Here is a 114274-nt window from a genome sequence, read left to right as displayed (position 1 = left end):
CGATCATGCGACCAGGACGTGGCCATCCCGGCCCCGGTGAGCATCCCGCAGACCGTACGTTGCCCGGTCTGCGCGACCAACCCGACGACCATCGCGGAGAAGACCCCGAACGTCGGCGCCGTGAAACACCCACCGAAGGCGTCCAACAACCGACGCAACGAGATCGGTAGGCTGACTCCTGGAAGCATCGACGGATCACTTTCGGCAACGACAGTGGTACAAGGACCGTCGATGCTTCCGTCATCTCACCCCAAGATCACGCACTCCCAGGCCACCCGGCGTGTCACACCCACCGCCGACCCCTCATCAAAAACTGCGAAAGTCCAGCGATGTCGACCACATCGACGACGCCGCTTGACTTCCCGATGCCGCGAGCCCAGGGATGCCCCTTCGACCCGGCACCGGTCCTCCGCGATCTCCAGCACGAGGCACCGCTGACCAGGGTCAAGATCTGGGACGGCACCACCCCCTGGCTCGTCACCCGCTACGACGACCAGAAGCGGCTGCTCAGCGACCCACGCCTGAGCTCCGATCCGACCCGCCCCGGCTACCCCAGCCCGGCTCAGGCCGGCGACGACAGCGATCGCGGCGGCTCGCTCGGCTTCATCCTCATGGACGACCCCGAGCACGCCCGGCTGCGGCGCATGGTTACCGGCGCCTTCACGCTCAAACGAATCGAGGCGATGCGCCCCGCCGTGCAAGCGATCGTCGACCAGCTGATCGACGACCTGATCGCCGGCCCGAACCCGGCCGACCTGGTCGATGCCTTTGCACTGCCGGTGCCGTCGCTGGTGATCTGCGATCTGCTCGGAGTTCCCTACGCCGACCACGAGTTCTTCCAGGAGAACAGCAAGGGCCTGATCGACCTCACCGCGACCGCCGCCCAGCGCGGCGCCGCGTTCCAGGCGCTGCACCAGTACCTGGACGCCCTCCTCGAGACCAGGATGTCCGGCGACGGTGACGATGTCCTGTCCAGTCTCGTCCCGCGGGTCACCTCCGGGGAACTGACCCGCGCCGACGCCGCCGGCATGGGCGTCCTGCTGCTCCTGGCCGGGCACGAGACGACCGCCAACATGATCGCCCTCGGTACCCTGACGCTCCTGGAACATCCCGAGCAGCTCACCGCACTACGCGAGACCGACGACCCAAAGATGATCGCCGCCGCGGTCGAGGAACTGCTGCGGTACCTGAACATCACCCACAACGGCCGCAGCCGGGTGGCGCTGGAGGACATCGACCTCGACGGACAGACCATCAAGGCCGGTGACGGCGTGGTCCTGCCCAACGAGATCGCCAATCGGGACCCGGGCATTTTCGCCGACCCCGACACGCTCGACCTCGAACGCCGGCCCAACCGCCACGTCGCCTTCGGCTTCGGCGTCCACCAGTGCCTCGGCCAGCCACTCGCCCGCCTGGAACTGCAGGTCGTCTACGGCACCCTGTACCGCCGTATCCCCACTCTGCGGCTGGCGACCACCCTCGACCAGATCCCGTTCAAACACGACGGCGCCATCTACGGCGTCCACCGCCTACCCGTCACCTGGTAAGGAGCCCGCCACCATGCAGACTGCGGTGCGGTCTCATCGTCCGGTGAGAAGGTGGCGGCGGACCTTACCGCTGGGGTCGGCGCGAAGTTGGTCGGCACGTGCGGTGAAGGTGTCCGGGTCGAGGGTGGCGAGGGCGCGCCATGCCTCGCCGCGGATTCGCACGTTCGGATGGTCGAGGAAGGCGACGAGCCGGGTGGCATCGTCGCGGGTGCCCATGTCGGCCAGGCCGGCGAGTGCACCGATGATTGCGTCCCGGGTGGCGTTGGCGTCGATGAGTGTCGTGCGGTAGAGCGCGGCGGAGCCGGTGCGGCCGAGGGCGCGCAGGCTGACGCGGGCCAGGTAGCGCACCCGTGCGTCGGGGTCGAGCAGGGCCCGGCGGAGGTGCGGTTCGCTGTCGGGGTGGTGGGTGCGGGCCCGCAGCACCTTCCACCGGATACGGGGGTTGGGGTCGGATTCGAGCAGCGGCAGCAGCCGGCGTTGGACGGCCGGGTCGAGGCTGCGCGCGGTGGCCACCCCGGTGGCCCAGTGTCGCAGGGCCGGGTCGCCGGTGGCGACGGCCTGCTCGACGGAGGCGGCCGGCTCGATGGTGGCGAGCATGCGCAGGCAGCTCGCGGCGACCGCGGTGTCATCGCCGCGGGCGCCGGCCCACAGGGCGGCTCGGCCGGCCGGGTCACCGTCGATGAGCAACTCGCCGATGGTGCGCACGATCGGGCCGGCGCGGCGGCGCGCGCCGAGGCCCTCGATCAGCGGGAGGAGTTGTACGAGCAGGGCGCCGTGGCCAACCGTGAGCCGGGCGTGCACCGCGGCGGTGGCCTGTTGGCGGACGGGGTCGACCGGGTCGTTGAGGCGCAGCAGCAGGAACGGCAGGGCGAACAGCTCGTCGCTGGTGGCCAGCCACCGGACACCGGCCTCACGCAGGTATCCGGACCGGTCGAAGGTCAGCAGCGCCGCGACCGCGGCGGCATGCCGGCCGTAGTCCTCGGTCAGCGTGCCGACGTCGGTTCCGAGCATCGGAGCGAGCGAGCGGCGACGGCCCCGGTACGCACCCTCCAGGACGACGACGGCGCGCGGGGTGGCCACGCGCAGCAGGCCGCTGAGCCTTCCGGCTGTCCGCGCTGGGTCCTGGTCCCACCCGCGCAGGACCTCCTCGACGCCGACGATCAGGCGCTCGGCGTTCCAGCGCTGCGCCCATTCGTCGTGTCTCCACCGCATCGTTCTACCCGTCCCGCAGCCGGATGGCGACGCGGCTGCCCTTGCGCACGATAGCCAGGGACACCAGGGCGCCGCCTCGTATTTTGCCGGCCCGTCAGGCGTAGCCGGCGAGCAGGTTGGCCCGGAGGGTGGCGGCCAGCCACTCGCGGTATTCGTCGATGGTCCAGCCGCAGAGTTGCGTGAGGCGGGCGTACACGTCGACGGACGTGAGCGCGAAGATCTGGTCCGCGGCGCGCTCGACGCTCAGGCCCGGGCGCAGAGCGTCCACATCGGACAGGTGGGCGGCCGGACCGCGGGCGCCGGCACGGTGCTCCTCGTCCGTGCGGCGCAGCACGTCGTGCAGGGCGGCGTCGGCGGGCGCGGCGGCCTCGGCGGCGCGCAGCACCTGGTACAGCGGGGCGATCCGGGCCGCGACGCCTGACGCCATCGCGGCGTACAGCTCGAGCTTGCGCGCTGGGTCAGGCTCCTCGACGATCGCCCGCACCTCGTCCCGCTCGGCCTGCGGAATCGGACGGGCGTCGCCGGCCAGGGTCACGTCGTAGACGAGCTTGGCCAGGCCCGCCTTGCCGCCCGGGCAGGCGGCGTAGAGCGTCTGCACCGCCACGCCCGCGGCCGCCGCCACCTCCGCCATGGTCGCGGCGGCGTACCCGCGCTCGAGCAGCAGAGGGCGCGCGGCGTCCACGATCCGCCGCCGGGTCGCCTCCGCCTGCTCGCGGCGCAGGTCGCTGCGGTACGCCCGGCGGCCAGTGGTGTCGGTCATCGGACGTCATCTTGCCAGGACTTTCGGTGGAACGCTATCTAATGAATACTCAAGCCTCCAACCAATGACGAATCGAACGAGGAACGAGGAGGTGGCGGCCATGCGGACCGCCCTGCTGGAGATCGCGCGCACCTCGGCCACGGGCCTGGTCGGGCTCTACGCCGGAGGCGTGTTCTTCCAGGTGATCGCGCCGTCGCTGGGCCGGATGCCGGCGAGCGCATACGTGCCGTACTGGCAGGCGATGAACGCCGACTACGGCCGGGTGATGCCGCCGCTGCTGCTGTCCACGCTGGGGCTCGTCGCCGCGGCGGGCGCGCTGAGCTGGGGCCGCGGCTGGCCGTTCGCGCTCACCGTCGCCGCGGCCGTGCTCATCGTGGCGACCATCGTGCTGACGGTGACTCGGATGGAGCCGCTGAACCATCTGGCCGACGCGTGGAGCGCGGACCGGGTGCCGGCGGACTGGGAGGCGGTCCGCCGGCAATGGCTGACCTTGCACTCGGTACGTACGGTCGTGGCCGTGGCGGCGTTCGGGTGCCTGCTCGCCGCCCGCGTAACGGACCGCTGACCCGCCCGGCGAGGAGCCTGCGGCGGGGTCGGCTCGCAGATGAGGCTGGCATGGACCCAGGCCCGCACCTGGCCGGCCGCTCCCGCCCGGTCGGCGTCCATGGTCGGGCCGGTGTGGGTGTGGAAGCTGCCCGCTAACTGGGGACAGCCCCCAAATGGCCGGGTAGACTGTCCTGGACCCAACGGGCCGCGTAACACGGAGACGTCATGACCACCAATACCGCGGCAACGCCTCCGCACCGTGCCGACGCGCGCCGCAACCGCGAACGCTTGGTCGCTGCGGCCGCCACGGTGTTCGCCGAGGAGGGTGCGAACGCGCCGTTGGACAAGATCGCCCGGACCGCGGGCATCGGGAATGCCACGATGTATCGGCACTTCCCCACCCGGGACGCGCTGCTGGAGGCAGTCCTGCACGACGTCTACGGCGAACTGTCCGTTCTGGCCGAACAGCTCTGCACCGTGACACCCCCGATTGATGCGGTCGCCCGATGGCTGCGGGCCTTCATCGGCTTCTCGCAGTCCTACTTCGACCTGCCCGAGCCGATACTCGCCGCCGCGTACGACGAGGCCTCCGCACTGTACGCATCGTGCCAGGCGATGCGTTCCGTGGCCACCCACCTGATCACGCGGGCTCAGCAGGACGGCACGCTACGTGCCGACATCGACATCCTCGACCTGTGCGCGCACGCCAGCGGGATCGCCTGGGCCACACAACGCTCCCCGGACAAGGAGCAGACCACCCGGATGCTCGCCGTTCTGATGGACGGGCTCCGCGCGTAGAGAGACCGCGCGCGGTGTCTTGGGAAGGTACCAACACCACCCCACCGCCGTCTGCTGCGGCTCCGGGGTGGCCGCGGCGCATCAGATGACGGCGCTGGCGTGCGTGCCGAAGGTGCTCCGCCAGTAGGTGAGCGGCCGGCCCGGATAGGCCTCCGCGACCCGGACCGCGCCGATGACGATCGTGTGGTCGCCGGCCTCGACCAGCCGCGACACCGATACGCAGGCCCAAGCGTGCTTGGCGGCCAGCGCCGGCGCGCCGTCCTCGATCCGCCAGCCGACGCCGGCGAACTTGTCGCCGCCTCGCCGCGCGAACCGCACCGCAACCTCGTCCTGGTCGGCGGCCAGCACGTTGACGCCGACCATCGAGCCGACGACCAGCCGGGCCAGCAGGTTCGAGTCGGCGCCGAGCGAGACCAGCACCATCGGCGGACGCATGGACAGCGACGCGAACGCGCTCACCGTCGTCCCGTACGGCTCGCCGTCGCTGAGCGTCGTGACGACGGCCACGGCGGAGGCCACGCTGCCCATCGCCGACCGGAACGCCTCCTGGAGCAGCGTGTCGCCGCTACCGAGCAGCTCGGTCATGAGCGCACCGGGACCGGTCGCGGCAGGCCGAGGTTCTCGCGCAGGGTGGAACCTTCATACGCGGTGCGGAAACGGCCACGGCGCTGCAGTTCGGGGACCACGAGGCGCGTGAACGCCTCCACCGGGCCCTGCAGGTAGGGGAACCCCACGGCGAACCCGTCGGCGGCGCCGCCGTCGAGCCAATCCTCGACAATGTCGGCGAAGTCGTTGGCCGTGCCGGCGAGGATGCCGTGCCGCTGGCGATCCGCTGGATCCAGCAGAGCCGTGAACTCGCGTAGCTGCGCCTCGGCCTCGGCGCGGGTGTCTGCCACGAGTACTGCGGGGAGCACAGCGAGTACGACAAGCATGTCGGGATCGCGCCCGTGCGCCGCAGCGCGCCGGCGGACGTCCTCGCGGGCCTCCCGCGCGTGCCAGCCGCCGCCACCGGATGTGAGCACCAGGTCGGCCTCGCGTGCCGTGAGCTCCCGGCCCGCCTCGCTCATCCCTGCCTGCAGGATGATGGGGTGCCCCTGCGGCGGGCGGGCGATGCCGAGCGGTCCGGACACCCGGAAGCGCGCGCCGCGGTGGTCGAGCAGCCGGATCCTCGCGGGGTCGAACACCTGCGCGCTCTGCGGGTCGTGGACGAACGCATCGTCGTCGAAGCTGTCCCACAGGCCCTTGACGACGCCGACGAACTCCGCGGCCACGTCGTAGCGCTCAGGGGTGCGCAGCAGCCGGGGGTCGAGCCCGAAGTTCCGCGCCTCCGTGTCGAAGCGCGAGGTGACGACGTTCCAGCCGGCCCGGCCGCCGGAGAGATGGTCGAGGGATGCCAGGAGCCGGGCGAGCGTGTAGGGCTGGGTCAAGCTCGTCGAAGCGGTGGTGATGAGACCGATGTTCCTGGTCGCCGGTGCGATCGCCGAGAGGAGCAGCGTCGGGTCGAGCGAATCGTTCACCATCGACTCGTGCTGGTGCGATTCGTCGGGGCCAGGCATGACCCCGGTGGTTTCGCTGAGGAACAACGCGTCGAAGAGGCCGCGTTCCAACTCCTGTACGACCTTGATGAACGCCTTCACGTCGGTGGCCGGCCGGGCCGGGGTGTTCGGATGCCGCCACCCACGCGGGTGCGAGCCGGTCGAGTGGGTGATCGCGACCAGGCGGGCGTGCTTCTTCACGCTCACGCGGCACTCCTCCGCGGTCGGGAAAGGCCGAGGAAGTCCCGCAGTGTGGCGCCCTCCGGCGGGGCGAAGAGGCCGCGCCGGGCGAGGATCGGCAGGACCTCGTCGAGGAAGGGGTCGGCGTCGGCGGGGATCAGCGGGAACCGCACGGTGAAACCGTCGGCGGCGCCCGCCTCGTACCACTCGGCGATCCGGTCGGCGACCTGCTCGGGCGTGCCGACGACGAGCAGCCCACCGGTGTCGTCCGGTACGGCCGGGAGTGGCGTGTCGTCGTGGAGCAGGTCTTGCAGTTCGTCGCGTCGTTTCGCCGCCTCGTCCTCGCTCGAGGCGACGATGGGGCTGAGCCCCGGCCACACCTGGACGCTTCGCGGGGCTCGGCCGGCGGCGACGAGCGCGCCGTCGAGCCGTGCCCGGTAGGCGCACGCGTCGCCGATCGACCGGGCGGCGGCGAGCACGACGTCGGCCTGCCGGCCGGCGAACGCGATCCCGGTGGGGGTCGAAGCGGCTTGGAAGATGACGGGATGCCCCTGCGGCGGCCGCGACACGTTCAGGGGGCCGGCGACCCGGAAGTGCGTGCCCGCGTGGCCGACCGGACGCCGCCCCCCGGGCCGGAAGTACAGCCCGGACCGCTTGTCGGCGACGATCGCGTCGTCGGCGTAGCTGTCCCACAGCTCCCGCACGATCCGCAGGAAGTCCTCGGCGCGCTCGTAGCGCTCCTCGTGCACGTCGGGCTCGTTGCGCACGAAGCCGCCGGCCTCCCGCGGCACGACGCTCGTGTCGACGTTCCATCCGGCCCGCCCGCCGGAGATGTGGTCAAGGCTTGCGAGGCGGCGGGCGACGTGGAACGGCTCGTTGAAGCTCGTCGTCGCCGTGGCCACGAGCCCGATCCGCTCGGTGAGCGTGGCGAGGGCTGACAGGAGCGTCAGCGGCTCGAACGAGCTCGCCTGTGTCGTACGGCTGAGCGAGTCGAGATGCTCGCCCCGCACCGCCGCGACGTCGGCGACGAACAGGGCGGAGAACCCGGCCTCCTCGATCCGTCGCGCGTAGGCCGCGACGGCGGCCAGGTCGAGCCCCGCGTCCGGCTGCACCGAGGGATGCCGCCACGCGGCGAGGTGCCCGCCGGGCGGGAGGGCGATCGAGGAGAACCGCAGCGCGCGCCGGGTGGTCATGCGAAATCCTCCGTATCGCGCTCATAGCCGGATGCGGAAGCGCTCCGCTTCGTCGGCGGTGCGGCCTGTGTGGCGGGTGCCATGGCTGGTTTCCTCCCGCATGGGTGAGCGCACGGTCGTGGCCTCACTGCTGCCATGACGAACAGCCGCGAGGGGGCGGTCCCGCAGAGTGCGGATCGTCGATGGACCAGCACTAACCGGGGCCTCTCCCCATTTTACTGGGGACAGTCCCCGATTATAGCCGTACCGCACGCGTCCTGTCAGGGGAGGCGTTCCGTGGCGGCGCAGCTGATCTCACGCGCCCGGGAGAACGGTGACGTGACCCTCTTGCTCTCGGTCGACGGACCGCAGCCGGCGGGAGCCGCTGAGCCGGTTCAGTAACCGGCCTCGCGGTCGACCACCGAGAGGAGCGGTTCGCCGGCCGCGAAGCGGCGCAGATTGCCGGCGACGGTGTCGAACGACCGGCGCCGCGACTGTCGCGAGGTCGAACCGTTGTGCGGCGTCACAATCACGTTGGGAAGGTCCCAGTACGGGCTGCGCGACGGGAGCGGCTCGACGTGATGGGCGTCGAGGCCGGCGCCGGCGATCCACCCTTCGAGCAGCGCCCGCTCGAGGGCCCGCTCGTCGGCGACCTCGCCACGCGAAACGTTCACGTAGTAGGCGGTCGGCTTCATCGCGCGGAACTCGGCCTCGCCCAGCATCCCCCGCGTCTGCGGCGTGAGCGGCGCGGTGACGACGACGGCGTCACATTCCGCGAGCATCTCCGCGATCCGGCCCGGCGGATACAACGCCTCGACTTCGGCAGCGTCGCCCGGCGTACGGCGGGTCGCGAGGAGCCGCATTCCCATTCCCCGAGCGATCCTCGCGAGGTGCCGGCCCGCGTTGCCCAACCCGACCAGACCAAGGGTCCGGCCGGCCAGCTCACCGTGCATGGCCGGATCCCAGCGGTGCTCCTGCTGGGCCCGCGCCCAGTGCCAGCCACCGCGGTCGAGCAGCAGGAGCAGGAGGATCGCGTGTTCCGCCAACCCGATCGCGCCGTTGCCCACCGACGCGGTCAAGGTGACGTCGGGGCGAGCGGTCAAGCCGGCGGTGAAGGCGTAGTCCGCACCGGCGGTCCACAGGTGGATCCAGCGTAGCGCCGGGGCCGACGCCAGCTCGGCATCGCAGATCCGGCCGATCACCGCGACGACATCGCCGAAGTCGGCGTTCTCGCCCTCGGCCGGGAAACGCAGCTCGAGTCCGGGACCGGCGGCGTCGCGCAGCTCCTGCCGTTCGGCCTCGTCGAGACCGAGGCCCCGCACAACAACGGCAACGCGCGTCATCGGGCCGTTCCAGCCGGGTGGGGTGCCGTCGACCGGTGCCGGCCGGGGCTGAGGCGTTGCGGCCGTGTTCCCTCCAGGTCGAGGATCGCCGTGGTACCGGTCGGTACCGTCGTCTCGACCTCGATGCCGTCAGCCGTCAGGCGCCAGGCGATGGCGGCCTCGCCGTACGGCGTGACATGTCGCGCGGAAGCCCACGACAGGCCACCGCCGGGGCGCGGCCGGAACAGGATCTCGCGGTAGCCCGGCGCGGCCGGGGCAAGTCCCGCGACGACCCTGTGCATCCAGTCCGCCACGGCGCCGAGGGCGTAGTGGTTGAACGACGTCATCTGGCCGGGGTTGACCGTTCCGTCGGGCCGCAGGGCATCCCAGCGCTCCCATATCGTGGTTGCCCCCTGTGTGACGGCATAGAGCCACGACGGGCACTCCCGCTCGAGCAACAGGTTGTACGCGGTGTCCAGGTGCCCGTTGGAGGACAGCGCGTCCGTCACGAGCGGAGTGCCGACGAAGCCGGTCGCGATGCGGTTGCCGGCCTGCGCGACGAGCTCGGCCAGCCGGTCGGCCGCCGCCTCGCGTCCCGCCGCGTCCGGGATGAGGTCGAACGCGAGCGCGAGCGAGTAGGCGGTTTGTGCGTCGCTCGTCATCCGTCCGTTCGGGAGGATGTACCGGGCGGCGAAGGCCTTCCTGACCGCGTCGGCGAGGTCCGCGTATCGCGCCTGGTCGTCGGTTCGGCCGAGCAGGTCGGCCATCCGGGCCACAGCGCGCGCCGAGGCGGCGAAGTACGCGGTGGCCACGAGGTAGCGGTCCGTTGTCGCATCGGCCGGATCCTCGGGCGGCGCGGCGGGATCGAGCCAGTCGCCGAGCTGGAACCCTTCGTTCCACAGATGGTCCGGGCCGGCGAGGCGGTCGATGAGGTCGACCCACCGCCGGGCGCTGTCAAACTGTCGCTCGACGATCGCCCGGTCCGCGTAGCGGTCGAACAACGTCAGCGGCGTCAGCGTCGCGGCGTCGCCCCAGGCCGCGCCGGGCCGGATCGGAGTCCACATGAACCTCGACGGAATCACCGGTACGTACCAGGGGATCGTGCCGTCGGGCAGCTGTTCGCGGGCCACGTCCTGCAGCCAGCCGCTCAGCATGCCGGACACGTCGTAGAGGAACGTCGCCGTCGGGGCGAACACCTGGATATCGCCGGTCCAGCCGACGCGCTCGTCGCGTTGCGGGCAGTCGGTGGGAATGTCGAGAAAGTTCCCCCGCATGCCCCATACGACGTTCTGGTGCAGCTGTTCCAGCATCGGATCGGAGCAGGAGAACCAGCCGGTGCGCTCGAGATCGGTGTGGTAGACCCGGGCGACGACATCCCCCGCGGTGACGGCGGCGTCCAGGTCTCCCGGCCAACCGGTCACCTCGGCGTACCGGAAGCCGTGGAACGTGAACCTCGGCTCCCACTCCTCGGTGCGTGGGGTCGCGCCGGGGCCAGGGCCGGCCAACGTGTAGTGGTCCGTGGACCGGGCCGAGCGCAGCGGGCGGGTGTACAACTCGCCCTCCTGGAGCACCTCGGCGGTCCGGATGCGCACTGTCGTGCCGGCCGGGCCCTGAACCCGGATCCGGGGACGGCCAACGAGATTCTGTCCGAAGTCGATGATGCGCGCGCCGGTCGGCGAGGTGAGCACCTCGACCGGCGCGACCTCCTGCGTACACCGCACCGGAGGGCCGCTCGGCGCACGGAGTACGGCGGGGTCCTGCACGTGAACCGCGACCGGTGTCCACCGCGCGTCGTCGAAGCCGGCCGACGACCACCCGGGTTGCTCCTCGCGGGCGTCGTAGTCCTCGCCGTCGTAGTTTCCGGTGCGGATGATCGGGCTCGGTGCGGCCCGCCAGGACGCGTCCGTGGACACCGTCTCGGTCCGTCCGTCGTCGTAGCGCAGTTCGAGCTGGGCCAGCAGGGACAGGTCCGAGCCGAAGAGGTTGCGGAACCCGCCGCGCCAGCCCAGGCGCCCGCGGTACCAGCCGTCGCCGAGCCACGACCCGATGGCGTTGCCGCCCTCCTGGAGCAAAGGCGTCACATCGTACGTGTAGTAGCGCAGGTGCTTGCCGTAGACGGTCCAACCGGGCGACATGGCGTCGTCGCCCACGCGCCGGCCGTTGAGCTCGACCTCGTACAAACCGTGCGCCGTCACGTAGAGGCGCGCCGAAAGCAGGCCGCCACCGACTTCGAACTCCCGGCGGACCAGGGACGGGCGCCGGTCATCGGACTCGGGGTCCTCGTCCCACGCCGCGCCGACGGGCGCGGCCACCCAGTCGCCCGGTTCGAGCAACCCGGCCTCGAGTTCGGTCGTCTCCGACCACGGACCGTACACACCGTCGGCACCGGCGACCCGGACCCGCACGGTGGCCTGTTCCCGGGACGCCAGCGGGGTGGACGGCCAGGAAACCAAGACCTGCTCGGCCGATTCGACGCGGACGACCTCGGCGGCACCGCGCCGGAAGATCTCGAGCTCGTACGCGTGCTGGCGCCAGTGCGGTTCAGCCGTGGTTGTCCACGAAATGCGCGGAGCGGGCTCGCCGATGCCTCGGGCCTCGCGGTGATGTTCGATCCGCGGCGCGGAGGGCGTGCCCGGCATGCGTTGCCCTTTCATCGAAACGGTTGGGGGAACGCACTGTAACAACAGTTCTTGACACGTTTCAACCGTCGGAACCAAGATGGACCCCGTGCCGATCTACAGGCCGGGAGACTGGCTCAACGACGAGACCCGGCCGGCTGGCGCGACGTTCGCCTCCGCCGGGCGATTTGCCGTGCCGCTGGAGGGCGGCCGGTTCGACCGCCATTTCCACGACACGGCGGAGCTGTGGTTCGTCGCCGAGGGGCAGGCGAAGATCTTCGTCGACGGGGCCGAGCAGTACGTCCAGTCCGGCGACATCGTGCTCACGGTGGCGGGCGACGTGCACGACTTCCTTGAGGTGTACGAGACCGTCCGCGGCTTCTTCGTGGAGGGTCCCGTCCCGCCGGGCGGCCGCGGCGGACACCGGCACACCGACCCCGGGATGGCCGCCGGCCACGACGTCCCCGCTCGGCCGGTACCCGACGACTTTCCGGCTCGTTACCGGGACAGGGCTTCGCAGGAGGTAGCGGAATGAGGATCGCGGTCACGGGGAGCTCCGGGAAGCTCGGGCGGGCCACCACCACCCGCCTGCGCGACGAGGGCCACGAGGTGCTCGGCCTCGACATCGACGGGGAGCCCGGGCTCGGCTTCACCCGCGTCGACCTGACCGACTATGGACAGGTGCTCGACTCGTTGCTCGGCGTGACGGCCCGGCACATCGGGCTGGACGCCTTGGTCCACCTCGCCGCCATCCCGGTCAACGGGTTGGTGCCCGACGCGACAACATTCCACAACAACATGGTCGCGTCGTTCAACGTTCACTTCGCCGCACTGCGCGCGGGCATCCGCCGGATCGTTTTCGCCTCGAGCATCACCGCGATGGGCTTTCCGTTCGACCAGTCACCACCCGAGTTGCCGGTGACCGAGGACTACCGGGCCGCCCGCAACACGTACGGGTTGGGCAAGGTCCTCGAGGAGACGATGGCCGAGCAGCTCATCACATGGCAGCCGGAGCTGTCCATGACGGCGCTGCGGTTCACCAACGTCGTCGGTGCGGGCGAGTATGGCGGGTTCGCGCGGGCGTCCGACCCGGGCTACCGCCGGGACCTGCTCGGGTCCTATGTGGACGCGCGCGACGGCGCGCTGGCCGTGTCGCTCGCCTTGGCCAGGGGCGAGCCGGGTTTCGCGGTCTACAACGTCGCGGCGACCGACACCGGCCTCGACATCCCGTCGGCCGAGCTGGCCGCCCGGTGGTTTCCGGGCGTTGCGGTGGCCGCGGACCTGGGCGAGTTCGAGTCGCTGATGTCGACCAGGAAAGCACGTGACGTGCTGGGCTTCACCGCACAGCACCGCTGGAGAGACGAGTACCGCCCGGCGTGAGCCGGCCGGTCGAAGGAGACGATGTGGCACAGCTAGAGAGTCGGCGGGCGATCGTCACGGGAGCCGCGGGCGCGTTGGGCGCGGTCATCTGCGAGGTCTTCGCGCGCGAGGGAGCGAACGTCGGCGGGCTCGACCTCAACGCGGACGGCCTCGCCGCCACCGGTGAGCGGGTCCGGGCGGCGGGCCGCGAGTGGACCGGCACCGCCGTGGACCTCACCGACTTCGACGCGGTCCAGGATGCGACCGCCGGTCTCATCGACCGCCTCGGCGGGGTTGACGTCCTGGTCAACTGCGCCGGCGGCGGGGCGGTGAGCTTCTTCCACGAGATGAGCCCGGAAACCTGGCGCACGCAGATGGCGCGCAACCTCGACCAGGTCTTCAACGCGACCCGGGCGGTGCTGCCGTCCATGCTGGCCGCGCGATCGGGCCGCATCATCAACATCGCGTCGATCGCCGCCGTGTCGGGCGGCCGGCTGGTGCGCGGAGCGACCGCCTACGCCGCCGCGAAGGCCGGCGTCATCGGGCTCACCAAGGCGCTCGCCATCGAGGTCGCCGAGCAGGGCGTCACGGTCAACGCGATCGCACCGGGCGCCCAGGCGACGCCGGGCCGGGACAAGGACACGCCGGAGCGGCGCGAAGCGCTGCTGGCCCAGATCCCGACGCGGCTGCTCGGCAACCCCGAGCACCTGGCCGAGGCGATCGTGTTCCTGGCCGGCCCGGCCGGGGTCAACGTCACCGGCGTCGTGTTACCGCTCGACGGCGGCCACTCCATCTGACGGGTTCGCGGACGACCGGGAGGTCACGTTGAAACGGTTCGAAAAGGGCGCCCACTGGTTCGAAGAGGTCTACGGCGAGGGCAAAGCCGACGGCCTGGTCGAGATGCAGACGGGACTCGCGCAGGATCTGGCGCGATTCGGCGTCGAGTTCAACTTCGGCGACATCTACTCGCGCCCGGGCCTGACGCTCGCCCAGCGGGAGCTGCTCTCGCTGGCTTCGTTGGTGACGATCGGCGGCCTCGAGCCACAACTGCGGGGTCACACGAGGGGCGCGATCCGGGTCGGCTGCACGCCGACCGAGATTCTCGAGACGGTGATCCACGTGGTGCAGTACTGCGGCTTCCCGAAGGCGCTCAACGCCATCCGGGTGGTCACCGACCAACTCATCGAGTTGGGCGTGGAGATTCCCCCCGCGCTGGGCCCGGACGCCGACCGGCCGCGCGATTGAGCACGTGAATGCGTTTCAACAGAATCCGCCCGAAGGCGTCGTCGCATCGGGCGGAGTGGAGGAGGCAGAGTGTCGCCACTCATAGGAATTCAGATCGGCGCCATCTCGTTCGTTGACGAGGGCGTCGAGAAGGTGCTCGACACGGTCGTGGAGAAGGCGGCGGTCAACGCCGTGTTCGTCGCGACCCAGGCGTTCGACCGCGGCCTTGCCGGCCGCCAGACCTGGTACCGGCCGTGGCCGGGCCACGGCCCGCAGGAGAAGGACGACGTTCACCTCGGTGGATCGTTCGTCAAGCAGCACGCCGAGTTCTACGGCGGGACCGTGCTCGGCCCGCACCGAGCCCGGGATGCCGAGGTGGACGGCTTCGACGCACTCGCCGACGTGATTCCGGCCGCGCGCGAACGCGGCATCGCCGTGTATGCCTTCCTCCTCGAGAACACGCACTCCGGCCTGACCAAGCATGTTCCCAACTGGCCGAAGGTGCTGCAGGTCGATGCCTGGGGCCGCGCCGACGCGTACGCGTGCCTGCGCAACCCGGACTACCAGAACTGGTGGCTTTCTCTGGTCGAGGACCAGGTCAAGAGCTACCAGCTCGATGGCATCATGTGGGGATCGGAACGCAACGGCCCCTTGGACAACGCGTTGGGCGACGGCGGGTTCGCCCGCAACGGCAACCCGTACTGCTTCTGTCGCTGGTGCGTCGAGGCCGGCGAGCGCGAGGGCATTGACGTCCGGCGGGCGCGCCAGGGTTACCTGGAACTGGACCGCCTGCTCAACGACGAGGCCCCCGACGTGCCGGTCGGTGACACGTCCTTCATTCGCTTCCTGCGGCTCCTGGGCACCTACCCGGAGATCATCGCCTGGGACCAGCTCTGGCACCGGGCCTACGAGGAGTTCCAGGCCCGGCTCTACGGGGCCGTCAAGTTCCTCAACTCCGACGTCCGGGTCGGTTGGCACATCTGGCACCACAACTCGTTCTCGCCCTGGTACCGGTCGCAGATGGACTTCGCGAAGATGTCGTCCTATTCGGACTTCGTCAAACCGGTGCTGTACAACAACTGCGCCGGCTACCGGCTGCATCATTACATCCGGACCGTCGCGAGCCGTGTCTTCCGCGGGGTGCCGGAGCAGACCGTGTACGACCTGTTTCGAACCTCGCTCGGCTACGACGAGGCCGTCGCGTTCGACGACCTTCCGAGCGTCGGCCTCTCACCGGACTACGTACTTCGGGAGACGCGGCGTACGGTCGCGGCCACCGCCGGCACCGTAGCGGTGTATCCGGGGCTCGACATCAACATCCCGACGCCGGACCACGTCATCCAGACGACGCCGGACGAGGTCCGCAAGTCGGTGCGGGCAGCGCTGGACGGCGGTGCCGACGGCATCCTGTTGTCCCGGAAGTACTCAGAGATGACCTTCGCCAATCTTGAGGCAGCGGGCGAGGAAGTGCGTTCCCGGAGCGCCTGATTGCGAATCAGTACCAGGTTGTTGACCTGACAGAAACGAGCTTGTAACGTTTCATCACCCCAACGCGCCGGAGGCGGGAGTCCCTCCTTCGACGCGGACCTTGAAGGAGCCTGAACGTGAATATGCGCACCATGCCCCGCCGTGCGAGCGTTCCCGTCGCGTTCGCCGTGTTGACGAGCCTCGTCCTGGCGGGATGTTCAGGAGGTAACGACGACGCTCCATCGGGCGGCGCGAAGGAGTTCTCCGTGCTGGTCACGACGGAGAACACCCAGACCGGCAAGATGTTCGACGCCCTGAAGAGCAACCAGTGTTCCGACGCTCAGAAGCAGCTGCCGTACACCCTGTCGCAGACGCCCAGCTCGGAAATGCAGTCGAAGGTGCAGCTGCTCGGCGGCCAGAACGCCCTGCCCGTGATGTACGCCGGCACGCAGTCACTGATCGCACCCAAAGGCGACCTCCAGGCGTCTGGCCAGGTGCTAGACCTCAAGGAAACGTTTCAAAAGCTCGGTGTGCTGGACCAGGTGACGCCGGCCGCGCAGTCGGTGATCGAGCAGCTCTACGCCGGCAGCTTCCCGACGGTGCCACTGCAGTTCAACATCGAGGGCATCTTCTACAACAAGAAGATCTTCGCCGACCACGGCATCGCGATCCCGACCACGCTCGACCAGCTCATCGCCGCCGCCGCGAAGCTGAAGTCGGAAGGTGTCACCCCGTTCGTCGCCTCCGGCAAGACCGGTTGGACGATCAGCCGGTGGCTGGGTGCGATCCTCTACAGCCAGCTCGGACCGGACGCGCTGCAGAAGGTCAAGGACAAGAAGGCCAAGCTCACCGACGCCCAGTACGTCGCCGCGGCCCAGAAGCTGCAGGAGATGGGCAAGTACTTCATCGACGGCATCACGAACCTCGACTACGACACCATGAACGCGCAGCTGCTCAACGGCAACGCGGCCATGATGTACATGGGCACCTGGTTCCTCGCCGCGGTCAACGACCCCAAGCAGAACAAGGTCGGCGACAACATCGGGTTCTTCGGGGTCCCTGGCATCAAGGGCTACCCGGCGAACGTCGGGTCCCCGAACGCCATCAACGCCAAGCTGTACAACGACGGTGTCGGCTCGTGGCTGACCTGCATCGCCAAGAACTGGGGCTCCGAGTCGCTGAAGAATCAGGGCACGTTCTCCGGCTTCAAGGTGAACACCCCGGTCGACAACCTGCCGCCGCTCACGGCCGACATCCAGAAGAAGATCGACACCGCGCCGGCCAGCGTGCTCTGGTTCGAGGGCCTGTTCACCCCGAAGGCGAACAACGACTCGAGCGCGAACGCGGCGCCGCTGCTCACCGGCGCGATGTCCGCCAAGGACTTCATGGCGCTCATCCAGTCGGACCTCGACGCCGAGTCGTAACCCGACTGCCCCGCACCCAGCTCCACCAGCGAGGCGGCGGTGTCCGAGCCGGACTCCGCCGCCTCACCCCGCCTACACCCCGAGCCGCGGTCCATCCCAAGCGGACCCCAACGGAGAGGTCCTCCCGTGAAGCATGTCTTCGGGAACAAGAAGGCGATCGCGACCTTCCTGCTTCCCGCGCTTCTGATCTATCTGGGAGTCATGGTCGTCCCGGCGATCTGGTCCCTCTTCCTGGCCTTCATGCACGGCAACCCGGTCCGGGGGTTCGAGTTCACCGGGATGAAGAACATCAGCCGGTTGTTCAGCGATCCCCAGGCGGGTCACGCGCTGCTGTTCACGCTCAAGTACGCCATCGTCATCAGCGTGGGTCAGATCGTGCTCGGGTACGGCCTGGCGCTGCTGTACGTCTTCGTCCTGCGCCGAGCGTCGACGTTCGTCCGCACGCTCGTGTTTTTCCCGGTCGTGGTACCGACCGTCGCCGTCAGCCTCCTGTTCAACCGCATGTTCGCCTCCTCGCCGCAGGAGGGCCCGGTCAACGCGATCCTCGGTTTCGTCGGACTCGGTGACATCGACTGGTTCGCCGACGGCGGCAAGGCCTTCATCGTCATCGTGGTCATGGACCTGTGGCGCACCATGGGCTTCTTCGCGGTCCTGCTGTACGCGGGACTCATCGAGATCCCGGAGGAGATCCTGGAGTCGGCTCGCCTGGACGGCGCCGGCAATTGGCGGCTCGTGCGGCACATCGTGCTGCCGCTGTCGATGCCCGTGCTGCTGGCGACCGTCATCTTCAGCCTCAACGCGTCGCTCAAGGTGTTCGACTCGATCGTGGCCCTCAACAACGGCGGGCCCGGTTACCAGACGACGCCGCTGAACCTGCTCATGTTCAGGACGGCATTCAGCTTCGGTGACTTCGGCTACGGCAGTGCGCTCGCACTCGTCATCACGGTGGTGTGCCTGACCGTGACCCTGTTCGTCTTCCGCTCCTCCCGGCGCGACCTCACGAAGGACTGAACCGTGACCGCGATCAACGTCGACACAACTCCGCTTCCGCGGCAGGGGACCCAGCGCCGGGGGTCCGGCTCGCTCGCCCGCCGGCTCACCGGCGGCACGCTCGTCAAGGTGCTCATCGCGGTGATCATCATCGCGGAGCTCTACCCGCTGTTCTGGATCCTGACCAACTCGTTCAAGACGAAGAGCGAGATCGTCGACGAACCCCTGTGGTCCCTGCCGGGCGGGTTGCAGTGGCACAACTACGTCGACGCGTGGACGACCGGCAGCCTGGGCCACTACGCCCTCAACAGTCTCATCGTCACGGTGCCGTCCCTGGTGCTCATTCTTCTCCTGGGCGCCGCGGCCGGCTTCGCCCTGGAGGTGATGGTCTGGAAGGGCCGCAACACCATCCTCTTCCTGATCGTCGGCGGCATGATGGTGCCACTGCAGATGGTGCTGCTGCCGCTGTTCACCATCTACTTCAACTTCGGCCTCTCGGACGGCTACCTGCCGCTGATCATCACGTACGTCGGCCACGGGCTTCCGCTGACCGTCTTCATGATGGCCACCTATTTCCGCGCGGTGCCCCGTGAACTGTTCGAGGCGCTGGCAATGGAGGGCGGCGGGCCGTTCCGGGCGTTCTTCTCGATCGGGCTGCCGCTGATCCGCAACGGCCTCTTCACCATCGGGCTCCTGCAGTTCTTCTCGGTCTGGAACGATCTGCTGATCGCGCTGACGTTCAATGTGGACTCGAAGCTCTCGACGGTCCAGGTCGGCCTCCTGCATTTCAGCGACGAGTACGGTTCCGTCGACTACGGCCCCCTCTTCGCCGCCATCAGCATCACCGTGTTCGGCACCCTCGCCGTGTATCTCGTGCTCAACCAGCAGGTCATGCGGGGCCTGACGGCCGGGTCGGTGAAGGGATGATCGTCGACGCCCACACCCACATCTGGCCGCGCTGGCCCTACCGGCCCGACGTGCCCGACTCCGATTCCCGGGGACGGGCGGAGAACCTGCTGCTCGAGATGGACCGCGCCGGTGTCGATGCCGCGCTCGTGGTCAACGCGCACATCGAGCATGCCGGCGACAACAACGACTACGGTGCCGAGGTCGCGGCGATCCACAGAGGACGGTTGCTCCAGGTCGCCGACATCGACAGCCGGTTCGGGCCGGACTACCACCGGCCGGGCGCGGCGGACCGCCTCCGCGCGACCGTCGAGCGGTACCACCCGGTCGGCGTGTCCCACTACCTCGCCGCGGACAACGACGGCTGGCTGCGCTCCGCGGCGGGGCGGGAGTTCTTCCAGGTCGCGCAGGACGCGCGGCTGCTCGTGAGCCTGGCCGCACCGCCGGCGTGGTACGACGACCTCCGCGACACCGCTCGCCGGTTCCCGGACGTGCCGATCCTGGTCAACCATCTCGCGGTCGTCATGCTGCATCCCGACGGGATCGACGCGGGCCTGCGGCTCGTCCTCGACCGCGAAGATGTGCCGAATCTGCTGGTAAAAGTCTCCGGCTACTATTATGGGCACGACCGCCCGTGGGACTACCCATACCTCGACCGGTTGCCCATCGTCAAGGCGTTCGCCGAGAGCTGGGGCCCGGGCCGGATGGTGTGGGCGTCCGACTGGCCGTCGTTGCTGCCTCACCACAGCTACCGCCAGGCGCTGCAGGTGCTGCGGGACCATGCGGACTTCCTGAGCGAGGACGACATCAACCGCATCCAGGGCGGCACCCTGGAAACACTGCTACGCGAACGGGGACGACTGCGATGAGCGCGCCACGGCCACGGGTCGGTATCGTCGTGACCGCGGCGGGCCGCCGCCGCTACTTCTTCCCCGAACACGTCGCGCGCCTCGAGCGCTCCGCCGACGTCGTCTGGCTCGAGCTCGAGGGTCCCGACCGGGTGTTCGGGCCGCCGCCGCAGGACCCGGCACTGGCCGCGCGCGTCGCCGAGTTCGCCCGTGACCTCGACGCGATCGTCGTGAGCTACGGGTGCCCGCGCATCACCGACGACATCATGGCCGCGGCCCCGCGACTGCGCCTGATCGGTGACACCCACGGTGACCGGTTCGCGGCCCGGGTGGACGTGGATGCCGCGCACCGCCGGGGGATCGTGGTATCCGACACGACCAACGGGTCGTCGGATCCCGTCGCCGAGTGGGCGCTCGCGCTCGCGTTGATCGGCCTTCGCAATGCGGGCGCGCTGTTCCGCCGGTTGGTCGCGGGTGAGCTGCTCTGGCCCGACCGGACCGTGTTCCTGGAGGATCCCGGATATCTGCACGGCGAGCTCACCGGGAAGACGGTCGGCCTCATCGCCCTCGGGAACGTGGGACGCCGGCTGCTGGAACTCCTCAGACCGTTCCACGTGCGCGTGCTCGCCTGCGACCCGGGTGCCCCGGACGTTCTCGCCAACGCCTACGATATCGACCTGACGAGCCTGGACAACGTGCTGGAGCGGTCCGACGTCGTCATCAGCCTCGTGCCGCTGACGCAGGCGACGGCGGGGATGATCGGTGCCGAGCAGATCGCCCGGCTGCGCCCTGGATCAGTGTTTGTCAACGTGTCCCGCGGTGCCGTCGTGGATACCGAGGCGCTGGTAGAGCGGCTGCGGCAGGGTGACATCATCGCCTGTCTCGATGTCGTCGAGCCGGAGCCCTTGTCGATCGACTCGCCGCTGCGCACAATGCCTAACGTGTTCCTCAGTCCACACATCGCCGGCGTGACGGACGCCGCCGAGCCGAGGTTCTTCGAATACATGGTGGACGACGTCGAGCGCGTCCTCGCCGGTGTGCGTCCGCGCTACCGGCTGGTGCCGCGCGAGCCCAGTTCCTCGTGAGACGTGTGGTAGCCCTACAGTGAGCGAACGAGGCAACGGCGCGGTCAACAAGGTCGGCATTCGCGAGGTGGCGAAGCACGCGGGCGTCGCGCTGGGTACGGTGTCGCACTACCTCAACCACCCGGAGCGGGTGTCGGACCAGAAGGCGGAGCGCATCCGCCTCGCCATCGAGGAACTCGGGTTCGTCCCGAACATTGTCGGCCGGCAGCTGCGTCTCGGCGAGAGCAACGCCATCGCGTACATCGCGCCCGACTTCAGCAACCCGTTCTTCTTCACCCTCGCGGAGGGCGTGGAGGCGCGGGCGGCGGAGCACGGGCTGGCGGTGTTCGTGGTCAACGCGCACGGCAACCGCGAGCGGGAGGACCAGTACATCGGGCTGTTCGAGCGGTACCGGGTGCGCGGCATGCTGGTGGCGTCGTTCGAGCGGTTGGAGGACCGGCTGGCGGAGGTGCGCAAGCGCGGCACGCCGAACGTGCTGATCGGCGGCCGCGCCGTCTCCGACAAACAGCCATCGGTCTCCGTGGACGAGGTCGTCGGTGGACGGCTCGCCGGGGAGCACCTGCTGTCGCTCGGGCGCCGGCGGCTGGCCTTCGTCGGTGGACCGCTGTCGATCCAGCAGGTGGCCGGTCGGTTGCAGGGGGCCAGCCTCGCGGTGCGTGAGGCCGGGACGGCCACCCTCGAGGTGGTCGACATCGCGGAGCGCACGATCCGGGCCGGTCGGGCGGTTGGGCATCGCATCGTGGCCCGCGAGCCCGCCCAGCGGCCCGACGCCGTGTTCGCGGTCAACGACCTGCTGGCCATCGGCATCATGCACGCGTTCGTCACGGCCGGCGTGCGGATCCCGGAGGATATCGCCGTGATCGGCTACGACGACATCGAGTACGCGGAGTCATCGATCGTTCCGCTTTCCTCGATCCGCACGCCACACGAGGACTTTGGATCGGCAGCCGTGGACCTGCTGCTGAAGAACATCGAGTCCGGTGCGGTGCGTCATGAGGTGTTCACACCGGAGCTCGTCATCCGGTCCAGTACGAGCGGTCGGGCGCCCGCCTGAGCCGGGCGAGGAGCAGGGGAGCGGGTCGTCCGGGCCGGTCGTGGCGATCCGGCCCGGACGACCTTCCTTAGCGGGCGATCTGCTTCAGGTGCAGCATCCGGGCCAGCACATGGTCGAGCTCGTCGTCGCGGAAGACCTTCTTCCAGTCGTCGCGAAGGATGGATTCGCGTCCGTAGTCCATCGCGATGAGGCAGGCGTCGCTGAACGGGTTGTCGCCCTTCAACGTGTTCGCCAGCGCGACCTGGGTGTGGCCGAGCAGGATCGCCCGGGCCGCCGGCTCCGGAACGCCGAGGGCCACGGTCTCGTCGAGCGCCTCCTTCAGCAGCGAGCCGACCATGCAGGCGATGGTCTCGACCAGGGTCGGTTCCAGCTGGGCGAGCTGCTTGACCGTCACCCAGTGAACGTCGCCGACCGGGGCGAAGATGGCCCGCACGACCGTCTCCACCCGGTCCTTTACGGCCGAGTCGTCCGACTCGACGGCGGCGATCGCGTCCTGCCGGGCCGCTATGCCGCCGAACGTGTCCGCGTACTCCTCGGGAGTGTGGCGCTCCACGAAGACCGACGGGTGGCACGGGTGCGTGACCGCCTGGACGACCTCGTCGCGCCGGGTGAGCAGGCCGGCGTACGCGGCCGCCGGGTCGAGCGTGAGCAGGACGCTGCCCGGCTTCATCAGCGCAACCAGCTCGGCCGACACGGTCGCCAGCGCCAGGTCGGGGACGGCCAGGATCACCACGTCGGCATCGGCCACGGCGGTGGGCGAGTCGGTGAGCGTGCGGCCGGCCGCCGTCACGCGTTCCTGCCCGGCCGGCGAGTTCTCGCTGTACCAGACCTGGTGTGCCGTCCGGACGAGATTGTTGGAGACCCGCATCCCCATCTTCCCGCCGGCCCCGATCACCGCGATCTTCAAGGCGTCGGTATCACTCATTGCCGTGCTCCTTCTGATAGTCGCGGAGGTATTCGAGTGCGACGGCCGTCCAGCGTTGCTCTTCGGCCGCGGTCGCCGCGGGATCGCCCTGCCAGGGCAGCCAGTGCTCGACGATCTGGGAGATGCCCCGGCGCTGCGGCTCTACCGCACGCGCCATGTGCGCGTAGTCCAGCAGCCCCGTGCCGAGCGGGGCCCCGGTGAACTGGAACCCGACCCAGCCCTCGCTGCGGGTGAACGCGAAGTCCTTGACATGGACGTCCGCTACGTACGGGGCGCACAGCTCGACGGTGTCGCGGGGCAGGTCGAGCGCCGCGACACCGTTACCCGGGTCCAGGCATATGCCGAGCCGGTCCGAGCCGACCGTCTCGACGAGCCGGACCAGCTCGCGCACCGGTACCCGTTCGTACGTCTCGAGCACGAGCGTCACACCGGCCTGGTCGTAGTCCGGTAGCACGCGACGCAGCCGCTGCTCGGACTGCCCGAGGGTCGACTTGTCGCCCACCGGGTTGAGCATCGTCCGTACGACCGCGGCGCCGAGGACGTCTGCGAGACGCAGAAAGGCTGTCAGATGCTCCGTGGCGGTTCCCCGGGTGCCGAGCTCGAGCCGGATCCCGAGGTCGTCCGCGCGCTGACGCAGGTCGCGCAGCTCGCCGGGCGAGAACGTCAGAATCCTTGGATAGTCACAGATCTGGAACATGCCGACCCCGTGGGCCGCCGTTCGTTCGAGGGCCTGGCCGAGGGTCAGCGGCTGTGGCATCCGGTCGGATAGCTGCCAGAAGTAGGCGTACGTGCCGAGGCCGATCAACGCCGTCCTCCCGCTGCCGATGGCCGCGCCGCGGCTTCGTCGAGTACTTTGGCCAGGCGGGCCGGATCGTGCGCGAAGCGGCCCAGGAACAGCCCGTCCACACCATCGGCGAGTTCGCCGAGAAGCCCCGGGCCGGCGCTGCCGCCGTAGAGCACGGCTCCGTCCGGACGCCCGGTCACCTCGGCGAGCACCGCGCGTAGTCGCCGGGTCACGGGCGTGACCTCGCTCGCCGGCGCGGGCTGCGGGGCGCCGATGGACGCCAGCGGCTCGTAGGCCACCCACACCGGTCCGGCGGGCCGTCCGGTCAGCGCCGCGCGGAGCTGGGCTTCGGCGACGGCCATCGCGTCCTCGTGCGGCCGCGCACCGACGCAGATGAGCGGTGTGAGGCCGTGCCGGGCGGCGGTCGCGACCTTGGTGGCCACCGTCTCGTCGGTCTCACCGAACAGCCCGCGCCGTTCGGCGTGGCCGATCTCGACCACTGAGACGCCGGCCTCGGCGAGCTCGGCCGCGCTCACCTCGCCCGTGTACGGCCCCGGTTCGTCGGCGGCCACGTCCTGAGCGGCCACGCGGACCGGCGTGCCCACGAACGCGCCGGCGGCGCCCGGGATGGCGAGGTGGCTGGGCGCGACGAACAGCACCGTGCGCCCGTCCTCCAGCTCGGGCCGGCCGGCGACCAGCGCCGCGACGGCGCGGCACCAGTCGTGTGCGGCGCGCAGCCCGAAGTACATCTTGAGGCTCACACCGATGACCAGAGGCATGGTCAAGACGCTTCCTTCATCTCGTACCGCCCGAGCACGGCGAGCTTGTCGGAGCTGGCGCTGGTGGGGTCGAAGCGATAGCCGAGCCACTCGCGGACGAGCCGCCGGGCGAGCTCGATGCCGATGACCCGCTGACCCAGGCACAGCACCTGGGCGTTGTTGCTCAGCACGGACCGCTCGACGGAGAAGCTGTCGTGCGCCGTCACGGCCCGGATCCCGGGCACCTTGTTGGCCGAGATCGCCACACCGAGACCGGTCCCGCAGATCAGCAGGGCCCGGTCGGCCTCGCCGCGGGCGATCATCTCGGCGGCCTCGATCGCGACGCGAGGGTAGGGCGTATGGCCGTCGGCGTCCACACCGACGTCGACGACGGAGGCGACGAGGTCGCTCGCCTCCAGGTCCGCCTTGAGTACCTCCTTGTAGCGATACCCGGCGTCGTCGCCGCCGACGACGATCCGCAGGCGATCGGTCACGCTTCCTCCTCGAGTTGCGTCAGGCAAAGGGCGGCGGCCGTCATGGCGATGGCGAAGGACCGCGCACCCGGGTCCGGAGTGCCGAGGCTGCGCTCGGCGTGTGGGCGGGCTCGGCCGAGCCGGGGCAGCAGGTCCGCGGTGGCGTCGGCCGCGGTGGTGGCCGCCTGGGCCGCCGCGAGCCAGGCGGCCGCGAGGGAGCTCCCGTCGGCGATCCGGCGGGTCAGCCCGTCCACGAAGGGCGCGAAGGCGTCGACGAGCGTCTTGTCGCCCAGGGCCGCGCCGCCCTGTCGCCGGACGGCGGCGAGGGCATCGGCGACCGCTTCGGCGACCGCACCCGGCGTTGGCGCCTCCACGTCACCCAGACGATGGCCGACCGCGCGCAGCGTCGTACCCCACAAGGCACCGGAGGTCCCGCCGCCCCTGTCCGCCCAGGCGTCGCCGGCGATGGCCAGGACCTGCCCGCAGCCCAGGCCACGGTCGCGCGCGGGCCGGGCCGCCTCGGCCGCGGCCAGGGCCCCCCGTCGCATCCCGATGCCGTGGTCGCCGTCGCCGGCCACCGCGTCGAGGCGGCCCAGCTCGTCGGCCGCGTCGGCCACCGCCGCGGCGACGGCGTCGAGCACCGCGCAGGCCGTCGCGGCGGCCGCGCGGGACGCTTCGGACCCGAGCGTGGGTTCAGCGGCGGCCGGCGGCTGGGCTGTCGTCACGTCCGCGGCCGGCGTGCCCGCACGCCTGGTGAGCGCGGTCGGGGCCTTGCGGTAGGCGGGAGTGTCCGCCGGTGCGAGCCAGAGTTCCTCGAGCTCGTCATCGAGCCAGGTCAGCGTGAGCGAGGCGCCGGCCATGTCGAAGCTGGTGCAGAACTCGCCGACATCGGGATCGACGGTCGTGACACCGGCCTCGGCGAGCCGCCGGGCCACACCGCGGTAGACGACGAACAGCTCCTCGTACTTCACCGAGCCGAGACCGTTGAGGATGACTGCGACGCGACCGTCCGCCGGCGTGCTGACGTCGTCGGGCAGTTCGCCGAGGAGCCGGCCGACGAACAGCGCGGCCAGCTCGTCGGCCGTCGGCAGGTCGTCGTCGGAGATGCCGGGCTCGCCATGAATGCCCATGCCCACCGCCATGCGCCCCTCAGGCACGCGGAACAGCGGCTCGGACGCACCGGGCAGCGTGCAGCCGGAGAAGGCGACACCCAGCGTGCGGGTGCGGTCGTTGGCCCGCCGCACGACCCGCTCCACGTCGTCGAGCGCGGCACCCCGGGCCGCGGCGGCGCCGGCCAGCTTGAACACCGCCAGATCGCCGGCGATGCCGCGTCGGCGTTCGCGTGATTCGCGCGGTGCGCTGGACACGTCGTCGGTCACGAGCACGGTCCGGACGTCGACCCCGTCCGCCCGCAGTCGTTCCTGGGCTTCGGTGAAGTTGAGGACGTCGCCCGCGTAGTTGCCGTAGCAGAACAGGATGCCGGCGCCACCGTCAGCGGCTTGGGCCACCGAACGCACCCGCGCGGCGGACGGCGAGGCGAACAGGTCGCCCATGGCGGCGCCATGCGCCAGGCCCGGGCCGACGAGGCCCGCGAACGCCGGATAGTGCCCGGAGCCGCCCCCGATTACGACGGCCACCTCGCCGGCGGCCGTGCCGTCCTGACGGACCACGCCGCCAGGGACCCGGCGGACGAACCGTGCGTAGGCCGCGGCGAATCCGTCGGTCATCTCGTCGGCGAAGCCGACGGGGTCGTTGAACAGTCGGGTCATGGACCCCTCCTCAGCGCACGGGTGCCCATCATAGCAACCGGTTGACCGGTTTTGGGAAGTGGCTCATCGGTCCCGCCGCACGCTCCGCTATCGTGATGGCATGCCTGCGTACCGCGATGACCGCTCGGCGGAGATCGGTGCCGCGCTCGGCGCGCTGCCGTCGGGGAGCGCGGTGTCGGCGGTGGCGACGAGCCTGCTCGACCTGTTCACCAGCGGCAGCCTGGAACCCGGCACGCGCCTGCCACCCGAGCGGCACCTCGCGGCGACGCTGGGCGTGGGCCGTTCGGCGGTCCGTGAGGCACTCGCCGCGCTCGAGATACTCGGGATTGTCGAGGTGCGAGCCGGTGCCGGCACCTTCCTGCGTGGCAGCACCAGCGAGCTGCTGCCGCAGAGCCTCAGCTGGGGCATGCTGATCGGGCGGCGTCGCACCGAGGACCTGGTCGAGCTTCGCGGCGCGCTCGAGATTTACGCGGCCCGCCTGGCCGCGGAGCGGATGAGTCCGGACGGCGTCGCCCGTCTCGGTAGCCATCTGCAGCGGATGCGCCAGTCCCGCGCGGACATCCCCGCGTTCGTCGAGGCCGATCAGCGCTTCCACCAGGAGTTGGCCGACGCGACCGGCAACGCGACCCTGGTCGACCTGCTACGGATCATCCGCTCGTTGCTGCGGGTGTGGGTGGATCGTGCGGTGCACGAGCCCGAGCAGGTACGCCTCGCCATCGCCGAACATGTCGCGGTCCACGACGCGATCGTGGCGGGCAACGGTGACGCGGCCGCCTCGGCCATGGCGGTGCACATGGTCACCGCGGGCCGGCGGCTGCTGGCAGATGCGAGTACGGCGGGGGAGCCGGCCCGCTGATCGCGCCGGCGGCAGCCGGAAGCCGGTCGGGAGCCGACGCTGAAACGTATCAAAACTTTCGCCCGATGGCTTTTAAAACGTATCAACGGCCTGTACGGTGACCGCTGTGACCGACCTGTTCCCGGCCGATGCGGTCCTTGAGAACCTGTTCACCGGGGCCACGTGGGGCGAAGGTCCAGTGTGGTTGCCGGCGCTGCGTCGGCTGCGCTGGAGCGACATTCCCGGCAACCGCATCCTCGAGTACGACGATGCGAGCGGCACCACCCACGTCTTGCGGACCGATGCCGGCTTCTCGAACGGGCGGACCCTTGATCGGCAGGGCCGCGTCGTTCAATGCAGTCACGGCCGGCGGGCGATCGAGCGTGAGTCGCACGACGGCCCGCGGACCCTCGTGGACCGCTGGGAGCACGGACGGTTCAACTCGCCCAACGATGTCGTGGTGGCGCGCGACGGCACGATCTGGTTCACCGATCCGCCGTACGGCATCCACGAGAGCGGCCGCGAGGGCTACCCGGGCCGGCCCGAGTACGGCGGATGCTTCGTCTTCCGCTTCGACGAAGCGTCCGGCGCGGCGGCCCCGGTCATCACCGACATGGTGCATCCCAACGGTCTCGCGTTCTCTCCGGACGAGTCGGTCCTGTACGTGGCCGACACGGGATACCTGCAGGTCCCCGGAGGCCCGGCCGTCATCCGTGCGTACGACGTCGTCGACGGCGCGCATTGCACGCACGGCCGGGACCTTGTCGCTGTACGCCCGGGCGGCACGGACGGCATGCGGGTGGACGCCGAAGGTCGCATCTGGAGCTCCAGCGCGGACTCGGTCCAGGTGTTCACGCCGGCCGGCGAGCGGCTGGCCGGGTTACCGGTACCCGAGAAGGTGTCGAATCTGTGCTTCGGCGGTGACGACGGCCGGACACTGTACATCACCGCTTCGACGAGTCTCTATCGGATTCGGACCGCTACGACGGACGCGCGATACGCGGACCGATGAGGCGGCCGTAGCAGAAGTCTCGCCTCGCCCGGCGAGGCCGAGAAGCAAGGGGAAAAGCTTCCTCACGGTCGCGGCCGCCGAGCTCCTCTGATCCACAGTGGACACAGGATGGAAGGAACACCATGATCGACCGTTACGCGTCGCTCCTGAGCGCTCACATCCTCGCGAAGAGCGACGAGATGACGCGTGAACCGGTGGGCGTCCTCCAACACCCTTTCCTGGTCCCGAGCAGTCCCGACTCGCCGTACTACAGCGGCCATCTGTGGGACTGGGACTCCTGGTGGGCGAGCGTCGTGCTGGCACAGGTCGAGGCGGAGACCGGGCAACCGGGTCGGTACGCGCAGTACGAGGAAGGGAGCATCCTCAACTTCCTCGACCACACCACCGACGACGGCTTCGTGCCGATCCAGCTCAACCCCGAGGGGAGCCTCCGGCACGGTGACTTCGGCAGCGAGGAGGAGTACGCCCGGCACCAGAACACACACAAGCCGGTGCTCGTGCAACACGCCACCCTCCTGGCGCGGCGGCGCGGGGATGCTCAGTGGCTGCGACCCCACCTTCGCAAACTCGAGGCGTTCCTCACCGGCTACCTCACTCGCCACTACCACGAGGAGACCGGCCTCGTGTACTGGCAGACCGACTTCGCGATCGGCGTCGACAACGACCCGTCGGTGTACTACCGTCCGGTGAAGAGCACGGCCGCCATCTACCTCAACAGCCTGATGTATCGCGAGCTGCTGGCGTACGGGCAGCTGCTGGAGCAGCTCGGCGAGACACAGGAGTCGCTGCGGTGGCGGCGTCGCGCCCAGGACCTCGCGGATGCGATCAACCGGCACTGCTGGGACGAGCGCGACGGGACTTTCTACAGCGCCGACCTCGGGCTGCGTGCCGTCGACCCCGCTGACTGGCTCCACAGTGGAGCTCCGCGGGCCTGGTCGTCGTTGCTGCTGCGGATCGACAACTGGTCGAGCTTCCTTCCGATGTGGGCGGGATTCGCGTCCACGGAACAGGCGCAGCGGATGGTCGAGCGGATCCGCGACCCGCGAACCTTCGCCGCGAACTACGGGATCCGGTCGCTGTCCAGGCTCGAGAAGATGTACGACCTTCGCGCATCCAACAATCCGTCCAACTGGCTCGGCCCGATCTGGGGGATCAGCAACTACCTGGTCTTCCGCGGCCTGCTCAAGTACGGCTTCACCGACGACGCGCGGGATCTGGCGGAGAAGACGGTCCGGCTGTTCGGACACGACCTGGAGACCAACGGCTGCCTGCACGAGTTCTACCATCCGGACAGCGGCGAACCGATCATGACGAGGAACTTCCAGAACTGGAACTTCCTGGTCCTCCAGATGATCGCGTTCCTCAACAACCGCCCTATGGTGACGGAGTTCTGAGCGCGATTCCGCTGCGTTTCCCGCCGTGCTGGGCGCCACCCGGGTGGGGCGGCTGGCCGGACGTGTCGTGGGTGTCGCCGATCGAGTTCGTGGCCTGCTGCTCATCGCGGCGGCCCACGGCCGGCTCCTCCGGTCCAGGTTCCAGCGCCGGCGACTGTACCGCCGGTTCGCGCGGGGCGTTGCCCCTCAGGGGAAACACCGCGATGACGATGGCGTACGGGCCGGGTGAGGCGTCCGGCGGCGTGGCCGAGTAAGGGCTACGGCCCGGCCGCCCGGGAGGTGAACCCCCGCGTCGCGCTCGCATATCGCCACCCGGTTCGGGAAGCATGCCGGCGGCACACCCAGGAGCGCGGGGTAGCGCCGGATCCGGCCGCGGGCCGGACTGCGGCTCCAGGTCACGCGGTCGATGGCGCCCGCGTTCGGTGTGGCCACGTCACAGGGGGAAGGCCGCTCAGTTCACCACACCGAGCCGAAAGAGTCCACGCCACATGAAGTGCTCCACGCGGGGCCGCGCCGTGCTGGTCGGCGCCGCCCTCACCGCCACCGTCACGCTCGCCGCCTGTAGTGACACTGCAGGCAGCGGCGGTACTCCTACAGCGCCGACCAACGGCAGTGTGAGCGTCAATCCCACGTTCAACAACGTCGACGCGATGTTCGTCCGAATGATGATCCCGCACCATGAGCAAGCGGTGCAGATGGCCGCCCTTGCCGGGACGAAGGCGACCGATCCGGACGTCAAGCAACTCGCCGCCAGGATCAGCACCGAGCAGAAGACGGAGATCGCGACGATGAAGGGCTGGCTGGCCGCTTGGGGCCAGCCGACCACGATGCCGAGCTGTCCCGGCATGCATTGCATGCCGAGCGGCACGATGCCACATGGCATGATGCCCAGCGGGATGCCGACGATGCCGGGCATGATGTCCAGCGCCGACATGGCGAAGCTGAAGGCGGCGACCGGCAATGATTTCGACAAGCTGTTCCTCCAAATGATGATCACTCACCATCAGGGAGCGATCACCATGGCCCAGGCCGAGCTGGCCCACGGCACCAACCCGGACGCCAAGGCCCTCGCCGGCCGCATCGTGCAGACACAGCAGGCCGAGATCGTCGCGATGCAGCGAATGGCCGGCCACCTGTGAGTCAGCTGTCGGGGTCGAAGGCGCCGTCGAACTCGAAGACCGGGTTGGGCACGTCGTTGCCGCGCTCGTCGGTGATCGTGGCGGCGCCGACGAGCTTGGACGGGCCGCCGGCGACGTAGGTCGCGTCGGCGTGGGCCTGGACCTCGAACTTGCCCTGCCGGCGCTGGCCCTGGTCGTCGGTGAAGGTGATCATGCAGATCCAGTCGGGTCCGGGGCCGGTGTCGGCGACCTTGGGGCCGCCGCGATCGCATGCGGACGCGGGTACGGATCATGGCGGTTCAGCCTCCGGTGATGTCGCGGCGGCGCAGCGCCAGGTAGCCGATGACGAGACATGCGACGGTCCAAGCCGCGGCGACCGCGGCGGCCTGGACGAACGGACCCTGCTGGCCGCGGAGCTGGAGTTCGCGCTGCGCCGCCCCCGCCCCGCCGCGGAACTCGTGGACGCCCTGCGCGCCGCCGCCACCGACACCGCCGGGCTCATCGCGCTCGCCGACACCCTCCTGGCCGTCGGCGTCCAGGCCGCTCCCGACGCGGCCACAGCGGCGATTGGCCTGGCCATGGCCCTCCCGCCGGTCATCCAGCGGTACCGCAACGCCGCCGACCTCACCGGCACCACACTGCGCACCGACCTCGAGCCCACGCCACCGGTCCGCATCGACCCGGCCCGCCTCGAACGGATCACCACCAACCTGCTCGACAACGCCACCCGCCACGGCGCACCGCCGATCACCATCGCCACCAGCACCACCGACGGGTACGCGCGGCTCACGGTCCACGACACCGGCCCCGGCATGCCGGCCCAATTCCTGCCCCACGCCGCGGAACGCTTCGCCCGCGCCGATACTGCCCGCACCACCGCCGGCACCGGCCTCGGCCTTTCCCTCGTCGACGCGATCGTCGCCGCCCACGACGGGCACCTGTGGTGGTGCTCCGGCGCCACCCACCACCCGCAGCCCACCCCGGTACCGTGCACCCACCCCGCCACCGGCACAACGATCACCGTCCTGCTCCCGGCAGCCCCGGAACCGACCGAGCCGGCGACCGGCACGCCCCGAGCGTGACCGTGGCCGCCGCCGCCAGCAGCGACATCACCGGCCCGGCCAACGCCACCGTGGAACCGGTAACCGAAGCGGTGTAACCGTGGTTACATGGAAGTGTGAGTGGTGATCGGATGGCGGAGTCGTGGGTGATGTTGTGCTATCGGCTTCCCCGGGAACCGTCCACACCGCGGATCACGGTGTGGCGCAAGCTCAGGCGGCTCGGGGTGGCGCAACTGGCGGATGGGCTCGTCACGCTGCCCGCCGACGCCCGCACCCGCGAGCAGCTGGAGTGGATCGCCGACGAGATCGTCGAGGCCGGTGGCGAGGCGTCGATCTGGCTGGCCCGGCCCGCCTCCGCCGTGCAGGAGCGCGATCTTGCGGCCCGGATGGCTGCTGCCCGCGCCGCCGAGTACGAGGCGGTGATCGCCGCGGTCGGCGCCGTGTCGGCGGTGGGGGAGCGGGAGGCCCGCCGCAGCGGCGAGCGGCTGCGTGGCGAGCTGCGCCGTATCGGCCGCCGCGACTACTTCCCGCCACCGCAGCGGGATCTCGCGAACGCCGCGGTCCAGGCATTGCTGGCCGATGCCGCAGCACAGGAAACGGACACGGATGTGCAGGAGGTGTCGTGATGAGGTGGGCCACTCGAGCCGGGATCCACATCGACCGGGCCGCCTGTGCCTGGCTGATCCGCCGGTTCCTCGACCCGGACGCCGAGTTCCTGTTCGTCGCTGACCCCGCCGACCTGCCGCCGGGCGCGATCGCGTTCGACATGCGCGGGGTGGAGCTGTCCCACCATGTCGGCCCGGATGGGGCGGCCGACTGCAGCTTCGAGACGATCCTGCGCCGCCACGACCTGACCGACCCGGTGTTGTGGCGCATCGGGCAGATCGTGCACGAGGCCGATCTGGACGATGAACGCTACGACGCCCCCGAGGCGCCCGGCCTGGACGTGGTGCTGCGCGGGCTGTCCATGGTGTGCGACGACGAGCGGATGCTGGAGGTGACCGGGCCGATCTTCGACGGCCTGTACGAGTTCCAGCGCCGCGCCCTGCTGCTGGGCCGGGAGCCGGCATGAACAACCTCGACCCATCGAAGCGTGCCCGACCGCGAGGGGGCGCTACAACGCCAGAGCCCGAGACGGCCGCTGGTCGCGGTGCCCGGGTTGCTGGACCTGATGTGCGGACCGTGCCGCAGCGGACGTTCCTCGGCTACTTCCTCGGCCTCGGTACGTGGGGGTTCGGCGGGCCGATCGCCACCGTCGGCTACATGCAACGCGACCTGGTCGAGCGACGCGCCTGGCTGTCGCGGCAGGACTTTCTCGACGGCGTCGCCCTGGGCCAGACCATGCCCGGCCCCCTCGCCGCGCAGGTGGTGATGTGGCTGGGATACCTGCGCGCCGGCACCATCGGCGCCCTCGTGACCGCGGCGACGTTCATCGCCCCGTCGTTCCTGCTCGTGCTCGCCGTGGCCATCGTCTACGCCCAATACCAGGGCCTGCCCGTGGTGCAGGCGCTGTTCCACGGCATCGCCCCCGCCGTCATGGCCATCATCGCCGTGGCCGCGTACAAACTGGCCCGGATGACCAACCACCGCGACCTGCGACTGTGGGCGATCAGCCTGGTCCTCGCGGTGGTCACTGCGCTGACCGGCGCGGAGATCGCGCTGCTGTTCATCGCCGCCGGGCTGCTCATGATCGTCCTCGACGCCCCGCCCCGCTGGCTACACCGCCCCACCCGCGCCGCCGCCGTAGCGGTGCCAGGCCTCGGGCCGTTGGCGGGTAAGGGACTGGTGGGTAAGGCTCTGGCTGCGGCGGCAGGCGGCGGCACCCTCCTCGCGGTGGGCTGGTTCTTCCTCAAGGCCGGCGCGTTCATCTTCGGCAGCGGCCTGGCCATCGTGCCGTTCCTGCGCGAAGGCGTCGTCCATCAGCATCACTGGCTGACCGACGGGCAGTTCCTCGACGCCGTCGCGATGGGCCTGATCACCCCCGGGCCGGTCGTCATCACCGCCACGTTCATCGGCTACCTCGTCGCCGGCTGGCAAGGCGCCATCGTGGCCACCGTGGCGATCTTCACCCCGATCTTCCTCGGAGTGGTGGTGCCCGGCCGGTGGTTCATCCGCCACCGCGGTAACCCGCAGATCCAGGCCTTCGTCAAAGGTGCCACCGCTGCAGCGGCCGGCGCGATCGCCGGCGCCGTGGTGGTGCTGTCCCGGCAGACCATTGCCGACTGGCCATCCGCCGCCATCGCGGTGATCGCGCTCGGGCTGCTGCTCAAGTGGAAGATCAAAGAACCGATCCTGGTCGGCCTTGGCGCCGCCGCCGGCCTCGCCCTGCACTGGCCCCTGTGAACGCGCACCGATTCGCCGATGGCAACCGAAGTACGGCGCCGAACACATCACCAGCCGGTTTGCGAGGATGCGGTCGGGATGGTGGTCAGCAGCAGGGTGCCGCCGCCTGCGGGGCTGGTGATGGTGAGGTGTCCGCCGAGTGCCTCGACCCGGTCGCGGAGGTCGGTGAGGCCGGTCCCGCGGTGTGGGTCGGCGCCTCCGACACCGTCGTCGCGGATCGACAGGTGCAGGATGCCGTCCCGGGTTGCCGCCTGCACCCGCACCACCGAGGCGTGGGCGTGTCTGGCCGCGTTGGTCAGCGCTTCGGACACGACATGGTACGCGGCTGTCTCAACCACCGGGGGCATGCGCGGGCAGGTGCGCAGATCGAGGTCGACCGCTACCGGCGATCGGCGGGCGAGTGCCTTGAGCGCGGGTGGCAGGCCGCCCGCGGCCAGCAACGTCGGATGGATGCCCCGCGAGATCTCCCGCAGGTCGTTCACGGCACTGTTCAGGTCGCACAGGACGCGCGACAGTTCCGCCTTGGTCCGTTCCTGTTCCGGCGGCAGGCCGGCCTGCACAGTGCCGAGGTGCATGGCGACGACGAAGAAGTGCTGCAGCGCGCTGTCGTGCAGGTTGCGCTCGATGCGCTGGCGGGCCTGGTCGGTGGCGGCGACCAGCCGGGCTCGGGACGCGGCGAGCTCGGCCTGGCTGTCGGCGTTGGCGATGGCGGTGACGGCAAGGTCCACGAAGCCCGCGACGCGGGCCTCGGTGTCGGGTGGCAGCGGCTCGGGCTCGGCGGATGCAATGCCCGCCATGCCCCACAGCCGCCCCTCGACGACGATCGGCACCCCGACCGCGGAGCGGATGCCCTGCTCACGGGCGGTCGCGGCGGCGCGGCCGACAGCGGTTTCGAAGCTGTCCATCCGGGCCGGGCGACCGGTGTCCCACACCATCGCCAGGACGTTCTCACCCTCCAGCGGCCAGCGCATCTGGTCCGGCCGCTGGGCGGGCGGGTTGGTCGACACGATGATGGCCGTACCGTCGTACTCGTAGCGACACAGCCACGTGGCGTATTCGCCGAGCAGCCCGGACAGCTCCGTCGTGATCGCATCCAAGACCTGGGATGGACTACCGCCGTGCGCCACGAGGTTCGCCACCCGGCCCAACGCGGCTTGTTCGGCGGCCAACTGGCCCAGATGCTCTCGGCTTGCTTCCAGCGAGTCCAGCACGGCCGCGCGTTCGCACCCGGAGTGCAACAGCGACGCCAATGACGGCACGACCCGCTGCCGCAGCCGCAGGACCGTCCGCTCGGGCAGGTCGACCGGCACCACCAGGGTCCCCAGCCGGGCCGCGCCGGCGCACAGCGGAAACGCCAAGTGCCGGCCATTACCAGGGACGACGGCAAGGTGGATCGCCGCGTCCGGCAGGTCGAGCGATCGCGCGATGCACTGGGCGACCGCGGGCAGCACCTCGGGCGGATCGTCCGCGTGCAGCAGCAGCCGGGCCATCTCGGCAGTGAGATCAGACTCCTGGGCCTGGACGGCGTGCAGCCGGGACAGGTCCGCCACCGCGCTCGTCGCCACCGCGACGATGAGCAGAACCCCCAACCCGACGACCTGCCGCATGTCCGAGACGGCGAACCTCTCGACGGGCTGGACGTGGAAGAAGACGAACGCCGCGGTACTGGCCACCGCGATAACCAGTCCGAACCACATGCCCCACACCATCGAGGCCACCAGCACGCCAACGATGTAGATCATGCCTGGGTAGAACGGTGCCATGACCTGCTGGAGCGGATAGACCAGCAGGGTCTCCACCACGATCAGCAAGGCGGCGACCGCGATCCCCAGCCACCGAGGCGGGGGTGTCGGTCGCACCAGCCAGGACAGCGAACCGACATGCACTGATAACAGTCTAGTCCGCTGAATGGCAGCTGTGCTTGGCCGCAGAGCGGGGCAATCGCTCGGTCCGGGTGAGTCTGTCGGGACCCTGCGGATATTGGTTTGTACGAGTTGGGATGCCGACGCGCCGACCGTGGCGCAAAGATCTACGCCAAGATCCACGATCCACGGAGGTCATGTTGACTACCACGGCCATTGATCTGGACACCCTTTCCGTCAACACCATCCGAGGCCTGTGCATGGACGCGATCCAGCGGGCGGAGTCCGGGCATCCGGGTACGCCGATGGGGATCGCGCCGGTCGCGTACACGCTGTGGCAGCGGTTCCTGCGGTTCGACCCGGCTGATCCGATCTGGCCGAACCGGGACCGGTTCGTGCTGTCCGAAGGGCACGCCTCGGCGCTGTTGTGGTCGCTGCTGCACCTGACCGGGGTGCGAGCCGTCGACCCGGACTACGAGGTGCTCGGCCGTCCCTCGGTCACCCTCGAAGACCTCAAGACGTTCCGGCAGCTCGACTCGCGTGCTCCCGGCCACCCCGAGTACCGGTGGACGAGCGGGGTCGAGACCACCACCGGGCCGCTCGGCCAGGGGGACGCGACCTCGGTGGGGATGGCCATCGCCGGCCGGTGGCTGGCGTCCCGGTACAACCGGGACGACTTCCGGCTGTTCGACTTCGACGTGTACTCGATCACCGGCGACGGCGACCTGATGGAGGGCATCTCGTCGGAGGCGGCCTCGCTCGCCGGTCACCTGCGGTTGGCCAACCTGTGCTGGATCTACGACTCGAACCGGGTGACGATCGAGGGCTCCACCGACCTCGCGTTCACCGAGGATGTGGCCGAGCGGTTCCTGGCGTACGGCTGGAACGTGACGACCGTCGCGGACGCCAACGACCTCGACTCGGTGCAGCGGGCGCTGCACAACTTCCAGGCCGAACACGAGCGGCCGACGCTGATCGTGGTGCACAGCCATATCGGGTACGGCTCCCCGGTCGAGGACACCGCGCAGGCGCACGGCCAACCGCTCGGCCCGCAGGCCGTACGGGAGACCAAACGGTTCTTCGGCATGCCCGAGGACGTCGACTTCTACATCCCGGACCAGGTGTCCGAGTGGTTCGCGCAGGGCATCGGCGCCCGGGGTGGGGCGGCGCGCACGGCTTGGCAGTCGAGCTTCGCGGCGTACCGGGCGCGGTACCCGGAGCTGGCCGACGAGATCGAGCGGATGCAGCGACGGGAACTTCCGGACGGCTGGCAGGATGCGCTGCCGACCTTCCCGGCCGATGCGAAGGGTGTCGCCACCCGCGAGTCCTCGGCTCAGGTGCTCAACGCGCTGGCGCAGGCGGTGCCGTGGCTGCTGGGCGGCTCGGCCGATCTCGCCCCGTCCACCAAGACGCGGCTCACGTTCCCCGGCGCCGGCGACTTCCAGGCCGGCGAGCGGTCCGGACGCAACTTCCACCTCGGTATCCGCGAGCACGCGGCCGCGGCGATCGCCAACGGGATGGCGCTTTCCAAGCTTCGCTCGTACTGGTCGAGCTTCCTGATCTTCTCCGACTACGCGCGGGCCGCGATCCGGCTGTCGGCGTTGATGGAGATCCCGACGCTGCACATCTTCAGCCATGACTCGATCGGGGTCGGCGAGGATGGGCCGACCCATCAGCCGGTCGAGCAGCTCGCTTCGCTGCGGGCGATGCCGGGGCTGCTGGTCTTCCGTCCGGCCGACGCGAACGAGGTGGTCGAAACCTGGCGGGTGGTCGCCGGACTGCGACGCGAGCCGGCGGCGCTCGTGCTCACCCGGCAGCCGCTGCCCACCTTCGACCGCACCCAGGTGGCCGCCGCGGCCGGGGTCGCGAAGGGGGCGTACGTGCTGGCCGACCCGCCCTCCGGCGAGCCGGACGTGATCCTGCTGGCCACCGGCTCGGAGGTGGCGCTGGCGCTCGCGGCACGCGACGAACTCGCCGCCGGCGGGATCGGCGCCCGGGTGGTGAGCATGCCGTGCTGGGAGCTGTTCGACCGGCAGCCACGCCAGTACCGCGACGAGGTGCTGCCCCCGGCGGTCCGCGCCCGGGTCGCGATCGAGCAGGCGTCGACGCTCGGCTGGGAACGGTACGTGGGGGACGCCGGCGCGGTCGTCGGCATGCACACGTTCGGCGCCTCCGCGCCGCTCAAGCAGCTGCTGACCAAATTCGGGTTCACACCCGACCGGGTAGCGCAGGTGGCCCGGGAGCAGGTGGCCGCGAATACCTGACCGTCGAGGCGGCCGCACCCGAAGCCGGCAAGGAGGGGACGTGAAGGCAACCCAGACGCTGCATGTGCACGGGCAGAGCCTCTGGCTCGACAACATCACCCGGGGCATGCTCGACTCCGGCCAGATCCAGCACTACATCGACAAGTACTCGGTCACCGGGCTCACGTCGAATCCGTCGACCTTCGACAAGGCGATCGAGTCCGGCTACTACGACGACGCGGTCCGGGAGAAGTCCGCGACCGGGTGCTCCGACGAGGAGTTGTTCTTCGAGCTGGCGATCGAGGACCTGCGGCGGGCGGCGGACGAGTTCCTGCCGGTGCACGAGCGCACCGACGGTGTGGACGGGTGGGTGTCGCTGGAGGTGTCGCCGCTGCTCGCGTTCGACACGGCGAGGACGATCGCGGCCGCCAAGGCGCTGCACGCGCGGGCCGCGCGACCCAACCTGCTGATCAAGATCCCCGGAACGGCCGAGGGCCGGCCGGCGATCACCGAATGCGTCGCGTCCGGGGTACCCGTGAACGTCACCCTGCTGTTCTCGCCGGAGCAGTACGAGGCCGCCGCGGACGCGTACCTGGCCGGCGTCGAGCGCCGGCTCGAGCGCCAACTCGATCCCGCCGTGGGGTCGGTCGCCTCCGTCTTCATGTCCCGCTGGGATGCCGCGGTCGCCACCCGAGTACCGGAAGAGTTGAAGGACCAGCTCGGGCTCGCCGTCGGACTCGCCACCTACCGGGCGTACCGGCAACTCATGGACTCCGACCGGGTGCAGCGCGTGCAGAACTCCGGCGGGCGGATCCAACGGCTGCTGTGGGCCAGCACCAGGACCAAGGACCCGGCCGCCTCCGACACGCTCTACGTACACGGGCTCGCCGCGCCGTTCACGATCAACACCATGCCCGACGTCACGCTGCAGGCGTTCTACGACCACGGCGAGACAGGGGAGCCGATGCCCGCCGACGGCGACGACTGCGACGCGATGCTGGCCCGGTTCCGCGACGCCGGCGTCGATCTGGCCGGCCTCGCCGCGAACCTGCAATCCGACGGCGCGAAGAAGTTCGTCGCCGCCTGGAACGACCTCGTGGAAAGGATCTCCGCGCAACGCGCCGCGGTCGCCTGACGTGTGCACAACCGCCGAGGAGGAAACCACGATGACGACGCAGACACCAATGCGGATCGGCATGGTCGGGCTGGGCCGGATGGGCGGGAACCTGGTCCGCCGGCTCATGCGGGACGGCCACCGGTGCGTCGGGTACGCCCGCACCGAGAGCACCGTGCGGCAGCTCGCCGGTGAGGGTATGACCGGCGCGACGTCGCTTGCGGATCTGGTGGCCAAGCTCGACCGGCCGCGCGCGGTCTGGCTGATGGTCCCGGCCGCGGCCGTACAGTCCACACTCGACGAACTCGTCCCGCTGCTCGACCCGGACGACGTGGTGATCGACGGCGGGAACTCGTACTACCGCGACGACATCGCCCGCGCCCGGCAACTCGCCGCGCACCGGATCCACTATCTGGACTGCGGCACGTCGGGCGGGGTGTGGGGTCTGGAACGCGGCTACTGCCTGATGATCGGCGGCGAGGAGGCACCGGTCAGGCGGCTCGACCCGATCTTCAACACCATCGCCCCGGGCCGCGGCAGCGCGCAGCTCACGCCGAGCCGGACCCGGGACGGGACCGCCCCCGAGGGGTACCTGCACTGCGGGCCCAACGGCGCCGGCCACTTCGTGAAGATGGTCCACAACGGCGTCGAGTACGGGATGATGGCCGCCATCGGCGAGGGGCTTTCGATCATCCGGCACGCCAACGCGGGCAAGACCACCCGTATCGTCGACGCCGAAACCACGCCGCTGCGCGACCCGGAGGCCTATCAGTACGACATCGACGTCGCCGAGGTCGCCGAAGTGTGGCGGCGTGGTTCCGTCGTCGGATCCTGGCTGGTCGACCTCACCGCCGACGCGCTGGCCCGCTCACCCCAGCTGGACGACTTCTCCGGGCGGGTGTCGGACTCCGGCGAAGGCCGTTGGACGGTGCAGGCGGCGATCGACGAGAGCGTGCCCGCCCCGGTGATCAGCACGGCCCTCATGGACCGCTTCGAGTCCCGAGGGCTCGGCGAGTTCACCGACAAGGTGCTCTCCGCGATGCGCAGCGAGTTCGGCGGCCACGCGGAGAAGCGGGACTGATCCGGCTCATGGGCTGTCTGGCAGGTACCAGTGGTGCGGCGAGATGAGTTGGTGGATGGCGTCCGGGCCCCACAATCCCGGGTCGTACGGCTGGACGGGTGGCGGATCGTCGAGCAACGGGGCGGACAGCTCCCACAGCCGTTCGATGCCGTCGGCTCGGGTGAACAGTGACTGGTTGCCCAGCATCGCGTCGAGAATGAGTCGTTCGTAGCCGGCCAAGGCGTGCCGGTTGCAGAACGAGTCCGCGTACCGGAAGGCCATGATCGCCTCGCCCAGGCGCATGGTGGCGCCTGGCTCCTTGGCCAGGAAGCGAGCCGCGATGGAGCCCGGATCGTCGAAGTCGATGACCAGCTTGTTGCTGGGCGTGACGTTCGTGTCCGGGTCCAGTGCGAACATCCGCAGGGCCGGTTGTTTGAGCCCGAGGGTGACCACCTGCCGCTGCTGCCGCAGTGACTTGCCGGAGCGCAGATAGAACGGCACCCCCGACCAGCGCCAGTTGTCCACCTCGACACGCGCGGCGATGAACGTCTCGGTCTGTGAGGCGGGGTCGACGCCGGGCTCGTCGCGGTAGCCGCGGTACTGACCGCGAATCACGCTGGTGGCGTCCAGCGGCGACATCGCCTCGAAGACCTTGGTCGTCTCGTCGCGCAGTTGTTTGGCGGCCAGGGAGGTGGGCGGCTCCATCGCCACGAAACCCAGCACCTGGAGCAGGTGCGTGACGATCATGTCGCGGAACGTACCGGTTTCCTCGAAGAACCCGGCGCGGCCCTCGATGCCGATCGTCTCCGGTACGTCTATCTGTACGTGGCTGATGTGCTCGCGGTTCCAGATCGGCTCGAACAGTCCGTTGGCGAAGCGCAGGGCGAGGATGTTGTCGACCGATTCCTTGCCCAGGAAGTGGTCGATGCGGAACACCTGGGACTCGTCGAAGGTGCCGTGGACGGTGTCGTTGAGCGCCCGGGCGGACGCCAGGTCCGTGCCGAACGGCTTCTCCACGATGACACGCGCGTTGCTGCTGGCCAGCCCGGTGTCGCGGAGCATGCCGATGGTGGGTGCGAAGCCCTGTGGCGGTACGGCCAGGTGGAACAGCCGGCGTGGGCGGCCGCCGATCGCCTTTTCGGCCGCCGTCACCGCGTCGAGCAGCGGTTGCGGATCCGCCGGCGCCGCCGCGCCGAAGGACAAGGATTCGGCGAACTCGCGCCACGCCTCGCCGGTCGGCTCCGCCAGCCCGAACTTGGCCACAGCGTCCTTGGCGCCCCGGCGGAACTCGTCGTCGGTGTGTGCCGACCGGGCCGAGCCGACGATCCGATATCGGGCGGGCAGCAGGCCCGCCTTCGCCAGGCTGAACAGCCCGGGTAGCAACTTGCGTCTGGCGAGATCCCCGGTGGCGCCGAACAGCACGATCACGTGATCGTCGCGGGGTGCGCCCTCCCGCTGCGGCGTAACAGACTCCCTGGTACCGGAGCCGGGCGTGGCATATCGAACGCTCATGATCCCTGGTCACTCCGAACATTGCCGGGTGTTACCTGTGTTTACCTGGCCCATACCCGGCTCGGCGGGTCATACACCGATGACCGAGCCGGTGGGGGAGTTACCCGGTCGAGCAGGATCTACCGGCGATCCCGTCGGCCCGTTCGGCCTGGTTGCTGCCGGACCATCGCAGGTAGCGTGAGACAGGACCTCCGCGCGAGAACTCGCCGAACTCTTGGACCGACGATCGGAGGCCGACCGATGATCACCCATCCGGCGTTTCCGCCCGAGCCGTGGAACATCCGCGAGACCGGCCTTGACCTCTCCGTGCTGGCGCAGTCCGAGTCGGTGTTCGCGCTCTCCAACGGCCACCTCGGGCTGCGCGGCAACCTCGACGAGGGCGAGCCGCACGGGCTTCCGGGGACCTATCTGAACTCGGTGTTCGAGCTCCGGCCGCTGCCGTACGCCGAAGCCGGCTATGGCTACCCCGAATCGGGCCAGAGCGTCATCGACGTCACCAACGGCAAGCCGATCCGGCTGCTGGTCGAGGACGAGCCGTTCGACGTGCGGTACGGCGAACTGCGCTCGCACGAGCGCGTGCTGTCGCTGCGCGACGGGGTGCTGCGGCGAACCGCGGACTGGGTCTCCCCGTCGGGTCACCGCATGCAGATCTCCTCGGCCCGGCTGGTGTCGTTCACCCAGCGCGCGACCGCCGCGATCGCGTACGAGGTACGACCGGTCGACGCGCCGCTGCACATCGTGCTGCAGTCCGAACTCGTGGCCAACGAGCAGCTACCGGCGACGTCGGCCGACCCGCGGGCGGCGGCGGCCCTCGAGTCGCCGCTGCGACCCGAGCAGCGCATCGCGCACGACGCGCACGCACGACTGGTGCACAGCACCCGGGCCAGCGGGCGCAGGGTCGGCGCGGCGATGGACCACGCGGTGGACTGCCCGGCGGACGTGAGGACGGGCATCGAGTGCTCGCCGGACACTGCCCGGTTCACGCTCACCACCGGGCTGGCGCGTGGGCAGTCGCTGCGGGTGGTGAAGTTTCTGGCGTACGGCTGGTCCGGCCTGCGCTCGATCCCGGCGATCTCGGCCCAGGTGGAGGCGGCGCTGACGCTGGCCCGGGAGAGCGGCTGGGAGGGCCTGCTGGCCGAGCAGCGGCAGTACCTCGACGAATACTGGGCCCGTGCCGACGTCGACCTCGACGGCGACCCGGAGGTGCAGCAGGCCGTCCGGTTCGCCCTGTTCCAGGTGCTGCAGGCCAGTGCCCGGGCGGAGCGCCGGCCGATCACCGCCAAGGGGCTGACGGGTCCCGGCTACGACGGCCACGCGTTCTGGGACACCGAGTCGTACGTGCTGCCGACGTTGACCTACACGACCCCGCACGCCGCGGCCGACGCGCTGCGGTGGCGGCACCTGACGCTGCCGGCCGCCCGGGAACGGGCCCGGCAGCTCACCCTCGACGGCGCGACCTTCGCGTGGCGCACGATCGACGGCGACGAAAGCTCCGGCTACTGGCCGGCCGGCACGGCCGCGCTCCACATCAACGCCGACGTCGCCGACGCGGTGATCCGCCTCGTGCAGGCGACCGGCGACGAGGCGTTCGAGCGAGGCGCCGGATTGCCGCTGCTCGTGGAGTCCGCCCGGCTGTGGGCCTCGCTGGGCTGCCACCACCCCGACGGCGGTTTCCGGATCGACGGGGTCACCGGCCCCGACGAGTACAGCGCCCTCGCCAACAACAACGTCTACACGAATCTGATGGCGCAACGGAACCTGCGTAGCGCCGGGGAGGCCGCGAAGCGCCACCCGGCCGAGGCAGCCGGGTTGGGGGTGACCGACGACGAGATCGCCGCCTGGGCACGGGCCGCCGACGCGATGTTCGTGCCCTACGACGACAAGCTCGGCGTACATCCACAGGCGGAGCACTTCACCGACCTCGCGGTTTGGGACTTCGCCCGCACCCGCCCCGACCAGTACCCGCTGCTGCTGCACTTTCCGTACCTGCAGCTGTATCGCAAGCAGGTCGTCAAGCAGGCCGACCTGGTGATGGCGCTGTACAAGCGCGGCGACGCGTTCACCGCCGAGGAGAAGGCCCGCGACTTCGCGTACTACGAGCCGCTGACCGTCCGCGACTCGTCGCTGTCGGCCAGCATCCAGGCGGTGATCGCCGCCGAAGTCGGACACCTCGACCTCGCCTACGACTACCTGGGCGAAGCCGCCCGGATGGACCTCGACGACCTCGAACACAACACTCGTGACGGGCTGCACATCGCATCCCTGGCCGGCGCCTGGATCGCGCTCGTGGCCGGCTTCGGCGGCATGCGCGACAGCGGCGGGTCACTCACGTTCGCCCCGCGGCTGCCCGCGCCACTTGCCCGCCTCACCTTCAGCGTGCTGTGGCACGGGCAGCGGCTGTGCGTGAACGTCACCCGCACCGAGGCGACGTACTCACTGGAGGGTGACGAACCGATCGAGTTGGCCCACCACGGCCGGACTTTCCGGTTGACCGCCGGCCAGCCGGTCACGCGCCCCATCCCACCGGCCGAACCCGGTCCGCGACCCGGCCAGCCGCCGGGCCGCGAACCTGTCCGCCGCCGGCCCGGCTCCACGTAAGGGGGCAGCCGCTACACCATCCAGGCCATGTTGGAGGCCTGGGTCGGGTAGACGAACAGCGCATCCCGCAGCGCGTCGGCGCGGATATCCGCCCGGATGGCCAGGGCGAAGAGGTTCGAGAACTCGTCGGCCTCCGGGCCCAGCAGGTGTGCTCCGAGAATCCGGCCGCTGCCCTTCTCGATCAGGACCTTGTACATCGACGCCGGCTCGGCGACCCGCCGCGCTGAGTACCAGCTCGAGGTGTCCGCCTGTTTCACGTCGAAACTCAGGCCTTTGGCCCGGGCCTCCTGCTCGGTCATCCCCACCGCGCCCAGTGCGGGGATCGAATAGACCACACTGGCCCGGCCGCGGTAGTCGGCCGTGCGCTGGTTGCCGTTCAGGAGGTTTTCGGCGACGAGGCCGCCCTCGTACTGGGCGAAGGGCGTCTCGGGAAGACCGCCGCTGTTGGCCGCGTCGCCCGCCGCGTACACCGCCGGGTTCGAGACGCTCCGCAGGTGCTCGTCGACCCGGACCCCATGGCGATCGAACTCGACGCCGGCGGTGGACAGGTCCAGATCGTCTATCTCGGGTGCGCGACCGGCCGCGTGGACGACCATGTCCGCCTCGAACACCTCGGATCCCGAGTCGGTCGCGGCCGTGACCCTGAAGTTTCCCGGTGCTCCCTCGACGCTGATGACCTGAGTACCGGTCCGCACGTCGATGCCCACGTCGTGGGTGCGCGCCAGGAGCCGGGCCACGAGGTCCTGGTCGAAGTGTTTGAGCGGCCGGTCCCCCCGCTGCAGGATGGTGACCGTCGCGCCGGCCCTGGCCGCGATGTGGCCGAACTCGAAGGCGATGTAGCCGCCTCCGACGAACACGATCCGCCGAGGCAACTCCCGCAGGTCGAGAAACTGGTCGCTGCGGGTGAGGTGCTCCTCGCCCGGGATGCCCAGCTTCCTGGGCCAGGCGCCGGCTGCTACGACGAGGTGAGCGGCGTCGAGCACGTCCTCGCCGACCTCGATCGAACGCTCGTCACGGAAGCGTGCACGCCCGTGGAAGGTCTCCACCCCTTCCTTGACGAAGCCTTCCTCTCGCTGCCGGGGAAACGGGTCCGTGAACGTGGCCTTGAACCGGATCAGCTCAGGCCAGTCGATGCGCACGTCCCCGGCAACGCCTCGGCCCTCCATGCGACGTCTCCGATCGACGATCTCCGCCGCTCCCACCAGCACCTTCTTGGGGTCACAGCCGCGCAGCCCACAGGTGCCACCAAAGGGCCGGGAGTCGGCGATCGCCACGTTCCGGCCGGCGGCCTGGCATCGCGTGGCCACCGTTGAGCCGGCTTCCCCTGTTCCGATCACGACGACATCAAAGGATTTCTTCATGATCCATCCTTCTGCTCGCGCGTGGACAGTCCACAATCTTGCGAAGCTACCCGGGTTCACGGGTTCGACACATCCGCGGGCTCGACGCTTCGGGCGGCTGTACGGGATCGTCAGATCCGGTCCGGCGGTACTGCCAGACGGCGATCCCATCGCGTAGGCGCATGATGGGAAGAAGCGAGTCCGGTCAGTTGGGGAGTACCGTCATGACCAAGGACATCACATATCGCAGGATCTACGAAGAATCCTCGCCCGAGGACGGCAAGCGGGTGCTCGTCGATCGCGTCTGGCCGCGGGGGATGCGCAAGGCGGACGCACACCTCGACGAGTGGCTGCGTGACGTCGCCCCGTCCACCGAGCTGCGCCGTTGGTACGGCCACGAACCCAGCCGCTTCGACGAGTTCCGCCGCCGCTACCTCACCGAACTGCGCGAGCCGGCGCGGCGGCAGGCCGCAGACCATCTACGAGACATCGCCAACCACGACAAGGTGACGCTGCTGACCGCCACCCACGATGTCGACCACAGCCAGGCCGCCGTCCTCACCGACTGGCTGACCGGCGCCGGGAGATCCAGGGCTTGATCCGCTCCGGGAGCCGCGCGGGCGGCCGCTGTCAATCGTTGTTGCCAGCTGCCACCGGCTCCCGGCGGGCCAGCGGTGCGAGGGTGCGCTGGATGATGAACCACTCGGCGATCAGGACGTTGCCGAGCAGGGACATCCAGGCGCTCACGGTGTAGACGTCCTTGTAGGGCAGCCACGACACCGAGTGCATCAACGCGAGCAACGGCAACTGGTAGAGCCGCAGGGTCACCGCGGCGAAGGTGAGCGTGTAGTTGCGGATCATCCAGACCCGGTGCAGCTGGATCTCGCGCCGCCGGATCGCGCGGTAGGCCTTCGCGGCCGTGTACAGCCACGCGACGATCAGCGCGAAGAACGCGACCTGCAACGGGAAGCCGCTCTTGGTCACCGCCGCGGCGTACGCCGCCGGCACCGACGCTGCGACGACCGAGATGAGGTAGACACGGCCGAGCACCCGATGCAGCCGGGGGAAGCGGGTCCGCAGCCGGTGCACGAATTGCCACGGCCCGGTGATCAGCGCGATTCCGGCGGGCACCCCGTGGATCACCAGGCTGGTGTAGTACCCCGGTGTGATCCGGTCGAGGTTCGGAATGGTCGTCCCCCCGACCAGGTACGGCGGCACGAAGTATCCCGCGATCCCGAACGCGAGCACGGTCAGCAGCCCCCACAGGAACCACCACCAACGTCGGCGCACGGCCCGAGACATGACTGCAGTAGACATCTATGACTCCGATTTTCTGTACGGGAACGATCGCGAGGAATCGCGAAACCTGCCGGACCGTCACGTCCGGCATGGCAAGGGATGGGGGTCCCGGGGCTCGATACTGAACGCATCGCCAACCCGCCGCGTCGGCATGAGTTGCCTATTTCCGGCGCCTCGGCGATACCTAGTGCAGCCCCGCAGAAGTCCTGTCAGGGTTGGGTTCACGCTGTCAGGGGGCGGCCGTCGTAGCGCCATCGGAAGGGTTTGGCGGTCCGGCTGTAGTGGGTGATGAACTTGATGATCTTCGTGGCGAGGTGGTCGCGGGAGGTGAACTCGCCCCGGCGCAGCAGTCGTTTGGTCAGGATCGAGAAGAAGATCTCCACCATGTTGAGCCATGAGGCGTGCTTCGGGGTGTAGGTCACCTGGAACCTCGGGTGGGCAGCGATCCAGGCGCGGGTGGCCTTGGATGTGTGACTGGATCCGTTGTCCATCACCAGGTGGACGTTCAGATTCGTGGGGATGATCTGGTCGAGTTCGGTCAGGAACTCGATGAAGGTCTCGGAGTTGTTCCGTTCGATGATCTTCGGGTGGACCTGGCCGGTGGCGACGTTCATCGCGGCCATCAGCGAGACCGTGCCGTGGCGGACGTACTCGAACTCGCGGCGGGCCGGGTGTCCGGGACGCGCCCGGCGGGTTGGGTGTTTGCGGGACTTGGCCTGGATTCCGGTCTTCTCGTCCATGCTCAGCAGCATCGTGCCGGCGGGGATGTGCTGGTAGAGGTGGCAGATGGTCTGTGCCCTGGTGAAAAACTCGGGATCGTCGGGGCGGTTGAGCCAGCCTCTGACCTTGTGGGGCTTGAGGTCCGCGTCGGCCAGGATCCGTCCGACCTGACTGGCTGAGATCCCGATCCCCCGGGTCTGTGCCAGGTGCCCGGCGATCCCCTGGTGGGTCCACTGCGAGTCGGTGTCCGGCGGGTTGCTGGTAGCGGTCGCCACGATCAGCAGCCGCACGTCGAGGCCGTAGACCGGGGGCCGGCCTGAGCGGGGCCGGTCGACCAGCGCCTTTATGCCCCGGGCACGCCAGTCGCGCCGGGTACGCCGCACGGTGGTCACAGCACAGCCGACCATGGCGGCGATCGTCTCGTTCGGGGTCTTCTCCCAGGCCAGCAACAGGATCCTCGCCCGGCGGACCTCGCGGACCGGGGCGGTGGAGCAGCGAACCAGGTGGTTGAGACGGCGACGGCGGTGACGAGACAGGCGAATCGTGTCGCGGCTTCGCATTCGGGGCACGGGCCGCCATGATGCCAACCCGGCCACCATGCCCGTCGATGAGGCCGGGGTCCCGATCACCGGCCAGACCAGCGACCGGCACACTGGCGGGTATGCCGGCGCCCACCCGACGCGTCAAGGAAGACACCACGGCCGAGCTCGACCACCACGCCGAACGGCACTGGTCACAGTTGGGCGGGGTCGAGGTGCGCTGGCGCGGCGGGTACGGCTACGTCATCGGCTACCTCGACGACGACGAGACCGACCTCAACGCCCCGGAAGAGACCATCACCCTGTGCCGGATCGGCTATCTCGGCACCCCGGACGACTGGGCCTTCGCCCTCTACGACCCCGCCACCGACTCCTACCAGAACACCGTCCTGCCCGACGGATCCCTGACCGGCACCCTCACCGACATCCTCGACTGCGCATGCCGGATACACCTGGCCGACATCCCGCCCAGACCAACCCAACCCTGACAGGACTTCCGCGGGGCTGCACTAGACGCTGCGACCTTGGTGACCACGGCGGACCGGTGCCCGATCAGCGCAGGATCCGAAGTTCAGCGGGGCGACCTGCCTGAGCGTCACAGCTCCGGAGCGAGCAGAGCGGGATGCTCCTTGAGCTGTCGGCGCGAGGTGAGACCCAGCTTGCGGAAGATGCTGCGGAGGTGGGCGTCGACGGTGCGTTTGCTGACGAACAGCTGGGCCGCGGTCTCGTTCGAGGTGGCGCCCGTGGCCACAAGCCGGGCCACGGCCACCTCCTGGGCGGTGAGCCTCTCGAAGGAGAGCTCGGTGTGGTGGCCGACCCCCTCGCCGGCGGCCCGCAGCTCGTCCGCGGCGCGCCGCGCGAATGCCTCGGCCCCGGCCGCCGACAGCAGCTCATGCGCCATGCGCAGTTGCTGCGTTCCATCCTTGCGACGTCCGTGCCGGCACAGCCATTCGCCGTACAGAAGATGGGCTCTGCCGCGATAGGGCATCAGCGGTGTCTCGGCGAGGCACTCGACGGCCTCGCGGTAGTGATCCTCAACGCCGGTCACGAGCCCGCGAGCATACGCGACGATCCCTTGGCCGGACACGGTTCCGCGCGCCTGCGTACGCTCGGTCAAGGACTCCAAGGCCTGGGCGGCGACGTCGATCTCCCCGCACCGGACAGCGGCCTCGACCAACTCGGGCAGGGCGAGTCCGGTGAGGAAGAGACGGCTGGGCTCGGTCGCCCTGCGCGCTGCCGCGAGCGCGGCTGGGTAGTCACCGAGACCGTTGTTCAGTAAAGCCGTGACCCAGTCCAGATTGGTGACTTGCCCGGTCCCATCGGCGGTCACGTCTCGCACAGCTGTCTCGAACAGGTCGCGAGCCTCGTTGCGGCGGCCTCGGAGAGCGGCCAGCTGCAGCCGCGGATAGAGAAGCGGGGGATCGCCCGCCGCGTCGGCTATGGCTCCCTCCTCCGCGATCGCGGCGAGCGCCTGCCCGATATCGCCGATATACATGGCGTCGGAGGCCCTCTGTGCGAGGCCGAGCCTGAGCAGCACCGGCGAGCCTGATTCGCGGCCCGCCTTCACCAGCCATCCAGCGGTGGCGGCGAAGGTGTGCGGGTCCCAGAGCTCGGTGGAGATTATCGTGGCGAGCGCTGGCCAACGCATCCACATCGGCTGCTGATCGGAATGCAGCATGTCGCTGAGCATCGGGATGGCGACCTGGTGATCACCGGCGGCGAGCCTGAGCAGCGCGTCGAGGACGTCCGGCGCCATCGGTGGCGGCGCCGACCGCGCCGCGTCGAGGATCGCCGGGATGAAACCGCCGCCTCGGCCGACCAGAAGGCTCATTTCGAGCGCGTCCAGATAGCAGTCGCGAGCCCGGCCGGTGTCCAGGCGGGCCAAGCGCCGGGCGCCTGCGTCCATCAGCGCGGGTCCGGTGCCGTCGCCCGGCCGGGTGAAGGCAATGCGACCCTGCAAGAGTTCGACACTGGCGCGCTGGTAGTCGTCCAGCGCCGCGGTCCGTACCGTTGTGAGCAGTTCCTCGGCTGCGATCCTCCTGCCTGCCTCGAGATAGGCACGTACCGCGTCCAGGGTCCTTTCGACCCGCCGGCCGGTGTCGTGCGACAACTCGGCCGAGCGCTGCAGGAATGCGGCCGCGGCCGCCACCCCGCCGCGCGCTTGCGCGCGGGCGGCGCACCGTTGCAGGTCGGCGGCGACATCGTCGTCGGGACTGACGGCGGCCTGGGCGCGGTGCCAGGCCCGGCGGTCGGGGGCCACGATGGGATCGGTGGCCTCGGCCAGCGCGCGGTGGACACTGCGGCGCTCCTCGACCCCGGCCGCCCGATAGACAGCCGAACGCGCCAGCGGATGGCAGAACCGGATACGTGTGGAGAACTCGGCCAGTTCCACAGAGCAGGCATCGGCGCTCGCCTGTTCGATGTCGACACCGAGCATCCGCGCGGCCGGCCAGAGCAGGTCGGGGTCGCCGGTCGGGTCGGCGCTCGCGATGGTCAGCAGCAGGCGGGCACCGTCCGGCAGATCGGTCAGCCGGGCTCGGAACGCCTGCTCGATCCGGTTCGGCACCGAGCCGGTCTCAGGGGGCGCGAATCCACCGGCCGAAGGGAGTTCGAACAACGCCAGAGGATTGCCGTTCGCCTCAGCGACCAGCCGATCCCGCACCCGTTCATCCAGGGGGAAGGGGCTGCGCGCGGTCAAGAGTTGCCGGGCGTCCGCGTCGCTCAGCCCGCAGACGCGCAGCGCGGGTAACGTCGTCAGCTCACCTTCGGCGGCGGGCGATCGCAGCGCTATCAGGACGACGACTGGATCGGCGCCGATCCGGCGGGCGAGGAAGGCCAGCGCCCTCGAAGACGCCGCGTCCAGCCATTGAGCATCGTCGACCAGGCACAGCAACGGTCGCTCCCGTGCGGCCGCCGCGACCAACTCGAGGACGGCGAGCCCGACCCGGAACCGATCGGGCGCCGGCCATGAGTCCGAAGGCCACCTGCAGGGCATCATGATGGCGTTGCGGCAGTTCGCCCACATGTCGCAGGATCGGCACGCAGAGTTGGTGCAGAGCGGCGTACGGAAGCTCCTGTTCGAACTCGGCTCCGGAAGCGCGCACGACCCGGAAGCCCGCCGCCATCCGCTTCGCGTGCTCCATCAGAGCCGTCTTGCCGATGCCCGCCTCACCGCTCAGCACAAGCGCTCCGCCGGTGCCCGCACGCGCGGCCGTGATCAGTTCGGCGACATGTCCTGTCTCCACGTCTCTGCCGATGAGCGAATCGCTTCTGCGGACCGTTGCCTGCATGGCTGAAACGCTAGGCGGGCGCGCCGGCGGCCCGTGCGAGGGGATCTGTGCTGCCCGGCAGGTGGTAGACCACCAGCGTCTGCTCGGGCCGCTCGGCGACGTGGAACGCGGCGTGCGACACGGTGATCACGCCCAGCCGGGGATGCCGGAAGCGCTTGTGGCCCGCGTGGCTGAACTGGATGTCGTACTGCGGCCACCACTCGCGGACCTCGGAGCTCGCCTCGGTCAGCTCGGCCACGAGCCGGGTCACGCGCGGGTGGCCGGGATGCCGTCCCGCGATCGCCCGCAGCCGGGCCAGGATGTTGCGCGCCTCGCGCTCCCAGCCGACCAGCACCTCGCGGGCGGCGGGCTCGGTGAACATCCAGCGCACGACGTTGCCGCCCGGCGCGATGCCCCGGAACAGCTCGGCGGCGGCGTCGTTGGCCGCGAGGATGTCGTAGCAGATGCCGGTGACGTACGCGGGGTTGTCGCCGAGCAACGCCGGAACGCCCGCGACCTCGGGCGCGGCCTCCTCGGGGGCCTCTTGCTCGGGCGTCGCTCCCGCACCGGCGAGGCGGCGCAGGTGCTCCTGCTCGGCGCCGGTCAGCCGCAGCGCCCGGGCCAGTGCGTCGAGCACCTGGCCGGAGGGGCGTACGTCGCGGCCCTGCTCGAGATAGGTGAGCCAGGTGGCGCTGATGCCGGCCAGCAGGGCCAGCTCCTCGCGGCGCAGCCCGGGTGTGCGGCGGCGGCCGGTGACCGGCAGGCCCGCGTCGGCCGGGGCCATCCGCTCCCGGCGGCTGCGCAGGAATGTGCCCAGCTCGACGCTCACCCTAGAACCTCCAGTACCAGAATAAGGCGATTCTGGATACCACCTTACCGTGGCGCGAGGCTTACCTCATGCGAGCTTGGACTGTTGCTGCACAAGACGACGACGTACGCCTCCGCGAGGTACCGGCGCCCACGCTCCAGGGCGGTGGCGTACTCGTGGAGGTGCTCGCCGCACACCTCCCGGCGTACACGAGAATGGTGGTGAAGGGGAACCGCGGCGGCCTGCCGGTCCCCCTGACCCTGGGCCCCTCCTGCATCGGGCGCGTGACCGACGTCGCGCCCGACGTGTTCCATGTCGCCCCGGGCGACATCGTGCTGGACACGGCGCTGCTCGACGCGGGCGGCGGCGACGAGATCCTGGTGGGCTGGGTCGGCCTGGGCGGTTCGGGCGCCGGCAGCGAGCGCACGGATCGCATGCGTACGGTGTGGCACGACGGCGTCTTCGCGGAGCGCGCGCTGTGCGCCAAGGAGACGATGGTCAAGCTGCCCGGTGCCGAGAACTGTCCGGAGCCGGCCCGCCTGTCGTTCCTGCCGTGGCTCTGCATCGCCGCCGCGGGCCTGCACACCGCAGGTCCCCTGGCCGGCCGCGACGTCGCGGTGATCGGTGCGACGGGTCAGCTGGGCGGCGCGGCGGTGCTGGTGGCGCTCGCGGAAGGCGCGGCGACGGTGACGGCGGTGGGCCGCAACAAGGAGGCGCTCGACCGGCTGGCGGAGCTCGGCCCCCGCGTGCGCACCCACCGGCTGACCGGCGACCGCGCGACGGACGCGGCGGGAATCGGCCCGGTGGACGTGGCTCTGGACGCCCTCGGCGCCACCCCGACGGCGGACGCGACCATGGCCGCCTACGACAGTTTGCGGGGGCGCGGCACCCTTGTGCTCATCGGCGGCGTACGCCAGGACCTCACCATTGCGTACGGCGACCTGATGCGCCGCAGGCTCACCCTGCGCGGCTCCTGGATGAGTGATGACGAGACGGTGACCACGGTGTGGAACATGGCCCGCTCCGGGCTGCTGGATCTCTCCGCGGTCGAGCTGCTGACGGTCGGCCTCGACGACCCGGCGGCCGCCCTCGACCTGGCGGAGCGTACGACGGGCCTCGGCTTCGTGGCCCTCGTCCCCTGACCGTAGAAAGACCTCGACGTCACAGGCAAGATCCCCGGTCGGCGGAGTCGCCGATGATGGCCACGAGCATGCGTCGCAGGGTCTGGACCTGACGCTGGCTGAAAGCGTCCAGGACGGAGGCTTCGACGGCGGCGCAGGCCTCGGCCACCGTCGCTCGCAGCGCTTCGCCGTCGGCGGTGATCACGGGGATGCGCAGACGGCGGTCGCCGGGAGCGCTGTGGCGCACGACGAGACCCCTGCGCTCGAGCCGGTCCAGCTGGCTCATGAGGGTGGTCTTGTCCAGCCCGAGAGCTCTGCCCAGGTCGGACTGGGTGAGGCCGGGAGTCTTGCCGAGCGCGCTCAACACGATGTAGTCGCGCATCGTCAGGCCGTGCTGCTCGGCCACGTCACCGGTCGCGCCGCGCAGATGCTGGGCCGCCCGGTGCAGCAGCCAGGTGATCTCGGAGTCGACGGACGGGTTCGGGCCGACGGCCGCCGGTGCCGATGGTTGTGAGTCTCGCATCGCAGCACCGTACGTCGTCACCGGGATTGTGTCGCCGCCGCGGGCGCCAGCAGCGGGATGCCGTCGTATGAGCCGAGGTCGTGCGCGGGGACGATTTGCATCAGGCCTTCCAGGGCGATGATGCGCAGCAGGTCCTGGCGCAGCTGATCCGGATCGCTGTCGGCGAGTTTGCTCAGCAGCCACGGCCGCTCGACCCGCCTGCGGATGCCGTCGATCTGCCAGGTCAGATCGCCGATGAAGGTGTACCGCCGGTCGGAGGGCAGTGTCACGAACACGATCACCGAGCCGGTGGTGTGGCCACCCGCCAGCACGACGACCACCGATCCGTCATCATGCACGTCGTAGGTGTTCGTAAACCCGAGATACGGCCGGCTCTCGAACCCGTACTCGTGGACCTCGTGCCCTTGACCGACCAGGCGGAAGACCTTCCCGTCCGGGTCTTCGGCGGCGTACTGCCGTTCGTTCGCGTTCATCCAGACCGGCGATCCCAGCAGACCGTCGAGACCGCTCGTGTGATCCCAGTGGGAATGCGTCAGCAGTACGCCGAGGAGTCTGCGGCGGTCGTAGCCGACGGCGTCGAACTGCTCGCTGACCGTCCGGCCCGCCTGATACGGGGCGCGCATGAACCGGGGCAGCATCGCGACGTGCGCCGCGACACCGGCTCCGAACCCCGCATCGATCAGCAGATCGCCTTTCGGATGCTGCACCAGGACTGCGGACGCGGCGAACTGTCGCTTGTCGCGGAACGACCCGCCGCGTACGGCAAGCGCCGCACGGGTCTGATACGTGCCGGTCGGCAGGTGATACATCGCCATGTCCGCGGGCGGGTAAGCCTCGGGCAGCGGCTGGGTCCAGGCAGGTGGCTCGGCGAGCGACGACATGAGCGCGATTGTATGAGTCAAGAAGATCTGAGACAAGAAGGCCTCCGCCGGCGGACGCCGCCCCGCCCTGGAGCCACTCCGGGCAGTGACGCGTAAGGGCTACGCCAACTCGTCCCAGAGGGCCGCCGGGATCGGGTGCTCCAGCAGCGCCGCGCTCTGCTGCATCTCCGCCGCCGATCTGGCGCCGACCACCACGGCGGCGACCGATCGGTGGCGGAACGGGAACTGCACCGCGGCGGCCAGGAGCGAGACACCGTGGCGGTCGCAGGCGGCCCGGATCCGGCGGACGCCCGGGGACGTCTGGTCGAGCAGAGCGCCGCCCTGGTATACCCCGGCGGCCAGGACCGGCACGCCGCGTTCGGCGCACAGGGGCAGGAGATCGTCCGCACCCGAACGGTCCAGCAGGGTGTACCGGCCGGCCAGCATCACGCAGTCCACGCCGGGGTCGGGGGCCTCGCGGATGAAGCGGGCGGCGACGTCGGCGTGGTTGACGCCGAGCGAGACGGCCGCGATCCGGCCGGCGCGGCGCAGGCGGTCCAGGGCCGGGTACGCCGCGCCCAGGGCGGCCGCGTAGTTCAGGTCGGGATCGTGGACGTGCAGGACATCGACCCGGTCCAGGCCGAGGCGGTCGAGGCTGTCGGAGAGCGAGCGATACACACCCTCGGCCGTGAAGTCCAGGCGCGGGCCGACACCGGGCGGCGGGTCGGCCCAGATCGGCTGGCCGTCGGGGCCGTCCGGTTCGATGAGCCGGCCGACCTTCGTGCACAGGACGTACTCGTCGCGCGGACGGTCGCGCAGGGCCCGGCCGGCGCGGCGTTCCGAGCGGCCGTACCCGTACACCGGGGCCGTATCGAACAGCCGCACCCCGAGCCGCCAGGCGGCATCGACGGTGGCCTGCGCGTCCGCGGCCGAGACCGGAACGCGCAGGCCACCGATCGACGCGAGCCCCAGACCCAGTCGGGTGACCGACAGGTCCGTCCGGCCCAGGAGCACGCGTTCGTCCGCCTTCATGCCAGCGAATGTACCGCCGGTCCGCGCACGGTCCGCCGGTCCGTCCCGAGCAGAGCCGCGGTCGCCGTTGCGTTATGGGATCGGCGGCTCGGCATGATCAAGGCCCAACGCAACAGGGCCGCCTACGGCGCCAGTGGTGACCGCTCGACCACGGCGAACACCACCGGCGCTACCGGCAGCAGGGTGAACAGACCGGCCGTGGCGCGGGTCAGCGTGGCCGGCATCGGCCGGGGTCGGTGCAGCAGCCGGTGCAGGCGCTCCGCGGCATCCCCGCCATGGGCGGCCAGATGCGCACCCGGGTCCTCCGTGCCCCACCAGGCGCGGTTCCGCCCGGCGGCGGACTGCTGGGCGCGGGCCTCGGCCAGCGCGACGAGGGCCCGGGCCAGCACGATCGGCGGGTGGGAGCGCACCGCGACGTCGTCGGCGCGCAGCTCGACGAGCCGGTGCATCTGCCGTGCCGCGGTGGCGAAGCAGGGCGCCCAGGGGAATGCGTGGTCGAGCAGCCGCACCGTGCGCAGCAGCCGGTAGTGCCGGCCGGTGGCGTGCGCCCGCTCGTGGGCGGCGATTGCGTGCAGTTCCTCGCCGGTGAGGTGGTTGACGGCGGCCGAGGTGAGGACCACGTCCCGCTCGTCGCCGCCGGGCAGCAGGTAGGCGGCGGGCTGCTCGGCCGGCACGACCACGGCGCCGAACTCCGGCAGCGGCTGCCCGGCCGTGCGCATCAGCTGGCGCAGCCGGCACCGTTGCCGCCGCTCCGCGCCGGTCAGCCGCCACCCGGCCAGTGTCAGTCGGACGGCGAGGGCGACCAGCAGGCCCGCGCCGCACACGGCGGCGATCTGCGCGGCCGGGCCGTGCCTGCCCACCAGCGCGTCCAGACAGACCTGCCAGGCCCGGCAGGCGACGTTGTGGGAGCGATCCCAATGCAGCATCGAGGACGCCCCGACCAGCACCGTGCAGCTCAGTAGCGCGGTGCACCACATCTGCCAGGCGAAGATCCCCAGCCCCGGCGCCCGGGCCACCCAGCCGGCGCGAGCCAGCCGTGGCCCGGCCACCAGGACCAGCACGACGGCGTAGGCGGCCAGCAGCAATGAGGTCACGATCCGGCGATCTTCCGCTCGTAGGTGCTCAGCGCCGCCCGAAGCGCCGCCGCCTCCTCGAGGGTCATCTGCCCGACAAAATGCAGCAGCGCCTGCTCCCGGTCGCCACTGTCGGTCAGCGCCTCTCGCATGAGTCCGGCCCCGTGCTGCTCCCGGGTGGCCACCGGCTGGTAGAGGTGTGCCCGGCCATGAGGCTGCCGGCGCAGCCAGCCCTTGCGGTGCAGCTTGTCCATTACCGTCTGCACGGTGGTGTACGCCAGGTCGCGCTCCTCGGACAGGGCGGTGTGCACGTAGCGCGCTGTGACCGGCCCGTCCGCCGCCCACAGCTGCCGCATCACCGCTGCCTGCAGCTCTCCGAACACCGCGCACCCCCCCGGACCGGCGCCGGCGGTATCACCGGCCACCCGATGTTACGCGCTCCCCGCTTGCCGGTGCCCGCCGCGGACGGTGCTCCCAGCCGGGTTCCTACGCAGCATAGGAGCGGAAATCCAGCGTGAACAACACGAGAAGTCCTAGCCGGGCGAGGACATGCGGCGGCCACTGTTCGGCCGACTGGCCGTCATGCCGCACTCCTACGGTCTATCGGAGATCCCTTCGCCCCCTAGTGACAGGAATCGCAGCGATGTCTCGTCCCCTGACCGGCCGCACACGACGTGCGGTGGTCGCCATCGCCCTTCCGGTCGTCGGCATTGCGGCCGCCGCCGTGGTACTGACCGGGAGCCCGGCCGCGGCCGCGTCCACCACGTTCACCGCCACCGCCGACACCTACGTCCAGCAGAACACCCCGTCCACCAACTACGGCGGCGCCAGCCAGGTCGTCGTTGACAACTCGCCGGTGCGCCGAGTCTTCGTGCGCTTCTCGGTCAGTGGCCTGAGCGGCGCGGTCACCAGTGCCAAGCTGCGCCTTCACACCATCAGCTCCAACAACGGCAGCAGCAACGGCGGCACCTACCGCCTGATGAGCAACACGACATGGTCGGAGAGCGCCGCGACCTGGAACAACCAGCCTGCCATCGACGGTGTGACGGTCGGCAGCCTGGGATCGGTCGCCAAGGGCACCTGGTACGAGATCGACGTCACCAGCGTGGTGACCGGCAATGGCGCGTTCAGCTTCGGCGGTACCTCATCCAACAACGACGGCGCCTACTTCGACTCCCGGGAGACGGGCGCCAACGGACCACAGCTGGTCATCACCACGAACGCGCCGTCGCCGTCTCCCTCGGTGACATCCCCCTCGCCGAGCCCGTCGCCGACCGGGGGCGGCGACCCGGTGTTCGTCGGCGCTGGTGACATCGCGAACTCCGGCACCGGCGACTCCGCGACCGCCGCCCTGCTGGACAACATCCCCGGCACTGTCTACACCCTCGGTGACAACGTCTACGACAGCGGTACCACCACCGAGTTCAACACCTACTACGACCCGACATGGGGCCGCCACAAGGCGCGCACCAAGCCGGCGCCGGGTAACCACGACTACAACACGTCAGGTGCTACCGGCTACTACGGCTACTTCGGTGCCGCCGCCGGTGACCCGGCCAAGGGCTACTACTCGTACGACCTGGGCAACTGGCACATCATCACGATCAACTCCGAGATCGCGCACACCGCGGGTTCGGCCCAGGAGCAGTGGTTGGTGGCGGACCTGGCCGCCAGCACGAAGCCCTGCACCCTCGCCCTGTGGCACAAGCCGCGGTTCACCTCCGGCGCCAACCACGCACCGGACACCTCGTTCGACGCGATGTGGCGGGACCTGTACAACGCCAACGCCGATGTCGTGCTTGGCGGCCACAACCACCAGTACGAGCGGTTCGCTCCGCAGAATCCGAGCGGCCAGCTCGACACCGCTCGCGGCATCCGTGAGTTCGTCGCGGGTATGGGCGGCGCCGGCCACTACGGCTTCGGCACCATCCAGCCCAACAGCGAGGTCCGCAACGGCGACACCTACGGAGTGCTGAAGCTGACCCTGCACAGCAACAGCTATGACTGGCAGTTCGTGCCGGAGGCGGGCAAGACCTTCACCGACAGCGGCACCGGTACCTGCCACTGATCCCGTTGTGAACCAACGGTGAAAGCCGCCCCCGGGTCGTAGGCGCCGGGGGCGGTCCCACCGCCTTGTCAGCCAGTCGTAGGAAGAGTGTGCGCGTTGTACCTTTCCATGGTCGGCAAACCCAGCACATCTGACGGGCCCGATGCGCCGGGCGGTGGGAGCAGGTTCGGCGGCACGCGGCGCTGGTCTGTCGTCGGTGGCAACGTGTTCGCGCTCGGCGCGGTCAGCCTGGTCACCGACATCTCTGCCGAGATGGTCACCGCGGTCCTCCCGCTGTACCTGATGATCGGACTTCATTTGAGCCCGTTGGCCTATGGCGTCGTCGACGGGACCTACACGGGAGCCACCGCGCTGCTGCGCCTGGTGGGCGGCTACGTCGCCGACCGGGTGCGTCGACGCAAAGCCGTCGCAACCTTCGGCTACGGTCTCTCCGCGGTGTGCAAGCTCGGCCTGTTGGCCGCGGGCGCTTCCGCCACCGCGATCGGTGCGGTGATCACACTCGACCGGGCGGGCAAGGGTTTGCGCACCGCGCCAAGGGACGCACTGATCACCCTGTCCGCTCCGGCAAACGCGCTCGGCCGGGCATTCGGTGTGCACCGGGCGATGGACAGTCTGGGCGCCTTCGCCGGCCCGCTGGTCGCGCTGGCTGTGCTCGCCGCGGCGGGCCAGGGGTTCGACGCGGTATTCGTCACCAGCTTCTGCATCGCCGCCATCGGCGTGCTCATCCTGGTTTTGTTCGTCAGCGACCGCAGGGAAACCCGGCCGGCCACCGAGACGGTCTCCGCGCATGCGGTCACCGATCTGGTGCGTACCGGGCCGGTACGCCGCCTTCTGATCGCCGCCTGCCTGCTCGGCTTTTCGATGATCGGCGACGGCTTCATCTATCTGTTACTGCAGAAGCGCACGGAGGTGGCCATCGGGTGGTTCCCGTTGCTGGCCGTCGGCACGAGCCTGGTCTACCTGCTGCTCGCCGCGCCCGTGGGGGCGCTGGCCGACCGGGTGGGCAGGTTGCCGGTGATGCTGTGCGGCTACGCCGCACTGGCCATGGTCTACCTGCTGCTGTACGCGCCGATCGGTGGCTGGCTGCTGATCGTCTGCGTCCTCGTGCCGCACGGCGCGTTCTACGCGGCCACCGACGGCGTGCTGATGGCACTGGCCGGTCCGCTGCTGCCGGAACGGTTGCGTACCACTGGAATCGCGCTGATCCAAAGTGGACAGGCCCTGTCCTACCTGGCTTCCTCCGTGCTGTTCGGAATCGTCTGGCAGACCTGGGGGCCGGCTTTGGCCAGCCGGATGGCGGCGCTCGTCGTGCTGGTGACGATGGCCGCCAGTGCATTGCTGCTGAAAACCCAGTCCACCACTGCAAACCAGGACACCGAGCACTCGGAGGCGAACACATGACGGCGCTCAGCAAGCGAGGCAGGATCGCCATCGCGGTAGCGGGTGCCGTGGTGCTCGCCGCCGTAGCGGTGGGCTACACGCAAATCGCCGCGCAGCGCGACCGGAACCGGGCCGAGTCGCAGGTCGAGTTGGCGAACGAGGAAGACATGGGTCCAGGACCGAAGATGCAGATACTCACCAATGGCCGACTGTCCATGGTGTCGAGCGGGCATCCGGACGGGCCCCGCACGGTCACCTCGCAAGCCTGCGACCGGGCGTACGCTGCGGCGGGCACTGTGGTCTGCCTGCGCCCCGTTGACGCGTTGACCGGCACGCATCTCGTGGTGTTCGACGCTCAGCTGCACGAACGGCAGTCCATTGCGCTGACCGGCTTCCCGAACCGGACCAGGGTGTCGCCGAGCGGTCGCATGGTCGCCTGGACACTCTTCATAGATGGACATTCCTATGCGAGCGGCGGCTTCTCCACGAGCACCGGCATCCTGGACACCCGCACCGGCACTCTCATCCGTTCGCTGGAGGAGTTCGCCGTCGTCAAAGACGGACAGCCCTACCGCGCGGCCGACGCGAACTTCTGGGGTGTGACCTTCGCCGACGACAACCGCTTCTACGCCAGCATGTCCACCGGCGGCCGGCGCTACCTGGTGGAAGGCGACATCGCGGCCCGGCGGCTACGCACGCTTGCCGAGGACGTCGAGTGCCCGTCGCTGTCGCCGGATGGCACCCGCATCGCATTCAAGCACACCAACGGCGGCGCTGGGCAACAGGACCACAGTCAGGCTGCCCATGGCGGTCATGACGGACCTGGGATCACCTGGCGACTGTCCACATTGGACCTTGCCACGCTGCGAATCACGCACCTGGCCGAGGCCCGTAGCGTGGATGACCAGGCGGTGTGGCTGGACGGCGCCACCGTGGCCTATAGTCTGCAGCGCCCCGACGGGACGAACGACGTGTGGGCGGTGCCAGCGGACGGAACCGGCAGCCCCCGACTGCTCATCCCGGAGGCGAACTCGCCCGCGCCGCCCCAGTGACCATCGACGGCAACCGCTAGTGGGTGTTTGCGGTGGCGCCCGGTTCTACCGGTGATGCGCCACCACGGCGTGGCTATCCGCGATGTCCGGATCGGTGTGGATGGTGGCTGCGGTGAGCCGGGGGACGGCATGCAGTAGCCGGTGTTCGGCATCGACGGCGATGGCGTGGGCCTGCACCACGGTGAGGGCGTCCGACACGAGCAGGTCGGTCTCGGCGTGCAGGTGGTGGCCGATCCAACGCATCCGCAGTGCCGCGACACCGAGTACGCCCGGGGTGCCGGCGAGGATCTGCTCGGCCTTCGCGACGATGGCGGGGTCGACGGCGTCCATGAGGCGGCGGTACACCTCCCGGGCGGCGTCCTTGAGCACGAACAGGATCGCGACGGTGATGAGCAGGCCGACGGCCGGGTCGGCCCACCGCCAGCCGACGGCCACGCCACCAGCGCCAAGGAGTACGGCGAGTGAGGTGAACCCGTCGGTGCGGGCGTGCAGGCCGTCGGCGACGAGAGCCGCGGAGCCGATGCGGCGGCCGACCATGATGCGGTACCGCGCGACGAGCTCGTTGCCGGCGAAGCCGACGATGCCGGCCGCGGCCACCCACGGCAGGTGGGTGACGTCGGCCGGGTTGAACAGCCGGTCGATGGCCTCGTAGGCGGCGAACCCGGCCGATGCGGTGATGGTGAGCACGATGAGGATGCCGGCGAGGTCTTCGGCCCGGCCGTAGCCGTAGGTGTACCGGCGGTTGGCCAATCGGCGCCCGAGCACGAACGCCACCCCGAGCGGTACCGCGGTAAGCGCGTCGGCGACGTTGTGCAGCGTGTCGCCGAGCAGGGCCACCGAGCCGGACAGCAGCACGATCACCACCTGCAGCGCGGCGGTCACGCCGAGGACCAGCAGTGAGAAGAACAGTGCGCGGATGCCGTCCTTCGACGACTCCATCGCCGAATCGACCTTGTCCGCGGCGTCGTGCGAGTGCGGTGTGAGCAGATGGCTCAACCGGTGCCGCAACTCCCGCCGGCCGCCGGCGGACATCCGGTGGTCATGGTCATGATCGTGGCCGTGGTCGTGCTTGTCGCCATGGTCGTGGTGGTGGTGGTGACCCTCCTGCATAGACGTAGGATATGTGCTCATGTACGCACGCGACAACGCGGCAACTGCCAGCGATCGGCAACAGCCACCGACGAGCGCGCAGGTCGAGACGGCGGTGACCGCGCTTCGGATGCTCGCCGACCCGACTCGGCTGCGCCTGCTGTGGGAATTGCGCGAGGGCGAGCACGACGTCACGACCCTGACCGCCGCGGCCGGTGCGGCCCGGCCGGCGGTGTCGCAGCATCTGGGCAAATTGCTACTCGCCGGCCTGGTCAGCTCCCGTCGTGAGGGCCGCCGGGTGCTCTACCGCGCCCGCGGCGGGCACGTACGCCGACTGGTGACCGAGGTGTTCCACGCCGCCGACCATCACCTGACCGGCGCGCCAGAACACGACTGACAGACGGTCCTATCCGGACGATCGACAGGGCGTCGGCGCACCGACTGAAGTTCGTTGATAGCCTGGGATGCGATCGAACCCGATGTGTCGTACGCCCACGGGTCGCGACGAACCCCCGCAAGGAGATGAAGTGCTCAGACGACGGATGCTGCAGACAGGTATCGCGATCGGCGTGTTGGCCGTTTCCGTATTCGGATCGAGTTCCGCCGCCAACGCCTCCCCGACCAGCTTCATCGCCAAGGCGGTTCATGCCGGCGGGGCGGGTGCTGTCGCCGCCCAGGCCACCGGGGGTCTCACCTGGTACAACCGGTCCGTCACCGTCACGTCATTGAAGTTCTATGTCAAGGCGGGCGAATGCGGAAAGCTCTCGGTGTTCGGATCGCAAGGGGACACGGTCGTGGACGCCAAGGGTTGGGACCGCTGTGGCGGAACCACGGGCACTTGGGTGACGATCGGCAACGTGACGCTGGACGGAAGCGCGTTCTCCGGCGGGATCACCGACGTCACGATCTACGTGCGAGACGTTGACCACGAAATCGTCGGATACGCCGATTGCTACCGAGTCAATTCGTCTTGTTCCACCGGCCAGTACTGATGCACGGCTGACGCCGCCGGCCCGCACCCGGCGAGATGCGGGCCGGCCGGGCGGTGGACGGTTCGGCCTTGCCGATCCGCCGAAAGTACGGCCTCGTCCCCCACTATGGGCCGGGGCGGCTCAGGCCCGTGGCCCGATACGCCACTACCGCCTCCGCTGCAGGATCGTGCCATGACGATCGATGGGTCCCAGCGCACGGCGGCACGAGTCGCCGGATTCGTACTCCTGCTCCTGATGGCGGCAGGATTCTTCTCCCAGGCCTATGTGCCCGGCCAGATCATCGTGGCCGGCGATGCCGCGGCGACGGCACGCAACATCGTGGCGTCAGAACAGCTGTTCCGCATCGGCGTCGCCGTCGACGTCCTCATCTTCGCCGCCGACATCGTGATGGCCGTGGCCTTCTACATGCTGCTCAAGAAGGTGAATCCGGGCCTTGCCCTGCTCGCCCTGCTGTGGAGAACTGCGCAGTCGACCATCATGGCCATGAACGGGCTCAGTTTCCTCACGGCATCGTCGGTCCTGAGCGGCTCGGACACCGCATCAGCGCTCAGCCCGGACCAACTCCAGGCACTGGCGAACACATACGTCGGCGCGCATGCCGCAGGGTTCAACCTCGGGCTTGTCTTCCTCGCGCTGGGAAACGGCGTGTTCGCCTATCTGTTGTTCACGTCGAAGTACGTTCCCCGTGCCCTGTCCGCCTGGGGAGTTCTGGCGTATGTCGTGATGGCGGCAGGTAACCTCGCCACCATCGTTCTCTCCGGCCCTGAGGACACCGCCGGGGGCGTGATGATCCACTACCTACCGGCCTTCTTCTTTGAGGTGATCGCAGGCGGGTGGCTGCTGTTCAAGGGAGTGCGGGCACCCATGCCGGCCGAGCCCGCACCCGTACACGGATGAACCACGGGCCACACTGACCCGGCCGCACTGCGCCGGGCCAGGGAAGCCCGGCGCAGTGGGTCAGAGATCGAGGACCAGACGGGGCGAGGAGCAGCGCCCGACACAGATCATCATGGTGCGGCCGGTCGCCCGCTCGTCAGCGGTGAGCAGGGAGTCGCGGTGCTCCGGCGTGCCGGCCAGGACCCGGGTCTCGCAGGCGCCGCAGTAGCCCTTCTCGCAGTCGTAGGTCAGTCCGGGAACCGCGTCTCGGATCACCTCGATCAGCCGCTTCTCCGGCGGGACCCGCAGGGTTAGTCCAGTGCGAGCCAGATGTACCTCGAACTCGGCGTTCTCGGCCGGGTCGAAGGCCACCTCCAGCTCGTCACCGGCGGCGAAGCGTTCGACGTGAAGCTGCTCGCCGCGGCCGGCGTCGGCGCAGACCCGTTCCACAGCGGAGATCATCGCGCCGGGTCCGCAGCAGTAGATCGCGGTCTGCGCCCCGGCGCCGGCGACGATCGCCGCGATGTCCGGTACCCCTGCCTCGTCTTGGGGGATCAGCTCGAGCCGGTCACCGGCGATCGCGATCAGCTCGTCGCAGAAGGCCATCGAGGTACGAGACCGACCGCCGTATCGCACCCGGAACCGTACGCCCCGCCGGGCCGCTTCCCGAACCATCGCCAGAATGGGGGTGATCCCGATGCCGCCGGCGAGGAAGAGGTACTCCGGAGCCTCCACCAGCGGGAAATGGTTGCGGGGGCCGCGTACTGCGACGGTGCTGCCGGTCCGGGCGATGGTGTGGAGCTCCACCGACCCGCCGCGGCCGGCCTCTTCGCGTAGCACCGCGATCCGGTAGCGGCTGCGTTCGTCCGGGTTGCCGCAGAGCGAGTACTGCCGGACGCGGCCGGACGGGAGTCGCAGCTCGATGTGTGCTCCGGGGGCCCACTGCGGCAGGTCCTCGCCGTCCGGACCGGTGAGCCAGACGGAGAGCACGTTGTCCGCGGCCATGCGGACGTCGTCGATGACCAGGGTGTGCGGGCCGCTTTGGCTGACCATCTCGGCGGTTTCGGTGCCGGCCCGGCCGTGCGCGACGCCGGGCGTTCGCGGCCCGGGGGAGAAGACCGCGGGGATCGCGTCCCACCCGGACTGGTTACCGCTGGTCGGGTACGCGACCAGGCCTTCCTCGATCACCTGGTAGTCAGGCAGCCGGGTGAGCACCTGCGTGATCATCTCGCGGAACATCAGCCGGGCCAGGTGGGCCCCGGCGCAGCGGTGCGTGCCGATGCCGAAACTGAGATGCTGCGCAGCGTCCCGGTCCAGGCGGACCTCCTCCGGTTCGGGGAAGAACGCGGGATCGTGGTTGGCGGCCACCCAGGGGATCAGCACCCGCTCACCGGCTTTCACCGGGCAGCCGCCCACCTCGGCGTCGACCCGGGCGGTCCGGGCCATCGACTGGGACGGCGCGAAGACGCGCAGGAACTCTTCGGTGGCGGGGTCCAGCAGATCGGGGGAGTCGATCAGTCGCTGCCGCTGAGCCGGATGCCGGCTGAGGTGGACCAGGACCGAGCCAGTGAGCGAGGTGGTGGTGTCGACCCCACCGGCGATGAGTAGCCCGATGACCGAGACCAGTTCGTCCTCGCCGAAAGGTTCCCCGTCCGGGCGGCGCTGGGCGACCAGGTAGCTCACGGCGTCCTCACCCGGCTCGGCCCGCCGTAGGCGGATCAACTCCCGGATCCGCTGCTCCATGTAGGCCAAGCCCTCGGCGCCGCGGATCGCCCGCTCGGTGCCGGGCAACGCGGCGAAGATGTCGTGGATCGGGCCGGCGAGCCGGCCCCAGTCCTCCTCGGCGAAGCCGAGCCAGTCCAGGGTGACCGCGGCCGGCAGCGGGTTGGTCAGATCGCGGACGAAGTCGACCGAGCCCTCAGTGATGAAGGTGTCGATGATCCGCGTGGCGTGCCGGGCGACCATCGGCCCGAGCCGGGCGACCGCGTCCTGGGTCAACAGCGGGTTGATCAGGTCGCGGTAGGCGGTGGCGTCCGGCGGGTCCAGCTCGATCGGGTACTGCTCCAGTCCCGGCCCGCGTGGGATGACGATGGCGGTCCCGGCGCCGCCGGCGGTGGTGCGCGCGGAGGAGAAGGCGTCGTCGTCGCGGGCGATGCGGACGACGTCTGCGTATCGGGTGGTGTAGACGAAACCGCCGTGCGCGTCCGTGTGGCCGACCGGGCAGCTCTCCCGGAAAGCGCGGTAGTAGCTGACCGGATTCGCGGTGCACTCGGCGGAGTGGTGGTCGAAGCAGGTGTCGGATCGTGGCTTGGTCATGGCGGACGAGCTCCACGGGTGCGTTGACGCCGCGCGGTGTTTCCCAGCCGCGCCACTGGGGATCTGGTCCGAGCGTAGCGGGGTGCACATTGCGAGACAATATTTCGATTCGTGTACGCCCGGCCGGGGCCGACGTCGACTAGAACGTCAGCACGGCCTTGCCGACCGCACCGCTGCGGACGGCCGCGACCGCCTCGTTGATGTGCTCGAAGGGGAAGTACGTCAACAGCCGGTCGATCGGGAACCGGCCGGCGGCGTGCAGCTCCAGCAGCTTTGGCAGGAACACCTGGGGGATGCTGCTGCCGGCGATGATGCCGGTGATGCTGCGCCCGTTGAGGATGCTGCGCCAGTCGAAGCTCATCCGCTCGCTCGGCCCGACCCCGATCACCCCGCAGCGCCCGAGTGGGCCGAGTGCCTCCACCGCGGTGCGCAGCACATCCTCGCGACCGGTGGTGTCGATGGCGAAGTCGAATCCGTGTGGTGCGATCGCGGCCAGCGCTTCACGCGGGTCGGCGGCGGTTGAGTCGACCCCCTGGGTGGCGCCGAGCAGGCGGGCGGTGTCCAGCTTGCCGGCGTTGACGTCCACTGCCGCGATCACCGAGCAGCCGCTGATCCGGGCGGCCAGGATCGCTGCCATGCCGACAGCCCCGGCGCCGAAGACGACCAGTGAGGAGCCGGGAGGCGGCCGCAGCACGTTGAACACGCTGCCGGCGCCGGTTTGGAAGCCGCAGCCGAACGGGCCGACCAATCGCAGGTCGATCTCCTTGGCGATCGGCACGACTGCCCGGGCGGGTGCCACCACGTGGGTGGCGAACGACGACTGTCCGAGGAAATGCGCGTTGACAGGTGCGCCGTCGCGGGAGATGGCCGACGAGCCGTCCGGCCGCCGGCCACTGAAGTTGATCGCGTCGAACCGCCTGCAGTAGGCCGGGGACCCGCTCAGGCAGAGCCGGCACTGTCCGCACGAGGTGAAACTCATCGCGACGTGGTCGCCGGGGAAGACGGTGGTGACCCGGTCGCCCACCTGCTCGACCACTCCGCTTCCCTCGTGGCCGAGCACGGCCGGGGTGGGGAAGAACGTGGCGAACTCCAGATCCGTCCCGCAGATGCCGACACTGTCCACCCGGACCAGCACCTCGTCGGGCCCGGGCGGTTCGAGTTCCACGTCCTGCAAGGCGAACGGCGCGTTCGAGCCGTTCAGGACCGCTGCGGTGATGCGCACGCTTTCCTCCGGGGGCCTCATATAGCGAGACTGTATCTTGACATGCGGGACATCGGCGGTCAAGGATTCGTCCTATGGCTCACCTGGACATCCCCGCCGCCCGGCAGCTGATCGACGGTGCGTGGGTAGCCGCCTGCGACCAGGGCGACCTTTCGATCCTCGACCCGGCCACCCAGCAACCCATCCAGCCGGTGGCCCGGGCTCGGGCGGCGGACGTCGACCTCGCCGTGGCCGCCGCCCGTCGGGCCTTCCCGGCCTGGGCGGCGACCTCGCCCAGCGAGCGCGGGGCCATCCTGCGCCGCTGGGCCGACCTGATCGGCGAACACGTTGAGCAGCTCGCCGTGTACGAGGCCCGCGACGTCGGCAAGCCGCTCTCCGGAGGCCGGAGCAACATCTTCATCGCGCACGGGATCATCGACTACTTCGCCGGGGCGGCCGACAAGCTGACCGGGGTCACCCTGCCGACACGCAGTTCGGACTACTTCGGTTACACACAGCCGGAGCCGTACGGGGTCTGCGCGGTGGTGATCCCATGGAACGTACCGGCGGTGCTCACCGCGGCCAACGTCGCGCCCGCGCTCGCTGCGGGCAACGCCGTCGTGCTGAAGCCGTCGGAGATCGCCCCGCTCGCCCCGTTCGCCCTGGCCGAACTGGCGCGCCGCGCCGGCCTGCCGCCGGGAGTCCTGAACGTGCTCACCGGCCTGGGCGCGGAGGCGGGGGTGGCGCTCACGGGGCACCGCGACATCGACCACATCAGTTTCGTCGGCTCGACCGCCACCGGGCGCGCCGTCATGCGGGCCGCCGCCGAGCATCTCGTCCCGGTCAAGCTGGAACTCGGTGGTAAGTCCCCGAACGTGCTCTTCGCCGACGCCGATCTGGACACCGCGATTCCGGCGATCGTCTACTCCATCACCGAAAACGCCGGACAGAACTGCTATGCCGGCTCCCGGCTGTTGGTCGAGGAGTCGATCCGGGGCGAGGTGGTGGAGCGGGTGGCGGCGGCGATGGCCGCCGTGCGGATGGGCGCCTGGCACGAGGATCTCGACATGGGTCCGCTGGTGAGCGAGGCGCAGTACCGGCGGGTGCTGGGCTTCCTCACCGAGGCGCCGGGCAGCGGCGCGCGGCTGGTGACCGGTGGTGCCCCGGCGCTCGAGCGCCGCGATGACGGCTGGTTCGTGCCGCCGACCCTCTTCGACCGGGTCGACCGGTCCGCTCGGCTGGTCCGCGAGGAGATTTTTGGACCTGTTCTGGCGGTGGAGAGCTTCACCGGCACTGATCAGGCGATCGCGATGATGAACGACGTCGACTTCGGTCTGCTGGCCTGCATCTGGACCACCGACGTCTCGCGGGCACTGCGGGTGGCCCACGAGGCTCGCAGCGGCCAGGTTACGGTGAACCAGTTTCACGACGCCGGCGTCATCGGCTTCCCGTTCAACATGCAGAAGGACAGCGGCTTCAGCCGAGGCGGGGGCTACGCGGCATTGCGGGAGTACACCCAGGAGAAGGCGGTCGCCGTACGCCTGCTCGATCGTCGACGGTCGTGATCGGTTCGGGCGCTGGCTGACCGAGCCGGCGTTCAGTGGTGCCGGCGGGTCGGCGGCTGGCCCGTCGGCTCGGTAGAGTCGGCTCCTGACGGACCGGTGATTGCGAGGAGACGGGCATGGCAGGCGCGGGCGAGGATCTCGGCGGCGAACCGCCAGCCATCCAGACCGTGCAGCGGGCCGCCACGATCCTTCAGGCCTTCACTGTCGAGCGGCCCTGGCTGACCTTGGCCGAACTGACCGCTGATCTGGCGTTCAGCCGGGCCACCGCGCATCGATACGCCCGCGCGCTGCGCGCGGCGAACCTGCTCCGCTTCGACTCGGCCACCGCGACCTACTCGCTGGGCCCGCAGGCCCTGGCGATGGAGGCCGCCGCCCAGGCCGCGTTGCCGATCGCCGCCGCCGCCGAGCCCTACCTGGACCGGCTGACGCGGCTGACCAACCAGACCTCGGTGCTCAGCGTCTGGAACGGCGAGAGCCCGACGGTAGTCCGCTGCATGGACAACACCTCCGGCGACGTCCGGCTCAGCGTCCGCGCCGGCTCGCAGCTGGACCTGACCCGGTCCGCCCAGGGCCGGGTCTTCTGTGCCTTCCTGCCGCCGGCCGAGGCGCCCGCGGTCGCCCGGCAGCTGCAGCGCTCCGCTGAACTGCGCGCGGTTGTCGAGGAGGTCCGCCGGACCGGGCTCGCGGCCAACTCGCCCGAGAAGTATGGAGTACGGGTGCTGGCGGCGCCGGTCTTCGAGCGCACCGAGATCGTCGCCGCGCTGGCCGTGCTCGGCACCGGTGTGGCGCTGTCGGGGCCGGTCGAGGAAGCCGCCGCTGAGACGCTCAAGCGGGTGGCCCGGGAACTGTCCGAAGGGCTCGGCGCCGGCGAAGGATGACCCGCTCGGCTGCGGGCATCGGCCGTTGGCTGTCGGCTCAGCGGTTGGCGTGTCCGTTCGGGTTGCCGTTGACGCTGCCGAGTTCGGCGGTGACCACGGCGGCGACCCGTCGCAGCGCGGCGGCATGCGGCGAGGTCGTCCCCTCCGGCACCGAAGCAGTGGTGCCGACGATGGCCATCGCGGCGACCAGGGTCGAGCCACGGAAGATCGGCGCGGCGATGCTGCGGACTCCGTTGATCGAGGGAGTGTTGGCGGAGATGCCGGTGCGCCGGATCTTCGCGATTTCCCGGCGCAGCTCGGCGGAGCCGGCCAGCTCGTCGGCCAGGCCGGGCACGTCCTCCTCGGGCAGGAAGGCGCAGAAGACCCGGCCCTGCGCGGACTCGGTGCGCGAGAGCCGGGAACCGGTCCGTACGCTGACCCGGATGACGCGGTCGGTGTTGTCGTCGGCACGGACCACCACGGCGGTGTCGCCGTCCCAGACGCTCAGCACGGCGGTCTCGTCGACCTCCCGGACCAGTTGTCGCATGTGCGGCCCGGCGATGCTGATCACCGGCATCGCGGCGCGGGCGGCGGCCGACAGGGTCAGGATCTGCGGCCCGAGCGAGTACAGCGCTTCGCGTTCGTCGTAGCGGAGCAGGTTACTCTCCCGCAGTGCCTTGGTGTAGCGGTGCGCGGTGGCCTTGCTGGTGCCCAGGCTGGCGGTCAACTCGTTCAGGCTCAGCCGTGGTCGGCTGGCGGTGAAGGCGTTGAGGATCAGCGCCGCCCGCTGCACAGTCTGGATCGCCGGCGCCTGCTCGGCGATCTGCTCCTGCGGCGTGCTGTTGTCGTTGTCCCCCATGCTGCTTTCCTCCGCGCTGGGTTGCGGGCCGAACGCCGGCCGCGGGGTCGGTCGACGGCGTGGGCCGGGCGTAGTTGACGAAATATGAGACGTTATCATGCTATGCGGTACCACCGTTTGTCGATGCCGTGGCATGTCGCAATGCGATCTCGGCGTACAACCGGGCGAATCGCACCAGGTCCGGCACGGCGCAGCGGTCCCGGCGCGGGTCCGCCGGATCCGGCCCGGCGCTCGGGCCGAGCCGGACGGTGTCCACGCCTCTGCCGCGGAAGACAACCCCGTCGGTGGAGCCCCGCCACCCGCTGATCGATGCCGGTGGTTGACCGTGGACCGCCCCCCAGGCGGCGTGGGCCTGCCGGGCGATCGGGGCGTGCGCCGGTGTCGCGGCGGCCGCGTGGGTCAGCCAGCCGTCGACCGTCACCGTGCAGTCCTCAAGCGGGCCGTCGCGCAGCCCGTCGATGAGGATCGACCGGAGCTCGTTGGCGATCCGCGCTTCGTCATCGCCGGGGACGGTCACCAGGTAGAGGTGGAACTCAACCACCCCGGGCAGCAGATCGGGTTTGCTCGCCAGGCCGGCCTGGACGTGACCGATGCCGACCTCGGCGGCGATCTGGTCCGACCGCCGGGCCCGCGCCGCCAGATGCCGGCGCCGGAAGGCCTCCAGCAGCTCGACCACCGCGCCGAGATGGCTGATCAGGCCACCGGGCGGCAGTGCTGACTGCCGCGCGAGCACCGGGTGGAACCGGGTGCCGACCCGGACCCGGAGGAACATCGCCCCCGGCTCCTCGGTGAGAATGCCAGGCGGTCCGCTCTTGGCCACGATCGCGGCGGCCGGCAGCGGATTCCGGTCGAGATGCTGCTCGACCCCGCCCCTGCGGCTCGGCCCGGAATGGTGGCGATGGGTGCCGGCGCTGGCGAGCAGCAGGGTCAGCCGGTGGGGCAGGTCAGTGGCGCGGCAGGCGGTCACCGCGGCGGCGTACCCGACCAGGGCCGCCGCGGCGGCGCCCCGGGCGACGCCGAGGCCGAATCCGCTGATCAGCCCGTCGGCCCCGGGCCGGCTTAACGGCGCGATCGGCGCCGTCGATCCGGTGATCGGCTCGTCGGCGACCGGGTCGCCGGTGAGGGAGGTGTCCAGGTGTGAGTAGATCAGCAGCTCCGGCCGCTCGTCGAGCGCGGAACTGCCCACCAGATTCGCGCCGGCCGGCCCGACCGGGTCGACCCGCCAGCCCACCTGCGGCCAGCGTGTGGCGGCCCATCCGGCCATGCGGTCGGCTGTCGCCCGTTCCTGGCCATGCGGGCTCGGTGTGGCGGAGAGGACGTCGAGTGCGTCGAGGATCCGTTCGCCGTCAATGGCCTGCTCCGCTGCCCGGCGCAGTCTCATGTGCGGGTCGCTGGTCATCGGAACTCCCCGAGGGTGTTTTCTCATTCAAGATGCTATCTCGTATGTTGACAGACTCTGGCGGATATCTCTAGCGTGACCTCACCCCGATGGCGCTGTCTCGGCGCCGGGCGAGTCGCTTCAGTCCCAGCAAACGCGGGAGGGTCGATGGTCTACGTGGTCACCGACGAATGTGTCGACGTGCAGGACCGGTCCTGTGTTGAGGAGTGCCCCGTCGACTGCATCTACGAGGGGGACCGGATGATGTACATCAACCCGGAGGAGTGTGTCGACTGCGGACGGTGCGAACCGGTCTGTCCCGTCACCTCGATCTTCCACCTGGAGGACCTGCCCCCGGACCGGGCCGGCTTCGGCCGGATCAACGCCGACTTCTTCGCCGAGATCGGCTCCCCGGGCGGCGCCCGCAAGATCGGCCGGATCGGGCGGGACCACCCCGCCGTCGCCGGGGGTGAGGTCCGGTGACGAGCGCTACAACGGTGCCTTGCGGGCAGGTCGAGTCCGCGGCGGATCCGAAGCACCACGAGGTGGATCTGGCCATCATCGGCGCCGGTCCCGCCGGGCTCTACGCGGCGTACTACGCCGGATTCCGCGGGATCTCGGTGGCCGTGGTCGACTCGCTGCCCGAGCCGGGCGGGCAGGTCGCCGCGCTCTACCCGGAGAAGGACATTTTCGACATCGCTGGTCTCCCGTCCATCAAAGGCCAGCAACTGGTCGATGCGTTGATGGCACAGGCGGCGACCGCGAAGCCGACATTCCTGCTCGGCGAGAGCGCCGTCGATCTGACCCACGACGGTGACCACGTCCTGATCGGCACTGACGCCGGCAGCCGGCTACAGGCCAGTGCCGTACTCCTGACCGCCGGCATCGGCACCTTCACCCCCCGCGAGCTGCCGGTCGGCTCGGAGTTCGCCGGTCGGGGCCTGGGCTACTTCGTCCCCCGCCTTGAAGAGCTGACCGGGCAGGACGTGGTCGTGGTGGGTGGCGGGGACTCCGCCGTCGACTGGGCGCTGGCCCTGGAGCCGTACGCCCGCAGCGTCACCCTCGTCCACCGGCGCCCGCAGTTTCGCGCCCACGAGCGCAGTGTGGCGCTGTTGCTGGCATCCTCGGTGCGGATCCTCACCCCCTTCGAAGTCTGCGGCATCGCCGGGATGGAGACCGTCGCCGAAGTGACGGTCCAGGAGGTGCGCGGCGAGCATCGGGAGGTCCTGCCGGCCCAGGCGGTGGTCGCCGCCCTGGGCTTCATCGCCGACCTCGGCCCCATGGAACGCTGGGGCCTGCAGATGCACCGCCGTTACGTCACGGTCGACCGGTCGATGCGCACCAACCTGCCCCGCGTCTTCGCCGCCGGCGACATCACCGACTACGAGGGCAAGGTCCGGCTGATCTCGGTCGGCTTCGGCGAGGCCGCAGCCGCGGTGAACAACTTGGCTCCGCTGGTCAACCCGGCTTTCGGTACTGTCCCCGGCCACTCCTCGGACGCGGCATGAGCGGCTCGACGCCGGCCGGGTCCGGACTGCACCTGATCGCCACCGCACAAGGGCTGGCCCGGCTCGGCGACGACGGCGTCGCCGAACTGCTCGACCTGGACCATCCGGACGTGGCGGCGCTGCTGCGCGCCGGCGCCGGACTGGAGCCGGCCCGCCATGCGCCGGTGCGGGCGCGGATACCGCTGGCCGAGCTGCCCGGCGGACTCGCCGCGCCATTGGCCAGCACCCGGGCGGTCTGGGGCGTGGGGCTGAACTACCACTCCAAGGCGCGCTCCGCCGGCCGGGCCGTCCCCGACGAGCCGGTGCTCTTTCTCAAGTCCGCCAGCGCCTGGTCCGCTCCGGACGCGGCCGTGGCCCTGCCCACGATGAGCGGCCAGGTCGACTACGAGGGCGAAATCGCACTCGTCATCGGTCAGCGGATGTACCAAACCCCAGCGGCGCAGGCCTGGTCGCACGTGGCCGGGATCACCGGGGCGAACGACGTCACCGCGCGGGACGTGATGGTCGCGTCCGGCAATCCCGCGCTGGCCAAGAGCTTCCCCGGATTCGGCGCGCTGGGTGCGTCGGTCATCGAGCTCGCGGCGGTCGCCGACCGTGCCGCTATCCCGATCCGGACGACGGTCAACGGGGAGATACGCCAGGACTCGACGTCTACCGATCTGATCTTCGCGGTCCCCGAGCTGCTCGCCCGGATCTCCCGATACGCCGCGCTGGAACCGGGAGACGTGGTGCTCACCGGCACGCCGGCCGGCACCGGCCAGGACCGGGGCGTCTTCCTGACCGACGGCGACCTGGTGGAGGTGAGTGTAGCCGGCGTACTCCCGCTGCGCACCCGATTCTGCTCCGACCCCGTTCCTTCGTCACCAAGCAGAAAGATGCAACCGCGATGACCGTCAGCTCTGCTCCGTCTACTGCTCCGTTCGACCTCGTGCTGGCCGGAGGCACGGTGTTCGACGCCGCCACCGGTGCCAGCCGGGTGGCCGACATCGCCGTGGCCGGCGACCGGGTGGCCCGCATCGCGACCGGCCTGGCCGGCGAGGGTCGGCAGGTGATCGACTGCACCGGACAGTACGTGCTGCCCGGCCTGGTCGAGGCGCACACCCACATCTTCGCCGACGTATCCAAGGTCGGCGCACCGCCGGACGAGGCGCACCTGCACCGGGGTGTGGTGGCCGCGGCGGACGCCGGCACGGTCGGCGCGTCCACCTTCGCCGCCTTCGACAAGTACGTCGTGCGGTCGGCCCGGATGCGACTGGTCAGCTTCCTCAACGTGTCCGTACTCGGGTTGATCGATTTCCGTTTCGGCGAGCTGCTCCATCCGGAGACGCTCGTCGCCGAGGATGCCCTGGCGGTGGCCGCGGCCCACCCCGAGGTGGTCCGGGGCTTCAAGATCCGGCTATCCGAGGACGTGGTCGGGTCGCAGTGGCGTCCACTGCTCAAGCGTTCGCTCGCGCTGGCCGCCGAGGCCGGGCTGCCGTTGATGATCCATATCGGGGAGACCCCCGAACCGCTGCCGGTCATCCTCGATATGCTGCGCCCGGGCGACGTGGTGGCCCACTGCTACACCGGCAAGCCGTACGGGATCCTGGCCGACGGCAAGGTCCTGCCCGAGGTGTACGCCGCGCGCGAGCGGGGCGTGCTCTTCGAGTCCGCGCACGGCAGGAGCAACCTCAGCTTCGATGTGGCCCGCCCGGCCATCGCCGAGGGTTTCCTGCCCGACGTGATCACCTCCGACACCAGCGCCCGTAACTGGCGCGGGCCGGTGTTCGACCTGGTGACCAGCATGGCGAAGCTGCGCGCGCTGGGCATGACCATGGAGCAGATCGTCCCCCGAGTGACCCTCGCCCCGGCCCGGCTGCTCGGACTCACCGCGGAGGGCTACGGCACCCTCGTCGAAGGCGGCCCGGCGCACGTTACCGTGCTCGAGGACACCGCTGAAACGATCTTGCCCGACGCCGCCGGCAACGAGATCAGCGCGACCCGGCTGGAGCCCAGTCTGGTCCTCCTGGCCGGCCAGCAGGTCCCGACGGTGCCCTGGCGCGGATCGCCGGCGGCCTGAGGTTCCCGGGGATCCCAGGATGACCAGCAAGGATTCACATGCCGGGCGGAGCCGGCTGCGTGCCGCACTGCGGGGCACGGGTGAGGTCGCCGGCACCTTCCTGAAGCTGCCCAGCGTCGATGGGGTCGAGTTGGCCGCCCAGGCCGGCCTTGACTTCGTCGTGGTTGATCTGGAGCACTCCGGTCTCAGCGAGCCGGACGCGGCCGCCCTGGTCCGGCACGCCGCCCTGCTCGGGCTGCCGGCATTGGTCCGCCTGCCGGCCGTGGACCCGGCGCAGGTCAACCGGCTGCTGGAGGCGGGCGCCGCTGGGGTGCAGCTCTCCACCGTGCGCAGCCGGGCGCAGGTCCACGCGCTGCGCGCCGCCACCCGGTACGCGCCGCACGGTCAGCGCAGCATCAGCCTGGCGCACCCGTCGGCCCGGTACGGCGCCTTCGGGCTGGACCGGTACCTGGCGGCGGAGGCAGCCGACCCGCCCATCGTGGTGGCCCAGATCGAGACCGCGAGCACCGACGATCCGTTGTCGGATCTGCTTCACGGCGTCGACGTCGGTTTCGTGGGCACCACGGACCTGTCGGTGAGCCTTGGTGTCAGCCAAACCGGCGACCTTGCCCCGCTGGTCCGGCGGGCGGCCGAGATCGCCGACGCGGCGCGGGCCGCCGGCGCCGCCTTCGGTGGCTGGGTTCCCGAGCCGTCGGTGCCCGTGTTGGCCCGCTACGGCCTCAGCTCGGCCAGATACCTGGTGGTCGGGTCGGACCTGCAAGCGCTCGGCGCGGGGCTGCGGCAGCTGGCCCACCAGGCCCGCACCGGCTGATTGCCCCACCCATTGGCGAAGGGATAACGACGTGCTGAACCCGCACCTGTACCGTACCGCGATCAACTGGGACGAGATTCCGGCCACCGCCGTGCGGCCCGGAGTGCGCCGCAAGGTCTACTCGACCGACGAGGTGCTTTTCGCCTGGCACGAACTGAGCGTCGGGATGACCCTCAACCCGCACCGGCACGAGGACTTCGATCAGCTGGTGCTGATCCTCGCGGGCCGGTGCGACTACTACGTCGACGGGGTGCCGCACCCGATGGCTCCCGGCTCGATACTGCTCGTCCCGCGCGGCGCCGAGCACTACGTCGAGCCGACCGAGGGGCCGTGCATCAACGTCGACGTTTTCGCCCCGCCCCGGGCCGACTTCCTGCCGTACGCCTGGCGTCCAGCGCAGGGCTGAGATTCTGGAGGTGTCGTGACCGACATCGTCGTCGTGGGCAGCCTTAACGTGGACGTGGTGGTCCCGTTGCGGGAACTGCCCGCCGCCGGCCAGACGGTGCTCAGCGCCGACCATCAGCGTAGCGGCGGCGGGAAAGGCGGCAACCAGGCCGTGGCCGCCGCGCGTCTGGGCCGCTCCGTGGCGATGGTCGCCGCCGTCGGCGTCGATCCCGAAGGGGAATGGCTCACCGGCCTGCTCGCCGCGGAGGGGGTGGCGACCGGGGCGGTGCTCCGCGCGCCGCGCCCCACCGGCCAGGCGATCGTCATGGTCACCGCAGACGGCGACAGCACCATCGTGGTCAGCTCCGGAGCGAATATGTGGCTGGCCGCCGAGCATCTGCTGCCGTTCGCCGGCCTGCTCGCCGAGGCCCGGGCACTGCTTGTGCAGCAGGAGGTCCGGGCCGAGGTGGTCACCGCCTCGGTGGCGGCCGCTGGTGGCCTGGTGGTGCTCAACCCGGCCCCCGCCCGCCCGATCGATCGGTCGGTGCTGGCACGGGTGGACGTGCTGGTGCCCAACCGGGGGGAACTGGCCGCGCTGGTCGGTGCGCAACCCACGGGTGACCTCGACGAACTCGCCGCGATGGCCCGCTCGCTGGGCACCCGGGGGCCGGTGGTGGTGACCCTCGGCGCGGACGGTGCGCTGGTGGTGGCGCGCGACCGGGAATGCCTGGTGCCGGCCGAGCCGGTGACGGCGGTGGACGCCACTGGGGCGGGCGACACCTTCTGTGCCGGGCTTGCCGACGCGCTGTTGGACGGCGCCGCCATCGAGGAGGCGGCTCGGTGGGCGAGCCGGGTGGCGGCGGTGACCGTGACCCGGCCGGGAGCGATGGCCAGCGCGCCCCGCCGGGCCGAGGTCACCAGCGTCGGACCGGCGCCGGGACCGACCGGCCCGGTCGCCCAGCCCGGCAATCGGCAGCGGGCCTGGGGTTGACAGGCAGCGAGGCCAACGGCAGCATCGTATTGCGAGATAATGTCTCGAATTACGCAAGGGGAAGAAGGCGGTGAACGCGATGACCCAGCAGACGCCGGTACGTCCGCTCGGCGTACCCAGTGGTGCACTGGTCGATGAGGACTGGGAGGCATTTCGGTTCCGGGTACATCGCTCGGCCTACCGAGAGCCTGGCATCTTCCGGGACGAGATCGCTCGTATCTGGGGGCACACCTGGCTCTACCTCGGACACGAGACGGAGATCCCCAATGCTGGGGACTTCAAGACGCGCACCCTCGGCGGCCGTCCGCTGATCTTCTGCCGGGACTCGTCCGGCAAGGTGCAGGTCTTCCTCAACTCCTGCACTCACCGGGGCACCATCCTGTGCCGGCACAACGAGGGCAACACCCGCTTCTTCCAGTGCTTCTACCATGCCTGGGCGTTCAGCAACTCCGGCGAGCTGGCCGCCCTGCCCGGCGATGACGCCTACCCCGACGACCCCGGCTTCCGGGACTCGATGCGGTTGCGCCAGGTCCCCCGGCTGCAGATCCACGAGGGTTTCGTCTTCATCGCCTTCGATCCGGACGTGCCGGATCTGCTCACCCACCTGGGTCAGGCCGCGCACTACATGTCGCTCTCCGCGCAGATCGGCCCGCACGGCATGCAGACACTGCCGGGCGTCCAGCTCTACAGCGTCAAAGGAAACTGGAAGCTCGCCGTAGAGAACGCGATGGATGGTTACCACTTCGCGCCGACCCACAACACCTTCGTCGGCTATCTGCGGGAGACCGGGTTCGCGGTCACCGACGACGACCAGTACGCCTACGACCTCGGCGGCGGGCACGGGCTGCTCGTCCTCACCGGGCACAACGGACGGATCGGCATGGTCTGGGAGCCGCGCTTCGGTGACGAGGAGAAGCAGCGCACGCTCGCCAAGCGCCAGGAAATGCAGGCACGACTCGGCGCCGAGCGGGCGGCCGAGGTGGCCGACGCCAGCCGCATCCTCTACGTCTTCCCCAACCTGCTGTTGTTCGACCTGGAGGCGCTGACGATTCGGCAGCTCGAACCGGTCGCCCCGGACCGCACCGACGTGCGAGCCTGGCAGTTCGTTGAGGTCGGCGAGCCGGAATCGGTGCGTGCGTTGCGGATCAAGACAATGGTCAGCTTCGTCGGCCCGGGCGGGCTCGCCACACCGGACGACATCGAGGCGTACGAGGCGGTGCAGCGCGGCATCCAGGCGACCGCCGACGCCGCCGACCCCGCTCACGACTGGAGCGACATGTCCCGCGGCATGTCCAACGAGAAGCGGGGCAACAAAGGCCGCTCCATCGACGAAGGTGCCATGCGCAGCTTCTGGCGGCACTGGGCGAGCGTGCTCGGTGCCGGCGCGGGTTCCGGTGCTCCTGGCGCCGGCGGGGGACAGGACTGACCGCCATGACATCGTCTGCTATCGGCAACCGGAGAGGGGTCGTCAGCGTGGATCTCAGGGACGTGTCCCGGGCCGAGGTGGAGGACTTCCTCTACCACGAGGCACGCCTGCTCGACGAATGGCGGCTCGACGAGTGGTTCACCCTGTTCGAGGAGGATGGCCGGATGGAGGTGCCGACCACCGACGGGGCCGGGTGGGACAGTTCCTCGGCCGGATACTTCGTCTGCGACGACTACGACCTCATCAAGGCGCGGGTCAAACGACTGAAGAGCCGCAAGGCACACGCCGAGAACCCGCACTCGCGGACCCATCGGATGGTCTCGAACGTGGTGCTGTTGGAGGCGGGCGCGGAGACCATCTGGATCACCGCGAACTTCGTCATCCACCGCTACCGGGACGGCGGGACCTATACCTATGTCGGCCGCTACGAGCACGTGCTCAAAGTCGACGAGGACGGGCTGCGGTTCCGGGTCCGGCGGGCCGTCCCGGTGATGGAGTCGATGGATCCCGGTGCCCGGCTCAGCTTCATTCTCTGAGGGGTCACGATGATTAAGCACGTACTGCTCTTCAAGTTCCGCGACGACCTGCCGGCCGGCACCGCCGAAGACGTCCTGGCCGAGTTGGAGACCTTCCCGTCGCGCTATCCGGCGATGCGCAACTGGAGCAGCGGACCCAACATCAGCACCCGGGACGGCAGCATGACGCACGGCTTCGTCGTCGAGTTCCCCGCCGAGCAGGACCTGCTCGACTACCTGCACAGCGAGTCGCACGAGCGGTTCGTCCGTGAACGGTGGCGTCCGGTCATCGAACGCCAGGTCATCGTCAGCTTCCCCGGGTGAGGGGACGTCTCACTGAGCTCCTACGAGAGGGGTCGGAATTGTCCACCGCAGACATCACTCGCCGGCGCGCGCCGTACGGCATGGAGTACGCCCGTATCGAGGTGCCGGACCTGGCGGCCACCATCGAGTTCCTGCAATACCACGTCGGGCTGCAACTCGAACAGCACGACGACGAGTACGCTTACCTGCGGGCCGACATCGAACACCACAGCATCGAACTGATCAGCATCCCGCACCGGGAGAGCGCGCACACGGTGGCGGTGGGCTTCAGCGTGGAGTCCGACGAGGTCCTCGAGGACCTTCGGGAGCGGGTCACGGCCGCCGGCCACGAGGTGCTCAGTCTGGCCGAGCGGATGAAGGGGCTGTGCTCCCGCGGCTTCGCCGTACGCGATCCCAACGGCCTGATCGTCGAACTCTTCACCGAGTTCCAGGAGTACGCCGAGCCGCCGCTGATCGAGCTGCGCCCGCTGGACCTGGTGCACCCGTTCATCGCCACCGACAGGTACGACGAAAGCCTGGAGTTCTACACCCAGGTGCTCGGGTTCATGCCGTCGGACTACGTCGGCGACGTCACGGTCTTCCTGCGCGCCGAGGACCGCTACCACCACAGCCTGGCGTTGCAGCGCAACAAGGAGTACTACGTCGCGCACCTCTGCTTCATGATGAAGAACTTCGACCACGTGATGCGCGGCCGGGCTCGGGCGCAGTACAAGCAGGTGCCGATCGCCTCCGACCTGGTCAACCACTCGGCCTCGACATCGATCGCGTTCTACATGCACGATCCGAAACACGGACCGCGCTATGAGTTGTGCGACGGGCACCGGGTCTTCACCCCCGAGGAACACAAGACGCACCGGGCCCGGCGGATGGCCGTCGACCCCCGCAACATCGACGTCTGGCGCCCCGCCGCCGACGACTGGGGTCGCTTCTGACCCGGGGGACCCTCTTGCCGAGTTCGTGGACACACCAGGCGTGTTCCGTGATGCCGGGGTAGGTACTGATAGATCATCGTCGCTGGTGAGGTGAGGTCTCGATGTCGATGCCCTCGCCCCGCCCGCGCCGAGCAGGCCACCGACGGCCTGGAAAGCCGACTACCGCGCCCGCGCCGTCATCGAGGTCGCGGTCTGCGGCACCCGCCACGCCCGCTCCGCCGGGGTGGGCAACGTCGGCCTCGAGCATGCCTCGCCGCCGCCATCAACCATCCGCCTCGATGCCTGGTGGGCCAGCACACCCCTGAAACGCGCCCGAGCCGCCCACCTGAGCAGGCTCAACCTCGCGCTCGCTGCGTGCCAGGTCCTGCGGGGGCTCAACATTCCCCGGAATGCGTGAGGCGACGGGCCTCATGAATGACACGGATCTCGGTCTGCCGGCCTGCGGAAGCGGTCGCCGTACGCATACTCGACCGGACGTAACGCGGTTCTGGGGCCGCGAAGCGCTCAGCTGCGAAAGCCTCCTCAAAGTGTCCTACCGGATCACTTGACAAGATGGCGTCTCGCATAAAGGATTCGATCAATAGTGTTTCACGCTGATTAACTGTCGATACGGCCGCCGTATCTGCGTCCGTGATCGAGACGTACGTACCGCCAACACCCCCTTCTTCCAACGATCGCCACCAAGCGAGCCAGCGACGCGGAACGCCGCAGCCAGGACTGCCGGCAAGCCAGCGCCGGCGATGGTGCGTTCCCGCGGGCTGCGCCGCCTGGTCGGTGAGTGATGCCAACGGAGGACATGCCCATGGGTTTCCCCGTGGAGTCAGCAGTACGGATCACCGGCGCCAATCAGCCGGGCTTCGAGCAGATACTCACGCCGGACGCGATCGCGTTCGTCGCCGAGCTGCACCGGCGCTTCGGCGCGCGCCGCGACGAACTGCTCGAGCTGCAGCAGCGGCAGCAGGAGCGGATCGACGCGGGGGAGACCTTCGGCTTCCTTCCGGAGACGGCCGCCGTGCGCGAGGGCGACTGGCAGGTGGCCCCGCCCGCGCCGGGTCTGCTCGACCGCCGGGTCGAGATCACCGGACCGACCGACCGCCGGATGACCATCAACGCGCTCAACTCCGGTGCACGGGTCTGGCTCGCCGACCTCGAGGACGCCAACTTCGACGGCTCGTGGGTGGCGCATCCGGACCTCGTACCGCTGTGTCGTGACGAGTTCGACCGCGTCCTGGGCGCCGCGCCCCACCAGATCGGCAAGACCCGCGACGATGTTGTGCCCGATGCCGCAGCCCTGCTCGACCTGGCGTCCGCGGGAGCGACGGTGACCGAGGACGGGCTGCGGAACAACGTCAGCGTGGCGCTGCAGTACCTCGCGTCGTGGATGAACGGCACCGGCGCGGTGGCCATCTTCAACCTCATGGAGGACGCGGCCACGGCCGAGATCGCCCGCTCGCAGGTGTGGCAGTGGATACGGGCCGGCGTGGTGCTCGACACCGGACAGGTGGTCACCCGGGAGCTTGTCGATCAGGTCATCGACGAGGAACTGAACAAGCTCGACGGCGTTGCCGCGGCGCGCCCGCTGTTCGTCGAACTGGCCCTGGCCGAAGACTTCGCGGACTTTCTCACCCTCCCCGCGTACGCGCGGATGTCCTGAAAGGAACAGGTTGATGGCACAGATCGTAGGCGGGCCCGCGGCGTGGCGTGGGCCGGAGATCGCCGACTTGCCGGACTGGAAGATCGAGCTGACCCCGGCACACGTGGCCGAACTGCACGCTGCGCTGGCCGGGGTGGACCGGCCCGGGATCGGACTACGGGAGATCACCAAGGAGCGATTCCCGCTCCCGACGCTGGGCACGGTGCTCGCCGGAATCGTCGACGAGCTCGTCGACGGCCGTGGCTTCCTGCTCCTGCGCGGGGTGCCCGTCGAAGGGCTGACCGAGCGGCAGACGGAGCTCATGTACTGGGGGATCGGGCTCCACGTCGGCATCCCGATCCATCAGCGGGGCGAGGACGACCTGCTGATCCACGTGCGCGACCAGGGCGTGGACCGCAACGACCCGCTGGTACGGGGCTTCCAGACCGCGGCCCGCCTCGACTACCACGCGGACTCGTCGGACGTGGTCGCGCTGCTGTGCATCCGACCGGCCATGCGCGGCGGAGTCAGCACGATCATCAGCTCGGTCGCGGTGCACGACGAGATCGTGCGGCGCCGCCCCGACCTCGCCGACCTGCTGCACGAGCCGTGGTGGCACGACCGCCGATCCGGCAACGGTCCGGAGAGCTTCTTCCAGTGCCCGATCTTCGCGATCGAGGACGGCCGGCTGTTCGCACACTACGGGCGCGCCTACATCGACTCCGCGCCGCGCGGCGAGGGCGTGCCGGAGCTGACGCCGCAGCAGATCGAGGCCATGGACCTGCTCGACGAACTGGACAACTCGCCGGATTTCCCGCTGAACATGAACTTCGCGCCGGGCGACATCCAGTTCCTGAACAACTACACGATCATGCACGCCCGGACGGACTACGAGGACTACCCGGAGCCCGAGCGAAAGCGTGACCTGATCCGGCTGTGGCTCGTCCTCGACCGGGAGTTGGGGCTGCCGAAGGACTTCGTCGAGGGCGGGATCGTTCCCCGTACCGTCGCACGGCACGGAGCGGCCAGATGAGACTCGCGCGCATCGGTGCCGTGCTGACCGCGGTCAGCGTCTTCGCGCTCTCGGGATGCTTTTCCGACGGCGGCTCCTCCAGCAGGACCGACGCGTCGCTGGGCGCACCGCTGCGGGTGACGCAGATCGGCTTCCCCAACGAAATCACGCTGGTGTGGGCACTCAAGAAGAAGATCTTCGAGAAGCACGGCGTTGCCGTGGAGCCGGTTACCCTGGCGTCCTCCGCGTCGGCGGTCGCCGCAGCCGACTCTGGCCAGGTTGACCTGGCGTTCTCCGGCGGATGGGGCGCGATCCTCGCGGCCTCGCAGGGCATCAAGGTGAAGATCGTGATCGGTGCGTACTTCAACGCGACGCCGCCAGACCCGAAGCGTAGCCGGGGTGTCTTCGCGACCACGAAGAGCGGCGCGAAGACCTACTGCGACTTGGTCGGCAAGACCGTCGGGGTCACTGAACTGAACGGACCGGGCCAGATCTACCTCAGCGCGGCGGTCCGTAAGGCCGGGTGTGACGACACGAAAATCAAGTATGTGAACATCCCAAGCGCACAGATGGCCACCTCGATGGAGCGCGGCGCGGTCGACGCGATCAACGCCAGCGGCGTTGTCGGCCAGACGCTGGTCGGCAAGGGTGCTGCGATCTGGCTCGGCGATCCATACTCCGACGTGCAGGGACGGGTCAACTACGGAAGCTACGTCGCGTCGGAGAAGTTCGCGGCCGGCAACGGCGAGAAGCTCAAAAAGTTCCGGGCCGCGATGGACGAGGCGCTGCAGCAGATCAAGGATCCCGCGAACGAGGCGGAGTGGCAGGCGATGGCGGCCGAGTTCGGCAAGACGACCGTCGAGGCCATCCGGGCCAGCCAGTTCGAGGACCTGTCCAGCGAGGTGGACCCGGTCGCGCTGCAGAAGACGGCCGACATCGCGTTCGAGTTCGGCGCGATTCCCCACAAGGTCGACACCTCAAGCCTGCTGTACGAGCCGGCTGGATGAACACCGTGCGAAGCGGCTGGCGACGCGGCCAGCCGGTGATGTGGGGCGTGGCGGGACTCTGTCTCGTCGTCGCCGGCTGGTCCGCCGTCGTAGCGGCGGGCGTCGTGCCCGCGTCGGGCCTGCCCAGCCCGCTCGCGGTGTCCCAGGCGTTGTGGGGCCTGCTCAATGACGCCGACTTCGTGCGCGAGTACGTCGACACGCTCTCGACCTGGGCGGTCAGCCTGGGCCTCGCCGCGGTCATCAGCGTGCCGGTCGGCCTGCTGATCGGCTATTTTAAGCCGCTGGCCCAGGCCAGTGCCCTGGTGATCGACATTGGTCGCGCGCTGCCCGTGGTCACGCTGATCCCGGCGGCGATCGTGGTCATCGGCCTCGGGCCGCAGATGAAGATATCAGTGGTGGCCTTTTCGGTCTTCTGGATCATTCTGGTCAACACCATGTACGGCGTGCGCAGCGTCGAGCCGCTGACGTTGAAGGTGGCCCGGGCGCTGCACTTCGGCCGGCTGGAGACGATCCGCCGTGTACTCCTGCCCGCCACGCTGCCGTACGTGGTGACCGGCATCCGGGTCGCCACCGGGATCGCGTTCGTGGTGACGCTGAGCGCCGAACTGCTCGGCGCGACCAGCGGCGTCGGCACCGTGCTCGTGAGCTACCAGGAGGCGCAGCGGGTCGACTCGGTCTACGCCGGCGTCCTCGCGGTGAGTATCACCGGCATGGTGCTCAATATCTCGGCTCAGCTAGTGGAACGGCGCGTCATCCGCTGGCGCCCATCCAGGCAGGAGTGAGCGGTGCGCAGAATCGCCGTCCGGTTCGTCTCGTACGTATGGCTCGTGGTCGCGCTCGTACTCGTGGCCGAGGTCGTGTTGCGCTGGCGCGCCTCGGACTTCACCCCACCGCCCAGCCGGGTGGCCGATGCGTTCGTCGACCTCTGGCTGAGCGGGCCGGCGAGCCAGTTGTTCGTCTCCGACGCGTTCATCGCCGACGTCGGCCCGAGCATGTACCGCTTGGTGCTCGGCTACGCGCTCGCCATCCTTGTCGGCACGTTCGTCGGTGTGCTGCTGGGCCGCAGCCGGCGCGCGGAATGGCTGTGCGTGCCGCTGGTACGCCTCGGCGTCGCCACCCCGGCCGTGGTGCTCATCCCGATCGCGATCGTGTTGCTCGGCATCAACGATCGGATGCCGATCTTCGTGATCGCGTTCGGCTCGATCTGGCCGGTCCTGTTCAACACCATGGACGGGGTCGCCAGCGTCGATCGGCTGACGCTCAACAGTGCAAGGGCGATCGGGTTGCGCGGGCTCGACCTCTACCGGTTCGTGGTGCTGCCGGCCGCGCTGCCCCGCATCCTGACCGGTGCGCGGGTCAGCCTGGGAATCGCGGTGGTGCTGATGGTCAGCTCCGAGTTGTACGCGTCGACATCAGGCGTCGGTTACGAGATCCTCCTGCAGCAGCAAAAGTTCGATACGCCAAAGATGTTCGCCGGAGTGGTCATGGCTTGTGCGATCGGCATCCTGCTCAACGCGCTCTTCGCCCTGTATGAGCGGTGGGCGGTCCGTGGGCGGCCAACGGTAGGGAGATAAGGAAGATGAGCAACACGGGTACGGCCACCGCGGCGCTTGTCGTCGAGGGGCTGTCCAAGACATATGGCGCCAACGGCGTCGACCACCGGGCCATCGAGCGGGTGGACCTCGAGGTCTATGCCGGCGAGTTCGTCTCGATCGTGGGACCGTCCGGAAGTGGCAAGACCACGCTGCTCAATTGCGTGTCCGGGCTGCTTGCCCCGAGCTCGGGTCAAGTCCGCTCGTTCGGTGAGCCGATCGGTGACGGGCCGTCCGCGGAGATGGCGATCGTGTTCCAGGACTACAGCCGTTCGCTGTTCCCGTGGTTGACGGTTGAGCGCAACATCGGGTTGCCGCTCAAGCGAACCGGCGCCGGCAAGGGCGACGTGGCCGCTGCGGTCGACAGTCTGCTGGAGTCCGTGGGCCTGCCGCGATCGGTGATCGGCAAGTATCCGTGGCAGTTGTCGGGCGGTATGCAGCAGCGCGTGGCGATCGCTCGCGCGCTCATCAACAAGCCGAAGATCCTGCTGATGGACGAGCCGTTCGCCTCGGTCGACGCGCAGACCCGGATGAGCCTCGAGGACCTCACGTTGCGGGTCTGGAAGGAATGGAACAAGTCCATCCTCTTCATCACCCACGACATCGACGAGGCGATCTACATGTCCGACCGGGTGGTGGTGCTCAGCAGGGGCCCGTCGACCGTGAAGGCCACTGTGGACGTCCCACTGCCGCGCGACCGTGACCAGATCGCCACCAAGCAGGAGCCCTTGTTCGGCAAGCTCCGGAGCGAGGTGATGGATCTCGTCATGGGACAGTGAGTGGTGTGGGAACGCGGCCCGACGAGCAGGCTCATCGGGCCGCATTCCCGTGCTCGGTCCGGTCCGTGACGGGTTCTCCAACCGGATCGTGGCGGCTTCTGTGCAACTCGTCAGGTGGCTGGTGGGTGTGTGCTGGTCGGTTGGCGGGTATGCGGACTGAGCCGGGTCGGTTTTGCCGGCCCGGCTCAGTCCCTGCGCCGGGTGGTGGGGGCTCCGCCGGGTGTTCCGCGTCGCTACGTAGATCATCGAACGGGCTGGTCCCTGTGCTGGTGGCGGGCTCCCGGCAGCGTGCGATCGAGCCAGTTGTCGGCGGTTGTGCCGTAGGCGCTGCTGGTGTGTTCAGGCGGCCACCGCCTGGGTGTGTCGGCTGGTGGCGTGGAGCAGGCCGGTGGCGATGTCGGGGTGGAACGGCCAGCGGCGGGTGACGATGGCGTGCAGCCAGCGCAGCGGGGTGTCGCGGCGGGACAGTTGGGTTTGGTCGCGGAAGGTGGCCGAGGCGTTCTCGGCCGGGTTGAGGCCGGCGTGTTCGACCACGCTGCGGGCGGTCGCGAACCGGGTCAGGTCCCCGGTTTCGGCCAGGATCCCGCCGCGCCGACCGCGGACAAGGTGACCAGCAGGGGTGGGACTGGCGCTACTTCGCTCGTGCGAATTCGGGGACCGCAGCCGCCGCGTCGAACTCCGGCTTCAGGACGCCGGCCTTCTTGAACTGCTGTACGGCGTTGTCGAAGGCCTTCATGTCGATGTAGCCGGAGTACGCGATCTCGGCGACCTGGGTGAGTGTCTCCGCCGGGGTCTTGCAGTACTTGGACAGGATGGCGAACTTCTCGGTGTTGTTGGCCGGCTGCTTGGCCGCGTCGGCGGCCTCCTGCATGGCGGCGACGAACTTCTCGGCGGCCTTCGGATTCTTGGACAACCACGACGACGTCACGGCGTAGAGCGCGTTGGGAGTCGCCCCGACCTGTTCGAAGGTGGGGTTGCCGATTGATTTGCCCTTGCCACTTGCGGTGATCTTCTGGACGCTCGCGGCCGTGACGGCACCAGCGTCGACCTTTCCGTTCTCGACGGCCGGCTCGATGTCGGCGAAGCCGAGGGCGACGAACTTCGCGGTCGACTTCTGCCCGGTGGCGGCCTGGATCCATGCCTCGATCAACGTCACGATCGTGCCGCCGAGATCATTGACGGCGATTGTTTTCCCCTGCAGGTCCGCCGGGCCGGCGATGCCCGAGCTGTTGTTCACGATGATCCCCTGGCTGTCCTTGGTCGTTTCACCGCCGTCCGAGATGATCTTCATGTCAACGCCCTCCTGGATGGCGGTGAGCAACGCCTGAGGACTGACGAAGGCGACATCGGTCGACCCGCCCTGCAACGCCGCGATGCCCGCGGAGCCGGACTGGACGTTGACGAGCTTCACGTCGATTCCGTGCTTGCTGAAGATGCCCTTGTCGAGCGCGTAGAGGGACAGTTCGTTGCACAGCGACAGCGAGGTCACGCGCAGGGTTGTCGTTCCCCCGGATTCCGCGCCGCCCGCCTCGGCAGAGGGCGAGGCCGACGTACATGCCGAGGCACCGGCGGCAATTAACAGTGCGGTGCTGATCGCCGCTGTGGCTCTGAGTCTTGACAGCATCTTCTGTTCCTCCTGAGCAGGGTTCGCGATTGTGGGTGCATGGGTTGGCTTTACTGCACGGTCGTCTCGGCGGGACGCATGATCTGGCGGAAGATGTCACTGCGCAACTGCGCGAAGCGAGGTTCGAGCTTGGTCCTCACCTGGTCCCGGGGACGGGGCAGGTCGATGCGCAGATCGCTGACGAGGTGGCCGGGGTTCGCCCGCATCACCAGCACCCGGTCGCCGAGATACACCGCCTCGTCGATGTCGTGCGTCACGAAGACGACGCTCATCTGGTACTCGTGGCGTACGCGCAGCACGAGATCCTCGAGGTCGGCGCGAGTCTGGGCGTCGACGGCCGCGAAGGGTTCGTCCATGAGCATCACGTCCGGACGCACCACGAGCGCGCGGGCGATAGCCGTACGCTGCTGCATGCCGCCGGACATCTGCCACGGATAGAGGTTCTCGACAGCGTCGAGTCCGACCGCGGCGAGTGCCGCGCGAACCCGCTCGGCCGTCTCCGCCCGAGACAGCTTGGCGGCCTTGCCGGCGATCGCGAGGTTGCGGCGGACGTTCATCCAGGGAAACAGCGATCGGCCGTAGTCCTGGAAGACGACGCTGAGACCGGCGGGTGGGCGGACCACCCGCTTGTCGCCGAGGCGTACCTGTCCGCTGGTGGGTGCCAGCAGACCGCCCATCATCATCAGCATGGTGGATTTGCCGCACCCGCTCGGCCCCACGACGCAGACGAACTCCCCCTGGCCGATCGTGACGGAGGTCTCCGCGAGCGCGAGCCGGGGTTCTCCCTTGGCGCTCGGGTAACTCTTCGAGATGCTGTCGACAATCAGGTTCATGACGCGTCCTTTCGACGCTCCGGCTTCACAGTGCGCCCAGGCCGGTGCGACGCTGCCAGCGCAGCACCCGGCGCTCCAGCCGGGCGGCGGCGAGGTTGAGGATGAGGCCGATGATCGCGATGAGCAGGAATGCCGACCACATCGGCAGGTATCGGAATCTCTCCTGTGCGCGCAGCACCTCGTAGCCCAGGCCTTCGGTGGTGGCGTAGAACTCGGAGATGATGGACATGATCAGCCCCACGCCAATGCTGATCCGGATGCCGGCCATGATCTGCGGGGCGGCGGCGGGCAGGATCACGCGCGAGTAGAGTTGCCAGCGGGAGAGGTGAATGCTGCGGGCGCTGCGCAGCCAGGACTCCTTCACCGCGCCCACCCCGTCGGCAGTGTGGATCATGATGAGCCAGACGGTGCCGAAGAAGATCACGAAGATGTTCAGGCTGTCCGAGACGCCGAAGACCTGTAGCGCCACCGGCAGCAGCACGACCTTGGGCGTGGCCAGCCAGAACCGGATCATTGGGCTGTACATGCCCCGGATGATCGAGTTGCGGGCGACGAGCACGCCGCCGACCACGCCGACGACGAACGCCAGGAGCATCGCTCGGATCAGCCGCCACATGCTCGGCACCACGGTGGCCCAGAAATGGTCGGAGAAGAACGCCTGGGTGACGTCGGTGGAGAGCCAATCCCGCCGGAACTGTCCGGCGATCGCGGTGACCGGCGGGAAGAAGAGCGTCGGGTTCGCCCGGGCGTAGAGCTCCCAGAGCACCAGCACCACCACCAGCAGCCAGCCGTTGCGCAGCGACCGGACTGCCGCCCGGATGCGCTTGCCCAGCTGTGGATCTGACCGTTGCCGCGATTGTGCGGTAACGGGTTCAGACTTGGCGGTCGCGGCCTCGGCGATGGGGCTAGTCAACGGACTTCCACTTCACGATGCGGTGCTCCAGCCAGGTGATGGCGCCGTAGACGATGACGCTCACGACGCCGACGATCAGGGTTCCGGCGATGACGTAGTCCGAGCGGCCGGCGCGCTGGTACGACACCAGGACCGTGCCGACCCCGGACAGCGCACCCAGCAACTCGGTGCTGATGACCACGACCAGCGCGCTTCCCGACGCGATCCGGATACCGGTGAAGATCGACGGCAACGCGCTCGGCAGGGAAACGGCGAGCTGAGTGCGCAGCCAGGAAAAGCGCATCGACCTCGCCGCGTCGACGCGCATCGGTTCGACGCTCGACAGACCGTAGATCGTGTTGATCAGGATCGGCCACACGATCGCGTAGACCGCTACCGCGACCTTCATCTCGGTGCCCAGGCCCCACAGCAGGATCGCGATCGGGATCAGGGCGGTCGACGGGATCGCCCGGAAGGCATCCACCGTGACCGCCGTCGGGGCGGCGAGCCCGGGGATCGTGGACGACAGAGTTCCGATCACGACCCCGGTGAGTGTCGCCAGGCCGAGCGCGATCGCCCACGTCTGCATCGTGTCGAGAAGGCCGTTGCGGAACTCGGCGGCGGCGATCAGCTGCGGAACGCGGCCGAGTACCGGCACGGGGCCGGAGAGGGAGTTCTCGGGAATGAGGTTCACCACCCGGATCAACTGCCAGGCGAGCAGTACCGTGAGCACGCCGAGGAGGCCGAGCGTCACCGAGCGGAGTCGTCTTCCTATTTCCATGTCATCCCTTCCGGCCCCTGCCGTTACCGACCTACAGGCCCCAGTCGAAGCGGGGCAGCGCCGCGAGGCGGATGCTGAACCGACCCCGGTCGTCGACGGCGTTCGCGTCGCGCGTCTCGGTGCGGGACTTCACCACGTGCCGGCCGAAGTTCGGCGCGAGCGGGCGCCCCACGTCGCGCTTGAGCCAGAGCCGCATCAGGTGGCGGCGCCGTCCCTGCTCCGGCCAGTCGACGAATGCGGTACGGGAGTGCAGTGCGGCGTAGTTCAGCAACCACTGGATGTCGCCGGGGCGAAAATCCATGTCCAGTGCGATCCCGGGCACCCGGGCGATGTCGTCGAGCAGGTGCAGCAACTCGACCTGCTCGTCGGTTAGCCGGGGCACCTCCGGATAGTCCTGCGCCGAGAAAATGATCTTGCTGCCGGCGTAGATGCTGAACGTTCCCTCGACGTTGCTGACGATCGGCGAGGTGTAGTACGGCGCGGGCGCGTCGTGATCCTGCTTGTACCAGTCGAAGTACCACGGCTCCAGCAGCAGGTGGGCCAGCTCGGGGCGGCGGGTGAGCACCTCGTTGTAGAGGGTTGCGCCGCTGACCAGGCTGCTCGCCCCGCCGGCCTTCGCCGAACGCAGGCACATCAGCGCGACCACGTCGGAGCTGTCGGAGTGGAAGTCCAGCTCGTCGCGGATCTTGGAACCGAGGGCGGTGGGGTCCTTTCGGGTCTTGTCGGAGGTGGCGAGGATGTGGTCGAGAAGGTCGCCCAACTCGTTCTGCCGCATCGGGTTGCCGAGGTGGAGCCCGAGCACGAAGAAGATCGCGGCCGAGACGGCGTCGCTGTAGTGCTCGACGCGTAGGCCCCGGACGAGGACGAAGCCGGGGCCGTTGTCGAGGTCCGCCGCCCACCGCTTGAGGCCCGCCTCGCAGGTTGGCAAGGGGTACTGCTCGGCGGTGACGGTCCGCAGATCCGGGTCGTCGTCCACGAAGGCTCGCCCCACCCGCTCCAACTCGGCGATCTCGGGGTCGCTCAGCTGGTACTGCCAGGAGGTGCTGTCCGCGATCTCGTCACCCCGCCACGCGGCGGGCCCGTCGATGCGGTTAAGAATTGCTGTCATTGAATGCTCCCGAATGTAAAGTCGTCAGCGACCCACGGCGCTGCTTTGGACGAGAATCGGCGCAGACGGCCGGGCGTCCATCACTGGGAAAGAGAATTGTCAGGTCTGTTCGACGGCGGTTACCGCCGGAACATGGAGCCGATCGCCGCCGGTCGAGCGTGGCCGCGCACTATCGGACGGCCCGCGACGCGCTGCGGGCTGCGGGCTGGGCATTCAAAAGAGAATCATGATGCCGCCGACGGCGGCACCATAGCGAATGCCATGACGCTTCGGGTTGTTGCGAGCGCGCGTGTGGGTCGGGGTGACAGGAAGATAGGGGGTCGTCAGGCACTCCGCAGCCACTTCCTCACCTCCACTCCGCGTCTCGTCCTACAAGACGACATCTTGCAAGGGTTGGCAAGGGAGTGTCAAGGGAGTCGCGCCAGACGCCGCTGCCGGTCGGCCGCATCTACGCGTTGGAGCGTCCAGACGGCCAGGGCGCCGGCCTTCTCGGCGGCCAGCGCAGACGCGTCGGAGCGGACGAGTGCGCGGACGGTGTGGCCGCCAGCACCGAGCTTCAGGAGCGTGACGCCCTCAAGAGCGCCAGCCTCGCGGACGCGATGACACGTGCGCTCATCGCCCGCGGTGTGCCCGACCCGACCGCGGCTCTCGCGAGTGAACTGGGTGTCCTCGCCTTCAAGCGGGGATACGCCGAGTGCGGCTAGTTCGTCACCCCAATGTGCGTTCGGCGCAACTGGGCTCGCTCGGCCTCATCGATCAGGGCGCGCGCGTGATCGGCGTAGGTGATGTGCTGTGCCAGGTCGCCTGGCGCGAGGTGGTACACGCCGGCGGGCTTGCCCTCAAGGTCGAAGTTGCCCGATGGGCTGACCGCGACCCAGTCGAGGCCGGAACCGCGGATGATGTCCAGGGCCGTGCGGTGGGCCACGGAGAAGGGCTGGAACTCGGCCGGGAAACCGACCGAGTCCGCCATCGGCACGCCACTCGCGTCGGGCAGCAGCGACGCGAGGCTTACCCAGACGAGACGGCTCACCCCCGCCTCCTTCAACCCGGTGACGAGGCTCTCGGCCGCCGCCCGGAAGAACACGGAGGGATCGGCAGAGGCCTCAGCCACGGCCGCGATCGCCACATCGTGCCCCACCGCACCTCTGGCCACAGCCGCGGGATCCGTGACATCTGCCATGGACCGCACGAGCGGCGTGACCTCATGACCGCGCGCCCTCGCCTCCGCAACGGCCGTGCTACCAGCCTTACCACCCGCACCGAAAACAACGATCTTCAGCATGGCGACGACCATAGGCGAGGTCATGGTTACCGATCGGGTATCTATCCTCGATCCATGAGCCGCCCGGAGCCGGACATGTTCGATGAGCTGTGCCCTTCCTCGTTCCTGCCGGTACGCATGGATCACAAGTGGGCGCCGCTTGTCATGCGGTCGCTGGAAGCGGCGCCCCTCCGGTTCGGCGAACTGCACGCCGTGCTGCATCGGACGAGTCCCAAGGAACTCACCCGTGCCCTGCGCACCCTTGAACGCGATGGCTTCATATCACGCGCCGCGGCCGGCCGTGCCGTCACCTACGAGCTGACACCGCTCGGCCGGAGCCTGCTCGGCCCTCTCAAGGTTGTCTATGAGTGGACAGCGGATCACTGGGACGAGATCCTTGACGCTCGCGATCCCATTGAGGCATGAACACGTCTCGTGCGGAACCGCGAAGCGCGGTGTCTGACGGGTCAGGGACGCCTGGGGCGGCCCGGGGCGGGGGACAGGCCGCTGGTGGCCATCTCGTCGCAGATCTGGGGCAGTACCCGCGCGAAGCCGACGCTCGCGAACTGCCAGTTGTGCCCGCCGGTGTCGACGAAGCGGTGGTTGACGACGCCGGCGCGGGTGGCGTCGGCGGCCAGCTGCTCGCCCACGGCGATGCCCCTGGCGTCGTCCGCGCCGGCGCCGAACCACAGCGTCACGCCGGGGTACTTGCGGGTGCTCAGCAGCCGCGCGGGATCGTGGGCCTGCTCGGCGGCGAGGTTGCCGCCGAACAGCGCACTGAGTGTGTGCGCGGGGTTGCCGAGGTTCGGCCGTGCGTCGCCGCCGAAGTCGATGACGTGCCGGTAGATGTCGGGGTGGCCCAGAACGAGGTCCAGGGCGCAGGTGCCGCCCTCGGAGAACCCGACGATGCCCCAGCTTGACGGGTTGTGCTCGATCTGCAGGGTGCCGGTGATGAACGCGGGCACGTCCACGGTCATGTAGGTCTCGGCGTTGCCCTGAGGGCTGTCGACGCACTCGGTGTCGCCGGTCGCGGAGCCGTTCTGGTCGACGACGACGAGGACCGGCGCCCGCCCGTGATGCACCGCGGCGTAGGCGTCGTCGGTGGACTGGCCGTGCCCGGACTTGAGCCAGTTGATCGGGGTGCCGGGCGAGCCGACCAGCATGATGAGGACCGGCAGGGTCGCGCGGCCGGGGCCGAAGTACGCGGGCGGCAGGAACACGACCCCGGGACGATGCTTGAAGTGCGACCGGGACGCCGGAGCGTCGAGATCGACGATCACGCCCTGCCCGGGCGGGGTCCCGCCGGGTGCGGCGGTGCCGCCGATGAGATTGTGCGCTTGCTGGGCATCGATGGCCCCCGAATGGCCGAGGACATCGCCGACCTGCGGCCAGATGCCGTACTGCTGGTCGATGAGCATGAACGCCCCGGCGACCGTCGCCGGCACGGCGACCACGGCCGCCGCCCGGCGCCAGGCCGGCGCGCGACCGGCGGCGTGCCCGGCCGGGCTTCGGCGCAGGATGAGCGGGCATCCCGCGAGGGCCGCGAACCCGGCGCCGACCCAGATCGCGAACGACGGCGGGTACGCGTCGGTCACGGTGCCGGTAATCCACAGGCCGAACGCGATCAGGCCGACGAGCCCGGCGATCGACAGCAGCAGGATCGGCAGTGTGCGGGTGATCCACCGGCGCTCCCGGCTCCACCACGCGGCCACGAGCAGCGCACCACCCGCCGCCTCGGCGCCGGCGGCCACCGCATGATCGAGCAGCGACACGTGATCGAACGCCCCGTCGCGTGCCGCCTGCGCGATCCCGGCGACCGCGAGCCCCGCCGCGACCCCGGCCACCGCCACGCCGGCCTTGCGGCCACGAGAGCGTCTGCGCCGCCTGCGCGGGGGCGTCGCGGGAAGCTCGTGGGTCGGCTCCTCCGCCTGGTAGATCACCATGTTTCTGAGCCCCCCGGCCGAGATCCCACCATCGCAGACCAGCGGAAACATATCGACCACAACGCCGTTTCGGCAACAGCGGACAGTAATCGAACAGTGGCGCCCGCCGCGTGCGGGCGATTCACTCGTACGGTCAGTGCGCCGACGGTTCGCGTGGCGGCTCGGTCTCGTTCGCGACCGTCGTAGCGTTGCTGGGGCTGTCGAGGAGCCGCTCGACGTCCGCTCGATCGGGGTAGGACGATTGGGCGCCCATGCTCTGAACGGAGAGTGCGGACATGGCCGTGGCAAATCGGACCGCTTCGATAAGTGTCTTTCCGTTCGCGAGCTCGCACGCAGTTGCTCCGACGAAGGCGTCGCCGGCGCCGGTGGTGTCGAGCACTTGGACCCGGTACGCCGGCACGGCTTGCACGCCATGGCTGTCCGCAACGAGTGAACCTTCAGGGCCGAGGGTGATGACGACCGATCGGGCACCGGCTTCGAGCAGCCGCTTTGCCAGGTCGGGGTAGGACACGTCGGGGTTGCTTTCGCGCAGGACGATGCGCGCCTCGTGTTCATTGACGATCAGCGGGTCGCAGTGTGTCAGCAGTTCCGCGTTGAGAGCGTGCGCGGGAGCGGCATTGAGAATGATCCGCGCCCGGGCTGCGGCGGCTTTGGGTACGACGTGGTGGACGGTCTCGAGCGGGATCTCGAGGTTCATGACCAGCACGTTCGGTCCTTGCCAGGTGTCGGCCATTTCGTCGGCGAGATCCGGGTCGAGACTGTGATTGGCGCCGGGGGAGACCACGATGGAGTTTTCGCCGTCCGGGGTGATCAGGATCATCGCGGTTCCGGTAGCGCGGTCGACCGAGCGCACGCCGGTCAGGTCGACGCCGGCGTCGGAGAGGCTCTCGTGGAGGACAGTCGCGTTGGCGTCGTTTCCCACGCAGCCGAGAAAGCGGACAGTCGCGCCTGCGCGCGCAGCGGCCGCGGCCTGGTTTGCGCCCTTGCCGCCGGGATACACGCGCAGGTCGGAGCCGGTGAGAGTCTCTCCACCGCCGGGCCGGCGGGAAACTTCAACGACCAGGTCGGCGTTTGCGCTGCCGAGGACAACGACCGATGTCATGGACGGGTGTTCGCCTTTCGTGGATGTGCTGACCGTGCGTGGAGGGCTAGGCAGGCTGGTGCCGGGCGATGAGTTCGATCACCTCGTCGGCGATGGAGTCGTCGACATCCAGAAGGACTTGGCAGTGCGCTCCCGGCTGAGGGGGGAAGCCGGCGTAGATGCCGCGCATGTCGCACACGGTGGCGCCACGTGATGGGCCGCCCGAGCAATCGACCTCGACGTTGACGTTCGGCGCCGAACGGATCTTGAGTGTGCCCGCGGCGGCCGCGACTGCCAGGGTGTCGTGCATGGTCGCGGCCCACGTTCCGAAGGTGGTCTTTTCGAAGAACTCGCCGTAGAACTGCATGATTCGCGACATGTACTGGGCGGTGGGTCCGCCGGCGTCGAGAACCGCTCGGCGCTCCGGCGTGATCAACACCTTCATCGTCACGTCGAGTCCGACCATGATAATCGGCCAGGGTGCTCGGAACACCGCAGCGGCGGCTTCGGGGTCGTGGGCGATGTTAGCCTCCGCCGCTGGAGAGGTGTTGCCGGGGGCCAGCGCGGCACCTCCCATGATGGAGACTCCGGCGACGAGCTCGGGGAGCTCCGGGGCGAGCGCGAGCGCTGTCGCGATGTTGGTCAGTGGACCGACCGGAACGAGCCAGACTTCACCGGGGTTGGCCCGTACGATCTCGACGATTTGCTGCGCGGCGGTGGTCGGCGCCGCGGGACCGACAGGGGCGTGATCGTAGGCGTTGCCTTGCCCATCGTCGCCGTGCACGTGGTAGCCGAAGTAGTTCGGCGTGCGCAGGAGCGGGCCTGCTGCGCCCTGTGCGACGGGGACGTGTCCGGCGCCGACCAGCTCGAGGGTGTGAATCGTGTTGCGGGTGGCGGTTGGCACGTCGACGTTGCCCCAGACGGAGCCGACACCAAGCAGCTCGATGTCGGGGTGCAAAGCCGCGTACATGATCGCCATGGTGTCGTCAACCCCGGTGTCGCAGTCGAGGATCATCTTGGTGGCCATCTTTATCCTTCCAGGTGTGGGGCCGGCAAGCTCTGGTATCGGTCTGTGTCGCCGAGGTTAGGCGCCGGCGGCCAGGAGGGCCTTCTTGGCGCGTGCCTTGAGCGCCGAGCGGACGCGGATCGCGGCAAGCACGAGGGCGGCGATCGTGATGATGTACGGCGTGGTCAGCGACAGCGACGAGTTCAGGCCGGCGAGGGCGAGCCGATCGGCGACGGCGTCGGCGGCGCCGAAGATGGCGCAGGCGATGAGCGTTCGCCATGGGCGGCCCAGTCCGAACGTGAGTGCGGCGACGGCAATGAAGCCGCGAGAAGCGGTCATGCCGGCGGTGAACGAGCCGACAGTCGCCATCGCGAGCTGCGCGCCGGCGAGACCACAGAAGATGCCGGAGAGCAGGATCGCCATGAACTTGACCTTGAAGACGTTGATGCCGGCGGCGACGGCGGCGGGCTCGTCCTCACCGACGGCGCGCAGGTGCACGCCGTAGCGGGTGCGGTACAGGACATAGGCGTAGGCGGGGACCAGCAGGAAGGCAAGCCAGACCAGGATGGTCTGGTCGTTGATCGCCGGGCCGATGACCGGGATCTTCGACAGGAGGCCCAGGTCAAGGTGCGCAAGGTTCGCTTTCACACCGGAGGGCGTGACGCCGGCGTTGCCGTAGAACACGGTCAGCATCAGCACGGTGGCACCAGTGGCCAGGAGGTTGATACCGATGCCGACCACGATGAAGTCGGCTTTGAAGATGAGTGCGGCCACGGCGAAGATCAGGGCGAACACCAGCGCGGCTCCCATGGCGGCGAGGATCCCGACGTAGGGATTGGTTATCGAGCCGACTGCGACGGCGGCGAATGCTCCGACGAGCATCATGCCTTCCAGGCCGATGTTGAGGATGTTCCCCATGTGCGTGAACGCGCCCCCGATCGCGGCAAGCAGGATCGGCGCGATCTTGGCCAGGATGACTGCCAGCGTGCCGACCGTGAGAACCTGCGCGAGGATCTCGTTCACTTGGATTCTCCCTTGCTGAACGTGACCGGTTCGGGAGCGAGCGCGGCTCGCCTGCGCTTGCGCCGGCCGAGGACGAACGTCGTGGTGATGGAGATGATGATCAGACCCTGCAGCACGATCACGAGCGGGTAGGGAACGCCCGCGGCCTGGATGCCCGTGCCGCCGGCCATCATGGTGGCGTAGAACAGGGCGGCCAGCAGGGATGCCCACGGGTTGAGCCGGGCCAGGAGCGCGACGGTGATCGCGAGGAAGCCGTAGCCGGGGGAGAACACCTGGACGAAGCGGCCGCCGTTAGGTCCGAGCACGAACAGGGCGCCGGCGAAGCCGGCGATAGCGCCGGAGAGCATCATGACCTGGATCGACATGCGAAGGGTGGAGACGCCGGTATATTCGGCGAAGCGGTTGAGCTCGCCCATCTCCTTGCCCTTCAAGCCCCAGCCGGTGCGGTTGAGCACGAGTGCCATGATCACCACGATGGTCAGGGCGATCAGGAGGTCGGGTCCGAACCCGTACGCGGCGTCGAAGAGGGGCAGCCGGACGTCGGGGGAGATCTTCTGGCTGGCCGCGGCACCGGCGGTGGGGTCCTGGAACGGGCCGGTGACGAAGAAGTTCGTGATGAGCTTCGCGACTTCGGACAGCAGCAGGGTGGCGACGATGATGTCGACCCGCCAGAAGGCGTAGAGCACACCTGGTATCAGGCCCCCGAGCGCGCCGGCGAGTGCTCCGACGAGCAGGGCGAGGATGATGTGCAGCACGGGGGGAAGCCCGTTGAAGCTGAATCCGGCGACGGCGCCGAAGAACGCTCCGAAGTAGAGCTGTCCTTCCCCGCCGATGTTGAAGAATCCTGCGCGAAACGAGGTGATCGTGCCCACGGCCATGATCGACAGGATGGTGAAGGTCGCCAGGATGTTCGAGATACCGAACGGGGTGCGCCACCCGGAGGTGAAGAGCTCGACGTAAGCGGTGATCGGGTTTTTGCCGATCGCGAGAATTACGACGGCGCCGACCAGAAGGGCGACGACGACGGCGGCCACAGGCTGGCGCGCGACGGTCGCTGTCCTCGTCAGCCACGCCTTCAGCCCGCCCTTCCATGAGTCGTCATGCGGGGCTGCGGCGATTGCGCTGGTGGAAGTCGTGACCGGGCCGCTGAGCTTGGTGGCGGTGGTCGGCTCGGCCTGGTCCGCCACGCGTTCGTCGTCGATGAGGGTCTTGCCTGGTGCGGCGAGTTCTTCCTGGACGAGTACATGGTCTTGGGCGAGAGGGCCGTCGGTGGGCTTGACGCCGGCCATGGCGAGCCCGACGGCGGTCTCGGTCATGGTGTCCTGGGTGAACTCGGCGACGATCTGGCCGCGGTAGATCACAAGCAGCCGGTCGGAGAGACTCATGACTTCGTTGAGGTCGGCGGAGATCAGCAGCACACCTGCGCCGGCGTCTCGTGCCTCGACGATGCGGCGGTGTACGAACTCCATCGCGCCGACGTCGACCCCGCGTGTGGGCTGCGCGACCATCAGCATTGTCGGATCGGACGCGAACTCGCGAGCGATGATGACTTTCTGCATGTTTCCGCCGGACAGGGTACCGATGGGCGTTTCGGTGCCGGCTCCACGGACGTCGAACCTCTCGATGAGGGTTCGCGCGAAGGATCGCATCGCACTGTAGGAGAGCCAGCCGAAGCGGCTGATCGGGGGAGTCAGGTGGGTGGCGGCGATGTTCTGGGCGACCGACAGGCTGGGCGCCGCGCCTTCCTCGTGCCGGTCTTCGGGGATGTAGGCCAGGCCGTGCTCGCGCCGGCCGGCGACCGTCGCGCGGGTGACGTCCCTGTTGTTGAGTGCGATGCGTCCGCGCGGAGGCCCATACATGCCGGCGATCGCCGCGGCGAGCTCGGCCTGACCATTGCCTTCCACGCCGGCGATGCCGACGATTTCTCCGCTGCGGACGGTGAGGGAGAGGTCGTTGACGGCCAGGGCGCCGCGGTGGTCGACGGCGTAGAGGCCTTCGACCTTGAGCACTTCGCCTTTGGGCGTGGGCGGCGTGTGCTCGATCCGGAGGAGAACCTCGCGGCCGACCATCATCGACGCGATGTCGGACTGCTCGAGGCCGGCGGCGCGGCGCGTGTCGACTACCCTGCCGTCCCGGATCACGCTCACTTCGTCGGCGATGGAAAGCACTTCGCCGAGCTTGTGCGAGATGAACATGACGGCGCAGCCCTGCGCGGCGAGGTTGCGCACGACCACGAACATCTCTTCGGTCTCGGCCGGGGTGAGCACGGCCGTCGGCTCGTCGAGAATCAGGAGCCGAGTGTCGTGCGAGAGCGCTTTGACAATCTCGACTCGCTGGCGCTCTCCGATGGAGAGGTCTTCGACCTTGTCCTTGGGGTTGACCGCCAGACCGAAGGTCTCGGAAAGTTCCTCGACGCGCTTGTTCATCGCCCGCTGGTCGAGCTTGCCGTAGCGGGTTCGGATCTCGCGGCCAAGGAAGATGTTGCTGGCGACCGTGAGGGACGGAACAAGCTTGAAGTGCTGGTGAACCATGCCGATGCCGAGAGTGTCGGCCTTGTTCGCGCCCGTGATGACCACGGGCGAGCCGTCGAAGACGATCTCGCCGGAGTCCGGTTGCAGGTGGCCTGAGATCATGTTCATCAGGGTCGTTTTTCCGGCGCCGTTCTCGCCGACGATCGCGTGCACCTTGCCCGGGTACACCGTCAGCGAGATGTCGTTGTTGGCCACCTTGCGTCCGAACGTCTTCGTGATGTGCTGCAGCTCGAGGATGGGCCGGCTCGTCTGCACGTCCTCGTGCTCGCACTCAAGGATGGGGCGGTTCGTCTGCACGTTGTTTCGCGCCTTCTGTGTCGAGTGGGTCGGTGGGAGTCACACCGGTGACCCCCACCGACGTCCGGGGGTCAGCCCTTGGCGGTCGGGACGGTGATCTTCCCGTCGATGACCTGCTGCTTGTACTGGTCGATCTTGTCGATGACCGGCTGCGGGACGATGCCGCCGTTGTTGTCGAAGGTCAGAGCGACGCCGTTGTTCTTGAGCCCGTACGAGGTTGTCTTGCCGTAGGCGAGGTCGCCCTTCTGGGCGGCATCGATGGCCTGGACGAGGGAGTTTCCGACCTCCTTGAGCATGGAGGCGAGGACGTGCCCCTTCTGGATGGCGTTCTGGTTGCTGTCGACGCCGATGGCGTACTTGTTCGCGTCCTTGGCGGCCTGGAGGGCGCCGACTCCGGAGCCTCCGGCGACCTGGAACACGACGTCGGCGCCCTGGTCATACATGCTCTTGGCCTGGTCGTATCCCTTGGCGGAGTCGGAGAAGGACCCGACATAGCTGGTGAGCACCTTGACGGAGGGGTCAACGGCCTTCACGCCGGACTTGAAACCGGCGATGAAGTCGTTGATCACCGGAATGTCGACACCGCCGATCACGCCGACGGTCTTGCTGCCGCCCGAGAGCGGGAAGCTGGACTTGTCGGTGGTCGCCTCGGCGGCGAGCACGCCGGCGAGGAAGGACCCCTCGTTCTGCTTGTAGGTGATCGAGGCGACGTTGGGGGCGTCCACCACCGCGTCGTAGAAGATGTAGTGCTGGTTGGGGAACTTCGGAGCGGACCCGGTGACGATGTCGGTCATCTGCGAGGAGCCGGTGACGACGATGCTCCACTTACCGACGGAAACCGACTCGAGATTCGCCTTCCACTGGGTGGGGTTGTTGGCGTCGGCCTGGAGGGTGTTGGTCTGGTGCCCGTCCGTCTTCAGCTTGTCGAGGCCACGCTGCGCGCTGTCGTACATGCTCTGGTCGCCGAGAGGGCCGGCCACCACGTTCGCGATGGAGAGCTTTCCGTCGGTGTTCGACGGGCTCGAGGCGGTTCCGCCGCTGCATGCGGTCAGCATGAGCGCGACCGCTGCTGTAGCAGCGACTGGCGAGAGTGAGCTGAACTTCATGATGTTGCTCCTTGCTCAGGTGATTGCCGGTGCTTGCCGGAACGGGTTGTGGTGCGGGATCCGCCGGGCTCGCGGATGTCAGGGAGGTCGGCGGCAGGATGTGCGGCTGCTCGGTGTCCTGGTCCTCGGGGCCACCGATCAGCTCTGTCAGCCGGTTAACCCGCGGCGTCGGCCGTCGCCTCGAACGGTCGCGTGACTGTGGTCAGCGGCGGGAACGTTTGCGCGCTCATCCGGACGTCGTCGAACCCGGCAACGGCGACGGCGGCGCGACGTCCTGAGTCTTCGATCGCGCGCAGGGCGCCGATGGCTTGCAGGTCGGAGTTTGTCCGCGACAAGGCGAGGCTGCGCGCGACCGCGCTCGGGCGGTAGCCGATCTGGTCGATGGCGGCGAGTACGCGAGTACGAGTCTCGTCGCTGACGGGGTGCGAGCCGTTCGCGCCGGAGGAGCCGGCAGCCGGGCTCACGCCCGCCAGCCGGGCGACATCACTTCGTCCTGCCATGCTGCACCTCGTTGCGTGGTGGCCCTTGACCCGAGTTTCGCGACGGCTCGACATCGCTGCGATTGTCCGAATTGGGGCTGTTCGGGCGGCGGTGGATGGGGGCTCCAGTTGCCTGTCACCTCCAGGTGACGACGGATGCTACCGTCTTGTTTGTATACAAACAAGTTGCGGCAGCCGATCGGATGTCAATGACGAAACGACGAGTCTCCAGCGGGCCGAGCGGAGCCGGGCTGGGCGTGATTCGTGCGCTGCTGACGGTGGTGCTGCTGGCGGCCAACCTTCGCGCTGGCATCGCCGTGGTGGGTCCGCTCGCGGGGCTGATCGCGGCCGACACCGGGGGCCATATGGCCGCGTCCATGATGATCACTGTTTCAGTGCTGTGCTTCGGTCTGTTTTCGCCGCTGGTTCCCAAGTTCAGTCGCTGGTGGGGGATGGAGTGGTTGATCGCTGCATCGCTTGGCGCCGTTGTGCTCGGCCTTGGAGTGAGAGTGATCGATTCAATGGTCGCGCTGTGGGGCGGAACCGTTCTGGCCGGCCTTGGTGTCTCAGCGTTGAACGTGGTCATTCCGGCGCTGATCAAGCGCGACTTTTCCGAACACATCGCAACGATCACCGGCGCCTACATGAGCTCGCAGGCGGTGGCCGCCGCGATCGCGTCCTCGACGGCTCTGCCGTTGGCGGCGATCAGCTCCTGGGGTTGGCACCTTCCGCTCTCGGCGTGGGGGCTGCTTGGCGCTGTCGCGCTGGCGCTGCTGATCCCGGACCTGGTGTCGCGCCGTGGCGGCGGTGCCCCGGTGGAGCGTGCTCCCAGATCCCAGTGGTCGCCGTGGGCCTCGTGGCGCGGCTGGCAGATGGCGGTCTTCATGGGTGCGCAGTCGACGGTGTACTACGTCGTCTTGGCTGCGTGGCCTTCCATCGAAGCGTCGATCGGGGTGCCGCCCGTGCTCGCCGGGGTGCACCAGGGCTGGATGCAGCTGTGCAGCATCGCCGGCATCGTGTTGTGCTCGGCCCTGCTGCGCTGGATGCCGGCAGATCAGCGAGCGATCGCGTGGATCGCGGTGCTTCCGTTGGCCGCGATTCTGCTCGTGGTTGTTGCCCCTGCGCTGATCGTGGTGTGGAACTCGCTCATCGGAATCGCGATGGGGGTCGCCCTGGTGCACGCTCTGGCACTGTTCGGGGTGCATACACGAGACCACACGCAAGCCGGTGACGCCTCGGCGATGGCACAGTCCGTCGGCTATCTCATGGCGGCGGCCGGTGCCGTCGGCGCCGGCCTGCTGCTGGGCACACCGCTTCACGGCGGCGGAGTGCTTGTCCTGATCGGGTGCGTGCTGGTCGTGCAGGTCACGAGCGGGGTTCTGGCCAGCCGCCGCGGTTTCGTCGACGACCGCGGCCGCACGCGTACGCGAAACGCACCCCACGGCAGTATGCCGGACTCAGTGCTGCTCGATGGCGATCAAACACTCAGCGGTGAGCCAGAGAGCGTTACTGTCCGAATGAATCCCGGAGGAATCGAATGACCGACCAAGGCACCGTCATCCAGTACGATCTCGGCCTGAACGTGGGATATCTCCTGCGACGCTGCTCCCAAGACAACACTTCACGTTTCATGGAGGCAGCCCCGCCGGTGCTGTCACCGCCGCGGTTCGCGGCACTCGCCCGTCTGGTGCAGTTCGGCAGCGTGTCGCAGAACCGTCTCGGCCGGCTCATCTCCACCGACGCGGCCACCATCAAGGGCATCGTCGATCGGCTCAGCGCTGCCGGGGCGGTGAAGACCAGCCCGGATCCCACCGACAAACGTCAGCGCTTGGTCTCGATCACCGAGTACGGGGTGGAGCTCTACATCAAGGGCGTGATCGCCTCGAAGTCCGCCGCGACCCAGATGCTCGACAAACTGAGCAAGAGCGAAGCCGAGACCTTCATCGCGCTGCTGCTGAAAGTCGCCGGCAGCGACCCGGCAGCTGAAGTCGCATAACATCCGTCCGGACTGTGGGCACCAGGGCTTGCGCGCGTCTGGATTTGGATAAACTGACGGATGGTGAAGGAAATCCGCCACATGTCGGTGGCTCCTACCCGTGCCCAGTGGCTCGCGTCAGGGGGCGAGATCGACGCGCACCGGCACGACGATCACCAGATCATCTATGCCGCCCGCGGGGTGCTGGCCGTCACGACCAGCGAGGGATCCTGGGTCGCCCCGGGCACTCGCGCCATCTGGGTGCCGGCCGGCACGGTGCATGCCCACCGCGCCTACGGCGAGCTCGAACTGCACCTGGTGGGACTGCCCGCCACCAGCAACCCGCTCGGCCTGCAAACCCCGACTGTCCTGTCGGTCGGCCCGCTGCTACGTGAGCTGCTCATCGCCTACACCCGTGACGCCGGCGAGCAGAGCCCGGAACGCGACCGGCTGCGCGCCGTGCTGCTCGACCAGTTACGTGCCTGCGCTCAGCAGCCACTGCATGTGCCGACCCCCACCGAACCATTGCTGCGTGCAGTGTGTGCCCTCCTGCAGGCCGACCCGGGCGACAACCGCACACTCGCCGACCTCGGCCGTGAGGTCGGCGCCAGCGACCGCACCTTGTCCCGAATGTTCCGCCGCGACCTCGGCATGACCTTCCCGCAATGGCGGACCCAGCTGCGCCTGCACCATGCGCTGATCCTGCTCGCCGACAGGGCACCGGTGACCTCGGTGGCCCATCAATGCGGCTGGTCATCGGCCAGCGTGTTCATCGACGTGTTCCGCCGCACCTTCGGCCACACCCCGGGCACCTACCCCACGAGGTAGGTCCCAGGATCGCGTACAGCGTCGGCGGTTCGGGGGCGCGGCACGCCGGGATCGCGCAGAGTGCGGAACATCAGCCAGCTCAGCACCGGCATGACGGCCAGCGGCGCCAATGCGGTCCGTAGCGAGGTGGCGTCGGCCACGGCCCCGAGGACGGGGCTGACGAGACCACCGACGCTGACGGCCAGGCCCAGGGTGATGCCGCTGGCGGTGCCCACCCGCGAGGGCAGGTAGTCCTGGCCGAGGGTGATCTGCAGGGAGAAGGGGAGGTAGAGGCCGGCCGAGGTCACGGCCACGAACAGGTAGAACGCCGGTCCGGGTACCCACACCACGCCCGCGACCGCCACCGCCGTGATCGCGTACGACCAGCGGGAGACCGCCACCCGGCCCCAGCGGGCCGCGGCCGAGCCGCCCAGCACCGAGCCGGCCACACCGCCGAGGTAGAGCACGAACAGCGCGGCCGTCCCCGCCGCCGGACTCGCGTGCATGCGCTGCTGGGCGTACAGCGAGATGAAAGTGCTCAGCCCGATGAACGCGATCGACCGGAACACCACGGCCAGCGACAGCCGCACGAAGGAGGCGGTGTCGTCTTGGCCGGCTGGCGCCACCGCGCCGCCGCCGACGGGCCTGCGGCGGACCAGGGCGTGCAGGACGGGCAGGGCCGTCGCGGCACCGGCCAGGGCCGGCACGACCAGCAGCGGCGTCCAGTTCAGGCCCCCGGCGGCCGTGACCGCGGCGACCATCAGCGGCGCCAGCGCGAAGCCGACATTGCCCCCGGTGGAGAAGTACGCCATGGCTGTGTGGCTGCCCGCGCTGGCCAGGCGGGCCAGGCGCGCGGACTCGGGGTGATAGGCGGCCACCCCGATGCCGGAGACCGCCACGAACAGCAGGGTGAGCGCGTAGTCGCCGCTCAGCCCGCTCGCCGCGATCCCCACCCCGCCCAGCACCGTGCTGACGGGCAGCAGCCAGGGCATCGCCCACCGGTCGGTGAGCGCGCCGAACAGCGGCTGCGCGACCGAGGACAGCAGCGAGGCGGCCAGCACGATCCCGGACGCCGCCGCATAGGTGTACGCGCGTTCGGCGACGAACAACGGCACCAAGGCCGCGACGGTGCCCTGGTAGATGTCGACGCAGGCGTGGCCGACGGCGAGCAGGGCGATCGAGGTTCTCCTACGCACCCTCTGATGCTTCCAACCCGCCACTGTGTCAGGCTTCCGATAACCTGCCAGATGATGACGGAAATACGCCACATGCCGATGGCTCCGGCGCACGCCCAACGGGCCGGGCCGATCAGCAGCCGATCAGAATTCGTGAGACGGCGTCTGTTCCAGTGCGACGTCCCCCCAGGGCGACATGATCTCGGTGCAGCCCATGTTGGCGTTGTCGTGGCGCAGTACGGCTGACGGGCAGGCGAAGGAGTACGGGAAATTGGTGCGGACGGTCGTGACGGTGGGCAGCACCGCGACGAGTGCATCGAGGACCGGCTGGGGCAGGCTGCGGTCGGCGGTGATCCGACCGGCGCCGCTGACGTCGATGCGCGGCTGGTGGAACGCATGCTCCAGGCTCATCCCGTGGTCGACGAGGAAGGAGACGATCTGGAGGACGGCTGCGATGATCTTGCGTCCGCCGGATGCGCCGAGGGCGAACCGGCGGCCGTCGGCGGTCTCGCCGATCACCGGGCTGAAGTTGCCCAGGCACCGTTTGCCCGGCCCGAGCGAGTTGGGCCGGCCGGGGACCGGATCGAACCACATGATTCCGTTGTTGAGCAGCAGGCCCGTCGATGGGGACACGACGCGGGCGCCGAAGATCGACAGGAGTGTCTGCGTGACGGAACACATGTTGCCGTCGCGGTCGACGACGCTGAAATGCGTCGTACACGTGGGTGCAAGCTCCTGGGCGTCGCCCATGCCGGCGAGCCGCTCGGTGTACGCGCGGTCGAGTGCGCGGGCGTAGGCGACGTAGCTCTCCGCGCCCGGCGGCCGCTCCACATCGGCCAATTCCGGCCCCAGGATGGCGAGCGCCCTTGCGAGGGTTGGGCCTCCGGTGAGGCCGGGCGTCGCGTGCACCCAGCCGCCGCGGTATCGCACCGTCCGCGCCGCCACGAAGCGCGCGCGGTAGTCGGCAAGGTCGGCGCCGCAGATGCGGCTGCCCTTCGCGCGCAGGTCGCGTACCAGCGCGTGGGCGACCTCGCCCTCGTAGAACTCGCGGGCTCCGAGGGCGGCGATGCGCTCGAGCGTCGCGGCCACCGCGCTCTGATCGAGGTGCCGGTCGGTGGTCGCGGTCCAGACGCCGCAGATCGGCCACGTGCCGTCGTCGAGGAACATGCGGGCGGCGTCCGGGTCGGCGGCGAGTGAACGCGCCGCTGAGGCGGTGAACAGCGTGGAGACCCAGTCGACGAGCAGACCCGTGCGGGCGAGGCCGACGGCCGGGGTGACGAGGTCCGTCCAGGGCAGGCGCCCGTACCTGTCGTGTGCGACACCCATCCCGGAGACGACGCCCGGAACGGCAACCGCGGTCGCGCCCTGGACGTTGCGGTTGTCGAGCACGGTCGGCCAGGGAAACATGTCGTTGGGTGGTACCCCGTCCGCCAGTGGGTAGTCGGCCGGGTCGAGCGCGCGCGGCGCTCGCATGCCGAAGTCCACCACGCCGGCCCGCCGCTCGTCGGCGCGCCAGAGCACCATGGCCCCGCCGCCCGCGGGTCCGCTCATCCACGGCTCGACGACGCCGATGGCGAACGACACCGCGACCGCGGCGTCGACGGCATCGCCGCCGGCTTCGAGCACGGCCGCCCCGATCTCCGCGGCCCGCGGGTGGGCTGCCGCCACGACCCCTCCGGCGCTCGGGACGACGGTCTTGCGCACGACCTGGGTGCGGGAGAAGTTGTCCATGACTGCGACTCCTGATCACATGGCGTGCGCGCGGGCGTACTGGACGACGTCGGCGTGGGTGGCGAACCAGACGCGGCCGCGGGCCTGGGCGTGTGCGATGAGCTCGTCGAGGATCCAGACGCGGGAGCGGTGGCCGATGTGGTGCGGGTGCAGCGTGAGCTGGAAGATGCCGCCTTCGTCCCACGCGGCGTCGAACTCGCGGCGGAAGATGTCGTAGACGTCGCCGGGTGACAGGTGCGGGCGCGCCCCGGTGGCGTGATGGGTGGCGAAGTAGACGGCGTCGTCGCGGATCCACTCGACAGGCAGCTCGATGACGCCGGTCGGCTGCCCGTCGAGGAGGAGTTCGTAGCAGTCGTCGTCGGCCATGAGCGACGAGTCGTACTCGAGGCCCATGTCCCGGGTGATGGCGAGGGTGTGCTCGCTGAAGTCCCACGACGGGGTCCGGATGCCGACCGGGCGCACGCCGGTGACCTGGTGCAGGGTGTCGGCGGAGCGCAGCTGCAGGTCGCGTTCGATCTGAACGGGCAGCGGCGAGGTGCGCTCGTGTATCCAGCCGTGGATGCCGATCTCGTGCCCGGCGGCTGCCAGCCGCCGCTGCTCGTCGGGGTGGAGCAGCGCCACCACCGCCGGCACGTAGAACGTGGCCGGCACGCCACGCCGCTCCAGGATGTCGAGGATGCGCGGCACGCCCCGGCGGCTGCTGTACTGCCCCTGGGCGAGCCGGCCGATCGAGCCGCCGCCCGCCCGCAACTCGGTCGCCTCGTGGTCGGAGTCGAACGACAGGGCGACCGCGCAGCGCGCGTCCGACGGCCATCCGGCGGGGCGCAGCGCGCGGCCGGCCCGCACCCGTTCGACGCGGGCACGCCACTGCGCTTCGCCCCACTCCCACGGCTCCGGCATCCCCATGCCACCTCCCTGCCGGAACCCTAGCCGCATATGCTCTCCAAGAGAACGGCCGTTTCTCTGAAGGGAATGTGAATGAACGGTGACCCGTCTCGACCCGTCATGCTGCTGCTCGTCCGCCACGGCGAGACGACCTGGAACCGCGAGTCCCGCTTCCAAGGGCAGCAGGACCCGCCGCTCAGTGCGCTTGGTCACCGACAGGCGAGCGCGCTCGCGGACCGGCTCAGTGGCGCGCGCTTCGACGCCGGCTACACCAGCGACCTGCGGCGGGCGCGCCAGACCGCCCGGCCCGTCGCCGGCCGGACCGGCGTCGAGTTCGTGCCCGAGCCGCTGGTGCGCGAGGTCGGCATGGGCGCCTGGGAGGGCCTGACCACCGCCGAGGTGGAGCGGGCGCACGGTCCACTGTGGAAGCAGTGGCGGGTACGGCCGCGCTGGGACCTCCCGCCGGAGGGCGAGGGCTCCGCGGCGCTCGCCCTCCGGGCGGACGCGATGCTGCGTCGCTGCGCGACCGGACACCCGGGACAGCGGGTGGTCTGCGTCAGCCACGGCGGCTTCATCCAGGCGGTGCTCAGCCGGGCCCTGTCGTGCCAGCCGTGCGGCCCGTACCCGTTCCAGGTACACAACGCCTCGATCACCACCCTCCGCCACGAGCGCGGGACCTGGTGGGTGGAGGGCGTCAACGACCACGCCCATCTCTTGACGCCCGCAGTCGACGCTCGCTAGCGTTTAAAGGAATTGACGTCCCGTTTAAAGGAATATACTGATGACTGAGACGGTGCGGGTCGGCTATGTCCTGCCGTCGCGCGAGCTCGCGGTCGCCGGCGACTTGGGCACGGAGCGCCTGCTCGCGCTCGCCGACATGGCCGCGTCGAGCGGGTACGACTCGCTGTGGGTCAGCGACTCGCCGCTGGGCCGGGCGCGGGTCGACGGACTGTCGTTGCTGGCCGCGCTCGCCGGCCGGCTCCCGCGGATGCACCTGGGCACATCGGTGCTCATCCCGGCGCTGCGCCACCCGGTCATGCTGGCGTACGTGCTCGCCTCGCTCGACCGCCTCGCCCCCGGACGGCTCACGCTCGGGGCCGGCGTCGGACTGCCCGGCCCGGCCCTGAGCGACCAGTTCGCCGCGGTCGGGCTCGCCGCGGACCGGCCGTTCGCGCGCATGGCGGACACGATCGCGGTGTGCCGCCGACTCTGGGGAGCCGAAGGCGCGGTCCGGCCGCAGAGCCCGTTCATTGACGTCGCCGAGCCGGTGGACGTACAGCCCCGGCCCTCGACGCCCGGCGGCCCGCCGTTCTGGCTCGGCGGCACCGGACCGCGTGCCCGGCGCCTCGTCGCGCGGCACCTCGACGGATGGATGCCATACCTGCAAGACGCGTCACGGTTTCGCGACGGGTGGGACGAGATACGGCAGTGCGCGGCGGACCACGGCCGTCCCGACGGCGCCCTCTCCGCGGCCTTCGTGCCGACAATCCTGATTGGACAGTCGCGGCGCACCGCGGGTGAGCTGCGCGAGTACTGCGTCAGGTACTACGGGTGCGACCCCGAGGAGCTTTCCCTGCGGCGGCCGGGATTCTTCGCCGGCGACACGCAGGCGTGCCTGGAGTGGCTCGCCCCCTTCGTCGAGGCCGGCGCGCGCACGGTCATCCTCCGCTTCGCCACCTTACGGTCGGCCGAAGACCAGCTGCTTCGCACTGCCGAACACATCATCCCCGCGCTGCGGCGGCTCCCGTCCGGGCGCGGCACTCATCAGGAGAACCCGTGAACACACCGCTCGTCACGGCCCCGGCCGGAGCGCTCGACCGCCAGTACATCACGCGGGCGAAAAGCGTCATCTCCGGCGGCGGATTCGGCACATTCAAGCTCCCCGACGACGTCGACTTCGTCCTCGACCACGCGCGCGGGTCGCGCCTGACGAGTCTTGGTGGGCGCGAGTTCGTCGACCACGTGCTCTCTTCCGGACCGATGGTGATCGGACACGCTCACCCCGACGTTGCCGAGGCGCTGCGCGCGCAACTGTCCCGCACGAGCACCTCGTACGTGCTCAACCGTCCCGCGATCGAACTCGCCGAGCACATCTGCCGCCTCGTACCCTGCGCCGAGTCGGTCAAGCTGGTCGGCGACGGCAGCGCCGCCACCTTCTACGCGCTGCGACTGGCCCGCGCCTTCACCGGCCGCACAAAGATCGTCAAGTTCGAGGGCGGGTTCCACGGCTACCACGACGCGGTCATGCATGGGACGAGGCCCGTGCTCTCCGGCAGTGCCCTCCCGCGGCCCGACTCTGCCGGCATCCCCGGCCTCGCGGCCGAGGACGTGCTGGTCGCACCCTTCAACGACGCCGGCGCGGTGGCGAACCTCCTGGCCGGGCACGAGGTAGCCGCCGTGATCGTCGAACCCGTCCAGCGCGCGATCGAGCCCCGGCCGGGCTTCCTCGGCGAGCTGCGGCGACTGACCTCAGCAGCCGGCGCGTTGCTCGTCTTCGACGAGCTGGTGACCGGGTTCCGCCTGGACATCGGCGGAGCACAGACCTACTACCGGGTGACGCCCGACCTCTGCGCACTCGGGAAGATCCTCGGCGGCGGGCTCCCGCTGGCGGCCGTCGCGGGGCGGCGTGACGTCATGGAGCTCGCGGCGCCCGGCCGGCCGGTCGGCCAGGGCGGCATCTGGCTCAGCGGCACGTTGAACGGCAACCCCCTGGCCGCGGTCGCCGGCCTCGCCACCCTGCGCGTGCTCGTCGGCACCGACGCGCTGCGCCGCGCGCACGAGCACGGGCGCCAACTGCGGGCCGGTATCGCGGAGATCGCGCGGCGACGATCCGTCCCACTCCAGGTCATCGGCCCCGACCCGGCCATCGAGCCGGTCTTCGCCGAGCACCCGATCGTCGACTACGCCTCGTACCAGCGGGCCGACCTGGCCGCGAGCCGCCGCTTCGGCGTCGAGCTCATCCGCCGGGGCGTCTTCGTCAATCCGGGGGCGAAGTGGTACACGTCCAGCGCTCACACCGCCGAGGACCTGGAGCTCACCCTCGACGCGGTGGACGCCGCGCTGGCCGTGACCCGCCCGGCGGGAGCCTGACATGAAGATCGGCCTCATCTCCGACATCCACGGCAATCCTGTCGCCCTCGACGCCACCCTGGATGCGCTCGCGTCCGAAGGCGTCGACCAGATCGCCTGCCTCGGCGACATCGCCTACGGACCCTGCCCCCACCAGACCCTTGCCCGGGTACGCGAGGCGTGCGTCACCGTCGTCGCCGGCAACGGCGACACCTGGCTGGCCGACCCCGGCGCCGTCGAGCGGGAGCCGGCGCTGCGGCACCGCCGGCTCAAGCCGGTGCGCGACCAGCACGTCGCAGCGCTCGCCTGGGCCCGAGCCCAGCTCACCGACGACGACCTCGCCTACCTGGGCGGCCTCCCGCTCACCGCCGAGCTGCCGCTCAACGCCGCCCATACCCTGCTCTGCTTTCACGGCTCGCCGCGGCACAACTACGACTTCATCCTCCCCACCACCAGCCAGCGCGACATCGACGACATGCTCGGCGGCCGGGTCGCCAGCGTGCTGGCATCGGGGCATTCGCACCAGCAGATGCTGCGCAGACACCACGACTTCACGCTCGTCAACGTCG

Annotated in this window: 111 protein-coding genes and 1 pseudogene (2 of these 112 cut by a window edge); 63 read left to right on the top strand and 49 right to left on the bottom strand. The window is 69.5% G+C overall.

Annotation, left to right across the window (positions count from 1 at the left end; all coding sequences use genetic code 11):
- On the bottom strand, positions 1–158 hold the 5' portion of the coding sequence (locus ACQPY0_RS42485) for an IS701 family transposase (protein ID WP_432974238.1). The gene continues 1120 nt to the left of window position 1, outside the view; 158 of the gene's 1278 nt are visible here — the first part of the coding sequence; the start codon lies at positions 156–158; its stop codon lies off the left edge, out of view.
- Between the two features lie 171 nt (positions 159–329).
- Between ACQPY0_RS42485 and ACQPY0_RS42480 the strand changes: the two genes are divergently transcribed.
- Complete coding sequence (locus ACQPY0_RS42480) at positions 330–1547, top strand: cytochrome P450 (protein ID WP_432974236.1); 1218 nt, start codon at positions 330–332, stop codon at positions 1545–1547.
- Positions 1548–1580: 33 nt separating this feature from the next.
- On the opposite strand, the gene ACQPY0_RS42475 is transcribed toward ACQPY0_RS42480, so the two are convergent.
- Both ACQPY0_RS42475 and ACQPY0_RS42470 read right to left on the bottom strand, forming a co-directional pair.
- A complete protein-coding gene (locus tag ACQPY0_RS42475; RefSeq protein WP_432974234.1) occupies positions 1581–2759 on the bottom strand; it encodes a hypothetical protein in 1179 nt (392 codons plus the stop codon).
- Positions 2760–2853: 94 nt separating this feature from the next.
- Positions 2854–3519, bottom strand: coding sequence for a TetR family transcriptional regulator (locus ACQPY0_RS42470; RefSeq protein WP_432974232.1), 666 nt, complete (start codon positions 3517–3519; stop codon positions 2854–2856).
- 64 nt (positions 3520–3583) lie between these two features.
- On the opposite strand from ACQPY0_RS42470, the gene ACQPY0_RS42465 reads away from it, so the two are divergent.
- Together ACQPY0_RS42465 and ACQPY0_RS42460 are read left to right on the top strand one after the other, a co-directional pair.
- The gene (locus ACQPY0_RS42465; RefSeq protein ID WP_432974230.1) at positions 3584–4084 is read left to right on the top strand and encodes an anthrone oxygenase family protein; all 501 of its coding nucleotides are present in this window, start codon (positions 3584–3586) and stop codon (positions 4082–4084) included.
- Positions 4085–4290: 206 nt separating this feature from the next.
- Positions 4291–4863, top strand: a complete 573-nt coding sequence (locus ACQPY0_RS42460; RefSeq protein ID WP_432974228.1) for a TetR/AcrR family transcriptional regulator — start codon at positions 4291–4293, stop codon at positions 4861–4863.
- A gap of 81 nt (positions 4864–4944) precedes the next feature.
- Here ACQPY0_RS42460 and ACQPY0_RS42455 read toward each other — a convergent pair whose 3' ends face one another.
- From ACQPY0_RS42455 to ACQPY0_RS42435, 5 genes are all read right to left on the bottom strand, one after another.
- Complete coding sequence (locus ACQPY0_RS42455) at positions 4945–5448, bottom strand: flavin reductase family protein (RefSeq protein WP_432974226.1); 504 nt, start codon at positions 5446–5448, stop codon at positions 4945–4947.
- On the bottom strand, positions 5445–6605 hold the full coding sequence (locus ACQPY0_RS42450; protein WP_432974224.1) for an NtaA/DmoA family FMN-dependent monooxygenase: 1161 nt from the start codon (positions 6603–6605) through the stop codon (positions 5445–5447). The genes ACQPY0_RS42455 and ACQPY0_RS42450 overlap by 4 nt, the downstream gene beginning before the upstream one ends.
- Positions 6602–7771, bottom strand: coding sequence for an NtaA/DmoA family FMN-dependent monooxygenase (locus ACQPY0_RS42445; RefSeq protein WP_432974222.1), 1170 nt, complete (start codon positions 7769–7771; stop codon positions 6602–6604). Before ACQPY0_RS42445 ends, ACQPY0_RS42450 begins: the two co-directional genes overlap by 4 nt.
- Positions 7772–8145: 374 nt before the next feature.
- Complete coding sequence (locus tag ACQPY0_RS42440; RefSeq protein ID WP_432974220.1) at positions 8146–9093, bottom strand: D-2-hydroxyacid dehydrogenase; 948 nt, start codon at positions 9091–9093, stop codon at positions 8146–8148.
- Positions 9090–11711 (bottom strand): family 78 glycoside hydrolase catalytic domain, encoded by a 2622-nt coding sequence (locus ACQPY0_RS42435; protein WP_432974218.1) that lies wholly within the window; start codon positions 11709–11711, stop codon positions 9090–9092. The genes ACQPY0_RS42440 and ACQPY0_RS42435 overlap by 4 nt, the downstream gene beginning before the upstream one ends.
- Before the next feature lie 88 nt (positions 11712–11799).
- Here ACQPY0_RS42435 and ACQPY0_RS42430 point away from each other — a divergent pair, with 88 nt between their 5' ends.
- From ACQPY0_RS42430 to ACQPY0_RS42380, 11 genes are all read left to right on the top strand, one after another.
- Positions 11800–12225, top strand: a complete 426-nt coding sequence (locus tag ACQPY0_RS42430) for an AraC family ligand binding domain-containing protein (RefSeq protein ID WP_432974216.1) — start codon at positions 11800–11802, stop codon at positions 12223–12225.
- On the top strand, positions 12222–13070 hold the full coding sequence (locus tag ACQPY0_RS42425) for an NAD-dependent epimerase/dehydratase family protein (protein ID WP_432974214.1): 849 nt from the start codon (positions 12222–12224) through the stop codon (positions 13068–13070). The genes ACQPY0_RS42430 and ACQPY0_RS42425 overlap by 4 nt, the downstream gene beginning before the upstream one ends.
- A gap of 23 nt (positions 13071–13093) precedes the next feature.
- Positions 13094–13846, top strand: coding sequence for an SDR family NAD(P)-dependent oxidoreductase (locus tag ACQPY0_RS42420; protein WP_432974212.1), 753 nt, complete (start codon positions 13094–13096; stop codon positions 13844–13846).
- A gap of 28 nt (positions 13847–13874) precedes the next feature.
- Positions 13875–14294: a carboxymuconolactone decarboxylase family protein gene (locus tag ACQPY0_RS42415; protein WP_432974209.1), complete on the top strand. Its 420-nt coding sequence runs from the start codon at positions 13875–13877 to the stop codon at positions 14292–14294.
- Between the two features lie 69 nt (positions 14295–14363).
- Entirely contained in the window at positions 14364–15761 is a 1398-nt protein-coding gene (locus ACQPY0_RS42410) for a hypothetical protein (RefSeq protein WP_432974207.1), read from the top strand.
- A gap of 122 nt (positions 15762–15883) precedes the next feature.
- Entirely contained in the window at positions 15884–17164 is a 1281-nt protein-coding gene (locus ACQPY0_RS42405) for an ABC transporter substrate-binding protein (protein ID WP_432995593.1), read from the top strand.
- 126 nt (positions 17165–17290) lie between these two features.
- Positions 17291–18175, top strand: coding sequence for a carbohydrate ABC transporter permease (locus tag ACQPY0_RS42400; RefSeq protein ID WP_432974205.1), 885 nt, complete (start codon positions 17291–17293; stop codon positions 18173–18175).
- A gap of 3 nt (positions 18176–18178) precedes the next feature.
- Positions 18179–19081: a carbohydrate ABC transporter permease gene (locus ACQPY0_RS42395; RefSeq protein WP_432974203.1), complete on the top strand. Its 903-nt coding sequence runs from the start codon at positions 18179–18181 to the stop codon at positions 19079–19081.
- Positions 19078–19929 (top strand): amidohydrolase family protein, encoded by an 852-nt coding sequence (locus tag ACQPY0_RS42390; RefSeq protein ID WP_432974201.1) that lies wholly within the window; start codon positions 19078–19080, stop codon positions 19927–19929. Before ACQPY0_RS42395 ends, ACQPY0_RS42390 begins: the two co-directional genes overlap by 4 nt.
- Entirely contained in the window at positions 19926–20993 is a 1068-nt protein-coding gene (locus tag ACQPY0_RS42385) for a hydroxyacid dehydrogenase (protein WP_432974199.1), read from the top strand. Before ACQPY0_RS42390 ends, ACQPY0_RS42385 begins: the two co-directional genes overlap by 4 nt.
- A 19-nt stretch (positions 20994–21012) precedes the next feature.
- On the top strand, positions 21013–22047 hold the full coding sequence (locus tag ACQPY0_RS42380) for a LacI family DNA-binding transcriptional regulator (protein WP_432974197.1): 1035 nt from the start codon (positions 21013–21015) through the stop codon (positions 22045–22047).
- 67 nt (positions 22048–22114) lie between these two features.
- On the opposite strand, the gene ACQPY0_RS42375 is transcribed toward ACQPY0_RS42380, so the two are convergent.
- The 5 genes from ACQPY0_RS42375 to ACQPY0_RS42355 are packed head-to-tail and all read right to left on the bottom strand — an operon-like array spanning position 22115 to position 26756.
- Positions 22115–22972, bottom strand: coding sequence for a phosphogluconate dehydrogenase C-terminal domain-containing protein (locus ACQPY0_RS42375; RefSeq protein ID WP_432974195.1), 858 nt, complete (start codon positions 22970–22972; stop codon positions 22115–22117).
- Positions 22965–23777 carry a sugar phosphate isomerase/epimerase family protein gene (locus ACQPY0_RS42370; RefSeq protein WP_432974193.1) on the bottom strand — a complete coding sequence of 271 codons (813 nt, stop codon included), beginning with the start codon at positions 23775–23777 and terminating at the stop codon, positions 22965–22967. The genes ACQPY0_RS42375 and ACQPY0_RS42370 overlap by 8 nt, the downstream gene beginning before the upstream one ends.
- Positions 23774–24535, bottom strand: a complete 762-nt coding sequence (locus ACQPY0_RS42365; protein ID WP_432995591.1) for a triose-phosphate isomerase family protein — start codon at positions 24533–24535, stop codon at positions 23774–23776. The genes ACQPY0_RS42370 and ACQPY0_RS42365 overlap by 4 nt, the downstream gene beginning before the upstream one ends.
- Before the next feature lie 2 nt (positions 24536–24537).
- Complete coding sequence (locus ACQPY0_RS42360; RefSeq protein ID WP_432974191.1) at positions 24538–25008, bottom strand: ribose-5-phosphate isomerase; 471 nt, start codon at positions 25006–25008, stop codon at positions 24538–24540.
- Positions 25005–26756 (bottom strand): dihydroxyacetone kinase family protein, encoded by a 1752-nt coding sequence (locus ACQPY0_RS42355; protein ID WP_432974189.1) that lies wholly within the window; start codon positions 26754–26756, stop codon positions 25005–25007. The genes ACQPY0_RS42360 and ACQPY0_RS42355 overlap by 4 nt, the downstream gene beginning before the upstream one ends.
- A 100-nt stretch (positions 26757–26856) precedes the next feature.
- Between ACQPY0_RS42355 and ACQPY0_RS42350 the strand changes: the two genes are divergently transcribed.
- The 4 genes from ACQPY0_RS42350 to ACQPY0_RS42335 all read left to right on the top strand — a co-directional run bounded on the left by ACQPY0_RS42350 (position 26857) and on the right by ACQPY0_RS42335 (position 31136).
- On the top strand, positions 26857–27612 hold the full coding sequence (locus ACQPY0_RS42350) for a FadR/GntR family transcriptional regulator (protein WP_432974187.1): 756 nt from the start codon (positions 26857–26859) through the stop codon (positions 27610–27612).
- Positions 27613–27718: 106 nt separating this feature from the next.
- Positions 27719–28603 (top strand): SMP-30/gluconolactonase/LRE family protein, encoded by an 885-nt coding sequence (locus tag ACQPY0_RS42345; protein WP_432974185.1) that lies wholly within the window; start codon positions 27719–27721, stop codon positions 28601–28603.
- Between the two features lie 122 nt (positions 28604–28725).
- Complete coding sequence (locus tag ACQPY0_RS42340) at positions 28726–29997, top strand: amylo-alpha-1,6-glucosidase (protein ID WP_432974183.1); 1272 nt, start codon at positions 28726–28728, stop codon at positions 29995–29997.
- 488 nt (positions 29998–30485) lie between these two features.
- On the top strand, positions 30486–31136 hold the full coding sequence (locus ACQPY0_RS42335; protein WP_432974181.1) for a DUF305 domain-containing protein: 651 nt from the start codon (positions 30486–30488) through the stop codon (positions 31134–31136).
- Position 31137: 1 nt separating this feature from the next.
- On the opposite strand, the gene ACQPY0_RS42330 is transcribed toward ACQPY0_RS42335, so the two are convergent.
- Positions 31138–31329 (bottom strand): hypothetical protein, encoded by a 192-nt coding sequence (locus tag ACQPY0_RS42330; RefSeq protein ID WP_432974179.1) that lies wholly within the window; start codon positions 31327–31329, stop codon positions 31138–31140.
- Here ACQPY0_RS42330 and ACQPY0_RS42325 point away from each other — a divergent pair.
- The 4 genes from ACQPY0_RS42325 (at position 31328) to chrA (ending at position 34519) form a co-directional block, all read left to right on the top strand.
- Positions 31328–32197: a sensor histidine kinase gene (locus ACQPY0_RS42325; RefSeq protein WP_432974177.1), complete on the top strand. Its 870-nt coding sequence runs from the start codon at positions 31328–31330 to the stop codon at positions 32195–32197. The genes ACQPY0_RS42330 and ACQPY0_RS42325 overlap by 2 nt on opposite strands.
- Positions 32198–32307: 110 nt before the next feature.
- Positions 32308–32802, top strand: a complete 495-nt coding sequence (locus ACQPY0_RS42320; protein ID WP_432974175.1) for a Chromate resistance protein ChrB — start codon at positions 32308–32310, stop codon at positions 32800–32802.
- Positions 32802–33248 (top strand): chromate resistance protein ChrB domain-containing protein, encoded by a 447-nt coding sequence (locus tag ACQPY0_RS42315; RefSeq protein WP_432974173.1) that lies wholly within the window; start codon positions 32802–32804, stop codon positions 33246–33248. The genes ACQPY0_RS42320 and ACQPY0_RS42315 overlap by 1 nt, the downstream gene beginning before the upstream one ends.
- Before the next feature lie 110 nt (positions 33249–33358).
- Positions 33359–34519, top strand: coding sequence for a chromate efflux transporter (gene chrA / locus ACQPY0_RS42310; protein WP_432974171.1), 1161 nt, complete (start codon positions 33359–33361; stop codon positions 34517–34519).
- Between the two features lie 47 nt (positions 34520–34566).
- Here chrA and ACQPY0_RS42305 read toward each other — a convergent pair whose 3' ends face one another.
- On the bottom strand, positions 34567–36564 hold the full coding sequence (locus ACQPY0_RS42305; protein WP_432974169.1) for a DUF4118 domain-containing protein: 1998 nt from the start codon (positions 36562–36564) through the stop codon (positions 34567–34569).
- A 14-nt stretch (positions 36565–36578) separates the two neighbouring features.
- Here ACQPY0_RS42305 and tkt point away from each other — a divergent pair, with 14 nt between their 5' ends.
- From tkt to gnd, 3 genes are read left to right on the top strand one after another with little or no spacing between them, the layout of a single operon-like run.
- Complete coding sequence (gene tkt / locus ACQPY0_RS42300; protein ID WP_432974167.1) at positions 36579–38645, top strand: transketolase; 2067 nt, start codon at positions 36579–36581, stop codon at positions 38643–38645.
- A gap of 40 nt (positions 38646–38685) precedes the next feature.
- Positions 38686–39759: a transaldolase gene (tal, locus tag ACQPY0_RS42295; protein ID WP_432974165.1), complete on the top strand. Its 1074-nt coding sequence runs from the start codon at positions 38686–38688 to the stop codon at positions 39757–39759.
- A 31-nt stretch (positions 39760–39790) separates the two neighbouring features.
- Entirely contained in the window at positions 39791–40819 is a 1029-nt protein-coding gene (gene gnd / locus ACQPY0_RS42290; RefSeq protein ID WP_432974163.1) for a phosphogluconate dehydrogenase (NAD(+)-dependent, decarboxylating), read from the top strand.
- A gap of 6 nt (positions 40820–40825) precedes the next feature.
- Here gnd and zwf read toward each other — a convergent pair whose 3' ends face one another.
- Positions 40826–42310 carry a glucose-6-phosphate dehydrogenase gene (gene zwf, locus ACQPY0_RS42285; RefSeq protein ID WP_432974161.1) on the bottom strand — a complete coding sequence of 495 codons (1485 nt, stop codon included), beginning with the start codon at positions 42308–42310 and terminating at the stop codon, positions 40826–40828.
- A 240-nt stretch (positions 42311–42550) separates the two neighbouring features.
- On the opposite strand from zwf, the gene ACQPY0_RS42280 reads away from it, so the two are divergent.
- On the top strand, positions 42551–44908 hold the full coding sequence (locus tag ACQPY0_RS42280; RefSeq protein WP_432974159.1) for a glycoside hydrolase family 65 protein: 2358 nt from the start codon (positions 42551–42553) through the stop codon (positions 44906–44908).
- An 11-nt stretch (positions 44909–44919) separates the two neighbouring features.
- On the opposite strand, the gene ACQPY0_RS42275 is transcribed toward ACQPY0_RS42280, so the two are convergent.
- Positions 44920–46269 (bottom strand): dihydrolipoyl dehydrogenase family protein, encoded by a 1350-nt coding sequence (locus tag ACQPY0_RS42275; protein WP_432974157.1) that lies wholly within the window; start codon positions 46267–46269, stop codon positions 44920–44922.
- A 203-nt stretch (positions 46270–46472) separates the two neighbouring features.
- On the opposite strand from ACQPY0_RS42275, the gene ACQPY0_RS42270 reads away from it, so the two are divergent.
- Positions 46473–46847, top strand: coding sequence for a DUF488 domain-containing protein (locus ACQPY0_RS42270; protein WP_432974155.1), 375 nt, complete (start codon positions 46473–46475; stop codon positions 46845–46847).
- Between the two features lie 31 nt (positions 46848–46878).
- On the opposite strand, the gene ACQPY0_RS42265 is transcribed toward ACQPY0_RS42270, so the two are convergent.
- Together ACQPY0_RS42265 and ACQPY0_RS42260 are read right to left on the bottom strand one after the other, a co-directional pair.
- The gene (locus ACQPY0_RS42265) at positions 46879–47550 is read right to left on the bottom strand and encodes a DUF2306 domain-containing protein (protein WP_432974153.1); all 672 of its coding nucleotides are present in this window, start codon (positions 47548–47550) and stop codon (positions 46879–46881) included.
- Positions 47551–47768: 218 nt separating this feature from the next.
- Positions 47769–48827 carry an IS630 family transposase gene (locus ACQPY0_RS42260; RefSeq protein ID WP_432995589.1) on the bottom strand — a complete coding sequence of 353 codons (1059 nt, stop codon included), beginning with the start codon at positions 48825–48827 and terminating at the stop codon, positions 47769–47771.
- 101 nt (positions 48828–48928) lie between these two features.
- Between ACQPY0_RS42260 and ACQPY0_RS42255 the strand changes: the two genes are divergently transcribed.
- Positions 48929–49294, top strand: coding sequence for a hypothetical protein (locus ACQPY0_RS42255; protein WP_432974151.1), 366 nt, complete (start codon positions 48929–48931; stop codon positions 49292–49294).
- Positions 49295–49401: 107 nt separating this feature from the next.
- Here the strand turns inward: ACQPY0_RS42255 and ACQPY0_RS42250 are convergent, their stop codons facing one another.
- The 3 genes and pseudogenes from ACQPY0_RS42250 to ACQPY0_RS42240 form a co-directional block, all read right to left on the bottom strand.
- The gene (locus tag ACQPY0_RS42250; protein ID WP_432974149.1) at positions 49402–51699 is read right to left on the bottom strand and encodes a LuxR C-terminal-related transcriptional regulator; all 2298 of its coding nucleotides are present in this window, start codon (positions 51697–51699) and stop codon (positions 49402–49404) included.
- A gap of 139 nt (positions 51700–51838) precedes the next feature.
- Positions 51839–52096: pseudogene (locus ACQPY0_RS42245) on the bottom strand (ATP-binding protein); the annotation flags it as partial.
- A gap of 10 nt (positions 52097–52106) precedes the next feature.
- Positions 52107–52904 (bottom strand): helix-turn-helix transcriptional regulator, encoded by a 798-nt coding sequence (locus tag ACQPY0_RS42240; protein WP_432974147.1) that lies wholly within the window; start codon positions 52902–52904, stop codon positions 52107–52109.
- Positions 52905–52972: 68 nt separating this feature from the next.
- Here ACQPY0_RS42240 and ACQPY0_RS42235 point away from each other — a divergent pair, with 68 nt between their 5' ends.
- Positions 52973–54025, top strand: coding sequence for a zinc-binding dehydrogenase (locus ACQPY0_RS42235; protein WP_432974145.1), 1053 nt, complete (start codon positions 52973–52975; stop codon positions 54023–54025).
- 19 nt (positions 54026–54044) lie between these two features.
- Here ACQPY0_RS42235 and ACQPY0_RS42230 read toward each other — a convergent pair whose 3' ends face one another.
- The 5 genes from ACQPY0_RS42230 to ACQPY0_RS42210 all read right to left on the bottom strand — a co-directional run bounded on the left by ACQPY0_RS42230 (position 54045) and on the right by ACQPY0_RS42210 (position 57875).
- Positions 54045–54527 (bottom strand): MarR family winged helix-turn-helix transcriptional regulator, encoded by a 483-nt coding sequence (locus ACQPY0_RS42230; protein WP_432974143.1) that lies wholly within the window; start codon positions 54525–54527, stop codon positions 54045–54047.
- 17 nt (positions 54528–54544) lie between these two features.
- Positions 54545–55444 carry an MBL fold metallo-hydrolase gene (locus ACQPY0_RS42225; protein WP_432974141.1) on the bottom strand — a complete coding sequence of 300 codons (900 nt, stop codon included), beginning with the start codon at positions 55442–55444 and terminating at the stop codon, positions 54545–54547.
- Between the two features lie 63 nt (positions 55445–55507).
- Positions 55508–56419 (bottom strand): aldo/keto reductase, encoded by a 912-nt coding sequence (locus tag ACQPY0_RS42220; RefSeq protein ID WP_432974139.1) that lies wholly within the window; start codon positions 56417–56419, stop codon positions 55508–55510.
- Positions 56420–56541: 122 nt separating this feature from the next.
- The gene (locus ACQPY0_RS42215; protein WP_432974137.1) at positions 56542–57513 is read right to left on the bottom strand and encodes a M56 family metallopeptidase; all 972 of its coding nucleotides are present in this window, start codon (positions 57511–57513) and stop codon (positions 56542–56544) included.
- A complete protein-coding gene (locus tag ACQPY0_RS42210) occupies positions 57510–57875 on the bottom strand; it encodes a BlaI/MecI/CopY family transcriptional regulator (RefSeq protein ID WP_432974135.1) in 366 nt (121 codons plus the stop codon). Before ACQPY0_RS42210 ends, ACQPY0_RS42215 begins: the two co-directional genes overlap by 4 nt.
- Before the next feature lie 260 nt (positions 57876–58135).
- Here ACQPY0_RS42210 and ACQPY0_RS42205 point away from each other — a divergent pair, with 260 nt between their 5' ends.
- The 3 genes from ACQPY0_RS42205 (at position 58136) to ACQPY0_RS42195 (ending at position 61992) form a co-directional block, all read left to right on the top strand.
- Positions 58136–59560, top strand: coding sequence for a CBM96 family carbohydrate-binding protein (locus ACQPY0_RS42205; protein ID WP_432974133.1), 1425 nt, complete (start codon positions 58136–58138; stop codon positions 59558–59560).
- Positions 59561–59656: 96 nt separating this feature from the next.
- Positions 59657–60961, top strand: coding sequence for an MFS transporter (locus ACQPY0_RS42200; protein ID WP_432974131.1), 1305 nt, complete (start codon positions 59657–59659; stop codon positions 60959–60961).
- Entirely contained in the window at positions 60958–61992 is a 1035-nt protein-coding gene (locus ACQPY0_RS42195) for a hypothetical protein (protein WP_432974129.1), read from the top strand. The genes ACQPY0_RS42200 and ACQPY0_RS42195 overlap by 4 nt, the downstream gene beginning before the upstream one ends.
- Positions 61993–62037: 45 nt before the next feature.
- On the opposite strand, the gene ACQPY0_RS42190 is transcribed toward ACQPY0_RS42195, so the two are convergent.
- Complete coding sequence (locus tag ACQPY0_RS42190; RefSeq protein WP_432974127.1) at positions 62038–63102, bottom strand: cation diffusion facilitator family transporter; 1065 nt, start codon at positions 63100–63102, stop codon at positions 62038–62040.
- A gap of 19 nt (positions 63103–63121) precedes the next feature.
- Between ACQPY0_RS42190 and ACQPY0_RS42185 the strand changes: the two genes are divergently transcribed.
- From ACQPY0_RS42185 to ACQPY0_RS42175, 3 genes are all read left to right on the top strand, one after another.
- The gene (locus ACQPY0_RS42185) at positions 63122–63478 is read left to right on the top strand and encodes an ArsR/SmtB family transcription factor (protein ID WP_432974125.1); all 357 of its coding nucleotides are present in this window, start codon (positions 63122–63124) and stop codon (positions 63476–63478) included.
- Between the two features lie 130 nt (positions 63479–63608).
- Positions 63609–64073, top strand: a complete 465-nt coding sequence (locus ACQPY0_RS42180; protein WP_432974123.1) for a hypothetical protein — start codon at positions 63609–63611, stop codon at positions 64071–64073.
- A 171-nt stretch (positions 64074–64244) separates the two neighbouring features.
- Positions 64245–64970: a DUF4386 domain-containing protein gene (locus ACQPY0_RS42175; protein WP_432974121.1), complete on the top strand. Its 726-nt coding sequence runs from the start codon at positions 64245–64247 to the stop codon at positions 64968–64970.
- A 60-nt stretch (positions 64971–65030) separates the two neighbouring features.
- Here the strand turns inward: ACQPY0_RS42175 and ACQPY0_RS42170 are convergent, their stop codons facing one another.
- Together ACQPY0_RS42170 and ACQPY0_RS42165 are read right to left on the bottom strand one after the other, a co-directional pair.
- Complete coding sequence (locus ACQPY0_RS42170) at positions 65031–67265, bottom strand: cytochrome P450/oxidoreductase (protein WP_432974119.1); 2235 nt, start codon at positions 67263–67265, stop codon at positions 65031–65033.
- A gap of 139 nt (positions 67266–67404) precedes the next feature.
- On the bottom strand, positions 67405–68508 hold the full coding sequence (locus tag ACQPY0_RS42165) for an NAD(P)-dependent alcohol dehydrogenase (protein WP_432974117.1): 1104 nt from the start codon (positions 68506–68508) through the stop codon (positions 67405–67407).
- 53 nt (positions 68509–68561) lie between these two features.
- Here ACQPY0_RS42165 and ACQPY0_RS42160 point away from each other — a divergent pair, with 53 nt between their 5' ends.
- Positions 68562–70031 (top strand): aldehyde dehydrogenase family protein, encoded by a 1470-nt coding sequence (locus ACQPY0_RS42160; protein ID WP_432974115.1) that lies wholly within the window; start codon positions 68562–68564, stop codon positions 70029–70031.
- A 116-nt stretch (positions 70032–70147) separates the two neighbouring features.
- Positions 70148–70909, top strand: coding sequence for an IclR family transcriptional regulator (locus ACQPY0_RS42155; RefSeq protein ID WP_432974113.1), 762 nt, complete (start codon positions 70148–70150; stop codon positions 70907–70909).
- 37 nt (positions 70910–70946) lie between these two features.
- Here the strand turns inward: ACQPY0_RS42155 and ACQPY0_RS42150 are convergent, their stop codons facing one another.
- On the bottom strand, positions 70947–71747 hold the full coding sequence (locus ACQPY0_RS42150) for an IclR family transcriptional regulator (RefSeq protein ID WP_432974111.1): 801 nt from the start codon (positions 71745–71747) through the stop codon (positions 70947–70949).
- 100 nt (positions 71748–71847) lie between these two features.
- On the bottom strand, positions 71848–73146 hold the full coding sequence (locus ACQPY0_RS42145; RefSeq protein ID WP_432974109.1) for a hypothetical protein: 1299 nt from the start codon (positions 73144–73146) through the stop codon (positions 71848–71850).
- Positions 73147–73293: 147 nt separating this feature from the next.
- Between ACQPY0_RS42145 and fdxA the strand changes: the two genes are divergently transcribed.
- The 17 genes from fdxA to ACQPY0_RS42060 all read left to right on the top strand — a co-directional run bounded on the left by fdxA (position 73294) and on the right by ACQPY0_RS42060 (position 88098).
- A complete protein-coding gene (gene fdxA / locus ACQPY0_RS42140; protein ID WP_432974107.1) occupies positions 73294–73608 on the top strand; it encodes a ferredoxin in 315 nt (104 codons plus the stop codon).
- A gap of 14 nt (positions 73609–73622) precedes the next feature.
- Positions 73623–74633, top strand: a complete 1011-nt coding sequence (locus ACQPY0_RS42135; RefSeq protein WP_432995587.1) for an NAD(P)/FAD-dependent oxidoreductase — start codon at positions 73623–73625, stop codon at positions 74631–74633.
- A complete protein-coding gene (locus ACQPY0_RS42130) occupies positions 74630–75523 on the top strand; it encodes a fumarylacetoacetate hydrolase family protein (protein ID WP_432974105.1) in 894 nt (297 codons plus the stop codon). The genes ACQPY0_RS42135 and ACQPY0_RS42130 overlap by 4 nt, the downstream gene beginning before the upstream one ends.
- On the top strand, positions 75520–76692 hold the full coding sequence (locus tag ACQPY0_RS42125) for an amidohydrolase family protein (RefSeq protein WP_432974103.1): 1173 nt from the start codon (positions 75520–75522) through the stop codon (positions 76690–76692). Before ACQPY0_RS42130 ends, ACQPY0_RS42125 begins: the two co-directional genes overlap by 4 nt.
- 19 nt (positions 76693–76711) lie before the next feature.
- Positions 76712–77503: an HpcH/HpaI aldolase family protein gene (locus ACQPY0_RS42120; protein ID WP_432974101.1), complete on the top strand. Its 792-nt coding sequence runs from the start codon at positions 76712–76714 to the stop codon at positions 77501–77503.
- A gap of 31 nt (positions 77504–77534) precedes the next feature.
- The gene (locus tag ACQPY0_RS42115) at positions 77535–77909 is read left to right on the top strand and encodes a cupin domain-containing protein (RefSeq protein WP_432974099.1); all 375 of its coding nucleotides are present in this window, start codon (positions 77535–77537) and stop codon (positions 77907–77909) included.
- Between the two features lie 15 nt (positions 77910–77924).
- Complete coding sequence (locus ACQPY0_RS42110) at positions 77925–78878, top strand: ribokinase (RefSeq protein WP_432974097.1); 954 nt, start codon at positions 77925–77927, stop codon at positions 78876–78878.
- Positions 78879–78957: 79 nt separating this feature from the next.
- Positions 78958–80304, top strand: a complete 1347-nt coding sequence (locus ACQPY0_RS42105; RefSeq protein ID WP_432974095.1) for an aromatic ring-hydroxylating oxygenase subunit alpha — start codon at positions 78958–78960, stop codon at positions 80302–80304.
- Between the two features lie 47 nt (positions 80305–80351).
- Positions 80352–80840, top strand: coding sequence for an aromatic-ring-hydroxylating dioxygenase subunit beta (locus ACQPY0_RS42100; RefSeq protein ID WP_432974093.1), 489 nt, complete (start codon positions 80352–80354; stop codon positions 80838–80840).
- 9 nt (positions 80841–80849) lie between these two features.
- Entirely contained in the window at positions 80850–81143 is a 294-nt protein-coding gene (locus ACQPY0_RS42095) for a Dabb family protein (RefSeq protein ID WP_432974091.1), read from the top strand.
- A gap of 38 nt (positions 81144–81181) precedes the next feature.
- On the top strand, positions 81182–82075 hold the full coding sequence (locus tag ACQPY0_RS42090; protein ID WP_432974089.1) for a VOC family protein: 894 nt from the start codon (positions 81182–81184) through the stop codon (positions 82073–82075).
- An 802-nt stretch (positions 82076–82877) separates the two neighbouring features.
- The gene (locus ACQPY0_RS42085; protein ID WP_432974087.1) at positions 82878–83729 is read left to right on the top strand and encodes a hypothetical protein; all 852 of its coding nucleotides are present in this window, start codon (positions 82878–82880) and stop codon (positions 83727–83729) included.
- 13 nt (positions 83730–83742) lie between these two features.
- Positions 83743–84741, top strand: coding sequence for a TauD/TfdA family dioxygenase (locus ACQPY0_RS42080; RefSeq protein WP_432974085.1), 999 nt, complete (start codon positions 83743–83745; stop codon positions 84739–84741).
- A gap of 20 nt (positions 84742–84761) precedes the next feature.
- The gene (locus tag ACQPY0_RS42075; protein WP_432974083.1) at positions 84762–85727 is read left to right on the top strand and encodes an ABC transporter substrate-binding protein; all 966 of its coding nucleotides are present in this window, start codon (positions 84762–84764) and stop codon (positions 85725–85727) included.
- On the top strand, positions 85724–86509 hold the full coding sequence (locus tag ACQPY0_RS42070; protein WP_432974081.1) for an ABC transporter permease: 786 nt from the start codon (positions 85724–85726) through the stop codon (positions 86507–86509). Before ACQPY0_RS42075 ends, ACQPY0_RS42070 begins: the two co-directional genes overlap by 4 nt.
- A 3-nt stretch (positions 86510–86512) precedes the next feature.
- Complete coding sequence (locus ACQPY0_RS42065) at positions 86513–87301, top strand: ABC transporter permease (protein WP_432974079.1); 789 nt, start codon at positions 86513–86515, stop codon at positions 87299–87301.
- Complete coding sequence (locus tag ACQPY0_RS42060) at positions 87265–88098, top strand: ABC transporter ATP-binding protein (RefSeq protein ID WP_432974077.1); 834 nt, start codon at positions 87265–87267, stop codon at positions 88096–88098. The genes ACQPY0_RS42065 and ACQPY0_RS42060 overlap by 37 nt, the downstream gene beginning before the upstream one ends.
- Before the next feature lie 339 nt (positions 88099–88437).
- Here the strand turns inward: ACQPY0_RS42060 and ACQPY0_RS42055 are convergent, their stop codons facing one another.
- The 6 genes from ACQPY0_RS42055 to ACQPY0_RS42030 form a co-directional block, all read right to left on the bottom strand.
- Positions 88438–88632, bottom strand: coding sequence for a hypothetical protein (locus ACQPY0_RS42055; RefSeq protein WP_432974075.1), 195 nt, complete (start codon positions 88630–88632; stop codon positions 88438–88440).
- Between the two features lie 97 nt (positions 88633–88729).
- A complete protein-coding gene (locus ACQPY0_RS42050) occupies positions 88730–89722 on the bottom strand; it encodes an ABC transporter substrate-binding protein (protein WP_432974073.1) in 993 nt (330 codons plus the stop codon).
- A gap of 50 nt (positions 89723–89772) precedes the next feature.
- Positions 89773–90555: an ABC transporter ATP-binding protein gene (locus ACQPY0_RS42045; RefSeq protein WP_432974071.1), complete on the bottom strand. Its 783-nt coding sequence runs from the start codon at positions 90553–90555 to the stop codon at positions 89773–89775.
- A 25-nt stretch (positions 90556–90580) separates the two neighbouring features.
- Entirely contained in the window at positions 90581–91468 is an 888-nt protein-coding gene (locus tag ACQPY0_RS42040) for an ABC transporter permease (protein WP_432974069.1), read from the bottom strand.
- Positions 91461–92201, bottom strand: coding sequence for an ABC transporter permease (locus tag ACQPY0_RS42035; RefSeq protein WP_432974067.1), 741 nt, complete (start codon positions 92199–92201; stop codon positions 91461–91463). The genes ACQPY0_RS42040 and ACQPY0_RS42035 overlap by 8 nt, the downstream gene beginning before the upstream one ends.
- 58 nt (positions 92202–92259) lie before the next feature.
- The gene (locus ACQPY0_RS42030) at positions 92260–93336 is read right to left on the bottom strand and encodes a TauD/TfdA family dioxygenase (protein WP_432974065.1); all 1077 of its coding nucleotides are present in this window, start codon (positions 93334–93336) and stop codon (positions 92260–92262) included.
- A 404-nt stretch (positions 93337–93740) separates the two neighbouring features.
- Between ACQPY0_RS42030 and ACQPY0_RS42025 the strand changes: the two genes are divergently transcribed.
- Positions 93741–94040, top strand: coding sequence for a hypothetical protein (locus ACQPY0_RS42025; RefSeq protein WP_432974063.1), 300 nt, complete (start codon positions 93741–93743; stop codon positions 94038–94040).
- Here ACQPY0_RS42025 and ACQPY0_RS42020 read toward each other — a convergent pair.
- The gene (locus ACQPY0_RS42020) at positions 94037–94618 is read right to left on the bottom strand and encodes an NAD(P)-dependent oxidoreductase (RefSeq protein ID WP_432974061.1); all 582 of its coding nucleotides are present in this window, start codon (positions 94616–94618) and stop codon (positions 94037–94039) included. The genes ACQPY0_RS42025 and ACQPY0_RS42020 overlap by 4 nt on opposite strands.
- A 54-nt stretch (positions 94619–94672) precedes the next feature.
- Here ACQPY0_RS42020 and ACQPY0_RS42015 point away from each other — a divergent pair, with 54 nt between their 5' ends.
- Positions 94673–95023, top strand: coding sequence for a winged helix-turn-helix transcriptional regulator (locus ACQPY0_RS42015; protein WP_432974059.1), 351 nt, complete (start codon positions 94673–94675; stop codon positions 95021–95023).
- Between the two features lie 41 nt (positions 95024–95064).
- On the opposite strand, the gene ACQPY0_RS42010 is transcribed toward ACQPY0_RS42015, so the two are convergent.
- The 7 genes from ACQPY0_RS42010 to ACQPY0_RS41980 form a co-directional block, all read right to left on the bottom strand.
- The gene (locus ACQPY0_RS42010) at positions 95065–96540 is read right to left on the bottom strand and encodes an alpha/beta hydrolase (protein WP_432974057.1); all 1476 of its coding nucleotides are present in this window, start codon (positions 96538–96540) and stop codon (positions 95065–95067) included.
- A 133-nt stretch (positions 96541–96673) separates the two neighbouring features.
- Positions 96674–97642 carry a ribokinase gene (rbsK, locus tag ACQPY0_RS42005; RefSeq protein ID WP_432974055.1) on the bottom strand — a complete coding sequence of 323 codons (969 nt, stop codon included), beginning with the start codon at positions 97640–97642 and terminating at the stop codon, positions 96674–96676.
- A gap of 46 nt (positions 97643–97688) precedes the next feature.
- The gene (locus tag ACQPY0_RS42000) at positions 97689–98648 is read right to left on the bottom strand and encodes a nucleoside hydrolase (RefSeq protein WP_432974053.1); all 960 of its coding nucleotides are present in this window, start codon (positions 98646–98648) and stop codon (positions 97689–97691) included.
- 57 nt (positions 98649–98705) lie between these two features.
- Positions 98706–99650: an ABC transporter permease gene (locus ACQPY0_RS41995; RefSeq protein WP_432974051.1), complete on the bottom strand. Its 945-nt coding sequence runs from the start codon at positions 99648–99650 to the stop codon at positions 98706–98708.
- A complete protein-coding gene (locus tag ACQPY0_RS41990) occupies positions 99647–102376 on the bottom strand; it encodes an ATP-binding cassette domain-containing protein (protein WP_432974049.1) in 2730 nt (909 codons plus the stop codon). The genes ACQPY0_RS41995 and ACQPY0_RS41990 overlap by 4 nt, the downstream gene beginning before the upstream one ends.
- 173 nt (positions 102377–102549) lie before the next feature.
- On the bottom strand, positions 102550–103584 hold the full coding sequence (locus tag ACQPY0_RS41985) for a BMP family lipoprotein (protein ID WP_432974047.1): 1035 nt from the start codon (positions 103582–103584) through the stop codon (positions 102550–102552).
- Between the two features lie 155 nt (positions 103585–103739).
- Positions 103740–104048 (bottom strand): substrate-binding domain-containing protein, encoded by a 309-nt coding sequence (locus tag ACQPY0_RS41980; RefSeq protein ID WP_432974045.1) that lies wholly within the window; start codon positions 104046–104048, stop codon positions 103740–103742.
- Positions 104049–104320: 272 nt separating this feature from the next.
- Between ACQPY0_RS41980 and ACQPY0_RS41975 the strand changes: the two genes are divergently transcribed.
- From ACQPY0_RS41975 to ACQPY0_RS41965, 3 genes are all read left to right on the top strand, one after another.
- The gene (locus ACQPY0_RS41975) at positions 104321–105604 is read left to right on the top strand and encodes an MFS transporter (RefSeq protein ID WP_432974043.1); all 1284 of its coding nucleotides are present in this window, start codon (positions 104321–104323) and stop codon (positions 105602–105604) included.
- Complete coding sequence (locus ACQPY0_RS41970; protein ID WP_432974041.1) at positions 105601–106059, top strand: MarR family winged helix-turn-helix transcriptional regulator; 459 nt, start codon at positions 105601–105603, stop codon at positions 106057–106059. Before ACQPY0_RS41975 ends, ACQPY0_RS41970 begins: the two co-directional genes overlap by 4 nt.
- Before the next feature lie 81 nt (positions 106060–106140).
- Positions 106141–106866, top strand: a complete 726-nt coding sequence (locus ACQPY0_RS41965) for an AraC family transcriptional regulator (protein WP_432974039.1) — start codon at positions 106141–106143, stop codon at positions 106864–106866.
- Here ACQPY0_RS41965 and ACQPY0_RS41960 read toward each other — a convergent pair.
- The 3 genes from ACQPY0_RS41960 to ACQPY0_RS41950 form a co-directional block, all read right to left on the bottom strand.
- A complete protein-coding gene (locus tag ACQPY0_RS41960) occupies positions 106851–108041 on the bottom strand; it encodes an MFS transporter (RefSeq protein WP_432974037.1) in 1191 nt (396 codons plus the stop codon). The genes ACQPY0_RS41965 and ACQPY0_RS41960 overlap by 16 nt on opposite strands.
- A 123-nt stretch (positions 108042–108164) precedes the next feature.
- On the bottom strand, positions 108165–109751 hold the full coding sequence (locus tag ACQPY0_RS41955; RefSeq protein WP_432974035.1) for a gamma-glutamyltransferase family protein: 1587 nt from the start codon (positions 109749–109751) through the stop codon (positions 108165–108167).
- Positions 109752–109766: 15 nt separating this feature from the next.
- A complete protein-coding gene (locus tag ACQPY0_RS41950) occupies positions 109767–110657 on the bottom strand; it encodes a polysaccharide deacetylase family protein (RefSeq protein ID WP_432974033.1) in 891 nt (296 codons plus the stop codon).
- A gap of 72 nt (positions 110658–110729) precedes the next feature.
- Here ACQPY0_RS41950 and ACQPY0_RS41945 point away from each other — a divergent pair, with 72 nt between their 5' ends.
- The 4 genes in view from ACQPY0_RS41945 to ACQPY0_RS41930 are tightly spaced (at most 40 nt apart) and all read left to right on the top strand, a layout consistent with a single transcriptional unit that may run on beyond the window.
- Positions 110730–111377, top strand: coding sequence for a histidine phosphatase family protein (locus ACQPY0_RS41945; protein ID WP_432974031.1), 648 nt, complete (start codon positions 110730–110732; stop codon positions 111375–111377).
- 40 nt (positions 111378–111417) lie between these two features.
- Positions 111418–112416 (top strand): LLM class flavin-dependent oxidoreductase, encoded by a 999-nt coding sequence (locus ACQPY0_RS41940; RefSeq protein ID WP_432974029.1) that lies wholly within the window; start codon positions 111418–111420, stop codon positions 112414–112416.
- A complete protein-coding gene (locus ACQPY0_RS41935; RefSeq protein WP_432974027.1) occupies positions 112413–113726 on the top strand; it encodes an aspartate aminotransferase family protein in 1314 nt (437 codons plus the stop codon). The genes ACQPY0_RS41940 and ACQPY0_RS41935 overlap by 4 nt, the downstream gene beginning before the upstream one ends.
- 1 nt (position 113727) lies before the next feature.
- Positions 113728–114274, top strand: the 5' portion of a protein-coding gene (locus ACQPY0_RS41930; protein ID WP_432974025.1) for a metallophosphoesterase family protein. 272 nt of this gene lie beyond the right edge of the window; 547 of the gene's 819 nt are visible here — the first part of the coding sequence; the start codon lies at positions 113728–113730; its stop codon lies beyond the right edge, outside the window.

Source organism: Dactylosporangium sp. CA-233914, from assembly GCF_050942935.1.
Lineage (GTDB): Bacteria > Actinomycetota > Actinomycetes > Mycobacteriales > Micromonosporaceae > Dactylosporangium.
This window is presented reverse-complemented; position numbering and strand designations above follow the sequence as displayed.

Coding starts and splice junctions, on each gene's coding strand:
- ACQPY0_RS42480 (WP_432974236.1), top strand. CDS start 330: ATGTCGACCACATCGACGACGCCGCTTGACTTCCCGATGCCGCGAGCC.
- ACQPY0_RS42475 (WP_432974234.1), bottom strand. CDS start 2,759: ATGCGGTGGAGACACGACGAATGGGCGCAGCGCTGGAACGCCGAGCGC.
- ACQPY0_RS42470 (WP_432974232.1), bottom strand. CDS start 3,519: ATGACCGACACCACTGGCCGCCGGGCGTACCGCAGCGACCTGCGCCGC.
- ACQPY0_RS42465 (WP_432974230.1), top strand. CDS start 3,584: ATGACGAATCGAACGAGGAACGAGGAGGTGGCGGCCATGCGGACCGCC.
- ACQPY0_RS42460 (WP_432974228.1), top strand. CDS start 4,291: ATGACCACCAATACCGCGGCAACGCCTCCGCACCGTGCCGACGCGCGC.
- ACQPY0_RS42455 (WP_432974226.1), bottom strand. CDS start 5,448: ATGACCGAGCTGCTCGGTAGCGGCGACACGCTGCTCCAGGAGGCGTTC.
- ACQPY0_RS42445 (WP_432974222.1), bottom strand. CDS start 7,771: ATGACCACCCGGCGCGCGCTGCGGTTCTCCTCGATCGCCCTCCCGCCC.
- ACQPY0_RS42440 (WP_432974220.1), bottom strand. CDS start 9,093: ATGACGCGCGTTGCCGTTGTTGTGCGGGGCCTCGGTCTCGACGAGGCC.
- ACQPY0_RS42435 (WP_432974218.1), bottom strand. CDS start 11,711: ATGCCGGGCACGCCCTCCGCGCCGCGGATCGAACATCACCGCGAGGCC.
- ACQPY0_RS42425 (WP_432974214.1), top strand. CDS start 12,222: ATGAGGATCGCGGTCACGGGGAGCTCCGGGAAGCTCGGGCGGGCCACC.
- ACQPY0_RS42405 (WP_432995593.1), top strand. CDS start 15,884: ATGCGCACCATGCCCCGCCGTGCGAGCGTTCCCGTCGCGTTCGCCGTG.
- ACQPY0_RS42390 (WP_432974201.1), top strand. CDS start 19,078: ATGATCGTCGACGCCCACACCCACATCTGGCCGCGCTGGCCCTACCGG.
- ACQPY0_RS42385 (WP_432974199.1), top strand. CDS start 19,926: ATGAGCGCGCCACGGCCACGGGTCGGTATCGTCGTGACCGCGGCGGGC.
- ACQPY0_RS42375 (WP_432974195.1), bottom strand. CDS start 22,972: ATGAGTGATACCGACGCCTTGAAGATCGCGGTGATCGGGGCCGGCGGG.
- ACQPY0_RS42365 (WP_432995591.1), bottom strand. CDS start 24,535: ATGCCTCTGGTCATCGGTGTGAGCCTCAAGATGTACTTCGGGCTGCGC.
- ACQPY0_RS42355 (WP_432974189.1), bottom strand. CDS start 26,756: ATGACCCGACTGTTCAACGACCCCGTCGGCTTCGCCGACGAGATGACC.
- ACQPY0_RS42350 (WP_432974187.1), top strand. CDS start 26,857: ATGCCTGCGTACCGCGATGACCGCTCGGCGGAGATCGGTGCCGCGCTC.
- ACQPY0_RS42340 (WP_432974183.1), top strand. CDS start 28,726: ATGATCGACCGTTACGCGTCGCTCCTGAGCGCTCACATCCTCGCGAAG.
- ACQPY0_RS42335 (WP_432974181.1), top strand. CDS start 30,486: ATGAAGTGCTCCACGCGGGGCCGCGCCGTGCTGGTCGGCGCCGCCCTC.
- ACQPY0_RS42325 (WP_432974177.1), top strand. CDS start 31,328: ATGCAGATCCAGTCGGGTCCGGGGCCGGTGTCGGCGACCTTGGGGCCG.
- ACQPY0_RS42330 (WP_432974179.1), bottom strand. CDS start 31,329: ATGATCACCTTCACCGACGACCAGGGCCAGCGCCGGCAGGGCAAGTTC.
- ACQPY0_RS42320 (WP_432974175.1), top strand. CDS start 32,308: ATGGCGGAGTCGTGGGTGATGTTGTGCTATCGGCTTCCCCGGGAACCG.
- ACQPY0_RS42315 (WP_432974173.1), top strand. CDS start 32,802: ATGAGGTGGGCCACTCGAGCCGGGATCCACATCGACCGGGCCGCCTGT.
- tkt (WP_432974167.1), top strand. CDS start 36,579: ATGTTGACTACCACGGCCATTGATCTGGACACCCTTTCCGTCAACACC.
- gnd (WP_432974163.1), top strand. CDS start 39,791: ATGACGACGCAGACACCAATGCGGATCGGCATGGTCGGGCTGGGCCGG.
- zwf (WP_432974161.1), bottom strand. CDS start 42,310: ATGAGCGTTCGATATGCCACGCCCGGCTCCGGTACCAGGGAGTCTGTT.
- ACQPY0_RS42280 (WP_432974159.1), top strand. CDS start 42,551: ATGATCACCCATCCGGCGTTTCCGCCCGAGCCGTGGAACATCCGCGAG.
- ACQPY0_RS42275 (WP_432974157.1), bottom strand. CDS start 46,269: ATGAAGAAATCCTTTGATGTCGTCGTGATCGGAACAGGGGAAGCCGGC.
- ACQPY0_RS42270 (WP_432974155.1), top strand. CDS start 46,473: ATGACCAAGGACATCACATATCGCAGGATCTACGAAGAATCCTCGCCC.
- ACQPY0_RS42265 (WP_432974153.1), bottom strand. CDS start 47,550: ATGTCTCGGGCCGTGCGCCGACGTTGGTGGTGGTTCCTGTGGGGGCTG.
- ACQPY0_RS42260 (WP_432995589.1), bottom strand. CDS start 48,827: ATGCGAAGCCGCGACACGATTCGCCTGTCTCGTCACCGCCGTCGCCGT.
- ACQPY0_RS42255 (WP_432974151.1), top strand. CDS start 48,929: ATGCCGGCGCCCACCCGACGCGTCAAGGAAGACACCACGGCCGAGCTC.
- ACQPY0_RS42235 (WP_432974145.1), top strand. CDS start 52,973: ATGCGAGCTTGGACTGTTGCTGCACAAGACGACGACGTACGCCTCCGC.
- ACQPY0_RS42230 (WP_432974143.1), bottom strand. CDS start 54,527: ATGCGAGACTCACAACCATCGGCACCGGCGGCCGTCGGCCCGAACCCG.
- ACQPY0_RS42220 (WP_432974139.1), bottom strand. CDS start 56,419: ATGAAGGCGGACGAACGCGTGCTCCTGGGCCGGACGGACCTGTCGGTC.
- ACQPY0_RS42205 (WP_432974133.1), top strand. CDS start 58,136: ATGTCTCGTCCCCTGACCGGCCGCACACGACGTGCGGTGGTCGCCATC.
- ACQPY0_RS42195 (WP_432974129.1), top strand. CDS start 60,958: ATGACGGCGCTCAGCAAGCGAGGCAGGATCGCCATCGCGGTAGCGGGT.
- ACQPY0_RS42190 (WP_432974127.1), bottom strand. CDS start 63,102: ATGCAGGAGGGTCACCACCACCACCACGACCATGGCGACAAGCACGAC.
- ACQPY0_RS42185 (WP_432974125.1), top strand. CDS start 63,122: ATGTACGCACGCGACAACGCGGCAACTGCCAGCGATCGGCAACAGCCA.
- ACQPY0_RS42175 (WP_432974121.1), top strand. CDS start 64,245: ATGACGATCGATGGGTCCCAGCGCACGGCGGCACGAGTCGCCGGATTC.
- ACQPY0_RS42170 (WP_432974119.1), bottom strand. CDS start 67,265: ATGACCAAGCCACGATCCGACACCTGCTTCGACCACCACTCCGCCGAG.
- ACQPY0_RS42165 (WP_432974117.1), bottom strand. CDS start 68,508: ATGAGGCCCCCGGAGGAAAGCGTGCGCATCACCGCAGCGGTCCTGAAC.
- ACQPY0_RS42160 (WP_432974115.1), top strand. CDS start 68,562: ATGGCTCACCTGGACATCCCCGCCGCCCGGCAGCTGATCGACGGTGCG.
- ACQPY0_RS42155 (WP_432974113.1), top strand. CDS start 70,148: ATGGCAGGCGCGGGCGAGGATCTCGGCGGCGAACCGCCAGCCATCCAG.
- ACQPY0_RS42150 (WP_432974111.1), bottom strand. CDS start 71,747: ATGGGGGACAACGACAACAGCACGCCGCAGGAGCAGATCGCCGAGCAG.
- ACQPY0_RS42145 (WP_432974109.1), bottom strand. CDS start 73,146: ATGACCAGCGACCCGCACATGAGACTGCGCCGGGCAGCGGAGCAGGCC.
- fdxA (WP_432974107.1), top strand. CDS start 73,294: ATGGTCTACGTGGTCACCGACGAATGTGTCGACGTGCAGGACCGGTCC.
- ACQPY0_RS42130 (WP_432974105.1), top strand. CDS start 74,630: ATGAGCGGCTCGACGCCGGCCGGGTCCGGACTGCACCTGATCGCCACC.
- ACQPY0_RS42125 (WP_432974103.1), top strand. CDS start 75,520: ATGACCGTCAGCTCTGCTCCGTCTACTGCTCCGTTCGACCTCGTGCTG.
- ACQPY0_RS42120 (WP_432974101.1), top strand. CDS start 76,712: ATGACCAGCAAGGATTCACATGCCGGGCGGAGCCGGCTGCGTGCCGCA.
- ACQPY0_RS42105 (WP_432974095.1), top strand. CDS start 78,958: ATGACCCAGCAGACGCCGGTACGTCCGCTCGGCGTACCCAGTGGTGCA.
- ACQPY0_RS42095 (WP_432974091.1), top strand. CDS start 80,850: ATGATTAAGCACGTACTGCTCTTCAAGTTCCGCGACGACCTGCCGGCC.
- ACQPY0_RS42085 (WP_432974087.1), top strand. CDS start 82,878: ATGGGTTTCCCCGTGGAGTCAGCAGTACGGATCACCGGCGCCAATCAG.
- ACQPY0_RS42080 (WP_432974085.1), top strand. CDS start 83,743: ATGGCACAGATCGTAGGCGGGCCCGCGGCGTGGCGTGGGCCGGAGATC.
- ACQPY0_RS42070 (WP_432974081.1), top strand. CDS start 85,724: ATGAACACCGTGCGAAGCGGCTGGCGACGCGGCCAGCCGGTGATGTGG.
- ACQPY0_RS42050 (WP_432974073.1), bottom strand. CDS start 89,722: ATGCTGTCAAGACTCAGAGCCACAGCGGCGATCAGCACCGCACTGTTA.
- ACQPY0_RS42045 (WP_432974071.1), bottom strand. CDS start 90,555: ATGAACCTGATTGTCGACAGCATCTCGAAGAGTTACCCGAGCGCCAAG.
- ACQPY0_RS42030 (WP_432974065.1), bottom strand. CDS start 93,336: ATGACAGCAATTCTTAACCGCATCGACGGGCCCGCCGCGTGGCGGGGT.
- ACQPY0_RS42020 (WP_432974061.1), bottom strand. CDS start 94,618: ATGCTGAAGATCGTTGTTTTCGGTGCGGGTGGTAAGGCTGGTAGCACG.
- ACQPY0_RS42015 (WP_432974059.1), top strand. CDS start 94,673: ATGAGCCGCCCGGAGCCGGACATGTTCGATGAGCTGTGCCCTTCCTCG.
- ACQPY0_RS42010 (WP_432974057.1), bottom strand. CDS start 96,540: ATGGTGATCTACCAGGCGGAGGAGCCGACCCACGAGCTTCCCGCGACG.
- rbsK (WP_432974055.1), bottom strand. CDS start 97,642: ATGACATCGGTCGTTGTCCTCGGCAGCGCAAACGCCGACCTGGTCGTT.
- ACQPY0_RS42000 (WP_432974053.1), bottom strand. CDS start 98,648: ATGGCCACCAAGATGATCCTCGACTGCGACACCGGGGTTGACGACACC.
- ACQPY0_RS41985 (WP_432974047.1), bottom strand. CDS start 103,584: ATGAAGTTCAGCTCACTCTCGCCAGTCGCTGCTACAGCAGCGGTCGCG.
- ACQPY0_RS41970 (WP_432974041.1), top strand. CDS start 105,601: ATGACCGACCAAGGCACCGTCATCCAGTACGATCTCGGCCTGAACGTG.
- ACQPY0_RS41965 (WP_432974039.1), top strand. CDS start 106,141: ATGTCGGTGGCTCCTACCCGTGCCCAGTGGCTCGCGTCAGGGGGCGAG.
- ACQPY0_RS41955 (WP_432974035.1), bottom strand. CDS start 109,751: ATGGACAACTTCTCCCGCACCCAGGTCGTGCGCAAGACCGTCGTCCCG.
- ACQPY0_RS41950 (WP_432974033.1), bottom strand. CDS start 110,657: ATGGGGATGCCGGAGCCGTGGGAGTGGGGCGAAGCGCAGTGGCGTGCC.
- ACQPY0_RS41945 (WP_432974031.1), top strand. CDS start 110,730: ATGAACGGTGACCCGTCTCGACCCGTCATGCTGCTGCTCGTCCGCCAC.
- ACQPY0_RS41940 (WP_432974029.1), top strand. CDS start 111,418: ATGACTGAGACGGTGCGGGTCGGCTATGTCCTGCCGTCGCGCGAGCTC.